Origin of the sequence: Nitrospira sp. NS4, assembly GCF_049546785.1 — a bacterium.
Classification (GTDB): domain Bacteria; phylum Nitrospirota; class Nitrospiria; order Nitrospirales; family Nitrospiraceae; genus Nitrospira_D.
The window spans coordinates 112221-222743 of the sequence record NZ_JBMWAN010000002.1; the positions used below are offsets into that span (position 1 = coordinate 112221).

126 protein-coding genes (2 of these 126 running past the window's edge) are annotated in these 110523 nt (G+C 59.7%); 52 read left to right on the plus strand and 74 right to left on the minus strand.

Annotated features, from left to right (window positions below; genetic code table 11):
* Positions 1–151, minus strand: partial view of an OsmC family protein gene (locus tag ACO9S2_RS04900; protein ID WP_423720828.1) — the beginning only. Its footprint begins 275 nt before the window's first position; the window shows 151 of its 426 coding nt (coding positions 1–151); it begins with the start codon at positions 149–151; the stop codon falls past the left edge of the window.
* 166 nt (positions 152–317) lie between these two features.
* Positions 318–1052 (minus strand): cytochrome b5 reductase family protein, encoded by a 735-nt coding sequence (locus ACO9S2_RS04905; RefSeq protein WP_423720829.1) that lies wholly within the window; start codon positions 1050–1052, stop codon positions 318–320.
* Positions 1053–1219: 167 nt separating this feature from the next.
* Here ACO9S2_RS04905 and ACO9S2_RS04910 point away from each other — a divergent pair, with 167 nt between their 5' ends.
* A complete protein-coding gene (locus ACO9S2_RS04910) occupies positions 1220–1972 on the plus strand; it encodes a hypothetical protein (protein ID WP_423720830.1) in 753 nt (250 codons plus the stop codon).
* A 107-nt stretch (positions 1973–2079) separates the two neighbouring features.
* Here ACO9S2_RS04910 and ACO9S2_RS04915 read toward each other — a convergent pair whose 3' ends face one another.
* On the minus strand, positions 2080–3315 hold the full coding sequence (locus tag ACO9S2_RS04915) for an outer membrane beta-barrel protein (protein WP_423720831.1): 1236 nt from the start codon (positions 3313–3315) through the stop codon (positions 2080–2082).
* Positions 3316–4051: 736 nt separating this feature from the next.
* Here ACO9S2_RS04915 and ACO9S2_RS04920 point away from each other — a divergent pair.
* Both ACO9S2_RS04920 and ACO9S2_RS04925 read left to right on the plus strand, forming a co-directional pair.
* Positions 4052–4393: a hypothetical protein gene (locus tag ACO9S2_RS04920; RefSeq protein ID WP_423720832.1), complete on the plus strand. Its 342-nt coding sequence runs from the start codon at positions 4052–4054 to the stop codon at positions 4391–4393.
* Between the two features lie 441 nt (positions 4394–4834).
* Entirely contained in the window at positions 4835–5350 is a 516-nt protein-coding gene (locus tag ACO9S2_RS04925) for a hypothetical protein (protein ID WP_423720833.1), read from the plus strand.
* A gap of 221 nt (positions 5351–5571) precedes the next feature.
* On the opposite strand, the gene ACO9S2_RS04930 is transcribed toward ACO9S2_RS04925, so the two are convergent.
* Together ACO9S2_RS04930 and ACO9S2_RS04935 are read right to left on the minus strand one after the other, a co-directional pair.
* A complete protein-coding gene (locus ACO9S2_RS04930; protein ID WP_423720834.1) occupies positions 5572–5712 on the minus strand; it encodes a hypothetical protein in 141 nt (46 codons plus the stop codon).
* A gap of 328 nt (positions 5713–6040) precedes the next feature.
* Complete coding sequence (locus ACO9S2_RS04935) at positions 6041–6670, minus strand: hypothetical protein (RefSeq protein WP_423720835.1); 630 nt, start codon at positions 6668–6670, stop codon at positions 6041–6043.
* 566 nt (positions 6671–7236) lie between these two features.
* Here ACO9S2_RS04935 and ACO9S2_RS04940 point away from each other — a divergent pair.
* Positions 7237–8079 (plus strand): hypothetical protein, encoded by an 843-nt coding sequence (locus ACO9S2_RS04940; RefSeq protein WP_423720824.1) that lies wholly within the window; start codon positions 7237–7239, stop codon positions 8077–8079.
* A gap of 63 nt (positions 8080–8142) precedes the next feature.
* Here ACO9S2_RS04940 and ACO9S2_RS04945 read toward each other — a convergent pair whose 3' ends face one another.
* From ACO9S2_RS04945 to ACO9S2_RS04955, 3 genes are all read right to left on the minus strand, one after another.
* Positions 8143–8283: a hypothetical protein gene (locus tag ACO9S2_RS04945; RefSeq protein ID WP_423720825.1), complete on the minus strand. Its 141-nt coding sequence runs from the start codon at positions 8281–8283 to the stop codon at positions 8143–8145.
* A gap of 206 nt (positions 8284–8489) precedes the next feature.
* The gene (locus ACO9S2_RS04950) at positions 8490–8948 is read right to left on the minus strand and encodes a methyltransferase family protein (protein ID WP_423720836.1); all 459 of its coding nucleotides are present in this window, start codon (positions 8946–8948) and stop codon (positions 8490–8492) included.
* A gap of 82 nt (positions 8949–9030) precedes the next feature.
* Positions 9031–9438 (minus strand): hypothetical protein, encoded by a 408-nt coding sequence (locus ACO9S2_RS04955; protein ID WP_423720837.1) that lies wholly within the window; start codon positions 9436–9438, stop codon positions 9031–9033.
* A 441-nt stretch (positions 9439–9879) separates the two neighbouring features.
* On the opposite strand from ACO9S2_RS04955, the gene ACO9S2_RS04960 reads away from it, so the two are divergent.
* Positions 9880–10947 (plus strand): DUF3800 domain-containing protein, encoded by a 1068-nt coding sequence (locus ACO9S2_RS04960; RefSeq protein WP_423720838.1) that lies wholly within the window; start codon positions 9880–9882, stop codon positions 10945–10947.
* Positions 10948–11008: 61 nt separating this feature from the next.
* Here ACO9S2_RS04960 and ACO9S2_RS04965 read toward each other — a convergent pair whose 3' ends face one another.
* The 4 genes from ACO9S2_RS04965 to ACO9S2_RS04980 all read right to left on the minus strand — a co-directional run bounded on the left by ACO9S2_RS04965 (position 11009) and on the right by ACO9S2_RS04980 (position 17238).
* Positions 11009–11425 carry a very short patch repair endonuclease gene (locus tag ACO9S2_RS04965; protein ID WP_423720839.1) on the minus strand — a complete coding sequence of 139 codons (417 nt, stop codon included), beginning with the start codon at positions 11423–11425 and terminating at the stop codon, positions 11009–11011.
* A 110-nt stretch (positions 11426–11535) separates the two neighbouring features.
* Entirely contained in the window at positions 11536–13197 is a 1662-nt protein-coding gene (locus tag ACO9S2_RS04970; RefSeq protein ID WP_423720840.1) for a response regulator receiver domain, read from the minus strand.
* Positions 13194–16139, minus strand: coding sequence for an ATP-binding protein (locus ACO9S2_RS04975; RefSeq protein ID WP_423721559.1), 2946 nt, complete (start codon positions 16137–16139; stop codon positions 13194–13196). The genes ACO9S2_RS04970 and ACO9S2_RS04975 overlap by 4 nt, the downstream gene beginning before the upstream one ends.
* A gap of 28 nt (positions 16140–16167) precedes the next feature.
* A complete protein-coding gene (locus tag ACO9S2_RS04980; RefSeq protein WP_423720841.1) occupies positions 16168–17238 on the minus strand; it encodes a DNA cytosine methyltransferase in 1071 nt (356 codons plus the stop codon).
* A 510-nt stretch (positions 17239–17748) separates the two neighbouring features.
* Here ACO9S2_RS04980 and ACO9S2_RS04985 point away from each other — a divergent pair.
* The 4 genes from ACO9S2_RS04985 (at position 17749) to ACO9S2_RS05000 (ending at position 20955) form a co-directional block, all read left to right on the plus strand.
* On the plus strand, positions 17749–19176 hold the full coding sequence (locus ACO9S2_RS04985) for an ATP-binding protein (protein WP_423720842.1): 1428 nt from the start codon (positions 17749–17751) through the stop codon (positions 19174–19176).
* Entirely contained in the window at positions 19173–19883 is a 711-nt protein-coding gene (locus ACO9S2_RS04990; protein ID WP_423720843.1) for a response regulator transcription factor, read from the plus strand. Before ACO9S2_RS04985 ends, ACO9S2_RS04990 begins: the two co-directional genes overlap by 4 nt.
* Before the next feature lie 189 nt (positions 19884–20072).
* Positions 20073–20591: a cupredoxin domain-containing protein gene (locus ACO9S2_RS04995; RefSeq protein ID WP_423720844.1), complete on the plus strand. Its 519-nt coding sequence runs from the start codon at positions 20073–20075 to the stop codon at positions 20589–20591.
* Positions 20566–20955 carry a response regulator gene (locus ACO9S2_RS05000; RefSeq protein WP_423720845.1) on the plus strand — a complete coding sequence of 130 codons (390 nt, stop codon included), beginning with the start codon at positions 20566–20568 and terminating at the stop codon, positions 20953–20955. Before ACO9S2_RS04995 ends, ACO9S2_RS05000 begins: the two co-directional genes overlap by 26 nt.
* A gap of 59 nt (positions 20956–21014) precedes the next feature.
* Here the strand turns inward: ACO9S2_RS05000 and ACO9S2_RS05005 are convergent, their stop codons facing one another.
* Positions 21015–21158, minus strand: a complete 144-nt coding sequence (locus ACO9S2_RS05005) for a hypothetical protein (RefSeq protein WP_423720846.1) — start codon at positions 21156–21158, stop codon at positions 21015–21017.
* 341 nt (positions 21159–21499) lie between these two features.
* Between ACO9S2_RS05005 and ACO9S2_RS05010 the strand changes: the two genes are divergently transcribed.
* Together ACO9S2_RS05010 and ACO9S2_RS05015 are read left to right on the plus strand one after the other, a co-directional pair.
* Positions 21500–22003: a PH domain-containing protein gene (locus ACO9S2_RS05010; RefSeq protein WP_423720847.1), complete on the plus strand. Its 504-nt coding sequence runs from the start codon at positions 21500–21502 to the stop codon at positions 22001–22003.
* An 86-nt stretch (positions 22004–22089) separates the two neighbouring features.
* On the plus strand, positions 22090–22575 hold the full coding sequence (locus ACO9S2_RS05015; RefSeq protein ID WP_423720848.1) for a GNAT family N-acetyltransferase: 486 nt from the start codon (positions 22090–22092) through the stop codon (positions 22573–22575).
* Positions 22576–22595: 20 nt separating this feature from the next.
* On the opposite strand, the gene ACO9S2_RS05020 is transcribed toward ACO9S2_RS05015, so the two are convergent.
* Positions 22596–22829, minus strand: a complete 234-nt coding sequence (locus ACO9S2_RS05020; protein ID WP_423720849.1) for a hypothetical protein — start codon at positions 22827–22829, stop codon at positions 22596–22598.
* A 9-nt stretch (positions 22830–22838) separates the two neighbouring features.
* A complete protein-coding gene (locus tag ACO9S2_RS05025) occupies positions 22839–23135 on the minus strand; it encodes a hypothetical protein (protein ID WP_423720850.1) in 297 nt (98 codons plus the stop codon).
* Positions 23136–23908: 773 nt separating this feature from the next.
* Between ACO9S2_RS05025 and ACO9S2_RS05030 the strand changes: the two genes are divergently transcribed.
* Positions 23909–25327 (plus strand): hypothetical protein, encoded by a 1419-nt coding sequence (locus tag ACO9S2_RS05030; RefSeq protein WP_423720851.1) that lies wholly within the window; start codon positions 23909–23911, stop codon positions 25325–25327.
* Positions 25328–25671: 344 nt separating this feature from the next.
* On the opposite strand, the gene ACO9S2_RS05035 is transcribed toward ACO9S2_RS05030, so the two are convergent.
* From ACO9S2_RS05035 to ACO9S2_RS05065, 7 genes are all read right to left on the minus strand, one after another.
* The gene (locus tag ACO9S2_RS05035) at positions 25672–26058 is read right to left on the minus strand and encodes a hypothetical protein (RefSeq protein ID WP_423720852.1); all 387 of its coding nucleotides are present in this window, start codon (positions 26056–26058) and stop codon (positions 25672–25674) included.
* Between the two features lie 293 nt (positions 26059–26351).
* Positions 26352–28262: an alpha-amylase family glycosyl hydrolase gene (locus ACO9S2_RS05040; RefSeq protein WP_423720853.1), complete on the minus strand. Its 1911-nt coding sequence runs from the start codon at positions 28260–28262 to the stop codon at positions 26352–26354.
* Between the two features lie 150 nt (positions 28263–28412).
* Positions 28413–28733, minus strand: a complete 321-nt coding sequence (locus tag ACO9S2_RS05045; RefSeq protein ID WP_423720854.1) for a metal-sulfur cluster assembly factor — start codon at positions 28731–28733, stop codon at positions 28413–28415.
* 4 nt (positions 28734–28737) lie between these two features.
* Positions 28738–29883, minus strand: a complete 1146-nt coding sequence (locus ACO9S2_RS05050; protein WP_423720855.1) for a hypothetical protein — start codon at positions 29881–29883, stop codon at positions 28738–28740.
* A 58-nt stretch (positions 29884–29941) separates the two neighbouring features.
* Positions 29942–30340, minus strand: a complete 399-nt coding sequence (locus ACO9S2_RS05055) for a cupin domain-containing protein (RefSeq protein ID WP_423720856.1) — start codon at positions 30338–30340, stop codon at positions 29942–29944.
* Positions 30341–30355: 15 nt separating this feature from the next.
* Positions 30356–30871, minus strand: coding sequence for a hemerythrin domain-containing protein (locus ACO9S2_RS05060; protein WP_423720857.1), 516 nt, complete (start codon positions 30869–30871; stop codon positions 30356–30358).
* A gap of 264 nt (positions 30872–31135) precedes the next feature.
* Positions 31136–31612 (minus strand): NUDIX domain-containing protein, encoded by a 477-nt coding sequence (locus ACO9S2_RS05065; protein WP_423720858.1) that lies wholly within the window; start codon positions 31610–31612, stop codon positions 31136–31138.
* 117 nt (positions 31613–31729) lie between these two features.
* Here ACO9S2_RS05065 and ACO9S2_RS05070 point away from each other — a divergent pair, with 117 nt between their 5' ends.
* The 3 genes from ACO9S2_RS05070 to ACO9S2_RS05080 all read left to right on the plus strand — a co-directional run bounded on the left by ACO9S2_RS05070 (position 31730) and on the right by ACO9S2_RS05080 (position 33916).
* Positions 31730–31879, plus strand: a complete 150-nt coding sequence (locus tag ACO9S2_RS05070; RefSeq protein WP_423720859.1) for a hypothetical protein — start codon at positions 31730–31732, stop codon at positions 31877–31879.
* Positions 31880–32212: 333 nt separating this feature from the next.
* Positions 32213–32953 (plus strand): lytic transglycosylase domain-containing protein, encoded by a 741-nt coding sequence (locus tag ACO9S2_RS05075; protein WP_423720860.1) that lies wholly within the window; start codon positions 32213–32215, stop codon positions 32951–32953.
* A 48-nt stretch (positions 32954–33001) separates the two neighbouring features.
* Positions 33002–33916 carry an AEC family transporter gene (locus ACO9S2_RS05080; protein ID WP_423720861.1) on the plus strand — a complete coding sequence of 305 codons (915 nt, stop codon included), beginning with the start codon at positions 33002–33004 and terminating at the stop codon, positions 33914–33916.
* A gap of 15 nt (positions 33917–33931) precedes the next feature.
* On the opposite strand, the gene ACO9S2_RS05085 is transcribed toward ACO9S2_RS05080, so the two are convergent.
* Together ACO9S2_RS05085 and ACO9S2_RS05090 are read right to left on the minus strand one after the other, a co-directional pair.
* Entirely contained in the window at positions 33932–34225 is a 294-nt protein-coding gene (locus ACO9S2_RS05085; RefSeq protein ID WP_423720862.1) for a BrnA antitoxin family protein, read from the minus strand.
* A complete protein-coding gene (locus ACO9S2_RS05090) occupies positions 34143–34433 on the minus strand; it encodes a BrnT family toxin (RefSeq protein WP_423720863.1) in 291 nt (96 codons plus the stop codon). The genes ACO9S2_RS05085 and ACO9S2_RS05090 overlap by 83 nt, the downstream gene beginning before the upstream one ends.
* A 102-nt stretch (positions 34434–34535) precedes the next feature.
* Between ACO9S2_RS05090 and ACO9S2_RS05095 the strand changes: the two genes are divergently transcribed.
* A complete protein-coding gene (locus ACO9S2_RS05095) occupies positions 34536–35417 on the plus strand; it encodes an ATP adenylyltransferase family protein (protein WP_423720864.1) in 882 nt (293 codons plus the stop codon).
* 319 nt (positions 35418–35736) lie between these two features.
* On the opposite strand, the gene ACO9S2_RS05100 is transcribed toward ACO9S2_RS05095, so the two are convergent.
* The 18 genes from ACO9S2_RS05100 to ACO9S2_RS05185 form a co-directional block, all read right to left on the minus strand.
* Positions 35737–36933: a dihydrolipoamide acetyltransferase family protein gene (locus ACO9S2_RS05100; RefSeq protein WP_423720865.1), complete on the minus strand. Its 1197-nt coding sequence runs from the start codon at positions 36931–36933 to the stop codon at positions 35737–35739.
* Positions 36934–36946: 13 nt separating this feature from the next.
* Complete coding sequence (locus ACO9S2_RS05105) at positions 36947–37915, minus strand: pyruvate dehydrogenase complex E1 component subunit beta (protein WP_423720866.1); 969 nt, start codon at positions 37913–37915, stop codon at positions 36947–36949.
* Positions 37916–37923: 8 nt separating this feature from the next.
* Positions 37924–38889, minus strand: a complete 966-nt coding sequence (gene pdhA / locus ACO9S2_RS05110; RefSeq protein ID WP_423720867.1) for a pyruvate dehydrogenase (acetyl-transferring) E1 component subunit alpha — start codon at positions 38887–38889, stop codon at positions 37924–37926.
* A 176-nt stretch (positions 38890–39065) separates the two neighbouring features.
* Positions 39066–39239, minus strand: coding sequence for a hypothetical protein (locus ACO9S2_RS05115; protein WP_423720868.1), 174 nt, complete (start codon positions 39237–39239; stop codon positions 39066–39068).
* Positions 39240–39329: 90 nt separating this feature from the next.
* Positions 39330–39677 (minus strand): hypothetical protein, encoded by a 348-nt coding sequence (locus tag ACO9S2_RS05120; protein WP_423720869.1) that lies wholly within the window; start codon positions 39675–39677, stop codon positions 39330–39332.
* A gap of 333 nt (positions 39678–40010) precedes the next feature.
* Positions 40011–40796: a transporter gene (locus tag ACO9S2_RS05125; protein ID WP_423720870.1), complete on the minus strand. Its 786-nt coding sequence runs from the start codon at positions 40794–40796 to the stop codon at positions 40011–40013.
* Positions 40793–41749, minus strand: a complete 957-nt coding sequence (locus ACO9S2_RS05130) for a hypothetical protein (RefSeq protein WP_423720871.1) — start codon at positions 41747–41749, stop codon at positions 40793–40795. Before ACO9S2_RS05130 ends, ACO9S2_RS05125 begins: the two co-directional genes overlap by 4 nt.
* A gap of 22 nt (positions 41750–41771) precedes the next feature.
* Complete coding sequence (locus ACO9S2_RS05135; protein WP_423720872.1) at positions 41772–42338, minus strand: DUF4396 domain-containing protein; 567 nt, start codon at positions 42336–42338, stop codon at positions 41772–41774.
* A gap of 119 nt (positions 42339–42457) precedes the next feature.
* Positions 42458–43030, minus strand: coding sequence for a sigma-70 family RNA polymerase sigma factor (locus ACO9S2_RS05140; RefSeq protein ID WP_423720873.1), 573 nt, complete (start codon positions 43028–43030; stop codon positions 42458–42460).
* Entirely contained in the window at positions 43027–43761 is a 735-nt protein-coding gene (locus ACO9S2_RS05145; protein ID WP_423720874.1) for an FAD-binding oxidoreductase, read from the minus strand. Before ACO9S2_RS05145 ends, ACO9S2_RS05140 begins: the two co-directional genes overlap by 4 nt.
* A 185-nt stretch (positions 43762–43946) precedes the next feature.
* Positions 43947–45008: an aldo/keto reductase gene (locus ACO9S2_RS05150; protein ID WP_423720875.1), complete on the minus strand. Its 1062-nt coding sequence runs from the start codon at positions 45006–45008 to the stop codon at positions 43947–43949.
* Positions 45009–45014: 6 nt separating this feature from the next.
* Entirely contained in the window at positions 45015–45374 is a 360-nt protein-coding gene (locus tag ACO9S2_RS05155; RefSeq protein WP_423720876.1) for a hypothetical protein, read from the minus strand.
* Positions 45375–45467: 93 nt separating this feature from the next.
* Entirely contained in the window at positions 45468–46235 is a 768-nt protein-coding gene (locus ACO9S2_RS05160; RefSeq protein WP_423720877.1) for a cyclic nucleotide-binding/CBS domain-containing protein, read from the minus strand.
* A 476-nt stretch (positions 46236–46711) separates the two neighbouring features.
* The gene (locus ACO9S2_RS05165) at positions 46712–47152 is read right to left on the minus strand and encodes a group I truncated hemoglobin (protein ID WP_423720878.1); all 441 of its coding nucleotides are present in this window, start codon (positions 47150–47152) and stop codon (positions 46712–46714) included.
* Complete coding sequence (locus ACO9S2_RS05170) at positions 47137–47847, minus strand: MarR family winged helix-turn-helix transcriptional regulator (RefSeq protein ID WP_423720879.1); 711 nt, start codon at positions 47845–47847, stop codon at positions 47137–47139. Before ACO9S2_RS05170 ends, ACO9S2_RS05165 begins: the two co-directional genes overlap by 16 nt.
* Before the next feature lie 12 nt (positions 47848–47859).
* Positions 47860–48114, minus strand: coding sequence for a DUF2024 family protein (locus ACO9S2_RS05175; RefSeq protein ID WP_423720880.1), 255 nt, complete (start codon positions 48112–48114; stop codon positions 47860–47862).
* 188 nt (positions 48115–48302) lie between these two features.
* Positions 48303–49535 (minus strand): TCR/Tet family MFS transporter, encoded by a 1233-nt coding sequence (locus ACO9S2_RS05180; protein ID WP_423720881.1) that lies wholly within the window; start codon positions 49533–49535, stop codon positions 48303–48305.
* 111 nt (positions 49536–49646) lie between these two features.
* Positions 49647–50081 (minus strand): hypothetical protein, encoded by a 435-nt coding sequence (locus ACO9S2_RS05185; RefSeq protein ID WP_423720882.1) that lies wholly within the window; start codon positions 50079–50081, stop codon positions 49647–49649.
* A gap of 504 nt (positions 50082–50585) precedes the next feature.
* Between ACO9S2_RS05185 and ACO9S2_RS05190 the strand changes: the two genes are divergently transcribed.
* The 16 genes from ACO9S2_RS05190 to ACO9S2_RS05265 all read left to right on the plus strand — a co-directional run bounded on the left by ACO9S2_RS05190 (position 50586) and on the right by ACO9S2_RS05265 (position 59518).
* The gene (locus ACO9S2_RS05190; protein ID WP_423720883.1) at positions 50586–50942 is read left to right on the plus strand and encodes a YciI family protein; all 357 of its coding nucleotides are present in this window, start codon (positions 50586–50588) and stop codon (positions 50940–50942) included.
* Positions 50943–50953: 11 nt separating this feature from the next.
* Positions 50954–52204, plus strand: coding sequence for an RNA polymerase sigma factor (locus ACO9S2_RS05195; protein WP_423720884.1), 1251 nt, complete (start codon positions 50954–50956; stop codon positions 52202–52204).
* A gap of 61 nt (positions 52205–52265) precedes the next feature.
* Positions 52266–52631, plus strand: a complete 366-nt coding sequence (locus ACO9S2_RS05200; RefSeq protein WP_423720885.1) for a YciI family protein — start codon at positions 52266–52268, stop codon at positions 52629–52631.
* 96 nt (positions 52632–52727) lie between these two features.
* The gene (locus ACO9S2_RS05205; RefSeq protein WP_423720886.1) at positions 52728–53117 is read left to right on the plus strand and encodes a YciI family protein; all 390 of its coding nucleotides are present in this window, start codon (positions 52728–52730) and stop codon (positions 53115–53117) included.
* Between the two features lie 9 nt (positions 53118–53126).
* Positions 53127–53564, plus strand: coding sequence for a VOC family protein (locus ACO9S2_RS05210; protein ID WP_423720887.1), 438 nt, complete (start codon positions 53127–53129; stop codon positions 53562–53564).
* A gap of 33 nt (positions 53565–53597) precedes the next feature.
* Complete coding sequence (locus ACO9S2_RS05215; RefSeq protein ID WP_423720888.1) at positions 53598–54032, plus strand: YciI family protein; 435 nt, start codon at positions 53598–53600, stop codon at positions 54030–54032.
* A 115-nt stretch (positions 54033–54147) separates the two neighbouring features.
* Positions 54148–54711: a DUF1579 domain-containing protein gene (locus ACO9S2_RS05220; protein WP_423720889.1), complete on the plus strand. Its 564-nt coding sequence runs from the start codon at positions 54148–54150 to the stop codon at positions 54709–54711.
* A gap of 76 nt (positions 54712–54787) precedes the next feature.
* Complete coding sequence (locus ACO9S2_RS05225; RefSeq protein ID WP_423720890.1) at positions 54788–55222, plus strand: hypothetical protein; 435 nt, start codon at positions 54788–54790, stop codon at positions 55220–55222.
* A gap of 20 nt (positions 55223–55242) precedes the next feature.
* Positions 55243–56400 carry a WD40/YVTN/BNR-like repeat-containing protein gene (locus tag ACO9S2_RS05230; RefSeq protein ID WP_423720891.1) on the plus strand — a complete coding sequence of 386 codons (1158 nt, stop codon included), beginning with the start codon at positions 55243–55245 and terminating at the stop codon, positions 56398–56400.
* A complete protein-coding gene (locus ACO9S2_RS05235; protein ID WP_423720892.1) occupies positions 56397–56657 on the plus strand; it encodes a MoaD/ThiS family protein in 261 nt (86 codons plus the stop codon). Before ACO9S2_RS05230 ends, ACO9S2_RS05235 begins: the two co-directional genes overlap by 4 nt.
* A 17-nt stretch (positions 56658–56674) precedes the next feature.
* Complete coding sequence (locus tag ACO9S2_RS05240) at positions 56675–57532, plus strand: class I SAM-dependent methyltransferase (protein WP_423720893.1); 858 nt, start codon at positions 56675–56677, stop codon at positions 57530–57532.
* An 11-nt stretch (positions 57533–57543) separates the two neighbouring features.
* Entirely contained in the window at positions 57544–57852 is a 309-nt protein-coding gene (locus tag ACO9S2_RS05245; RefSeq protein WP_423720894.1) for a TfoX/Sxy family protein, read from the plus strand.
* Positions 57849–58406: a DUF488 family protein gene (locus ACO9S2_RS05250; RefSeq protein ID WP_423720895.1), complete on the plus strand. Its 558-nt coding sequence runs from the start codon at positions 57849–57851 to the stop codon at positions 58404–58406. Before ACO9S2_RS05245 ends, ACO9S2_RS05250 begins: the two co-directional genes overlap by 4 nt.
* A 40-nt stretch (positions 58407–58446) precedes the next feature.
* Entirely contained in the window at positions 58447–58809 is a 363-nt protein-coding gene (locus ACO9S2_RS05255; protein ID WP_423720896.1) for a DUF2784 domain-containing protein, read from the plus strand.
* Positions 58810–58979: 170 nt separating this feature from the next.
* Entirely contained in the window at positions 58980–59255 is a 276-nt protein-coding gene (locus ACO9S2_RS05260; protein ID WP_423720897.1) for a type II toxin-antitoxin system Phd/YefM family antitoxin, read from the plus strand.
* Positions 59252–59518, plus strand: a complete 267-nt coding sequence (locus ACO9S2_RS05265; protein ID WP_423720898.1) for a type II toxin-antitoxin system RelE family toxin — start codon at positions 59252–59254, stop codon at positions 59516–59518. The genes ACO9S2_RS05260 and ACO9S2_RS05265 overlap by 4 nt, the downstream gene beginning before the upstream one ends.
* A gap of 374 nt (positions 59519–59892) precedes the next feature.
* On the opposite strand, the gene ACO9S2_RS05270 is transcribed toward ACO9S2_RS05265, so the two are convergent.
* The 5 genes from ACO9S2_RS05270 to ACO9S2_RS05290 all read right to left on the minus strand — a co-directional run bounded on the left by ACO9S2_RS05270 (position 59893) and on the right by ACO9S2_RS05290 (position 64780).
* Positions 59893–61740, minus strand: coding sequence for a UvrD-helicase domain-containing protein (locus tag ACO9S2_RS05270; protein WP_423720899.1), 1848 nt, complete (start codon positions 61738–61740; stop codon positions 59893–59895).
* A complete protein-coding gene (locus tag ACO9S2_RS05275) occupies positions 61737–63734 on the minus strand; it encodes an ATP-dependent nuclease (protein WP_423721561.1) in 1998 nt (665 codons plus the stop codon). The genes ACO9S2_RS05270 and ACO9S2_RS05275 overlap by 4 nt, the downstream gene beginning before the upstream one ends.
* A 79-nt stretch (positions 63735–63813) precedes the next feature.
* The gene (locus ACO9S2_RS05280) at positions 63814–64038 is read right to left on the minus strand and encodes a helix-turn-helix domain-containing protein (protein ID WP_423720900.1); all 225 of its coding nucleotides are present in this window, start codon (positions 64036–64038) and stop codon (positions 63814–63816) included.
* Positions 63992–64336 (minus strand): addiction module antidote protein, encoded by a 345-nt coding sequence (locus tag ACO9S2_RS05285; protein ID WP_423720901.1) that lies wholly within the window; start codon positions 64334–64336, stop codon positions 63992–63994. Before ACO9S2_RS05285 ends, ACO9S2_RS05280 begins: the two co-directional genes overlap by 47 nt.
* Positions 64337–64465: 129 nt before the next feature.
* Positions 64466–64780, minus strand: a complete 315-nt coding sequence (locus ACO9S2_RS05290; RefSeq protein ID WP_423720902.1) for a HigA family addiction module antitoxin — start codon at positions 64778–64780, stop codon at positions 64466–64468.
* A gap of 325 nt (positions 64781–65105) precedes the next feature.
* On the opposite strand from ACO9S2_RS05290, the gene ACO9S2_RS05295 reads away from it, so the two are divergent.
* From ACO9S2_RS05295 to ACO9S2_RS05305, 3 genes are read left to right on the plus strand one after another with little or no spacing between them, the layout of a single operon-like run.
* Positions 65106–66293 (plus strand): methyltransferase domain-containing protein, encoded by a 1188-nt coding sequence (locus tag ACO9S2_RS05295; RefSeq protein ID WP_423720903.1) that lies wholly within the window; start codon positions 65106–65108, stop codon positions 66291–66293.
* Positions 66294–66301: 8 nt separating this feature from the next.
* Positions 66302–67342 (plus strand): arsenosugar biosynthesis radical SAM (seleno)protein ArsS, encoded by a 1041-nt coding sequence (arsS, locus tag ACO9S2_RS05300; RefSeq protein ID WP_423720904.1) that lies wholly within the window; start codon positions 66302–66304, stop codon positions 67340–67342.
* Positions 67343–67347: 5 nt separating this feature from the next.
* Complete coding sequence (locus ACO9S2_RS05305) at positions 67348–68481, plus strand: inorganic phosphate transporter (protein WP_423720905.1); 1134 nt, start codon at positions 67348–67350, stop codon at positions 68479–68481.
* Between the two features lie 34 nt (positions 68482–68515).
* On the opposite strand, the gene ACO9S2_RS05310 is transcribed toward ACO9S2_RS05305, so the two are convergent.
* Genes ACO9S2_RS05310 through ACO9S2_RS05320 form a run of 3 tightly spaced genes read right to left on the minus strand, consistent with a single transcriptional unit; the run spans position 68516 to position 70412 of the window.
* Positions 68516–68935 (minus strand): arsenate reductase ArsC, encoded by a 420-nt coding sequence (locus tag ACO9S2_RS05310; protein WP_423720906.1) that lies wholly within the window; start codon positions 68933–68935, stop codon positions 68516–68518.
* Positions 68932–70023, minus strand: a complete 1092-nt coding sequence (gene arsB, locus ACO9S2_RS05315; RefSeq protein WP_423720907.1) for an ACR3 family arsenite efflux transporter — start codon at positions 70021–70023, stop codon at positions 68932–68934. The genes ACO9S2_RS05310 and arsB overlap by 4 nt, the downstream gene beginning before the upstream one ends.
* 53 nt (positions 70024–70076) lie before the next feature.
* The gene (locus tag ACO9S2_RS05320) at positions 70077–70412 is read right to left on the minus strand and encodes an ArsR/SmtB family transcription factor (protein ID WP_423720908.1); all 336 of its coding nucleotides are present in this window, start codon (positions 70410–70412) and stop codon (positions 70077–70079) included.
* Between the two features lie 106 nt (positions 70413–70518).
* Between ACO9S2_RS05320 and hflK the strand changes: the two genes are divergently transcribed.
* Together hflK and hflC are read left to right on the plus strand one after the other, a co-directional pair.
* Entirely contained in the window at positions 70519–71553 is a 1035-nt protein-coding gene (gene hflK, locus ACO9S2_RS05325) for an FtsH protease activity modulator HflK (RefSeq protein ID WP_423720909.1), read from the plus strand.
* A complete protein-coding gene (gene hflC, locus ACO9S2_RS05330; RefSeq protein ID WP_423720911.1) occupies positions 71550–72410 on the plus strand; it encodes a protease modulator HflC in 861 nt (286 codons plus the stop codon). The genes hflK and hflC overlap by 4 nt, the downstream gene beginning before the upstream one ends.
* Positions 72411–72416: 6 nt before the next feature.
* Here the strand turns inward: hflC and ACO9S2_RS05335 are convergent, their stop codons facing one another.
* The 3 genes from ACO9S2_RS05335 to cutA form a co-directional block, all read right to left on the minus strand.
* Positions 72417–74102: a formate--tetrahydrofolate ligase gene (locus ACO9S2_RS05335; protein ID WP_423721562.1), complete on the minus strand. Its 1686-nt coding sequence runs from the start codon at positions 74100–74102 to the stop codon at positions 72417–72419.
* A 169-nt stretch (positions 74103–74271) separates the two neighbouring features.
* Positions 74272–75300, minus strand: a complete 1029-nt coding sequence (locus ACO9S2_RS05340; RefSeq protein ID WP_423720912.1) for a M23 family metallopeptidase — start codon at positions 75298–75300, stop codon at positions 74272–74274.
* A gap of 124 nt (positions 75301–75424) precedes the next feature.
* The gene (gene cutA, locus ACO9S2_RS05345; RefSeq protein WP_423720913.1) at positions 75425–75757 is read right to left on the minus strand and encodes a divalent-cation tolerance protein CutA; all 333 of its coding nucleotides are present in this window, start codon (positions 75755–75757) and stop codon (positions 75425–75427) included.
* 433 nt (positions 75758–76190) lie between these two features.
* On the opposite strand from cutA, the gene ACO9S2_RS05350 reads away from it, so the two are divergent.
* Positions 76191–76511 carry a rhodanese-like domain-containing protein gene (locus tag ACO9S2_RS05350; RefSeq protein ID WP_423720914.1) on the plus strand — a complete coding sequence of 107 codons (321 nt, stop codon included), beginning with the start codon at positions 76191–76193 and terminating at the stop codon, positions 76509–76511.
* Between the two features lie 65 nt (positions 76512–76576).
* Here the strand turns inward: ACO9S2_RS05350 and ACO9S2_RS05355 are convergent, their stop codons facing one another.
* From ACO9S2_RS05355 to ACO9S2_RS05395, 9 genes are all read right to left on the minus strand, one after another.
* Positions 76577–77500, minus strand: a complete 924-nt coding sequence (locus tag ACO9S2_RS05355) for an NAD-dependent epimerase/dehydratase family protein (RefSeq protein WP_423720915.1) — start codon at positions 77498–77500, stop codon at positions 76577–76579.
* Between the two features lie 13 nt (positions 77501–77513).
* Positions 77514–78314 carry a TlyA family RNA methyltransferase gene (locus tag ACO9S2_RS05360; RefSeq protein ID WP_423720917.1) on the minus strand — a complete coding sequence of 267 codons (801 nt, stop codon included), beginning with the start codon at positions 78312–78314 and terminating at the stop codon, positions 77514–77516.
* Between the two features lie 51 nt (positions 78315–78365).
* Positions 78366–78623, minus strand: coding sequence for an exodeoxyribonuclease VII small subunit (gene xseB / locus ACO9S2_RS05365; RefSeq protein WP_423720918.1), 258 nt, complete (start codon positions 78621–78623; stop codon positions 78366–78368).
* 57 nt (positions 78624–78680) lie between these two features.
* A complete protein-coding gene (gene xseA, locus ACO9S2_RS05370) occupies positions 78681–80039 on the minus strand; it encodes an exodeoxyribonuclease VII large subunit (protein WP_423720919.1) in 1359 nt (452 codons plus the stop codon).
* Positions 80040–80076: 37 nt separating this feature from the next.
* Positions 80077–80856, minus strand: a complete 780-nt coding sequence (locus tag ACO9S2_RS05375; protein ID WP_423720920.1) for a TIGR00282 family metallophosphoesterase — start codon at positions 80854–80856, stop codon at positions 80077–80079.
* Positions 80853–82421 (minus strand): ribonuclease Y, encoded by a 1569-nt coding sequence (gene rny / locus ACO9S2_RS05380; protein ID WP_423721563.1) that lies wholly within the window; start codon positions 82419–82421, stop codon positions 80853–80855. The genes ACO9S2_RS05375 and rny overlap by 4 nt, the downstream gene beginning before the upstream one ends.
* Before the next feature lie 552 nt (positions 82422–82973).
* The gene (locus ACO9S2_RS05385) at positions 82974–83270 is read right to left on the minus strand and encodes a cell division protein ZapA (protein WP_423720921.1); all 297 of its coding nucleotides are present in this window, start codon (positions 83268–83270) and stop codon (positions 82974–82976) included.
* A complete protein-coding gene (locus ACO9S2_RS05390) occupies positions 83263–83517 on the minus strand; it encodes a hypothetical protein (protein WP_423720922.1) in 255 nt (84 codons plus the stop codon). Before ACO9S2_RS05390 ends, ACO9S2_RS05385 begins: the two co-directional genes overlap by 8 nt.
* A 77-nt stretch (positions 83518–83594) precedes the next feature.
* A complete protein-coding gene (locus ACO9S2_RS05395; protein WP_423720923.1) occupies positions 83595–85835 on the minus strand; it encodes a transglycosylase SLT domain-containing protein in 2241 nt (746 codons plus the stop codon).
* A 137-nt stretch (positions 85836–85972) separates the two neighbouring features.
* Here ACO9S2_RS05395 and rlmN point away from each other — a divergent pair, with 137 nt between their 5' ends.
* Genes rlmN through larE form a run of 4 tightly spaced genes read left to right on the plus strand, consistent with a single transcriptional unit; the run spans position 85973 to position 90705 of the window.
* A complete protein-coding gene (gene rlmN / locus ACO9S2_RS05400) occupies positions 85973–87061 on the plus strand; it encodes a 23S rRNA (adenine(2503)-C(2))-methyltransferase RlmN (protein WP_423720924.1) in 1089 nt (362 codons plus the stop codon).
* A 25-nt stretch (positions 87062–87086) separates the two neighbouring features.
* Positions 87087–88460, plus strand: a complete 1374-nt coding sequence (locus tag ACO9S2_RS05405; RefSeq protein WP_423720926.1) for a M16 family metallopeptidase — start codon at positions 87087–87089, stop codon at positions 88458–88460.
* 5 nt (positions 88461–88465) lie between these two features.
* Complete coding sequence (locus ACO9S2_RS05410) at positions 88466–89848, plus strand: M16 family metallopeptidase (protein ID WP_423720927.1); 1383 nt, start codon at positions 88466–88468, stop codon at positions 89846–89848.
* Between the two features lie 29 nt (positions 89849–89877).
* Entirely contained in the window at positions 89878–90705 is an 828-nt protein-coding gene (gene larE / locus ACO9S2_RS05415) for an ATP-dependent sacrificial sulfur transferase LarE (protein WP_423720928.1), read from the plus strand.
* Positions 90706–90712: 7 nt separating this feature from the next.
* Here the strand turns inward: larE and atpF are convergent, their stop codons facing one another.
* The 4 genes from atpF to ACO9S2_RS05435 form a co-directional block, all read right to left on the minus strand.
* Positions 90713–91216 carry a F0F1 ATP synthase subunit B gene (atpF, locus tag ACO9S2_RS05420; protein WP_423720929.1) on the minus strand — a complete coding sequence of 168 codons (504 nt, stop codon included), beginning with the start codon at positions 91214–91216 and terminating at the stop codon, positions 90713–90715.
* 79 nt (positions 91217–91295) lie between these two features.
* The gene (atpE, locus tag ACO9S2_RS05425) at positions 91296–91526 is read right to left on the minus strand and encodes an ATP synthase F0 subunit C (RefSeq protein ID WP_053381401.1); all 231 of its coding nucleotides are present in this window, start codon (positions 91524–91526) and stop codon (positions 91296–91298) included.
* Between the two features lie 37 nt (positions 91527–91563).
* On the minus strand, positions 91564–92313 hold the full coding sequence (locus ACO9S2_RS05430; protein ID WP_423720931.1) for a F0F1 ATP synthase subunit A: 750 nt from the start codon (positions 92311–92313) through the stop codon (positions 91564–91566).
* Between the two features lie 2 nt (positions 92314–92315).
* The gene (locus ACO9S2_RS05435; protein ID WP_423720932.1) at positions 92316–92561 is read right to left on the minus strand and encodes an AtpZ/AtpI family protein; all 246 of its coding nucleotides are present in this window, start codon (positions 92559–92561) and stop codon (positions 92316–92318) included.
* Positions 92562–92739: 178 nt separating this feature from the next.
* Here ACO9S2_RS05435 and ACO9S2_RS05440 point away from each other — a divergent pair, with 178 nt between their 5' ends.
* The 3 genes from ACO9S2_RS05440 to ACO9S2_RS05450 all read left to right on the plus strand — a co-directional run bounded on the left by ACO9S2_RS05440 (position 92740) and on the right by ACO9S2_RS05450 (position 95922).
* Positions 92740–94212, plus strand: a complete 1473-nt coding sequence (locus ACO9S2_RS05440; protein WP_423720933.1) for an anthranilate synthase component I family protein — start codon at positions 92740–92742, stop codon at positions 94210–94212.
* Complete coding sequence (locus tag ACO9S2_RS05445; protein ID WP_423720934.1) at positions 94209–95108, plus strand: aminotransferase class IV; 900 nt, start codon at positions 94209–94211, stop codon at positions 95106–95108. Before ACO9S2_RS05440 ends, ACO9S2_RS05445 begins: the two co-directional genes overlap by 4 nt.
* 142 nt (positions 95109–95250) lie before the next feature.
* Positions 95251–95922 carry a lytic transglycosylase domain-containing protein gene (locus tag ACO9S2_RS05450; protein WP_423720935.1) on the plus strand — a complete coding sequence of 224 codons (672 nt, stop codon included), beginning with the start codon at positions 95251–95253 and terminating at the stop codon, positions 95920–95922.
* Here ACO9S2_RS05450 and nadB read toward each other — a convergent pair.
* Positions 95825–97516, minus strand: a complete 1692-nt coding sequence (gene nadB / locus ACO9S2_RS05455; protein WP_423720936.1) for an L-aspartate oxidase — start codon at positions 97514–97516, stop codon at positions 95825–95827. The two genes, ACO9S2_RS05450 and nadB, sit on opposite strands and share 98 nt — an antisense overlap.
* Positions 97513–97983 (minus strand): hypothetical protein, encoded by a 471-nt coding sequence (locus ACO9S2_RS05460; protein ID WP_423720937.1) that lies wholly within the window; start codon positions 97981–97983, stop codon positions 97513–97515. The genes nadB and ACO9S2_RS05460 overlap by 4 nt, the downstream gene beginning before the upstream one ends.
* A gap of 213 nt (positions 97984–98196) precedes the next feature.
* On the opposite strand from ACO9S2_RS05460, the gene ACO9S2_RS05465 reads away from it, so the two are divergent.
* From ACO9S2_RS05465 to ACO9S2_RS05475, 3 genes are all read left to right on the plus strand, one after another.
* Complete coding sequence (locus tag ACO9S2_RS05465; RefSeq protein ID WP_083448210.1) at positions 98197–98292, plus strand: AURKAIP1/COX24 domain-containing protein; 96 nt, start codon at positions 98197–98199, stop codon at positions 98290–98292.
* 30 nt (positions 98293–98322) lie between these two features.
* Positions 98323–98541 (plus strand): hypothetical protein, encoded by a 219-nt coding sequence (locus tag ACO9S2_RS05470; RefSeq protein ID WP_423720938.1) that lies wholly within the window; start codon positions 98323–98325, stop codon positions 98539–98541.
* A 113-nt stretch (positions 98542–98654) separates the two neighbouring features.
* On the plus strand, positions 98655–100385 hold the full coding sequence (locus tag ACO9S2_RS05475; RefSeq protein WP_423720939.1) for an ABC transporter ATP-binding protein: 1731 nt from the start codon (positions 98655–98657) through the stop codon (positions 100383–100385).
* A gap of 149 nt (positions 100386–100534) precedes the next feature.
* Here the strand turns inward: ACO9S2_RS05475 and ACO9S2_RS05480 are convergent, their stop codons facing one another.
* The 4 genes from ACO9S2_RS05480 to ACO9S2_RS05495 form a co-directional block, all read right to left on the minus strand.
* Positions 100535–101197, minus strand: a complete 663-nt coding sequence (locus ACO9S2_RS05480) for a hypothetical protein (protein ID WP_423720940.1) — start codon at positions 101195–101197, stop codon at positions 100535–100537.
* A gap of 66 nt (positions 101198–101263) precedes the next feature.
* Positions 101264–101899: a Maf family protein gene (locus tag ACO9S2_RS05485; protein ID WP_423720941.1), complete on the minus strand. Its 636-nt coding sequence runs from the start codon at positions 101897–101899 to the stop codon at positions 101264–101266.
* Positions 101890–103074 carry a tRNA dihydrouridine synthase gene (locus tag ACO9S2_RS05490; RefSeq protein WP_423720943.1) on the minus strand — a complete coding sequence of 395 codons (1185 nt, stop codon included), beginning with the start codon at positions 103072–103074 and terminating at the stop codon, positions 101890–101892. The genes ACO9S2_RS05485 and ACO9S2_RS05490 overlap by 10 nt, the downstream gene beginning before the upstream one ends.
* On the minus strand, positions 103071–104561 hold the full coding sequence (locus ACO9S2_RS05495) for a DUF692 family multinuclear iron-containing protein (RefSeq protein WP_423720944.1): 1491 nt from the start codon (positions 104559–104561) through the stop codon (positions 103071–103073). Before ACO9S2_RS05495 ends, ACO9S2_RS05490 begins: the two co-directional genes overlap by 4 nt.
* Before the next feature lie 228 nt (positions 104562–104789).
* Between ACO9S2_RS05495 and ACO9S2_RS05500 the strand changes: the two genes are divergently transcribed.
* From ACO9S2_RS05500 to ACO9S2_RS05515, 4 genes are all read left to right on the plus strand, one after another.
* Positions 104790–105497, plus strand: coding sequence for a cyclic nucleotide-binding/CBS domain-containing protein (locus tag ACO9S2_RS05500; protein WP_423720945.1), 708 nt, complete (start codon positions 104790–104792; stop codon positions 105495–105497).
* A 120-nt stretch (positions 105498–105617) separates the two neighbouring features.
* Positions 105618–106673, plus strand: a complete 1056-nt coding sequence (locus ACO9S2_RS05505; RefSeq protein ID WP_423720946.1) for an LOG family protein — start codon at positions 105618–105620, stop codon at positions 106671–106673.
* 51 nt (positions 106674–106724) lie between these two features.
* On the plus strand, positions 106725–107597 hold the full coding sequence (locus ACO9S2_RS05510; RefSeq protein WP_423720947.1) for a DHHA1 domain-containing protein: 873 nt from the start codon (positions 106725–106727) through the stop codon (positions 107595–107597).
* 9 nt (positions 107598–107606) lie between these two features.
* Complete coding sequence (locus tag ACO9S2_RS05515; RefSeq protein ID WP_423720948.1) at positions 107607–108317, plus strand: rhomboid family intramembrane serine protease; 711 nt, start codon at positions 107607–107609, stop codon at positions 108315–108317.
* A 5-nt stretch (positions 108318–108322) separates the two neighbouring features.
* Here ACO9S2_RS05515 and ACO9S2_RS05520 read toward each other — a convergent pair whose 3' ends face one another.
* Both ACO9S2_RS05520 and ACO9S2_RS05525 read right to left on the minus strand, forming a co-directional pair.
* Complete coding sequence (locus ACO9S2_RS05520) at positions 108323–110170, minus strand: ATP-binding protein (RefSeq protein WP_423720949.1); 1848 nt, start codon at positions 110168–110170, stop codon at positions 108323–108325.
* Between the two features lie 260 nt (positions 110171–110430).
* Positions 110431–110523, minus strand: the end of a protein-coding gene (locus tag ACO9S2_RS05525; protein ID WP_423720950.1) for a 5-(carboxyamino)imidazole ribonucleotide synthase. The gene runs 1068 nt beyond the window's last position; the window shows 93 of its 1161 coding nt (coding positions 1069–1161); its start codon lies beyond the right edge, outside the window; its stop codon occupies positions 110431–110433.

Sequence of the window (110523 nt, forward strand, 5' to 3'; positions counted from 1 at the left end):
CGATCAGCTCTTCCGGGTTGGTGCCCTTTCCGCTCTCAAATCTCGTAGAAAATGAGTATTGCGTCTGGGACAAGACGCCGCTGTCGGTCGACACCGTGCCTTTGCCGGACTTCAAGTCGCCTTGCCAGATGGCCGAGCCTTTGCGTTGCATAGTTCCTCCCTGTGGTGATGGATGATGTTCAGAACGGGCACCTTTCGTGCCCACGTGTGAGCCGGTCGATCATGGAGAATAGAGAAACAATTCCCGAAACAGTGATCTGCCTTCCCCGCCCCATTCACTTCCGCCTGCTCCCGGCGGAGAGTGACGGTTCAGTTGGTTACGGAAGGATGATGGCCTGCTCTGAGTAGCCGATACCTTTGAGAGTCGCTTCCAGCGCGTCGGCCATCAGCGGGGGGCCGCAGAGAAAGATCACGGTGTCAGGACCGGGCGGCGGCAGATGCCCGCGCAGAATAGCCTCGGTGATGCGGCCCCTGCCCTGCGACCAGCCTGCCGGCGGCTGCTCCAACACATGGTAACAATGGAAGCTCGCGTGCCCGCGCCCATCCTCATCCCACTCCTCACGGAAAATGATGTCGCCCTCGGCCTTGTTGGCAAAAATCAGAAACAACTCGACATCAAGGCCTTTGGCGAGAATCCAGCGAATGATGGCAATCATCGGGGTGATGCCCGTGCCTCCGGCCACAAATCCAACCTGCTTCGCCATGCCGTCCACCCAATGGCCACCGGAGTTCGGCCCGCTCATCAGCACGGTGTCTCCGATCTCCCGGTCGTGGAGATACTTCGAAATCAGGCCGGTTTCATACCGCTTGACCGTCAAGTCGAAATACCCCGTGGTGCCGGGAATCGATGACGGCGTGTAGGGCCGCTTCACCGGTTTGCCGTCGATCGTGGCGTGGATGTAGAGATGATCGCCGGGCAGCATGTCCAACGTGGCGTTGTCAGGCAGGGCGAAGCCAAACGTCTTCGTGTCGTGGGTATCGGGGTTAATGGCCGTGATCTTGTAGGGCACGGCCGTCTTCGACTTGATGCGTATGACCAGTGGTATAGTCATGCGTTCATCATACGAGCCTGAGGAAACGGTCGCAACTGAGGAAGCGGATGCCTGAGCCGAACGAAGCTGGGCGTCAGAGCAATCTAGCAGGTGGGGGTAGATTCTCCTCATCACAATGCCGCACACTGAGTTAGTCATGTGACGCAATGGACTGGAGCACGACAGGCATGAACACGATGCTCAGACCACTCATCACTGTACTTGGAATGGCAATCGCGTTGAGTGCGAGCGGCTGTGGCGACAAGGATCCGGCGGTACCGCCTGCAACCACTGCCGAGGGGCTCTGGCTCGGGACGACCAACACCAACCGGACGCTGACCGCCGCCGTGCTTGACGACGGCACCTACTATTTCTTCTATTCCGTCGCGGCCACTCCGGCTCAGATCGCCGGGGTCATCCAGGGCACCGGCACTTCGAACGACGGGAGCTTCACCTCGTCAAACGCAAAAGACTTCGGGATCGGCGTCGCGGTGCTGGATGCGACCCTCTCCGCCACCTATGCGGCGCGCCAGTCCCTCAATGGTTCGATCACCTACCCGGGAGCGAGCGCGGTGACGTTCACCAGTTCCTACAACAGCGCCTATGACACGACGCCGCCCGTGGCCAGTCTCGCCGGCGTCTACACCGGCCAATTAGGTGACTCCCTGGGCCTGCAGACAGCGAATATTACGGTCTTAGCCGATGGGACGTTTACGGGGAGCGAGCAGAACGGCTGCACGTTTACGGGAAGAGCGACGGCAAGGACGAATGGAAATGTCTTCGATCAGCGCATCACATTCGGCGGAGCGCCCTGCTTGTTGCCCGCCAGGACCTTCCAGGGGATCCTGTACTTCGATATTCCAAGCCGTCGACTGTATACCGCCGCGCCGAACAGTCTTCGCACAGATGCGGCGATCTTCTTCGGCACCAAGATCCTTTGACAGAACGTACGCCTCTTCCAATGGTTCCTGAAACTTTTTCAGCTCTGGCGATTGATCCTACACTGTGCGATTACAAGACCTGCTCCTGATTATAAATATTAGTGGTCTCAGAACAGATATAAGACTTGCACTCCGAGCGTCTCTTGATTGTTAGAAGCTGCCGCGCCATGTTGAAACACGTTCTTGTCGGACTTGTCGTAGCGGAACTCGAGCCGGGTGATGAGGGCCGGAACCGGTCTGTACTGCAGTGTCCAGGTCGTCTCCCAGAGCGTCTGCGCTTGACTAGGTGCGGGGGTCGTGTTCGTGGCGCCAAAACAGGTGTTGGTGCCTCCCGCAGTGTTGAAGGTCCCCAGACAGGTGCGGGTACCACCAGCGTCCTCGAAGATCTCGCCCCGTCCTCGCAGACTCCATTGGTCCGTAAAGTCGTGGATCCACCGCCCCACTACACTATTCCACCGGGCGTTCTGCGCTGCCTGGATGGTGCTCGCATGCGTCTCATTGGCATAAAACGGTTCCAGAATGAAAAGATCCTTCTCGGTCGCCTTGAGAGTGAGCACGACACCACTCGCCAGGCGCGTTGCTGAAGGGTTGCCCGGGAGCGCTCCCCCAGACGCGGGATCTCCAAACGACCGATTCGCCTGCTCTGGGCCGTACGACCCATAGATGCTGAGGCTCATGTTGCTCGTCAGCGTCAGAGCGAGCAACCACTCCACTGTCTTGCCTCGATTGTTGTCATCCACATTGTCCCACCCATTCACAACTCCGACGCTAGCCAACACGAGCGGATTGAACTGATAAGAAAGACGGAGGCCAGTCGTCGTGAAGGCTTGCCCGAACCCAAACGTAAATGACCGAGAAAAATTCACATTGTCCGGGCTATTGATCACCTCATACCCAATCAGCGTATTCATTTTGCCCACCTTGATATCAAGGCCGTTCGCGATCGGCAGGATGTATTGGGCATAGACTTCCTGGAGATCGACCTCATCGTTACTGGTCCCCGTCTGATAATTGGTTCGCGCACGAGTGACGCGCGCATCCAAACCGAAATTCAACCGGCCACGGAATCCCACCCGCTCTAGAGCAGACCCGCCCCCCTCTGCCGGCCGTTCCACCATCAGTTGGAACAAATGAGGCATGAACGCGTTGGCATTGGTATCGAAGGTACGCAGTTGGTTCAGATCGCTTGCCGGATTGTGGAAATTTTGCGTGTACGCGACATCAACCAACCCGGAGAGTTTGAGTCCCAGCCGCTGCCACATCGCAGGGGCTTCGAGCTTCTTTTCCAGTTGCTCTATCCGCTCTAACACACTGCCTTCCGACAGAGACTCGGCGGCTCTCACCGGACTCTCTCCGATAAATATGGCAGCGGGGACAGCAATACAGAGGCAGAGACAGACAATTTGCTTCCTGAGCTCCAAGGCGTTCCTCTTTGTTGTTGTCACGACCACTGATCTCATGCGGAAGTGCCTGCAGCGCCCGGGCGCCGCTTTCCCCTATCGCAACACCCTTCGCGGCAAAAAAAAACGCCCTCAGTCTCTATGCGAGACAGAGGACGCCATTGTCCAAAATTCGTTATGCCGCTATTTTACTGCCTGTGGAGACGACATTGTCCCCATTTGAAACACGCTTACTTGTACGACAAGCCGTATAAGAAGTCAAACGTCGATCACACTCCGTCCGAGGTCCCCCTTTCCGTTCTCTTCGGGCCCCTCCCCGCTCATTAACATACCTCCAGTCATAGCATCTGAACGTCTCAGCGTGTGAATCGGTACGTTCTCCCGATTGGCTTTTCGAGCGAGCGCGCTGAGCGAATTCGCTCACATGACTGGGCTGATTTCCGGCTTGCGATTTGACGGTGTCGCCTCTCGTTTGATTTGGACAGGACGATCACGATGTCACCACAGGCCCGGAGACGTTGGTTCGAGCAGATCCTCATAATAGGCGCCAGAACGATCTGCCTTTTCACGCCAGCCCGGTATACTTTTCGCAGGATTCCCCGCTATGCTATATAGTATGAAAGTTCTTTGCTCGATTTCGCAAACACCTACACGCTCGCGCCTGCGGAAAGAAATACTCGTGACAGCCTTGTCTGTGCTCACCATTGGGGGTCTTCTGGCAACAAGCTGGGCCCTTGCCGGTTGCGCCGAAATGGGCGCGGCTCAGGTTGCGAATCAGGTGGGTGCCCCAGCCACGGCCGAAGACCATCTTGCTGCTGCGCTGATGTATGAGAAACAAGCCCAGCAGTTGGAACTGGAAGCGCTCAAGTTTGAGGAGGAGACTGCGCGCATCACGACTTATGAAGATCCCAAGGGATTCCGCCGAAGTGCCCTCAGGATCGCGGCCCAGCGGTGTCGGAAGGAGATTTCAGAATTGAACGACCTCGCTGCAAAACATCGTGAGAAAGCTGAAAAGTTGTAGATCAACCCCGGCGGATCCAAACTGCCACAGAAACGCTCCCAACCGCCGTCACAGATCTCCCGTCCTCTTCCCTAGTATCTCCTTTGCCCGCTTTCGTCCTTACAGCAGCAGGAATACATTCCAGGATTCCTGCTGCATCCCTTAATCCCCCTAGCCAGTGGCCCACTCCTAAAGATCAAAAGAAGGGGGGGGGTATTCCAGACTATTGACAGGCGATTGACAGAGTGATAGAAGTTAAGCGGTTTTTCCTGAGAACAATGCTGTTCCCAGGATCGAAATACAGAAGTCTACCGGCGGACAATGGCGTCCTCCACCCAGGTTGGGTCGAGGGCGTTTTTTTTGCCTCCGCTCCCAACCCTGTAGCCGAACCTGACATTAGATCTGCGATGAGCAAGTCAGCATTTCCAAGTCACGACGGAGGGGTCGGAGGAGATTACTAAAATGATGATCAAAGGGAAAGTTGAACGAACTGGGTTTGCGCTGATGGTGGTGATGGCGTTCGTCCTTCAAGGCTCAATGAGCTTCGCGGGCGAGGAGAGTAAGCTGTCGCAGTTCTTGTATCGCTATGATGCCCTCAAAGCCAATACGACAACCCTTCTTGGGGCACTGCGTCGCGCGAGGCTTGACGGCCATTTAACGAATGACCGGAGACCGCTGTTACACCTGCACAAAGACGTCATGGACTTCTGCTTCGAGGTCAGAAAATATCTCTACACACAACGGACCAGCGGCCTGGCAAAGCCTGTGACGCTTGACGATCGCGCCAATACGCTAGCCATCGCCTACTCCTGCGAGGCGATGGAGCAAGTGCTTGAGGCCGAGTTCGACGTGCATCAAAACGGAGGTCAGAATCCGGACCTTCTTTTGCGGATTCAAGAGAAGTACGAAGAGGTGTGGGAAGTGGCTGATGGTTTGCTCAGTGCCTCCCCCGAGACCCCGATTGCCGAGAGGAAATAACACCTCGCGCAAATCCTTGTGGAGGCCTCATTGGATAGGCCACCGGGGCACCCGAATTCAGGTGGAGTGTGAAGGTGGCCCCATTAGTTTAGACAGAAAGTTCCATTTCTTACGTGAGGCCTCGCGGTTGCCTACCACCGCGGGGGTGAGCCGTATAGGCATGAAGCAAGCGCAGAGGCAATCCGGCACCCCGAGCCTCTAAATATCCAGAGGAGAACCGCTCACAACCCGGCCGTTGGACTTCCCTGCGAACGGGCTGCTCCAGCACAATCGCTCCCTGCCCGCGCGAGCTGGAGCCCCAGCATCATACTGGCCGGCCCGCCGCCCGCGATGCAGCGCCGCACCGAGATCGTACCAGCCATAGGTCCACCTCAGGCCACGCCCGGTGCAAAGAGGAGAGAACGAACGGGAAACGGATCAGGATTCACGCATGCACGGCAGGCTACTGCTTGCGGCGGGACCAGTCAACGCGGGTTACATTCATATAGACAATCGCGAGGCCCCGCGGGGTCTATTGTCCCAACAAAGACTCCCGACCCCTTTTATTGGTTTAAGCCCCCTTCGTGGAAAGGTAAAACAGGCTACCGTTGGGAAAGTAGGGTGTCAACTTCCTGCGGTAAGAGGCCACGAGGCGCGCCAATACAGACTCCCGGCCCTTTTCTTGCCCTCAAATACAGGACGAACAGTCGTTCACTCCGCAGGGCGCTCACGTACCTGCATCGGATCGTCCACAACGTCCTTCGTCAAATCGGCGTGCCTCCGGGAGACCTCCGCCAAGGTCGACTCGCGCGCATTTTCGACGGTGAAACGGTAGCCTTTCCCTCGGGAGACTCGCTGAGGAATTTCCACGAGCACGCGCCCGATGTACCGGATTTCGCCCGCCACGCTGGCAAAGACCACATCCAACTCGCCGCCGAGCCCCGTCACGCCTTCCTCGTGAAAGCCTCTGATGAGAAACTGTCCTGCTCGCAAGCGGGAGACGAAGATCCGCTCTTCTCCGGCCTTCGCCTTGAGCTGATAGTGTTCTACGTAAGGGCCTTCGCCGTTGGGGTCCGCCGGCTGGATCTGTACGATATCGAATTCATACGACGTGTCGGAGCTATCGTGTCCTGAGGCAGTCTTGCCCGACGCGCCCCTCTCTGGTTGCACCAGCACCGAACCGATGACCACGCCCCATTCCGGTCCAAGCGGGGTGAGGCGCTCACCGGACATATCGAACGACGCGGTACAGGCCACCAAGCCGAAGAGTGCCGCGACAAGGGAGATCGCGCCGCCGATGGCTGACCGCATTCTGTGTCCAATCCAATCAGTCTGCATCATGAGAGAATCGTGGCCCCTTCGTTCTCGCCACCCAAGGGGGAACCGCCGTGCGCGAACGAGGCTCTTCAATTAAGACTCCCGCCCCTTTTCCTGTCCGTCATGTCTCACCTTTCCTCATGCCGCCCGACCGGCTGAGAGCAGAAAATTCGAGTCAGGCTACGTGGGGAAGGAAACGGAGTCAACTACAGGAGGGGCATTGACCAGGCGCGCTCGCCGCGCACGGATGAGTTTCGTACTGTCGGCCTGCAAGATCCACCCGTATCTGGCTTGTGCCTGTACTCTCATCACAGAACGCACCGGCTTCCAGCAGCGTAGTATTCGGCAGTATCGAATCCGATCCGACCACGCATCAAATGTGATCCAGACTCGAGCAGCCCATTGCCGCATGATTTCCCGCGACCGCATGTTTCCGAAGCAAGATTCCTCTATGCAACCAATCTCTTACAGACATCGGCGTTCTAGTTTCTGACATCGGCATACCCGTTGCACATAAGGAAGGGGTGAGTGCTTCGCCTTTAATGTCACCATAACGGCGAGTTCACTGCCACACATATGGAGGCCCTGCCATGACCAGCCTCTCTATTAAACAGACGTTGCACGAGAGCCTCTCGGTTGTGTTTCGTGATTGGCATTTCTTCGCTTCTGTGATCTTTGGGCCAGTCATTATCACCAGCGGAGCTCTCATGGCTCTGTGGGGAGCAGCGGCGTCAGAGACCGGACGACTGACGACCGCATTCGCACTATTCGCATTCATTGTAGTGTGGGAACTCGCATCGGTCAGGCTCGCCGTATGTTGTCACCGGTTTATTCTCTTGGGAGAACAACCTGGTTCACTCATGCACGCTTGCAGTTGGACAATGCGAGACACGTGGTTTGCCCTCTACATCCTTGTAATCGCCAATTTCGCAGGATTTATCGTGTTCCTGACCAGATTGTCTATTGCAGGACTGTCAGCGATGCTTGCAAACCTTTCGAATCCGTTAGTCCTTGTCCTCAACGTCCTCGGCCTTGCGACCGCGTTCTTGCTTCCTGCATACATTAATGGACGTCTGAGTCTGATCTTGCCGGCCACAGCGATTGACCGCAGGCCTGTCAAAGGCTGGATGGACTGGGCCTGGAGTCAATCAGCGGGTAATGAATGGCCTCTCATGGTCCTGATCGGCATTATTCCTTTCCTCGGCTTGGTACTGGTAAATATCATTACGATTGTCCTATTCGAACTCGCCACGCAACAATCTGTTCTCTTGGCCGTTCTGATTTTCGGGTTAGCCTGGGCACTTTTCTTCGCGTCAACGGCCTTTGCGGTGGCCGTACTATCACTCTCCTTCAAGCATCTCTCACCAAGTGTGAGCGAAGGAAACCCGATACCGTTTGGGACATCCAACACGATGGGAGTCCCGGCCGTGTAAGCATGAAGCAAGAGCAGAGGCAATCCGGCACCCCGAGCCTCTAAATATCCAGAGGGGAACCGCTCACAACCCGGCCGTTGGACTTCCCTGCGAACGGGCTGCTCCAGCACAATCGCTCCCTGCCCGCGCGAGCTGGAACCCCAGCATCATGCCGGCCGGCCCGCCGCCCGCGATGCAGCACCGCACCGAGATCGTACCAGCCATAGATCGCACCTCAGGCCACGCCCGGTGCAAAGAGGAGAGAACGAACGGGAAACGGATCAGGATTTACGCATGCACGGCAGGCTACGGCTTGCGGCGGGACCAGTCAACGCGGGTTACATTCATATAGACAATCGCGAGGCCCCGCAGGGTCTATTGTCCCAACAAAGACTCCCGACATTTTTCACTCTTCCCCGCGTTGACGGTTGTTAAATCCATCGGCGCACCCTGGCGGCATAGGCGGCGAACTCCGGTCCAAACAATGAGGCCAGCGCTTTTTCTTCCGGTTCGATCTGATACCGGCCCATATACCACACGAATCCGGGGAGGAAGAGGACGGTCAGGGCATTGGCCAAATAGATCGCCCAGGCGAGCAAGACCAGGAGCAGCCCCAGATACATCGGGTTGCGCGTGACGGAATAGATTCCGGTCACAACTAAAGAAGACGATGACCTTGGCTTCATGGGATTGACGGTCGTGCCTGCCCGGCTGAATGCAACCACACCCAAGAGACCAATGAACCCACCCGACAACGCCACCACGCCAGAAACGACAAGGTGCCCGTGAAAGGGAACATCAAAATCCGGAACGGCCCGTGCCGCAAGCCACATACAGGCGGCGGTGATCAGGGCGACCGCCACCGGGGGAATCTTAAGCTCAAGCGTCATTTTACGAGGGTCCTCCTCTCGCACCAGGCAGGCACATCACAGGCTACCTGCGTTGTTTGTCACCGTTCCGTCACAGCCCTCATCACGCAGACGTTTTGAATACGCCACTGGAACGGGAGAGGCCGATCACCCACAGGCCTAACACCACATCAAGCGAACCACAAAAGCCCGGCCACCAGTCCGGGACGCCGGCATCCTCAATCATCGTATGGTGAATGAAATCGAAGAGGCCGTGGGCGACGATCCCCACTCCGACCAGCACGGGCAAATGCATCGCCCCCATGATGGCCAACGTCGAAAAGGCGATGGCCGCCGCAAGTTCCCAGGCAAGCGCTTGGCGCGAACCGCCCATCACAGCAAAGAGAATGTAGTATGCCGCAATGACGACGAGTACGGTGGGATAGAAGCTGCGGTCCTGGTCAAATCGCGTGGACCTGGCAAGAGCGGCAATCGCAACGGCAGTGAGCACACCGATCAAGACAGGAATCATGCAGACCTCTCAACGCAGAGAACCCTACGCTTGCACCTGCCTTGCGTCAAGAATGGGAAGCACCGATGAGACGACGGCTCGAATGCGACAGGGTCCTTCAACAGGCTTGGCTCAACGGAGTTCTATTCGGCAGGCTCATGGCTGACACCGCAGGCCCATCGATACGCTCAGGACAATCAGACCGAACCAGACCCTGGCCTTCGAACGCTGGCTCGATCAAATCAATTCAGCCTGTCCCCTTTTTCTTCGCTCTTACGAATTCTTTGCATGAGCCGTTTGAACGAAACTTGCTCGAGGCAGGATTGTGGCGAGCAGACAAGGCGCTGTCAATCAGTGGTGGATAGAGATGGCATCGATCATTTCGCCGAGCCCCAGCCTGATCTGCTTGCTTGGTCTAGCGCAAGATACTTCTACATGGTAGCGTGACTCTTGATTACTACCATGACTATACCGCCCAGCTATACTCTCTATTGTGATGAGTCAGGGAATACAGGAGGCAACTTCCTGGACCCTGATCAACCCGTATACACACTGGCTGGTTGGCTTGTGCCTACTGCTGAGATTCAAGTTGCAGAGAACCTTGTGCTGCAATTCGAACAAAAGCTCACGTCACAGGGCGACGAAATAAAATCGAAACACGTACTAAAATCACAACTGGGATTGATTGCGACACATAAGCTGTTCAATTCTCTCGGCAAGGTTGGCTGTCTACCAACCTTCTCCATGGCTGAGAAGAAGTATTGCGTTGCGGCAAAGATCGTCGACACTTTTCTCGACCCTGCACATAACGATAACGTACATCCAGACCTCCTCTGGGATACTCTTGAAAAGCAAGCGATCGCCGAGTTATTCGTTGAACTCCCTCAGATCAAACTTACATCCTTTGCCACAGCTTTTAGGAACGCGGATTCGATCGGCCTAACCCAGTCGGCCAAGGATATTTCCCTCTACCTGAAACTATCCCTGCACCAGAGCCTTGCGGACATGATCGAGGGCGCTCTCCCACAAATGGACACGATCGCCAAACTGGAGCAACACTCCAATTCATATCTTCCCAATAAAGCAATGCAAGCACTGAACACGCCAACGGCCGTTCAATTCTTTATGATGGCAAACCAATTTGGGAAGAGGGTGGGAGGCGACATCCGAATCGTGCACGACGAGTCATTCTACTATCAAGAGGCCATTGAGTCGGTCTTTACGCTACACAAGGAGGCCCAAGAGGATTCAATTTCTTTCCCCCACGCTACATTGTCAACTGGCAACAAGAATTTACTGTCTATCGAATTCGTTAGGTCAGAAATGACGCCTTTAATGCGTGCAGCGGATATCTTGGCAGGAGCGTTGACACAACATGCATCAAATGTGACTCGGCAACTTAGCCCTAATCATCTGCTTTCGGAATTAGTCTCAACGATACTGCCGGTGTCATTAGATTCAGTACAGTTGGGATGGTTTACTGCCTCGAGCAAACACGTTCAAGAATGTTTCAAGCTAATCAGGGAGTAATGCACAGCTGCTGAACACTATTCAATTGGACCCACAATCAATCATCCTTCCTTCGGTTCTATCAAACTACCCCGGCTGCTAGCCTGACTCTTAATATACATCGAGATCCCCCTTTGGCAGTTAGTTCGTGCTGCCATATCCGAAGCACGCGCCATCCACCCTTCTTCAAAGTACGTGTCACCAAGCGATCACGATCCTTATTGCGAAGCAGCTTCTTTTCCCAGAATGCGCGGTTAGTCGCAGGATAGGACGCGTGCTTCGGACATCCATGCCAGAAACAGCCGTCCACAAATATTACGAGGTGATGCTCACGAAATACAAAGTCTGGGTTGCCGAATAGCTTGGGGTGACGACGCCAACCAGTGATGCGATGCTGCCGGAGGAGCTTTACCAACGCCAGTTCGGTCTTGAAATTCCCCTGCGCTCGGACACGAGACATTATTTGTGAGCGCTTCGCCTTGGAGTAAATATCAGCCATTCATGGAGTCGAGGGGCAACTTACTAGGTGACGGAAAGTTCGGCTTAGAGAAAAATGGCGCTGCGGGGCCGGCAACTCCCAATTCAGCAGCCAATTCGATGAACATTCGATTATTCCTTCGCAAATACCATTCTCGCCCACTCAGCCTCAGTAAGGCCAACACGAGAAAGTTGTTGCCCAATGGTGTTCGCCATACGCTGCGCGTGACTCGGCTTTAATTGTGCCACCCATTCGAACTCACCATCTTGTGATTTAAAAACGTACCTCTGGTTTGTATCTATCGTTGCCATTACAATATTTCTGGTCCGATCGGGAGCAAAAGAGACTAGCCGCATGTACTTTGACGGCTTACCGGGGATAAAAGCCAACTCTACCCACTTATCGTCCCCACACTGAACAATGATCGGATGGCCTTTTCCCGAACCACCAAGTTCCCAGAAAGGAAAATACGTGTCGGCTGTTAGACGGATGGAGTCGCATGGCGGCATAATACAAACACTATACTTATCTGACTTACGATTCAGTACAATGGATCCGAATCCTAAATCACGGTGTTTGGTTTGATATTGTGTACGAATAGCCAAAAGCGCTGCAAACCTGCAATGAGCGTCGGTATCAGCCACCGAGCACATGTCAGCGAGACTTCCCACAAGATTGTTGGGCTTGTTTACTATTGGCTCTGCCTTTTTATTGCCATTCAGCACCTCGCTTAAGCCATTGGGCTTGTGCAGGAACTCTCGCAAAACTTCCTCGCCAGGTCGATCCTTTTGTTTCCAATTGGAAGCATGTGCCTTAACTTTAACACCAGCACATGCCATCTCCACGAACCTACTCAAATCATATGGCCTATATTCTGTGTCCTCAATTACTGCTTTAAACTCATCTCCTAGAAGTTCCGGTAATTGATCGAAAGCTTCCTCGCTATCCCGAATCAAGGCTCTGTGAAGTAGGAATTGGGCGTCGAGGTCGCTATGGAACTTGTCGAGGATACGCGCAGAACTTTGTCGAACCGCGGCCATCCCAAGCAGTGCGCACGATGACAAGATCCCCTGATTCATGGTTGAGAATTCCCGCAGCAGCAGGTCTGCCAAATCTTTCTCGAAAACTGTGAAAGACTTCTCCGACTCAATGCGACCAACGCCCCCTGCCTTTCCCAAAATAATTACCCTTGTAGACCCTGCCTGCACCTGTAAACGTAATGGAGAATTGATTAGTTCGGGCTTTATCTCGATCTTCTCTAAATGCTGAAAAAGCGAGTTGGCAATTGATTGCAAGCTTGGGGTATTTGTGTAAATAGCGATAAGCCTAACGTGATGGGGCGCTACTCGATTGCCGCTTTTTATGAGATTCTCAATCAAAACCTTGGGTCTCGCGCCCTGGACTCCGACTTCATTGAAATCCCAGTCAAGAATGACAAGGTCCGCAGTTTGGCAGAGATTAAAAATGGTAGAGTTCTCATCTGCTTGAAAATCTTTCTCTGGCTGATACAGCGCGCACACAATTCCGTGCTTCGCAAAACTTCCAACCAAATCCTTCGTCCTAAAAGGCCTATTTGACTGTTCGGATGAATCCAATATCACGGCCTTTTCGGCTGATGGCGCACCCCCCTTTTCAACAACTTTCATGACAGACTTTGGTTGGCGAATCTCTATATCGCCTGCATCTGGATTCGCCGTAGCTTGATTGTAAATATTATCATCTATAAATACGGCGCTCTGAAGGTACTTCTTAGCGGCCAGCAAAGAAAAATCCGCAATTGATTCAGGCGTCATGGTACTAATCTCAGGGTTGAAGCCGTGATTCTGAAGGCCACATTAAATCCTGATGGCGGCTCACCAAGTGCGATATCCATTTCCTCTTTCATGAGAGCTTTCTTGGCAATAAAAAGACCAAGTCCCCTTCCACCAGGCTTGCGGGTGAACCCTCTTTCGAATAGTCCGGCAACATCACGATCGGGGACCTGCGGACCATTGTTGGCCACTATGAAGGCGCCCTCCTCCGCTGCAAACAGGATCTTTCTTGGCTCAGGAATCGTCTTCAGCCAATAGATCGCATTGTCCACAAGATTGATGAAGACCGGATATATCGTGGATGGGTAACACTCCACGGTTGCAACCATAAAGGACTCGGTACACTCTACTGTCACGGCGTGCCTCTCCAATCGATTGGAGAACAAGTCGTTTACATAGCCGTGGATAGCTTTTCCAGTGATTCGTGAAGCTTTTCTGTGCAACCGACGTTGGAGTGGGGTGAACAATCCCAAGTGCCCATCAAGATGTTCAAAGTTAGAACGGATTGAGTCGTAGAGCGGACGAATCGCCTTGCTCCCACGAGATATAAATCCAAGTTCTTGGATATTGCTTCTGACATTCCGGATCGCAGCACCAAACTCATGATTGATGATTGCCACAGCCAAACCCAACTGCACCATCTCAAAATCTTCATCAGCTTGCTCTTCGAGTGCCATCATCCGTTCATCCATCGCTGCCATGGTCTCCGCAGACTCGGCTCCACCCGAGGCCTTTAAGTTTTCAGCTAACAAGGCGAGCATATCTCGTGCGGCTTCGAGGGAGCCTCGGTGCCGCTGCTCAATTTCCAGCAACTGCTTTTCCCATTGCTGGCGCTGTCTTTCAATAGCAGCCTCATCAAGGTTATCCAGATCTATTCTGCCTAAATCCGTCTCGATCTGCCGATATGCGCTGTCAAAGTCCTGGACCGCACGCTGTGTTACATCGAACACCGCATTTCGTGTATCGTCTGCCGTTGCCCTAGTCTGCTGTACCGTTTGCTTCAGCATTAACTGACGCTCTTCTTGTATAGCCTTCAGTCTATCCTCAAGCCTTCGCCGCTGATTCACATAAATTCTTGCCTGCTTTGCAACTTTGCCTAATGTTTCCGCAATCTCATGCTCAAATGGACTAAAGACTTCCTGCTCGAGGCGCCTTTTTTCTGATTGATATGCATCCCATCGTTCATGCAGACTTTTGGAGAGGCCCACACCTGTTGGCCGTCTAATCCCACAGTCATCACGAAGCTTGCGCACATTCTCAAGAGCGAGCTTTTCAGCACGAATCAACGCCGCTGCAGCTTGATCCTGGTCTGGAATTGCCGCAGCTCCCTGCATGGCCACATTAGTTTGTTGCCGAAGTTTTGCTATTTCTTGCGCGACAAGACCTGAGTTGACTGCTTTGAAGAACCTGTCGAGAGCTTCCACAAATTTCTTTTTCTTCGCCGTGACCTGCTTCTCGCGCTTTTCCAGTAAAGCGGACTTACGCTTTAGCTCGGACTGGTGTTGTTCGAAAATTTCAGTGTAAGTTCCACCCTTTCGGAAAAACTCTGCTGCCAAATGTGTAAGAAGATTGATCAATATCTCCCGTAGTTGCCTGTATGCGCTGTTTTGCTGCCACCCTTCCCGACCTGCTTTTTCGACAAGATTTCCATTCCTCTGGCGACTAAGAAGCACCGCCCCAAACATTCTTCTAAACGAGAAGAAATAGTAGCCCGCACCCAAGTTACGGCGCTTTTCAACCTCGAGCCAGTCGAACGAATGATCGCCATAAGGTAAAACACGCACCCCATCGCGGTAGATATACATACCTCCAAGCTTTGTAGCCTTGGCGCTGATCTGATCAAATTCATCCGGCGCTACCGAAGACTCACTCTTAGTCCCCATGAGATAACCAAACTCAACCTGGAACGGGCCACAATCGGTCCTACGCCCAACACTTTCCTTCCATGCAATGTTCAATTTCTCATACGTCTTCTCATAGACGCGCAAGGTCCCAGAAAACTGGCCAAACTCGTCGACATCTCCTGAGAAATAATGGTCAACCTTCGGAACCTCCTCGGAGGTGAAAAAAAGTTGAGGGTCAAGAAGTTCTTCGCCGACAGCGGCACCAGGCTTCCAAACCCTAAAAGACGCTGTAATGGTCGCTGGGGGTCTTGCAAGAAACACTTGGTTGTAGAAACCGAGGAGAGACTTACGGAATCCATAGTCCTGCAAACGCTCCTCACTGGCGAGCTCCATATCTAGTACCGCGGCCGAAGGGGCAATGATGAAATGCGTTCCGGTACCTTCACCAACCAACGAAAGACTTCCATCGTCATGTGGTCTTAGAACAGCATCAAGATCTGCGGGGTCGGGGCGGAATGCCTTAGCGTCACTGTGAATTTTCGAGAAGTCGAGCTCGGGATGATTTTTTGTGAGACGCTCAACGCAATCAAGAAGCGCAGCTGCAAGAGTCGCGCACTCATCTTCTGACGGCAGGGTGCCTCCCCGGATGGTCTTTACGGGGATTTCAATCTCGTCAAGATTCAGACCTGGCAATTCAAAAATCCCCCAGTGAACTAACCCGATTACCAAATCTTGCAGTCCGTCTTCGCGGCGCGCACGAGATAAAACAAGCACCATACGGCCTAACAATGCGATCGCGAGTCTTCCAATTCCTTTTTCTCCAGTAATAGGCCGGACTTCCATCCCTTCCGGTTTATACTGCCTCCCCACCCCATCCCCAAACTTACTTTCCGTACCTAACACAAGCCATTTATCTTCAAAATCTTTCCGAGTCATTCCAACGCCGTTGTCTCGTACGACCAAGAGCTTTTGCCCCTCGAAATAATCAACCCTGGCAAGTGTTGCGTAAGCATCGTGAGCGTTCTTGTACAACTCGCTGACGGCATTCTGAATGCCAGCTATCTGTTGCCGACCGAGCATGTCCACCGCTCGAGCTCTTGTTCGTATCTTAGCCATTTGATGCAATAGAAATTATATGTTGGCCAATGCGGCGGGCGAGCTCTGGAGGGACTGCATTTCCGATTTGCCTTGCGATGTTATTCAAGTTTGTTCCGTGAAAAACAAAATCTTCAGGAAATGTTTGAAGAGTCGCTCCTTCTCGAATTGAAATAGCTCGATCTTCCTCAGGATGACCAAATCGCCCATTCGAAAGACTATTAAAACGCGTTGTAATAGTTGGCGCCGGACGGTCCCAATACATCCGCGCATAGACATCCCGAAATATTTCATCTCGCCCACGGTATGCATCGATTTGAAGAGTTTCGTCATCCTTCCATGCAGACCGATCACCGCCCGATTTTCGCGTCATTCTGATCCGACGGAGATTGTCTGGTGAAAGCTTGCACGCTGTATGCTGAAAATCCGACGTATCGCGATGCCCGGCCGCAATCTCCCCAAATCCATTCGCAACTCCGATAAAGGCACTAACAGTGAGCCGGTTATCGACTACTGGTGCAGGCAACGTAATCGTCGAAGCCAGCCGAGTGGCAATCAAGAGATACCTCATACGATTTTGAGGAACACCGTAATTATTCGCGTTAATGATGCCGTCGTCCCAGGCATATCCCAGGCGCTCAATGAAGCCAATGAAATCAGGCAAGATAGTGTGTTTCTTCCGGGTGTGAAGTCCAGGAACGTTCTCAACCACTACGAATCCCGGTCGGAAGTATCGGATAAATTTCTCGAACTGCCTCAGCAGGAAGGCCGTTTGAGCAGCCTTCGTCTTGTCAGTCCTGATTTTGCTCCAAAACTGGCAAGGACTGCATCCAGCAAACACCAATGCCGGATCATCAATCTGGATCTTCAAACGCCGTGCAAGCTCTGGAGCAGTTAGAGTGCTAATGTCGCGTTTGACAAACTTAGCCCCAGGGATATTAGCTTCATAGGTTTTTTTGCATTCGGTGGCATTATCAATACCTGCCAGAACTTTCACTCCGGCCTTGCTTAGACCAAAGCTCATTCCTCCAGCACCGCAAAAGAAATCAACTGCTTGCAGCTTGGATTGCCCCTGCCTCAACATGCGCCCAATTGTAGACGGTTGCATGAAAAATGGCGAGTTCTAAGGCCAGAAAACGGGTTGGGAATCTTTTATTGACACTGGGGGCAAAGAACTGCCGTCTCGCACTCACACATTCAGCCAGACAGACTTGAATTTAGTCCCGCGCATTCTCAACACTTCGCAATATCCTCCCTGCAAACTTCGGCGCGGCCTCCGAACCCGTTTCACGAAATAAATGCTCCTTCCGCGCGCGCTCGACCCATCTCCTCCTCAGATCCCTTCGGGCTATGCGCAGGTTACCGGAGAAGCGCGGCATCCGACGAAGCTTCGCCGGGAAAGAAAGCTGGAACTGAACGAAGCCCTCCGAGTGCGAGACTGTGGCTGCGGGAATTCCAGAAGGCTTCCGCCCGGCAACGCCCGGACGGATCGGTCCTGGAGGTAGGTGGCAACAGACAAAGGCATCCCCCATCCTCCTCTGCCTGGTCTTCCCGATTCGCTTATTGCTATGATGAACAACGCCTGGAGGTCGCTATGGCTGCTGCCGCGTCTCCTGCATCTGTGAGGCCTCACGAGGTCAACTGGACTGTCGCGGGCATCTCCGGCCTCCTGCTCATCACCGCGCTCGCCGTCGTGCCCCTTACCTTGACCGTCCTTCACAGCCGCGAATCCGACGCGCTCGTCATCGATCTGGCCGGCCGGCAGCGGATGTTGCTGGAACGGCATATGAAGGAAATCCTGCTGGCTTCTCAGGGAGTGGAGGCTGACTACCGGCACACTCGCGCCGCGCTGACAGACCGGGTGCAGACCCTGATCCAGGGGGGGACCACCGTGGCCGATCTTGATCGCGACGGAACAGTGACGATTCCCGCCGCTCCGACCGGCGAGATCCGGCAGAAACTCCTGGAGCAGCAACAGCTCCTGGAATCGTTGTTTGTCCGGGCCGATTTCTTCCTCCTGCGGACCGAGGCCGGTGCTCAGATCGCCGCCACGCGTGAGGCATTGCTCAAGGATCATGCCGCGCTGTTGAACGTCGCGAACGACGCCGTGATCCTCTTGGCCCGGCATTCGGAAGACAACGTCCGGACGCTCATCCGGTGGGAGCTCGCCGTGGTGCTCCTGGTGATGGCGGTCGGGACGTTGGGCACCTGGCGCTTTCTGCGGGCGGAGCGGGCCCTGAAACAGAGCCAGGCCCTGACCCTCCAGGCCCTGCATCAGCGGGATGCGGTCAAATCGTCGTTGCTGTCCTCCGTCTCCCATGAGCTCCGCACGCCGCTGACCGCGATCAAGACGATGCTGTTCAGCCTACAGCACGATGGAACGTCGCTGCCGGACGCCATCCGCCGTGAGTTCCTCACCGGCATCGACCGGGAACTGGATTACTTGAACCGGCTGATCGGCAATCTCCTGGACATGTCCCGCCTCGAAGCCGGCACGCTGCAACCCCGCCGGGAATGGCAGGTGTTGGATGAGCTGGTGGAAGGCGCCATCCGGCGGGTCGGGCTGTTGCTGGCCGATCGGCCTCTCCATGCGAGCCTGGACCGGAATCTTCCGCCGATCTTCGCCGACGGGGTGCAACTCCAACAGGTGCTCGTGAACCTGCTCGACAACGCGATCAAGTTTTCCCCGCCCGGTTCTCCGATACGCCTCGAGGCGTCCCTTGTGGACGGCTGTCTGGACGTGCGCGTGTCGAACAGCGGCGAGGGGGTGCCTCCCGGCGAGCTGGACCGGATCTTCGACCGATTCTACCGCGTGCAGTCGGGCCGGTCGTCCGGCTCTCCCGGGACCGGTCTTGGGCTGGCGATCTGCAAGGGCATCGTCGAGGCCCATGGCGGTACCATCCTCGCTCAGTCGGTTCCCGGTGCTGAGACGACGATCCTGTTCCGGATCCCGCTCACCGCCTCGCCGCCGGCCGGCGACCGGCCGACCCCGGAACCGACCGCCTTACAGGGGGCCGCATGACTCAAGGAGCGCGCATCCTGGTGGTGGACGATGAGCCGCAGATCCGGCACTCCCTCCAGGTGAATCTCGAACGCAGCGGCTACGCGGTCGAAACGGTGGAGACGGGCGAAGAGGCGCTCAGCTCTTTCGGCAATCGGCGGCCGGACGTCGTCATCGTCGACCTCATCATGCCGGGCATCGGCGGGGCGGAAGTCGTGCGCCGGGTTCGCGAAGCCTCCACGGTGCCGATTATCGTGCTGTCCGCGATTGGAGAGGAGCCGCGCAAGGTCGAAGCGCTCGAACTGGGAGCGGACGATTACATCACCAAACCCTTCGGCATGGATGAACTCCTGGCCCGCATTCGCTCCCTGTTGCGCCGGGCGGCAGGAGCCCACGGTCCGCAGCCGGTGTTTACGGCGGGCGACCTCTGCGTCAATTTTGACCGGCGGGAGGTCACGCTGCATCAGAAGCCGGTCAAGTTGACGCCGACTGAATACGACCTGCTCAAATACCTGATCGAACACGCGGGCAAGGTGCTCACGCATCGCATGCTGCTGCAGGCGGTCTGGGGAGAGGCCTACGCGGACCAGGCCCAATATCTCCGGGTGTTCATCGGACAGCTGAGAAAGAAACTCGAACCACACCCCACGCGCCCGCGGTTCATCCTGACCGATCCCGGCGTCGGCTATCGCTTCTCCGTCGAAGGCGAAGACCAGCCCGTCACCTAAATACTGTCCCGTTTGTCAGCCCCCGGTCTCTCCCCCCGACTACGTCTTGTCCCCTCCCCCGGCCGATCTTTACACACTCCTTATGCAATCCCTCTCATCTGCCTATCGAGTCTTTATGCCCCCCAGGAGTAGGTTGTCTTACGAGAGAGCGAAGCGGTCTCTGTCGTACACATGGAAAGGAGTGGTGTGATGCGCCGACCCTGTCCATTCACAACCGGACTCTTTGGCGCGAGCCTTCTGTCCTGTTCAGGCCTGCTCGTGACCGGCGGGGCTGCGGCCGCCGCTCCGGCCGATCCGGTCGAGATCACGTTCGAATCGACTTCGCCCTACTACCTACCCCGGGTGGCCATCGTGCCGGCCGGCACCTCTATCCGGTGGGTCAATACGACAGGCTCCCCCCACAGCGTCCGCCATGACGGATGCCTGACGGATGACGCCTGCGCCTTCCAATCCATTGCGGTCCCGCCGGACAGCAGCTTTTTCATCGCTCCCCTGCCGCCGGGACGCTATGCCTATCACTGCGAGTTGCACCCCGTCATGACGGGCACGCTGGTCGTCGTCGATCCATCCGCGAGGCATGACGGGATACGCTCCGGCATGGAGGACGAGCGAGCGGAACGAACGACCGGAACCCTCCGGGCCGGGCAAGGCTCACCCGGGACCGGCGCAGAAGGAGCGGCGCATGGGACGACGGCTGCTCATCATTGATGACGACCCCATGGTCTGTGAGGTCTTGAAGGATCGGCTTGAGGCCATGGGTTACGCCGTGCTGGTCGCCAACGACGGACGAACGGGATTGGCGCTCATGGCCCTTGAGTCGAAGCAGGCTCCGATCGGCGGCGTGTTGCTGGACATGCACATGCCTGTCATGGACGGCCTGCAGGTGCTCCGGGAACTCCGGGCTCGACACGGGCCGGTGCAGGTTGTGATGATGACGGCCGATCCGGACCACAGGATTCGTGAAGAGGCGTTCAGACTGGGGGCCAGCCACTACGTCGAGAAGCCGTTCGACACGACCTGGTTTGCGCAACTCTGTGAGCAGACCTTTCCTCTGACGAACCATGATCCATGAGAGGGATATCGCCGGAGAACGATCGACAGGGGTCGGGAACATTTTTCGGTATCGTGAGGTCATGGGTTCCGGATCTTACTCGCGTCCGCTGCGACCGTTCCCTTGACCGCCGGCACGATCAACTCGGCGAAGCTGCCGCCATGCCCTTTTGGATTCTGCGTCGCCCACTCCGTCAGTCTGGCCGTCGTACGCGTGCCCGTCATGGCGTGATGCCCCTGTTTGAGGCACCCGCCGGCCAAGGCCTTCGCCCCATCACCCGATCACACGATGCCGGCTTTCATGTCGTGCTCCTTGCAGCAGAGCCGTTCGGCACGGCTCAACGGTCTGATCCGGCAAGAATTCCGGAAGCCTTCTCCTCCAATACCACTGCCGTCAGGCCCGATTCATACCGCCACACAGGATGACGACCTGTGACGGTTCCAACGCTGATCCGGTTGATGCCGGTGTACCCTCACCAACCGCCTGCCTACTTCACCCGTCTTGCCGATTGTGCTCGTGGAAGCCGAGTGGAAATAGTAGGGAGTCTCTGTTAAAGAAGTGCCCCATGGGTTACATCGATCATAACCTCCTGCCCGGCGAACAGGTGCTGTTTCGCGCCCATCTGCATTGGAAGGTCTTTCTTGTTCCGCTGCTCCTGTTCCTGCTCGGCCTTGCCATCGTCGTCGCGGTTGCGATAGTCCGGGGATTCGATCCGTACCTGTCGTCGGCTATCCTCGTGCTTCCCCTCGGCGCCGTGCTCTCTGCATACCTCAAGCGGCGCTGCTGGGAGTTCGGGGTCACTGACAAGCGCGTCTTAATCAAGACCGGCATTGTCGGCCGTCACACCTTGGAAACCCTGCTCACAAAAGTGGAAAACATCGGTGTGGAGCAGACACTGTGGGGACGGCTCTTCAATTTTGGCACCATTTACGTTACCGGCACCGGCTCCACGCGAGAGACCTTTGCGGGCATTCACGCCCCGCTGGAGTTTCGTAAAGCGATCGAGGCGGCAGCCGTCGCCTTCGAGGAACGGCGTCCCGGTGGACGGATACCAGCGGGCCTGACATAACTCCCACGCAGGAAATGAAGAGCGGGTCAGGCTCTGCTATCTTCACCTTCGCGAGGTCATGTGAACCCGACCGGAGCACGCCGGTGATGATGCGCATCAGACCAGCAGCCGAAACTGATTTCGAGGCGATCCTCAACGTCCAGCAGGCCGCTTTCGGCGAATACACCAACACCTACGAAGTAAGCGCCTGGACTACGGAAACGCTCGACAGCCTCAAGGAGGATGCCAGGGAGAAACGGATCTTCGTGGCGGAGGCGGACGGGGTCATTGTCGGGTCGGTGCGCTGTTGGAATGTGGCCGGGGTCTGTGTGATCCGTTTGTTATCGGTGAGTCCCGCCCATCAGAAGCATGGAGTGGGGAAAGCGCTGATGGAGGAAATCGAACGGGTCACGACCGATGTCCATAAGTTCTATGCCTGCACCATGCTGCGCACGGCCAGGAACATTCAGTTCTTCCTGAATCTCGGCTACAAGGCGGAAACCGTGCTGCCCAACCACTACCACCACCTGGATCTCATCTGTTTCGCCAAGTATCGCGAAACAACGACGACCGCACACCCCTCCCCGGCTTGATCATCAAGAGCCCTGGTCCGTCAGAAGATGAACCGCCAGGGCCTCGTTGGTTCAAGCGTCCCCTGGCGTCCTGAGGTCCAGTGAGCAACGCAGGAGATCAGGATCGCCAGAAGGCCGCGTTTCCCGTCTCCGCATGCGCCGACGTAGGATCGCAGCAGCATGTACCCGCCGAGACCCGCAACGAATACGACCCCCGAGAAGATCTTGTATCGAAACTGCCAGACTACATTCGCGATCATATAATTCGGCGTCATGGCAACTTCCTAGGCTCCATGAGTGCCCCCTTTCTCCAGGCACTCACTCACAGCATTGATGAATGGTGCCCCATCAGGCGGAATTACAAACGAGGCGCATGCTCCGGCCTGCTTTAGGTTTTCTTCCGACCACGACCCGTCTTCTGGATACCAACCCATCAACGCGATCACCGGCTTCTGATACGAGTCCCGCAGCTGCGTGATGACCGACAAGCCACGCTCACCCTTGTTCTTTGCACCGAGGAACGAGACACCCGAACACATCAGCCGGTTCACGTTGGCCTTGAGCCAGGAGTTCAGCGACATAGGGAGCCTCCGCTATGGAGAGGTCGTATCTATTCGCAAACTCCTTTTCAAGCATGAGCATCTTTGTGATGTTCGGCTCGGATATCGACATGAGCAGACGTTTCTGCGGTCGCATTGGGTCTCCTCCCTACAATCAGTTTCGAGCGCAACAAGTGTGCCTATGGGCAAGCCATGCAATACTCCCTGAAATATCAATGACAATTCTCGGGATTGAATTGTTTCCTCGCGGAGTTGAACCAAGACTAGAGGAGCGTAGACCACTGTGACGTATCGAATTAGATTCGGCGGAGGATCGTTTCTGATGCGAGGAGGGAAGTCAATGCTCGCCAAAAGAGGAATAAAGAAGTCGGTTTTTGCGCTTATTGTGAGGGTATGGGTTCCGGGTCATATGCGCGCCGTCAGACCGCGACTTGATGCTCACAATCCTGTCACCCACGGCAAGGTCGATCTCCAACTGCCCCGGTCCGGTCGCCACGGCCGCTTTGCCTTAAGCCAACCACGCCAAGACAGCGGTGCGCAGAGGCTCCCGACATAGGCAGGATGTCACAACGAGGCAACGTTGGATATCGAATCACACACGCCGCACGAGGAGGGAGCGCTGGTGTGGGGTTGCAAGCCCGACCTCCACCTGACCACCTCACTGGAATCTGTAAGATCCGGCCCCCTCAACCGGCCCTCACGGCAACTCGCTTCACTCTACGTATTTCTAGAGATTTACATAAGGCCCGGCGTTTTCTATCATTCCACCACACCGCTCACAGAGGAGGCCCGCTATGCTCAAACGTCGTGTTTGGCTCCTGAGTGCCCTCACGATCAGTGTCGTCACGGTAGCAGCCGTCGCCAACGGCGCTTCCTCTTTTCTCCCGAATCTCTTTTCCTTTCCCGACCCCAACGGGGTTTTGAAGACCTACAGTTCGACAGGAACAATCGATCTGACCGGTCCGTTTTTCCAAAGCCTGGGCACCAACGGCCGCAGCTGCGCCAGTTGCCACCAGCCGAGTGATGCCTGGTCCGTGTCCGCCGCGCACGTCGCCGCCCGCTTTGAACAGACCAACGGCCTGGACCCGATTTTTCGAACCAACGACGGCTCGAATTGCGATCACAATATCGATACGACTACCGTGGCAGGCCGCAGGCAGGCCTACAGCCTGCTGACGGGCCGCGGCTTGATTCGCGTCGCGCTCGACCTGCCCGCCCGCGCCGAGTTCGAAGTGGTCGGCGTCCGCAACCCCTATGCATGCAATGACACCTCGACACTGTCCATGTATCGCCGCCCGCTTCCCTCAACCAACCTCCGGTTTCTGAGCACCGTGATGTGGGACGGGCGTGAATCCTCCACTCAGACCGGCACACAGCCGATCACGTTCGCAACGGACCCCGGCGATCTGTTGTCGGACCTGGCCCATCAAGCTCTCGACGCGACCAATGGCCACGCACAGGCCACCACACCGCTCACCCCGCAACAGCAGCAGCAAATCGTGGCGTTTGAAATGGGGCTTTCGACGGCACAGGCGGTCGACTCCAGCGCCGGGTCGCTTAATTCCCTCGGTGCGAGCGGCGGCCCCATGACACTGGTCAACCAACCCTTCTACATCGGCATCAATGATCCGCTGGGCCAAAACCCCTACAACACGGCGTTTACCCCGGTGGTCTTCACGTTGTTTACTCCCGCCTGGGTCAACGCAAGTGCCACTGACGCCATCGCCGCCAGCCGCGCCAGCATCCTGCGAGGGCAGAAGCTGTTCAACTCGAAACCGATCGACATCAAGAGCGTCGGGGGACTCAATGACGCGACTGGCCTGTCGGTTATCCCGGGAACCTGTGGGACATGCCACGACGCCTTCAATGTCGGCAACCATTCGGTCTCCGCGCCGCTGAACATCGGTATCGCCGACGTCGTGAACCCGCTGGACGTCAGTTATCTGCCTGTCATCACACTGCGTCAGAAAGCAGATCCGACAAAAGAAGTTTCCACGACCGATCCCGGACGGGCAATGGTGACCGGGAAATGGGCGGATATCGGGAAGTTTAAAGGACCGATCCTGCGCGGGCTTGCCGCGCGCGCGCCCTATTTCCACAATGGCGCTGCGGCGAGTCTCAAGGAAGTCCTTGAGTTCTACGACGTCCGCTTCGACATGAAGCTCACGGATCAGGAAAAGGCTGATCTGGTCGCCTTCCTGACTGCGCTGTAGCAAGGGTGCGATTCCGCCACGGCCCGCCGAAATGATGCGCGCCGTGGCGGAATGAAGCGAAGCCGATCAAGATCCGGCGGGCATGCCATCCAGGAGCCCTAAGCTCAGCACGCACGTCGGCGCAATCACAACAAGGCCAACCCCGTGGCTTTTCTCAAAGCTGTAACCCGAGAACCGCTCGTGTTTGAGATGCCCAGGTAGCCCGAGTGAGCAGCCGAACGCTGCCCGGCCCCGACTTCTTATGAGACCAGGGTTTTCTTGGTGGGCGGCGTCACTTGCGGGGAGGGAGATGTCTCATGCTGAGAGCGCCATCGGTGCTGTCCATGAGACTTGCTGTTCGCTCGTCAGGGAGAGCAGGGTTTCCGCTCCTCTTCCATCAGGTTCATCGTCGCGCTCACGTCGAGTTCGACAAAGACCCCGCAGCGGGCGGTCCAAAATTTCGGACGTGCCGGAGGTGTCGGCGCCGGCGCCGGCCGTTGCTCCAACTCGGGAATCTGGACCTGGACGTTGACGATCGTGATAGGCGGGGCCTGGGGATAGGCGATGTACGGCCAAAGGGATATCCCATATAAACCGGGGAAGCGCATCATCGGAGAGGACATCATCCGGCTCTCATACCGCTGCATGGCCGCGCCGCTCACATCACGGGACGCTCCGCCGGCCCCGGCCTCTGTGCCAAGGACACCAAGCAGCAGCAGGGTTGAAGTCCGGACCCACCGGCCGGCTTTCATGCTGACCTCCTGACCATCGGGGCCTATGAGTCCCGCGTGGAGAATCGCCGGCAAACAATGACATGGTCTGCGCGACTCTTTCAGCATACTACCCGCTACCTCCTTGCTCAAGCCGGCAGAATCGGCGCCTGCGCCAATTCGTGGCTGCGAAGCCGGCCGGGCTGGTGAGGAACAGGACCCGCTCCGTTGCCTGTGCTGTGTCTCTCGCGGGCGAAGCGCTCTGCAGCCAGCTTTCGGCCATCAGCTCTTTTCCGATACGAGATCGGCTTCACGAACGACGAAATAGGGAGATATCACCCCGCAAAGACGAGCAGGCTGTTGGCCGGGAGGACGAGAGAGGCGGAATAACCGAATTCATGCAGCGGTTGCGGGTCGGCGACCACCAGCCCGCCGTTGCCGACCACGCCGGGATTGAGCCAGTTTTCGTACACGTCGCTGTTGAAGACCTCGCGCCACGCTCCGCCGTTGGGGAAGCCGATGCGATAGCCGAACCGGTTGAAGGGGGCCAGATGCGCGACCACGATGACGTCGTGGCCTTCTCCTTCCACCCAGCGGTGAAACGCCAGGACGCGGTTCTGATCGTGCGCGTGCACCACGCGAAATCCCCGGCCGTGCAAGCCGGCAGACCGGTGGCGCAGGCGGAGCAGGTCCCGCGTGAAGCGCACATGGTCGAGCATCTGCTTGTCGCCCTGCTCCAGCCCCGCCCAGTAGAGGAGCAGATCGCGGTGCGAGACGAAATCGTCGGCCCACTGCTTGTCCTCCAGAAACTCCTGTCCCATGAAGAGCATGGGAATGCCCGGCGCGGTGAGACTGAGCCCGGTCGCGACACGGGCCCGGCTGCGGGCGAACCAGGAGCGGGGATTCGCCGGATCTCCGAGGCGGGCGATGCGCGGCTCCCGGTCGCGGTAGACGATGTCGTGATTTTCCGGCCCCTGCACGAAGCGCCACTCTTCCCGGAATCCCTCCGGCCAGAGGCTCCGGCCCAGCCCGGTCATGTTGAGCGGGCGCTCGTCCGGGGAGCTCGCATTGCCGATGACATCGCGGATCGCGATGCGCAGGCCGTCGGTCAAGGTCGTGTCGAAGCCGGCCCCGTCCGGCGGTTCCTTCACCACGTACGGATTCACGTCCCAGTACTCGGCATGGTTCAAAGCCGCGGGCCGGTGGGCGTGCAGCGTGGCGGTAAGGTCCTGGCAAAACCCCCATCCGTGCGGCGCGCCGTCGTGATCGATGACGCTCACCTGGTCATACCGGAATCCGTCGACGCGGTATTCATCGAGGAAGAATTTGGCGTTCTGGATGAGAAAGTCGCGCACCTCCGGCTTGGAAAAATCGAATACAAGGCCGCCGGCATGGCCTTTGTCCGTGAAGTAGAGGGAATTCCTCTGTCCCCCGGCGGGCGATTGCCGGTCGAAGAAGTACAGGCTCTGGTCGCCGAAGTCGCCGCCCGCGTGGTTGTAGACCACGTCGAGGATCACGGCCAGGCCGTGGACATGACAGAGATCCACCAGCGCCTTGAGCTGGTTCATTTCTCCGCGCAGTTTCTCCGTCCGGTAACGCCGCAGGCCCTTCGCTTCCAGCAGCCGGTTCACTTCGGCGACGTAGGGAGGCAGGTCCGCATCCGCCACGGCGAAATCCATCTCGGGCGAAAAATAGTCGGTGCCGTTGTAGCCCAGGCTGAAGCTGGTTTGAAATTCCTGAATGGGCATGAGCTGCAGCGCGGTGACGCCGAGCCTTGCCAGATAGGGCACCTTGCGCGCGACATCCAGAAACGTGCCTCCTTTGCGCGGCAGGTTCGGCGTGAAGAAGGTGCCGACGTGGAGTTGGTAGAGGACAAGGTCATCAAAGGGCGGCGTGACGAACCCGGTCTTGTGCCAGGGGAAGTCGGTCTTGCGGACGATGCAGTCGCTGGGAAAGGGCGTCTCGAGCTCGCGGGCATAGGGATCACGCTTCGGCCCCTCGCCCCCTTCCCCGACGACGTAGAACAGGTAGCGCTGACGGTCCTGGACGCCGGGAATGAAGCCCCGCCAATGGCCGAACTCGTCGCGTGTCAGCAGGCTGGCGTCGTTGCGTACCCGCTGGTTGAAATCGCCGATTATGTAAACGGCCTTGGCCTGCGGCGCCCAGCAGCGGAAGGTGGCCCCGCCGGCGACCAGATTGGCCCCCATCGGGGTACCGGGATGGATGTGGTCGAGAGACGCGGGCATGGCAGGAACTCCCCCGGACAACAGTTCTACACGCTTACGCGAAGCCCACCGGCCGATCCTGACGCCAACGCACGTGGTTGTCAAACAGAGGGATCTACAAACAGCCGCAATAGTGGTCGCAGGAGATGAGATGGCCAGGGTTGTGTCGGATTACCGGCCCAACTGTGACTTGGCCGCCTCGCTCATCATGTCGGGCTTCCACTGAGGCTCCCACACCAGATCGACCTCCACCGAGCGCGCATCGCGAATCTCTCCCAGGATGGCCGAGTGCACCATCTCCATCAACAGCTCTTCCATCGGGCAGGCCGGGGTCGTCATGGTCATCTTCACGTGCACCACCCCGTCCCGAATTTCCGTCCCATAGACCAGGCCGAGATCGACGATGTTGACTCCCAACTCGGGATCGACGACCTGCCGCAAGGCGTCGAGTACCCGCGCCTCTGACCCGGAGCTGTGGTTCTGGTGCGTCATGCGCTCATTCCTTTCCGTCCAGGAAGCCGACAGCCTTCTCTTGGAACATTTCAGATCGTCCTGCTTTGACCGGCGCCACGCGCTCCGCCGGTTTCACCAGAGCCGCCACCGTATTGGCCAGGAACAATAGCAGAGCGAGGGCGTTGAGCAGGCCGCCGATCTGGCGTCCCGGCAACCAGCCCGCCACGTCGCCGGCGAGGCGCAGCACCAAGGTCGCCTGCAGCAGGACCACATGCGCATAGAACAGGGGCCGGAAGCTCATCCGGCCTCCGAGCACGGCCGGAAAGATGATCGGCGCATGGGCGAAAATCATGGCGAAGACGAACCCGAGAAAGAAGGCATGCAGCATGGCGTCGTACCGGGGCCCTGCCGGCACTCCGCCGAAAACCACCGCCAGGAGTCCGCTGATCCCGAGCCAGGCATACCCGGACAGGAGAGAGACCGCGATGAAGCGGGTCAACCCGGCCTGCCGGACGGTGCGCCGGGCGATGTCGTGACGGCCCAGCCACAGGGCCAGTCCCGCCAGCCCCGCCCCGACGACCCGGCCTCCCCATTCAAACGACATAGCCATCAGGATCAGCCCGGCGAACAGACTTCCGAGCGTGAGCAGAAAGAGGGAATGGCTGGCCCGGGAGAGCAGCTGCAACCGGGCCAATTCAAGCCGCTCACCGGCGATCGTCACCACAAGAAAGCCGGCCCACCAAAAGACGACCTGATGGACGGGCCAGCCGAGGAGCCACAGCAGATTGCCCATCAGCCAGGCCAGGGCCCCGAACCCCATGGTGACCGTATGGAGATCAGGCCGACGATGGATGATGACGAGGAATATCGCGAGGAGCCCCAGACTGCCGGCCAGGATCACGGCCTGGGCCGCCTGATACGGCAGGCCGGCGATGAGGGCGAGACCGCCGAGCCCGCTCAAGAGCGGCGCGGCATAGGCCCAACGTGAGCCCAGAGCCACAGCGCGCTCCAGGCTGATCAGGGTGCCCAAAAACCCGGAGACCATCAGGGGGCCGTGCATCGCCGCCAGAGCGGGAGGCAGGAGGGGGAGATCCCATCCAAGACGCAGGAGACCGGCCCCCAGGCCGGCCAGAAGCGCAACCATCCCCATGGCCAGCAAGGGCACTCGCTGAGGATGTCGTATGATCATCGGCGACCTCGTCCTGTGCCACGCCCCGACGGAGGTCCGTCACGGCGCCATCCCGGCGTCATGTGCCGGAAGCGGCCGTCCGCTCCGGCGCAACGGTCAACAGAAAGACCGCGTCTTCCGGCGCTTCCACCGCGTGGGGAAGCCCGGCCCGCAGGCTGAGCATCTGTCCTTCCGTGAGCGTCACGGCTTGCGATTCGGCGCTGAACGTGATGCGTCCTTCCAGCACCTGCACCGTGATCGGGCCGGCCGCGCGATGGGAGGACAGCGACGCTCCCGCGCGCAGCGCGACGAGCATCACCCGCATCCCCTCCGTCCTGAAGAGCGGCATGGTCTGCCGTTCGCTCGTGCGCCATGCTTCCCCGCTTTTGAGTTGCCGCACCAGATCCCGCAGGTGCCAGGTCCCCGGCTGGGCGTCCGGGGGCAGCATGTCTAACGGCTTTCGCGATTGGTCCGTCATCGTGACTCCTTCCGTTCATGCCGGATCGTGGTCGGGGAAGCGATGCCCCGCCCGTTCCAGCGCGCGACGCACGGCATTCATCACCGCCGGACTGTCCGAGTAGGGCATCACGGTCACCTCGGGCGCGGCCCGGAGGTTGGCCAGGATTCGCTCTGCCTCTGAACCGGCCAGCTCGTCACAGATCTCATACAAACCGGCCGCTCCTTCCTCCACCGCGTTGTGGTCTTCCAGGATGCTCCGGATCGTCGCCATGATCGCGACGGTCGGCGGCGGCATGAGCAGAGCGGCGAGGGCGCCATGGTCCAGCCGGAGCCTGGCTGCCACAGGAAGCGGCTCCCCGCCGCGCAATCGCTGGATTGCCGGGAGGAGAATCTTTTCTTCCATGCCGATATGCCGGAGGAGCCCGGCGCGGAATTGCGCGTAGGCCAACTCATCCACCTTGTCAGGCTGGGCCACGGCCGCTCCCAACAAGCCATCAAGCCTCCGGTGGTCTTCCGTCAGGAACTGTGTGAGCGGTCCGTCCTTTCGCATCACCCGGCGCTCCCTCTTTCGACAGAGAAGATGCCCTCATTCACGCTCCGGCCACCATGACGTAGATCATAATTCCGGACAGATGCTCGCCCGGCTCCACCCATATCCTGCCGGAGGCCTCCGTAACAGAACATGAAGAAGTTCCAGGCTAGTGACTTGGGGATGGTGTGTCAATGCGACAATCAGGACTCACGTTCACGTTGTCGCCTGGCAGGTGATCGCACCGGCGCGACAAAAGTCCCGCACGCCTCTCTCCGTCGCCGGTCAGATGTGAGGAGTCTGCGTCACAAGTTGCTGGAGCTGATCGAGAAAGCCGCGCTGGCCCGGGTGGATTTTCGCGCGAGCGGCGGGGAAATCGAACCAGCCTCCACGATCCACTTCCGGAAATTCCTGTTTCTTCCCGGAGTGCGGCGGCCATTCCAGCGAGAAGGTATTGCTCTTCACCGTGGTCACATCGATGTCTCCCTCCAGGGCCCAGGCCGATATGATCTTTCCGCTCGGCTGCGTGAGGGGCGACAGGGCGGACAACGTCCCGCTGACTTCGGCGCCGGTTTCTTCGCAGAACTCGCGTGTCGCTGTGGCCAGGGGATCCTCGCCCTCCTGATATTCGCCTTTGGGAATGGACCAGGCCCCGTCATCCTTCCGCGCCCAATAGGGTCCGCCCGGATGGACAAGAAAAACCTCCGTTGTACTACCGCGCCGGCGATACAGCAGGATGCCTGCACTCAACTTCTTTGCCATCAGTGCCCCCGGAGCAATGAATCCCGCGCAAGGCGTGATTGCCGCGAATCTTTTTCCCCGTCGATGTCTCTGATGTAGCAGAAGCCGGTAACTCCCCGGCATGAAACGAGGTGATCAATGGTGCATAGCCTAATCGATGGCATGCTCGCAATGGAAGGGTTGCTCACGGCCACCCTGGTTTCCTACTGGGCCATGAAAGCCTTCGAACCGGACGCAGCGGCCATCCCTGTAACAGTCCGGCGGTCCCGCTTGAAAAAATCCGCCTAAACCGGGCCGATTGTCGCCGGGCCTGCGTGAGTGAGCAGAGCCCGGCAACGGGCGGCTTCATCGACTTCTCCCCTGCCCTCACGGCCTCCGTCCAATGAGCTGCTCCGGCGCATGAACGTGGCGGCTGCGTCACACAAGACGAAGAGCCCGCCGGTCGTTTTCAGTTATAGTGAGCGCATGTCGCCCCGGGCCCCTCGCCGCAATACCAGATCTCCTCGCCGCAGGCGGCGCTCCCGCCGTTCTTCCGTACTCGCCTCCCTTTGGCGTTTCACGCTCTCACGCTGGCGCGAGGTACGAAGGCTCCTGCGCGCGGTGCGAAGGGCTCCCCCCTTCATGCGCCTGGTCATCAGCGCGGTCCTCCTCCTGACCCTGTGGCTCACGGTGAACTGGGCCTATCACGCGTTCAACAAACCGACCGAGGTCCTGTTTCCCCTGGACCACGCGTTGAACAAAGGTCCGTCGGACACCTGGAAGGAGTACGGCCCGCTCTTCCGCCAACATGCGACCGCTGTCATCACCCCGGAGTTGCTGGCGGCGCTGGCCCAGGCGGAAGGCGCGGGCAATCCGGTGGCGCGGACCTACTGGCGCTGGCACCTCTCGTGGAATCCCTTCGAGTGGTATCAACCGGCATCAAGCGCGGTGGGGATGTACCAGATCACGGACGGGACGTTCCGCGAGGCGACCCGCTACTGTGTCCACGACCATGTGGTGGTCGAGGACGGCCCCTGGCATGACCTGAACTCCTGCTGGTTCAATCGTTTCTACACGCGGGTGCTCCCCAGCCATGCCATCGAGTTGACGGCGGCCCAGTTGGATCGCGCAGTCGCCCGCGCGCTCGGGCACCGGCAGAGCGGCAGCACGACCCTGAGACAGAAGCAGGATCTGGCCGCCCTGATTCACCTCTGCGGGGCCGGAGCGGGCCAGGACTATGCCAGGCGCGGGTTGCGGCTGAGCCCCCATCAACGATGCGGCGACCACGACGTGCAGACCTACCTCACCAGAATCAATCTCCTGAAAAGCCAGTTCGCCGCGTTGATGGCAGGAGGGCACAAAACAATCCGGCAGTCACGCTAGCCTCTGCTCAACAGGACCAGCCGGGAGATTTCTGCTACTCTCCCCTCCATGCCTACGTCCCTGCAAGCCTTCCTGATTCTGTTCATCGTCGGCGCGGCCCTGCGTCTGTCCGGCCTCCTCGCCAAGCAACACGCGGAGCGGCTGGGCACATTCGTCTTTTCCGTCACCCTGCCGGCCACCATTCTCGTCTCGCTGGATCGCGTGGTCTTCGCACCGACGGCCTGGAAGCTGCCGCTGGCCGCCTGCCTCGTGTCGCTGCCGCTGGTGCTCGCCTCCTGGCCCCTCGTCCGCCTGCTGCACCTCGCTCGCCCGACGCAAGGCGGGTTCCTGCTCGCCGTCGGCTGCATCAATTCCGTGTACTTCGCCTATCCCGTGGCTCTGGCGACCTTCGGCGAAGAGGGACTCGCGCAGGCGATTCTCTTCGACCTCGGCCAAACCACGCTCACCCTCACAGCCCTCTATGCGCTGGCGTTGTGGCATGGCACCGCCTCCCCCTCTGCGCGCTCGTCGCTGACGCGCCTGCTTTCCGCGCCCCCGCTCTGGGCCTTGACCGTCATGCTGGCGTTGAAGGCCGCCGGGCTCTATCTGCCCTCCCGGCTCCACGACGTCTTGACGCCGGTGCACCTCATGACGACCCCGCTCGCGAGCCTGGTGCTCGGCCTCTCGATCAGTCTGGATGCGGTGCGGCGGACCTGGCCACTGACCTGCCTGGGCGTGGCGGTGCGGATGGGCGGCGGGCTGTTGCTGGGATGGATTGTAACCTGGTTGCTGGGGCTCACTGGTCTGGAACAGGCGGTGGTGATCCTGATCGCGGGGATGCCCTCGGCGGTGACGGCGGTGATCTTCGCGGCGGAAACCGGCCTGGATGAAGATCTGGTCGCCTCGATCGTGGCGCTCTCGATCTGTCTCGGCGTGGCGCTGCTTCCCTGGCTGCCTTACCTGGCGGCCGCGCTGTTACGATAGGCGCGCGCCGCGGGTTTAGGAGACGCGGGACACCGCCCGCTCCAGTATCTCGTGAATGAGGGTCTGATAAGGCTTCCGCTGCCGGGCCGCCATTTTCCGCAACTGACTGATGAGCCAGGGCGAAAGCCGCAGGGCGATGAGTTGCTGGGCCATTTTCCCGGACGGCCGCCCGACCTGGCGGGCGCGCCGGAACTCTTCTTCGGTGGACTCCGGAATGTCCGAGAAATCAGGGCGCGAAGCGGAGGTAGGCTCGGCCTTCCCGCTCGCTCGCGTGCCGCGCGCTGATGATCCGAACCGTTTCTTGTTCATGTTCCGTTCTCCTGATCGTATAGACAACGAGCACGAGCCATTTGTTCGCCGAGAGGCCGAGCCGCTTAAACCTGCGTTCGTGGGCCCCCTCGGAAACCTCGTCCCAGTCGAGCCCGTTGGCATCGCAAAAGACGGTGGCCGCCTCCTCAAACGGGACGCCGTGCTTCTCCACGTTGGCCTTGGCCTTTGGAATATCCCAGGTAAACACGCGACTGTAGATACAGCAATTCGGCGATCGTTACAATCAGCCTAGACCCGCTCACTTTTCCCTTTTCCTCCGCCCCCGACTTCACGTACCCTTTCCGCCTGTATGGACCATCCCGCCTCGTTCCTCAAACCCGGCGCCCTCTGGCCTGCGTTGCTTAAGGCCACGGCCCATGCCCGGATCAGAAAAGCCATCCTCTCCATCCCCACGAAGCCGGAGCTGATCGAACAAAGCGGCGTGGCCTTTCAGGTGCGCGTGATCACGGCCTTGGCAAAAAAGGAGGAGGGAACGGCCGCGCAGCCGAATGCCAACCCCTTTCTGCCCTATGATCCCGATCTCTTCGTGGCGGAGCTTTCCCCGACTCATGTGGCCTTGCTGAACAAGTTCAACGTGGTCGATCACCACGTCTTGATGGTGACGCGCGCGTTCGAAGATCAGGCGACGCTGCTCACGCGCGAGGATTGCGCGGCCCTGCTCCTCTGCCTTGCCGAGATCGACGGACTGGGTTTTTACAATGCCGGCCCTGCCGCCGGAGCCAGCCAACGCCACAAACATCTGCAACTGATCCCCCTGGCCGCTCTCCCCGATCCCCGGCCGCCGATCGAGCCGCTGTTGCAGTCTGTGCAGATGGCCGGTGCGACAGGAACAGCGCCGGGCTTCCCGTTCCTGCATGCCTACGCGCCGATGCATCCGGACTGGCTGGACCAATGGAACGACGGAGCCTCTGCCTTGCTCGCCTGTTATCGGTCGCTGCTGCGCGCCGTCGGCTTGTCGGATGAGGCACCCTCAACCCCCTACAACCTGCTCGTCACGCGACAGTGGCTGCTGCTGGTGCCCCGGTCTGAGGAGTTTTTCGAGGGAATCTCGATCAATGCGCTGGGGTTTGCCGGGGCGTTGCTGGTGAAGGACGAGGCGCAGCTTGCCATCCTACGGACGTGCGGCCCCATGACCGCGCTCCGGCACGTGGCGCTGCCTCGGAAGTCGTGATCGCGTGATGGCTGAACACAGGAGGTTCTTATGACACGTCGTCTACCCGCTCTCGTAGTGGCAATGGTGATCCTGTGCGGTCTCACGTCCGGCTGCATTCCGCGCCACCCGCCGCACACGCCTCAGCCTGTGCCCGAAGCTCCCGGCCGACAGTCGAGCCCGGCTATTGAGCCCCAAGGGACGACGAGCTGATGGCGAATGGCTGGGGAATGGAACTGCTAGCCTATCGGACAAACCGCAGCCGGATCTCGCGACGCACCATTCTCTCTCGCTTGGCCAGCCGCGGGTCAAGAGGCGCCCGGCTCGATCGTCCTGACCCTTAGGGTGCCCCCACTGGAGCGACGAGTTCTTGCGGATGTTCGAGGATACGCTGCAACTCTTTCAGAAACTCCGCACCCATCACGCCATCGATAGCGCGGTGATCGCAGGATAACGTCACCTGCATCCGTCGGCCGACCCTCACGCTGCCCGCTGCGACGACCGGCACTTCCCGGATGGCGCCCACGGCCAGCGATGCGGCCTGTGGCGGGATGAGCACGGCAATGAAGTTGTCCACGTCAAACATGCCGAGATTGGAAATGGAGAACGTGGCACCCGTGTATTCCTGCGGTTGCAACCGCTTCTGCTTGGCCCGCTCGATGAGCGCGCGTGATTCTGCCATGATCGCCTCCAGCGTCTTCGCGCCGCAATCGCGAATGACGGGTGTGATCAGGCCGTCCTCCATGCCGACGGCCACGCCGATATCGATCCGCCCATAGGTTCTGATGACGTCTCCAAGATAGGACACGTTGATCTCCGGGTGTTTGGTGAGCGCCATCGCCGAGGCTTTGATCAGCAGATCGGTAATCGAGGGATGAGGCTGGCGGCGTTGCTTGAATTGCTCGCGAAACTGCTGCGCCGCCTCCATGTCGATTTCCCTCGTCAGATAGAAGTGCGGCACCGGCGCCTTGCTCTGGACCGTGGCCCGGGCGATGGCTTTCCGCATGAGGGTCAGCGGCTGATCGGTTCCGGCAGGCAGGCCCGACATGGCGGGGCCTTGCGCCTTCAGTATGTCTACTTCGACGATGCGTCCGCCCGGGCCGGTGCCGTCAATCGTAGACAGATCGATACCCCGCTCGGCGGCCAGGGCTTTCGCGCGAGGGGAGGCGATGGGGCGGGCCCCCTCTGTGCGGACGGGGGACGCAGGCGGCGGGGCGGTTGATGCCGCGGCGGTGGGCTTGGTTCCGGTAGAGGGTGCGGCCGTGACCTGGTCGGTCAAGGCCGGCGTGATATCTTCCTCCGCCTCGGCGATCACAGCCAGCAAGGTTCCAGACTGCACCGTTTCGCCGCCCCGCACCAGGATTTTGCGCAGAATGCCGGAGGCGAACGCCTCGAGATCCATCACCGCCTTGTCGGTTTCAATTTCGGCGAGGGCCTCCCCGGCCTGCACATGATCCCCCTCGCGTTTCTTCCACTCCAGGAGAATCCCTTCTTCCATCGTATCCGTGAGTTTGGGCATGACCACTCGGCTCGCCATGGTTCTCCTCCCCTCACACAAGCGACTTGACGGCCTCAATCACGCGCGGCAGGTCCGGGATGGCCGCATCCTCCAGCGGACGGCTATAGGGCATCGGCACGTCTTCGCCGGTCACGCGCACGATCGGGGCATCCAAATGGTCGAACGCGGCCGAGTAGACGCTCTCGGCAATCTGCGCCCCCAGCCCGCAAAAACGCCAGCCTTCTTCGACGATGACCAGACGCCCGGTCTTCTTCACCGACGAGGCGATCGTCTCAAGATCTAATGGTTTCAGTGTACGCGGATCGATCACCTCGGCCTCGATGCCCTCTCGACTCAGGACCTCGGCGGCCTCCAACGCGAGGAGGAGCATCTTCGAATAGGCGACGACGGTGACGTCGCGCCCGAGCCGTTTCACCTCGGCGACACCAATGGGAACGGTGTACTCCCCTTCCTGCACCTCGCCCTTGGTGCCGTACAACAACTGCGCTTCGATGAAGATGACGGGGTTCTTGTCCCGGATGGCACTCTTGAGCAGACCCTTCGCATCGTGCGGCGTGGCGGGCGCGATCACTTTCAGACCTGGCACATGGCAGAACCAGGCTTCCAGGCTTTGTGAGTGCTGGGCTCCTAACTGGTGGGCGGCGCTGCCGGGACCACGGATGACGAGCGGCACCGACAGTTGCCCCCCCGACATGTACGGGATTTTGGCGGCGTTGTTGACGATCTGATCGAGCGCGAGAATGCCGAAGTTCATCGTCATGAGCTCGACGATCGGATGGAGTCCCGCCATGGCGGCGCCGATGGCCAGGCCGGTGAAGCCGGCTTCCGTGATCGGCGTGTCAATCACCCGCCGGGGGCCGAATTCCTCGAGGAAGCCCTTGCTGACCTTGAAGGCGCCCTGATAGGAGGCGACCTCTTCGCCGATCAAGAAGATGCGCGGGTCACGACGCATCTCCTCGCACATGGCCTGGTTGAGGGCTTCCCGATAGGACAGCACCATGGATGGTCTTACTCCTGCTGCACATCGGCGTGCAACGCCGCCTGGTTCGGGAACGGACTGTCGTCCGCGAATCTGACGGCGGCCGCGACGACCTGGCTCACATCCCGTTCGAGTTGTTTGAAATCGGCTTCGACCGCCAGGTTCTGATTCACCATCGTCTGCTTCAAGACAACGAGCGGGTCGCGCTTGCGATGCTCCTCCACTTCCTCTTTGGTCCGGTAATGGCCGTGCGCCGGGTCGGCCATCGAGTGGCCCATGAACCGGTAGGTCATCGCTTCAATGAACCAGGGTCCGCGCCCCGCGCGCACCTGCTCCGCCGCCTTCTGCATCGTTGAACGAACCGCGAGCACGTCCATACCGTCCACGCGCTCGGCCGTGATCCCGTAGGAGCGGGCTGTCTCCGCGACATCCGTATAGAGCGCGACGGCCCGTTCGACGGGAGTGCCCATGCCGTAGCGATTGTTCTCACAGACGAAGATTACCGGGAGTTTCCATAAAGCCGCTAGATTGAACGCCTCATGCGCTTGGCCGCTCGGCACCGCCCCCTCTCCGAAGAAGCAGACCGTGACCAGGTCGAGCGCCTGATACTTCATCGCGAAGGCCAGACCGGTCGCGAGCGGGATGTGGCCTCCGACGATGGCATAGCCGCCCATGAACCGGTGCGCCAGGTCCACGAGATGCATGGACCCGCCCTTGCCTTTGCAGAGGCCCGTGGCTTTGCCGAACAGCTCGGCCATGACCTCGCCTGGATCGGACCCTCGTGCCAGACAGTGTCCATGGTCGCGGTAGGCGCTGATGACGTAATCATCCGGTCGAAGGGCTGCCAGGGCGCCGACTGCAACAGCCTCCTCGCCGATATAGAGATGGAGAAAGCCGGCGATCTTCGCGAGGGCATACATCTCCGCCGCTTTCTCTTCGAACCGGCGGATCAGCAACATCTGACGATACAACGACAAGAGCTCCGCTCTGTCCATACCGGTCATTATGCATGGCGGCTCGGAGCTGACTCAAGCAGGATATGCCCAGATTAGGAAAAACCGTGGGGAACTCAAGAGCTGATCGCGAATGGCTGATGGCATAGGAAGGGCTGCGGCTTGCGATGAGGAACCTTCAGCGTCTTCCTCGAGGGCTGGAACCACACTGACAGATTCTACCGTTCCGGGGAGCGCCGCCCGACCCGCAATCGCCCCCCCACCTCGTAGGCGCTGGCGGGAAACAATGCGGCTCGCCTCCCGCCCCAAGACAGCGCGAGGACCGTGACGAATGATGGGACGATTTTGAGACTTGGCAGTTGGTCGATCAGGGCAGGTGGGTCAAGAGGCACCCGGACTCCTGAACGGAGTCCATCCTGCCCTCACCGAAAATGTTCACAAACCGAAAACCGGCTGCATCGTTGTACCCGGCGTGACGCTCTCTATTTCTTCTCGGGCGTCGCAGGCGTCTCGGTCGTTGCAGGGGTCGCGGGCGTTGCAGGAGTCGCGGGCGTTGCAGGAGTCGCGGGCTTCACGGGCGCCGGGGGCTTCACGGCCGCCTTGAACTCCTCCTCCGAGATCTCCTTGACGTCCGAAGCCTGGAGGGTGATCGTACTGCCTGATTTGGCATCTTTGAACTTGATAGAGCCGCTTCTCGACTTATCGATGTCGGTCGTATAGTAATCTTTCGATCCGCCGGACGGATCGCTGATTCGATAGTACGAGGTACAACCAGCCGTCACCAGCGCCAGGCCACACAGCAGCCACACACTCAGTTGCTTCTTGCTCATCTCTTCTCCTTTCGCTCGCCCGCGAGGCCATCAGAAGGCCAGCGGGATCTCCACGGTGAACTGCCCCCTCACAGGATCCGAGTTGTCTCCTCGGTCTGCAAGGCCTGCGACCTGTCCTCACAAAAGCCCTGTTGGCATGTTAGCGGCCATAGATTGGGAAGGCAAGAGGCTGTAGAACGGGTCTGTCGAGAAATTTGCAGGTGCCGACGGCGGTGTTCGTTACCTGGTCGCTGAACGCCGGATACTCGTGGAGCACACCCCAAAGCCGGCCGAGGCGATGTCCGATTTGTTTCTCTCCGTATCCAGGCCGACGCAACGTCGCCCTGGCCGGCCTCAAAATCCGACCGACAGCCCCACCGTTCCGGTGAGCGCCGTCCGGTCGGACGGGCCGGCGAATTCCGTGCCGAGGCCGCCGTCCAGCACGATGCGGGAGGTGAGCTGATGGCGCAGACCGATTTCGATGCCGGTGTTATTCGGTTGACCCTGCAGGTCCGACTGTCTCGTGTAGATGCTGGCGATCAACGTGTCGCGAAAACTCGACGGGTAACCCAAGGGGTAGCTCACGGCTGCGACCGCGCGATACGTCCCCGGCCTCTCCTGCCCCTGCGGTGATCCGAGGATGGTGTAGCCCGCATTGAGGTGCGCGCGCAGCCGCCCGAACGATCGGGTGAGGATGCCGGTCAGCTGCGTGTCCACGCCTTTCGAGTTCACGCCGGTGGGGAGATCCACCTCGACGCGGGCCGCGAAGGCCGGCAGCTGCAACGTCTCCGTATTGAAGTTGTACAGCACACCCAGATGCAGGTCGCCCGACTTCGCCGATCCGACGAGGGTATTGGGATCGGACATCAGATCCCCCTGAATTTCGATCTGCGTGTTGTCGAAGGCCCCGTAGATGATCTGCGGCTGGAACGTCACGCGGGTGCGGCCTTCCCGCCGGTCGTTGAAGCGCACGCCGCCTTCCATGCCGATTTCTCCCTTCGGAATCGCGTAGGCGTCCTCCATCCCGATGGGCCGGTTCGGGTCAAGGTTATCGTGGTCCAGGGCGAAGCTCCGCAGAGGAACCAGCCCAAGCAGGAACCCGATCATCACGCTGATTGTGCATAACACCAGCCGGCTCAATGGTGATGCTCCTTGTCTTGCACGATCATCGGATTCGTCGCATCGGCGCTCGCCAGATAATAGGTGTTCACGAGGCGATAGATCTCCGCCCGCTTCGCCTCCCAGGTCGGCACCACCTCACTCGCGAGGATGTCGCTGATGTTGTCGTGCAGCATGTGGAGATTGTCGAAGATGTTGGCGATCTCCGGATAGCGCGCGGCGAACGACGGGCTCAGCTCCGCCGTCAACGGCATGAAGGTCCACTCCACCGGAGGCTGTTCGAGATAGCGGCGATAGGTCGCGAGGATGGGCCGCACCGCCTGTTTCTTGGCTTCCAGGTCGCGCGCAGCCTGCAAAGGATCGTACACGGCGACTTGCAGGTAGTGGTAGGACCAGATCGTCGCGTTGAACAGGGGAAACCTGGTTCGGAACGTCTTGGAATAGGGAAACTGATCTAAACGGTGATGGTCCAGCCGTTTGGCAGTGATGGCGTAATCGCTGTCCTGGTAGTAGGCCAGCACGTTCCGGAGCGCGCGGTCCTTGTCCGGCTCGTCGGACACCACGATGTCGTACGTCGCGCGATGCAGGGCATGCGCCTCGTCGAAGGTGTTCTGCGCGCGCCAGGCCAGCTTCATGTAGGTGGGGGCGATGGCCTCCTCGTTCGGGTTGATCCGGGGCTTGGTGGCGATGAACGCGAGCGTGTCCTTCCTCGCCCGGTCTTCGATGGCCGGCACGTCTTTCCCGCCGGTCAGCAATAAATTTTCATAGAGATTGGAATGGCCGAAATCGACCCCGTTGAACTCGCTGTCGAGTTCGGCCAGATCCTCGCGCAGCGCGAAGTTCCACAGGGCCCGGTAGTAGAACCGCTTGTCGCGCGGTTCGAACTGGCTGCAGGCGCCCACCGTCACGGCGATTGCCGCCGTCACGATGAGTGTCGCCACCCGCATGAGCTTCCCGATCCGCATGGTTCTCATCCTTCCGTCTCCGCCCGTTCGATCAGTGGTGGTGCGCATGCACCAACGCGTGGCCTTTGCCTCGTACGATCAGCCGGCGGTTCACCGGAAAGGCCGCGACTCCCGCCAGGACCAACGACAGGATCAGGCTCCCCCAGAACAAAGGATCCGGCAAGCCGGCATCCATCGCGCCGGGGATCGCGAGCATGAGCGCATTATCCACCATCTCCATGGTCGCCATGGAGATGGTATCGGATGCGAAAGCCAGCGAAAACGCGGTGCCCCAGGCCATCCCCGCCCGGCGCAGCGGCCGGAGCGTCATCGTATAGCCGGAGAGGAAGGCCAGGGCCACGGCGAGCGCCACAGTCGGCCCATTGGTCCAGCCGAGCGCGGTCCCGATCACCATCCCGAGGATTTCGCCGATCGTGCAACCGGTCAGGCAATGGACCGTCGCCATGAACGCCGTCCGGTTGAGCGAGGAGGCTTTGTGCGTGTCACCGTGATGATCGTGCTGCCCGTGATGGTCCCCGTGACCTCCGGCGTAACCGTGATGTCCCCGTTGCGCGTCGTGCTGTGAGAGGGTGGCGGCGGCTGCATTGGCGTTCATCATGGTCGGACCTCCTGTGGTGGTGGTTGATCGCCCCTTCACCACTACAGACGGAGCAGGCACAGGATTATTACAGTGCGCCCGACATCATGGTTTCGCCGGGGTCCCGGTTCAATCGACCGCTACTCGCAGGTGCAGTTGAGACACCCGTGCTTGGTGCACACACCGCAGGATTGCTCCAGGCTGATTCGCAAGGCCTGACGGGCCCGATGGAGCCGGACGGTGAGATTGTTGGAGGTGACCTTGAGGTCCTTTGCCACCGCCGCCGGTGACTCCCCTTCCAGGTCGATGCGTCGGATGAGGTCGGCATAGCCCGGCCGCATCTGCTGTAAGAGGGTGCCGAGACAGGCACAGACCGTCGGCCGCAGGTCATCCAGCGCCGGTGTCTGATCTTCGCCCGCCGCGACCATCTCCCGGAGCAGGCCTTCCACCTTTCGATGGTCGGCGGCGTGCGCCCGATAATAGTCCGCCACCGCATTGCGTAAAATGCGATAGAACCAACTGACGACGCTGTCGCTCTTCTTCAGTTCGTGGCTGCGTTCGACCGCCTTCATCAGACTCTGCTGCAGCAGGTCTTCGACCACCGCGTCGTCGGACAGCCGTTTGCGCAGGAAGGCGCGGAAGGCCGATCCCTCTTCGAGGAGGCGGTGCGTGAGGTCATCCGGCCCGACGGCGTGCTGCGATGGTTTCGTCATTCCTGCGACGATCCTTTGTCGTCGTACCACTTCTCGCGATAGATCGGGCAGGGGCCTTTCGCCTGAAGCCGGGCGATGACGTCGGCAATCATGGTGCTGCTGCCGCAGACGTAGACGGCGAGATGGTCGACCGAGGCGACCCGCTCATCGAGGAGCCGGAGGACGCGGCCCGTTTCGCCGGACCAGCCCGGCTCGGGGCGGGAGAGTGTGGTGAGGGCGGTAAAATTCGGCGCGTGCCGGCTCAGCTCCGCCCATTCATCCTGGTAATACAGATCCTGCTGGCTGCGCAGCCCCCAGAACAGGGTCGCGGGCCTCGGATCGGAATGTTGGGCGTTCGCCAGGATCATCGAGCGGATCGGGGCGATGCCGGTGCCGGTGGCGATGAAGAGCAGTTCGCGCCCCGGATCCTCGCGCAGATAGAAATTCCCCGCCGGTCCTTTGAAGTGGACCTTGTCCCCGACTGTAAGATCGAAGAGGAAGCCGGAGCCCGGTCCTCCCGACACCAGATTAAACAGCAGGGTGATGACATCCCCGCGGCCGGATGATGAGGCGATGGAATAGGCCCGCGTCACGGAGCGGCCGGTCTGCGGATGCGGCATCTCGAAGGAAATGAACTGGCCCGGCTTGAACGAGATGGCCGTCGGCTCGACCAGACGCAGATCCAGTTCGCGCACGTCATGGGTCAGATTCCGGATCGCGTCGACCCGGGCCGTGAACGTCTCAATCGGCATAACAGATTGCTCCCCGTGCAGCGACGTGGCGCCTCCCGCCCCTGTCGCGTACGCCTCGATTTCCTCTCATCACTCGGGCGCCCCCGCGCCTTGATGGCGGAAGCATTATCAACTTCCAGGGAAAAATTCGTCAAGAACGCAGGATCCGGGCAGGACACGGTCGCAGGGGATCGCAAGTGGGCGGCTTACGACAAGCCGTGTTGTTCACGCCCGATGCGGCCGTCGTAGTGGTCGGAGGATTTAAAGAGTTCGAATCGCCCCTCCCGCGCGAAGACTGCAACGCGGGTGCGTACCGCCTGCATCTCCGCAGCAGTCATCGGCGTGAACCGGCGGAGTATGGAGAGATTCTGCTTGAGCACCTCGCGCGAATCGATGCCGCTCACGACGGACGCCACCGGCAGACTCAACACATAGCGCAGGGCTTCTTCGGGACTGACAAGGCCCTGCTTGACGGGCTCGGCGTTCCCGCTCAACGATTTCATGGCGAGCGCCGCGATGCCGCGCCGGTTCACGACCGGCAGCACCTCCTGCTCGAAACTGCGATAGGTCCCGTCGAAGACGTTCAGCGGCATCTGGCAGGTATCGAACGGCGCCTCGCGCGCCAGCATGTTGAGGTGAATGCGCGGATGCTTGTGGCCGGTGAACCCGATGAAACGGACTTTGCCCTGCCGCCTGGCCTCGAGCAGCGCCTCGACGGCCCCGCCCGGCGCCATATGACGATCGGGGTCATCGTCATAAATCACTTCGTGAATCTGCCAAAGATCCAGGTAGTCCGTTTTCAAGCGACGCAGTGACTCGTCGAGCTGTTGCAGCGCGACCCGCTTGTCGCGCCCGTGCGAACAGACCTTGGTCATGAGAAAGACCTGTTGGCGCCGCCCCTGCAGCGCCCTGCCCATGAGTTCTTCCGACCGTCCTCCGTTGTATTCCCAGGCGTTGTCCAGGAAGGTGATACCTCCGTCGACCGCCTCGTGCAGGAGACGGATCGCCTCGGCGTCGCTCTGCAGGCGGCCCCAGTGCGCTCCCCCGAAACAGAGCGCGGAGACACGCACGCCCGTCCTGCCCAATGCACGCATCGGCATCTCTCCGGCCGCCCCGTCCGTCACCGACGCCTCCGGCGCCGCCGATTCGGCGAACCCGCGCGGCCCTTCGAGGGCCAGGATAGACCCGGCCACGCCCAGCGTTTTCAGCAGCTGCCGGCGGGTGAGTGCCGGCGCACCGTCCGGCGGGGGTGCAGGTTCCGATGCCATGGAGGATTACGTCTCCATCATTTCGAGCCGCGCATCGAATTCGTGTCCGCAGGCGAGGCAACGGATGCAATCGGACTCGACCGCGAATTCGTCGGCGCGAACGCCCATGCCGCCGCAGTCAGGGCACCGAGCCAGATGGACCCGCTGGTCGTCCACGGTTTCGTACTGCGAGCCGTGGAGACAATAGACAGGCTTTCCATCGAGCAACCAGGGCTGCCCCGCGTTGTCGACCACCGGCAGGACCATATAATGATGGTTCACATAGTCGGCGAGGTCCTCCCGGTTCGTGAACCCGTCTTTGATCAGGGCGCGCGTGACCGCATCGTAGAGCCCATGCCCGATTACAATCGCTTTGGTTGGACCCATATCCCACCTCCTGTTGTGAGAGGAGCCTATGGCCGTCGCCCGGGGGTGCCGCATGAGACACGCGACACGGAACGTGGCACGAACACACCGGGACTAGACGACGCCGGAGTAATACCGAAGCACGTTGGAAACGGAAATCACGCCGATGATCTGCCCGTCCTGGGTGACGGCGAGATGGCGGGTGGCCTGATCTTTCATCGCGCGCACGGCCTCGATAATCGGGCGGTGGCCCTCGATGGCGATGACCGGTGCCCGCATGCAGTTTTTTACGGAGGTGGTTCCGGGGTCGAGCCCGTTGGCCACGACCTCGCGCGCCAGGGCCGAATCGGTCAAGACCCCGACGTAGGATCGACCGTTGGTCACCAACAGAGATCCTGTTTTCCATCGCTGCATGAGCTGCCCCGCCTCTCGCAGGCTGGCGTCCTGGGACACGCTCCTGATCTCGGTGGACATGTGCTCGGCGACCTGAGGGCCGATGAGCGTGGGCCCGATCCTGGATTTCTTGGGTGCGGCGGACCGGCGCGCTTCCAATTCCGAGACGCAGCTCTCCAGCACACGGTTGCGCTGCAACAGACTTTGCCGCTGGCTATCCATACCGGTGCCTTCGGGGGCTTCGTCCGGCATGTTGACCAAACCGGCCGCCTCCCCCAACTCGGCATATTCGTAGGCATGCAACAGATCGGACGTCTGCCCGAGCAGTTCTCCGATCAACCGTTCGGTCTCCAGGTCGAATTCGTCCAGGCTGCGCATCGTCGTACCTTTGCCCAGAAACGGAGCGAGGTCGGCGAGCTGTTTGCGCACGCGTTCGATACTGCGGTCGAGAGACACCCGGGGTTGAGAGGAAGCGGTGCGAGTAGCCATAACACCTCCGATCGAAAGAGGTGGGAGAGAAAGACAGCCAGATTCTACGCCTGCACGAAGGGGGGAGGCAAGCCGGCCCGCGCTGCAACGGATCGCCGTCAGCAGGTCATCCAGGCACGGTTCCCCACGGTGAACAGGGGATAGGGACACATCCACACGAGACCGAGGAAGTAGAGGCGGGCATAGGCGATGACGAACCGCAGATCGACAGGAACCAGGTGGGGTTCTCATCCGACGCGACGCCCAAGCTGGACGACCTGGCGGAAACAGGCGGAGACACCGGCTCCATGAATCATTCCTTGCTAGAAAGTCCGGACGGACAAAGGCCGCTTTTATGAGGCCTGGGTCTGACCGTCAAGAATGCCAGCGACGTGCCCCGGCAACGTCTCGATGGCAATAGAATGGGAGCGACAGACGAAAGGAACGGAACACGGGAATGGGGGAGCCGCCGCAGCGGCTCCCCCGGGCGGATAGGTCTACTGCTTTTCGACGATATCGCCCTTCATCGGCCCCAGCACGCCCAGGAGTTCATCCTTCTCGGTCTTGCCCACCTTATGGTGATCCAAGGCGCCGGCCAGATCCTCCACCAAGGCGCCGAATGCGGCGGCGCTGACGCCCATCCCCGCATGGGTCTGCTTCATGGTCCGCCCGGTATAGTGGCAGGGACCGCCGCTGGCTTCGCAAATCTGGTTGACGAGATGCATCTTCAACTTCACCAGATCGGTGCTCTTGAAGTAACTGTTGATGCGCGCGTCGCCGCCGACTTTTCCCACGAACGTCTCCACCACTGCCGTGATGGCGCCTTTGCCGCCCAACCGGTCGTAGAGCGACTTGGCCGCTTGGTCGCCGGCCTCCGCCGATCCGACCGCCAACATCACGCTCACCGCCGCCACGCCCCACATTATCCGCTGCTGCATACTGCCCTCCTGTGTGGTGAATACGCCGGTCTTACCGGCCCTTGCTGCCGCTGAAAACACTGTCCACCGTTCGACGCGTCGCCTTCCGGCACCGGCACGAAATCGGGGCATTCGAGCCGCAACTGCCCCTCGCCCATCGCCTTATTCACGAATGTGCCGTGATGGGGCTTCGGCGCCTTCGCATGGGCATACGGATGAAAATAGGAACACCCGGCGCACATGCGCACCGTGGAGATGACACCCTGCTCCTGCAACGCCTGGATGATTTTGATGAGCCCGCGCAACAACACGGTTTGCTCCGCCGTTGACAAGCAAGCGACGCCCATCCGCACCAAGTCGCTCCAGGCGCCGGTTCGCCCGGCTTCCTGCCTCCCGGCTGCCGTCAGCGTGAGCGCCACCGAACGCCGGTCATCGGCCGCGCGAGCTTTCCGCACCAGCCCCTTGCGCTCCGATGCCCCGACTGCATCGCTTGCCGTTGCCGCCGTCAGACAGATCTCGGCCGCCACATCGTTCAATCGCATGCGCTGCCCCCACGCTCCATCAAGCACACCAGAATCACCCTGAGTGAGGGTCAGGTTTCTGGCGGCGCCGCCTTCCCACGCCTGATGCCGCAACGCCACAGCCACTTTGCCGGGCCCGACCGCAATGTGGTCCTCGATCGCCTTGTCTGCCCGCATGGGAACCGGTGTGGCCATGATCCGCCATCCCTACGCAGACAGCGTGACGATGAAGCCCCCGGCCTCGCGAAACTCCCGTTGCTGGGTCTCCGTGAAGAGCGCCAACGGCTCCTGATGACAAAACTGACATTCCTCCGTTGTCACCGTCGCCGCCGTGAGCCCCATTGACGCCATATGCTGGTTCGCCAGCCTCAACGCGGTCGCTTCGTCGCGCGTCATGACGTCGAAATGATGCATGCGCCCCGCCGCCTCCACCCACGTATCGAACACCTTAACCGCCTCCATCGCCGCCTCCCTTGTATTTGCCTAATTAGTTAGGACTCCTGAATACTACAAAACGTTCGGCTTCCTGTCAACAAGACCTTCTCAAGGCGGGACCGTGAGCGGGCGGAACCGGCCTGGCAATGACGGCGCGCCACGCAGCGCACGACCCGTGCAAAAGGACGGGGTTCGCGATTGAGAGAAGCGGCGATCTACCGGGCAGTTGCGCGCCAGGCCAAGGTCATAGCCAGCAACAATAAAAGAGCGGCAAGGAGAAAGGGCGCGCCGGGAAGAGGCACGGACGCGCTGAGGGCGGCATCGCTCCTGATGAAGAACGCGAATGTTTGAGTAAACAGCCCGGGACCGATGAGCCCGGCGATGCCGGAAAGGCCGGCGATGGCGCCTTGCAACTGACCCTGCTCGGACGCACTGACGCGCCGCGTCATGAGCGACTGGGTGGCCGGCCCCGCCAATCCCCAGAACGCCATGACCGGAATACCCGCGCAATAGACCCATGCCGTAGGCGCCAGGCCATACAGCGAGAAACCGATGGCGCCGCACAGCAACCCGGTGAGCAGCGTCCGCCGCTCACCGAGGCGGGCGGTGATGGGCCGCATCAGCACCCCTTGCACCAGCATGGCGCTGATGCCGGCGCCGGCCAGCATGAAGCCGACCGCCGACGGTCCCCAGCCATACCGATAACCGACGTAGAGGACGGCCGTGCTCGGCAACACGGCATGAGCGAGATAGCCGAGAAAGGCGACGGTCGCCAGGCTGAACAATTCCGGGTGTGAGCGGAGCAGCACCAGCGAGCCGATCGGGTTGGCCCGCTTCCAGGAAAAGGCCATCCGCTTCTCGCGAGGAAGCGACTCCGGCAGGACGAAAAACCCGTAGCAGGCATTCACCAGACTCGTCACCGCCGCCCCCCAAAAGGGCAGACGCGGATCGATCGTGCCGAGCATTCCTCCCACTGCGGGACCCAGCACAAAGCCCAAGCCGAAGGCCGCGCCGATCATGCCGAAACCGGCGGCCCGTTTCTCCGGCGGCGTGACGTCGGCGATGTAGGCTCCCGCGGTGCTGAAGCTCGACGAGGCGATGCCCGAAATGACCCGGCCCACGAAGAGCCAGGTGACATCGGGCGCCAGGGCCATGAAAATGTAATCGAGGCCCAAGCCGAGATTCGACAGCAGAACGACCGGCCGGCGCCCGAACCGATCCGACAGCGCGCCCTGAATAGGTGAACAGACGAACTGCATGAGCGCCCAGGCCATCCCCATGAGGCCGTAGATCTGGGCGGCCTGCGCTGCGTCCCCGGCCAGAAACTCTTCGACGAGCCTGGGCAGGACGGGAATAATGATCCCGAACGACAGCACGTCGAGCATGACGGTGATCAGGATGAACAGGATGGCCGCCTGACGCGGCCGGCTGACAGGAGACTCGGCCATAGCCGGGGTATCCTAGCAGGAGGCCCCGTGCGGCGATATGGACAAATGAAGGAAGGACGGATTCTCAGAGCGTGAGCTGCGACCCCGCATCCCGCCGGGAAGACGTGAGCGCTAGAATAGCGACACGTGGCTGGTGCCGAAGTTGACGCGGCATCCGACGAGGTAGAGCGCGCCTTGCTCGTCTTCCCTGAGCGGTTTGGTCCAACAGACTTCGGCAAGATAGAGACCGTATCGGAACTTTGAATCGGTCGTTTGCAATTCCAACAGTTGCCCTGCGTGAGGAGCGATCCCCAGCAATAACCGCAGGCCGGTGGGACTCTCGTTCACCGCGGTGCCCAGCCCCTCTTCAAGCGTCACCCCGTCGCGATCGACGGACCGCATCAGCCCGTAGGAGCAGGGGCTGATCTTGGGGCTGCGTGCCTCCCGCCGACGTTCAACCCGCAGAACGCCGTCCTCCCCCGATTCCCCGCCCGGAAGAGAACCGGCCGTTTCACCCAACCCCATCTTTCCCAGCAACGTCTTCCCGTACAAACCTATCGATGCCATAAGCTGCCTCATCATGTTCGCCCCGGTTCCGCACCCATTGACCACCTGACTCGGCATCTCCCCGCTTGGAGATCGCCGACAGCCTCAATGCTGTGACGTTGTAATACACCAACCGGCTGATTGTATAGAAGCCAAAAGGGTTCCATAAAAATACGTAGCCCACACACTGCTGTTTCGTGCGCGGTCGCCGGATACACTCCCGTAACTACGGCGGGAATGCACAGAGAAACCATTGCTGAAAATTGACTGATTATTCGGCAACATGCGACGATTTGACCCGTCAGGCATGGCAATAGTTTGAACTATCCTGCCGTCTCAGACGAAGCGGGAACGATCTTTCTAACGCTGCCGGACAGGTTAAGACATGCAGCTTGTTGTCCTGAGGAATCGGGTTCCGCAGATCCATGACCCGTTGTCGATTTCAGGCTTCCCCGACGACTATCCGGTGAAGGCCGATATCCGGCGGTCGCGGCACACCACCTGTAACCCCGTGGGGAGCACACCATGAAATACCTTTGTCTGGTCTATGTCGAAGAAAAGATCCTCCATGCCCTGCCGAGCCACGAGCGGGCCGCGCTCTCCGACGAGTCGATGGCCTACTGCGACCGATTGCAAAAGATCGGCCAGTTGCTGGCGGCTTCCCCGCTCCATCCGGTGGAGACCGCCACGACCGTGCGGGTCCGCGAAGGCAAGGCCTCGACGACCGACGGGCCGTTCGCCGAAACGAAGGAACAACTGGGCGGCTTTCTCATGCTCGACGTGCCGGACCTGAACGACGCGATCCGCATCGCGGCTCATTTCCCCGCCGCCCGTTATGGCAGCGTGGAAGTCCGTCCGATGAAGGAACTCGGCTGCGCGTAACGGACCAAGCCATGAACGATGACGCAGCCACCAGAGCCCGCGCAACCGCCGACGAGGTGTACCGGTCTGAGTCGCGCCGGGTGCTTGCGACGCTCATCCGGCTGCTCAAGGATTTCGACCTGGCCGAAGAAGCGTTGCACGAAGCCTTTGCGGCGGCAATGGAGCAATGGGCTCGCGACGGCATCCCCGCCAATCCGCGGGCCTGGCTCGTCTCCACCGGCCGTTTCAAAGCAATCGACGGCATGAGGCGACGCGCCCGCTATGACGCATCGCAGAGTGAGCTCGCCAGAGCGCTCGAAACGACCACCGGCGACCCGGCTGAGCAGGACGACGAACACATTGAGGACGACCGCCTGCGGTTGATCTTTACCTGCTGTCATCCCGCGCTCAAGCCGGAGGCGCAACTGGCACTGACATTGCGGGAGGTCTGCGGCCTCACGACCGAAGAAGTCGCCCGGGCCTTTCTCTCCTCCCCTCCCACCCTGGCCCAACGCATCGTCCGCGCCAAGGCAAAAATCCGCGACGCGCGGATCCCCTACGAAGTACCGCCGCCGTCCGAGCTGCCGGACCGGCTGGATTCGGTGCTGCACGTCATCTATCTGGTCTTCAACGAAGGCTACTCCGCCTCTTCCGGCGCATCGCTGACGCGAGCCGATCTCTCGGGCGAAGCGATCCGTTTGGGAAGACTGCTGCTGGAGCTGCTGCCGGAACCGGAAGTCATGGGCCTCCTCGCGTTGATGCTGCTGCACGAATCACGGCGCGAGGCGCGCATGTCGGCGACCGGGGAGATCGTCCTCCTGGAACTCCAAGACAGGTCACGCTGGAACCGCGATCTGATAGCGGAAGGAATCGCGCTTATTGAACGGGCGCTCGCCTTGCGGCGGTTCGGGCCCTACACATTGCAAGCGGCGATTGCCGCCGTCCATGCTGAAGCACCCGACCCCGCCGCGACCGATTGGGCGCAAATCGTCGCCCTCTACGACCTGCTGATGCGCGCGGCCCCCTCGCCGATCGTCGAACTCAACCGCGCTGTGGCCGTGGCAATGAAGGACGGGCCCGCGGCAGGCCTCGCGCTGGTGGACGCGCTCCTGGTGCGGGGCGAGCTGGCCGACTACCATTTACTCCATTCCGCCAGGGCTGATTTCTGCCGGCGGCTGGGGAATAGGGAGGACGCCCGCGCCTCCTATGAGCGGGCTCTCGCCCTCACGAAGCAGGAGCCGGAGCGCCGGTTTCTTGCAAAGCGGCTGGCCGAGCTGGATTAGCCGGAATTCCGTTGTCGATTTCAGACGCCAGGAACGACTATCGGTACGGGGAGGTACCTGCATGAAATACCTATTGTTGGTTCACCACAATGAAGAATCGTTCAGCCGGATGAGCGAAGGGACGCGAAAGGCCATGCTGGCCGAGTCGATTCAGCTCTGCCACCGGCTTCATGGCAAGGGGCAATATGTCCATGCCTCGCCGCTCCAACCTGTCGCCACGGCCACGGTCGTCCGGGTGCGTGACGGGAAGCGGTCGGTAACTGACGGACCATTCGTCGAAACCCGCGAGCAGCTCGCCGGGTACTTCCTGGTTGACGCACAAGATTTGGAAGAGGCGATCGAGATCGCCGGCCGCATTCCGGGAGCGAGGATCGGGGCGGTGGAGGTTCGTCCCGTGAGAGAAATCGCGGGGTTGCCCGAGAAATAGCTTTCAGGATCTCGCGCTGATCCTGCGCTGTCGATTTTGGCCGTCCCGTACGACTAAAGGGTGAAGCGGCCCCATCTTTTGTGAAAAGGAGAACCGATGAAATACATATGCCTGGGATATCTCGACGTCAATCAGTGGGCGACATTGTCTCCCGTCCAACAGAGTGCCATGATCGATGAGTGCCTCGCCTACGATGAGCTGCTCAAGAAGAACGGCCACTGGGTAGTCGGAGAAGGACTCCAGGGCCCTGATACCGCCACCACGCTCCGCTACCAGAACGGCAACGTCTCCGTCACTGACGGCCCCTTTGCCGAGACGAAGGAAATCCTGGGCGGACTCCTGATGATCGAGGCTCGCGATCGCAACCACGCCCTCCAGATCGTGTCGAACCACCCTGGCGTGAAAATGGGCCCCTGGGAAATCCGTCCGGTGGAAGACCTGACCGAGATGATTCGTGAAAGCGAGCGGCGGCGGGGAAAGAGGTAACAATCTATTATGGATAAAATTACTCCCTTTTTATGGTTCGACGGTCGGGCCGAAGAGGCGGCGAGGTTTTATACGTCCATCTTCAAGAACTCAACGATCGAACGAATCAGCGAGATGTCCACCACATTCCGGCTCAACGGCCAACGATTCATCGCCCTGAACGGCGGGCCACAATTCAAATTCACCGAAGCTATATCGTTTTTTGTAGACTGCAAGACACAAGAGGAAGTCGATGAACTGTGGGACAAACTCTCCGCCGGAGGCGAGCCTGGCCGCTGTGGTTGGCTGAAAGACAAATTCGGCGTGTCATGGCAGATCATCCCGTCGATCTTGGGCGAGATGCTGCAGGATGAAGACGACTCGAAATCTGGGCGAGTCATGCAGGCGATGTTGCAGATGGGCAAGATCGACATCAACGCGTTAACGCGAGCATATGAGGGTCCATAGTCGCACAACACGCTCAATTCAAGGAGAGACATCATGCGATTCATGGTCATTGTGAAAGCCACGAAGGATTCAGAAGCGGGTGTGATGCCGGGCACAAAGCTCTTAGCCGACATGGGGGCGTTCAACGAAGAGTTGGTGAAAGCTGGCGTGCTGCTCGCCGGCGATGGACTTCACCCCAGTTCCAAAGGGGCGCGAGTGCGATTTTCTGGCAGCAAACGCACGGTGGTCGACGGGCCTTTTGCCGAAACGAAGGAGCTGATCGCGGGCTACTGGCTCTGGCAGTGCAGGTCGAAAGAAGAGGCGATCGAATGGGTGAGGCGCTGTCCCAATCCGGCCGGCGACGGCCACGAAGGCGAGATCGAAATCCGCCAGGTCTTCGAAGCAGAGGACTTCGGCACTGAGTTCACCCCGGAGTTGAGAGAGCAGGAAGCGCGCATTCGTGCGCAGGTCGACGCCGGGAAACGGTAAAGGCGGAGGACGCCATGATCGAGACTGTTGCCATTTCGGTCGATCTCAACACGTGCGTACAACAGTAAAGGAGGACACCATGCGTATCAGGCATCTCATACTCACCATAGTATGTATGGCACTGACCTTGTCACCGGCCCTGGCCAAGGACAAGAAGGCCGTAAAACCGATGGATCCGCAGGCGATGATGGAGGCCTACCAGAAACTGGCGACACCCGGTGAGCAGCACAACCGGTTCGCCGGCCTGGCCGGCGGCTGGACGACAACCACGAAGGAGTGGATGGAGCCCGGCAAGCCGCCGGTGGAATCGACCGGCTCCGTCGAAATGAAAATGTTGCTGGAGGGACGATTTCTCCAGCAGGAATTCACCGGCACCATGATGGGGCACCCCTACTCCGGGGTCGGGCTCAGCGGATACGACAACCTCCGCAAGCGATATGTGTCGACCTGGATCGATACCATGGGCACCGGGATTTTCATGATGGAAGGCACGGCGAGCGCGGACGGCAAGACGATCACGCTGAAGGGACAACACCCGGAACTCGGCGGGGGACAGATGACGCATCGCGCGGTCTGGAAGATCATTGATCCGAACAGCCAGACCTTCGAGATGTACGGCGCCCACGGGCATGGCAAAGAGATGAAGATGATGGAGATCACCTATACGCGCAAACCGTGACGAGGCAACGTTGACCTCGATTAGGCAACATGGTTGACTAGGCGATCAGCAACACCACCACCTAGGGAGGCCTCATATGCAACGCACATTGGGAATGTTGGCATTGGCCCTGATGCTGACCGGACTCAGCGGCTGCAGCTACTTGTTCTACCCACGCGCCGGAGACTATGCGACCCAGGCGAAAGGCGCGACGGGTGTCGAGACCCTGATCAACCTCACGAACATGATGGAAGCCACCGCCGTGAAAGCCAAAGGCGGGAAGGGCATGGACAACGCGTTCGACGACTTCCACAATCAGTTCCATGCTCTGAACGATGCATTTTGCGGCGTGACGGACGCGCAGGCCAAAACGCCGGCCTACGATCTGGCCGTGACCCACAAGAAGGAGCTCATGGCCATTTTCAAACGGCTCTGGAAATTCAAAGACGATCAGCCGCAGCGCGATCAGCATCTCGATCTCTTCGTCGCTGAATTGAAGGAACTGCGGGAGACGCTGCAGACTTTGAAATAATGCTCAGACGGAGGCCGGTGATGACATCCTCGACTGCCACAGCAAGCAGCGGTGCCGTGACCCTGCTGATCGGCACCAGAAAAGGCGCCTTCATCCTCAAGAGCGACCGGGCGAGACGGACGTGGAAGGTTTCGGCGCCGCTATTTCTCGGCCACATCATTCATCACGTCGTCTGCGACCCCCGCGATCGCCGCACGATGTTGATGGCGGCCAGCACGGGGCACCTGGGGCCGACCCTGTTTCGCTCCACCGATGCCGGGAAGACCTGGAAGGAGTCGGCTGCGCCGCCGGCTTTCCCGAAGGTGCCGGAGGGCGAGAAGGGCCGCGCCGTGAATCACACCTTCTGGCTCACGCCCTGTCATGCCAACGAACCGAACGCCTGGTATGCCGGCACCTCGCCGCAGGGTCTGTTCCGGTCCGACGACGGAGGCGCCAGCTGGAAGCCCTTCTCCTACATCAACGACGATCCGCAGTACCGCGAATGGATGGGCACGGTGCAGGACGGTACGCCGGACGGACCAAAGCTGCACTCGATCCTCGTGGACCCGCGTGATCCCGCACATCTCTATTTCGCCATGTCCGGCGGCGGTGTGCATGAATCCGTCGATGGCGGCAAAACGTTTGCGCCTCTCATCAAGGGACTCGACGTCGTGGAGGGTTTTGACGCCTCGACCGTCACTTTCCATGATCCCCATTGCGTGCGGCTCTGCCCCAGCAATCCCGACCGGCTGTATCAGCAGAACCATTGCGGCATCTATCGGATCGATCGGCCCTCGAATACCTGGGTGCGGATCGGGAACAACATGCCCAAGAAAGTCGGCGACATCGGCTTTCCCATGGTCGTGCATCCGCGCGATGCGGACCAGGCCTGGGTCTTTCCGATGGACGGTACCACCGTATGGCCGCGCGTGAGCCCAGATGGAAAACCGGCCGCCTATGTCACGCGCAACGCCGGAAAAAGCTGGACGCGCCAGGACAAGGGCTTCCCCCGGTCACATGCCTGGTGGACGGTGAAGCGTCAGGCCATGACCAACGATACGCACGAGGCAGTCGGGCTTTATGTGGGTACGACGCAAGGCGAAATCTGGGCGAGCCGGAACGAGGGAGCGACCTGGACCTGCATCGCCCGGCATCTGCCGGAAATCTATTCCGTGGAAGCGGCAACGCTCGGACGATGATCATCCACATTCCCAGCGCCCTGCGGTCCTACACCGCGCAGGAGAGCGAGGTACAGGTGGAGGGGGCCACGCTGGCTGACGCCCTGGCATCGCTGGATCGCCGATTTCCCGGCATCCGGTTTCGCATCATCACGGAACAGGATACCATCAGGCCGCACATCAGAATTTTCGTGAATGAACAACAGATCTCGCACCTGACCGGCCCGCTTCAGCAGGAAGCTCGGATCTATATCGTCTGCGCCCTCAGCGGCGGATAACACAGCAAGGAGGCCCTATGCCTGAACTGAATCCCGCACAAGTCATCGAAGGTCAACGTCAGGACTGGAACCGCGTCGCCGGCGGGTGGGAGAAGTGGGACCGCCTGTTCGACGAGCAGATGGCGTTTCTGAATCATCGCCTCGTGGCCGATGCGCGCCTGCACGCGGGCATGAAAGTGCTGGACCTCGGCTCGGGCACGGGTTATCCGGCTCTGCTTGGTGCGCACACAGTCGGAGCGACCGGCAGCGTCACCGGCATGGATCTCGCCGAACAGATGCTCGCCGCCGCGAACCGCAAGGCCAAACGCCTCGGCCTGAGCAATGTCTCATTCAGAACCGGCGACGTGACGATGCTGCCGTTCGAGGCCGACTCGTTCGACGCGGTCACCAGCCGCTTCTGCCTGATGTTCCTGCCGGACATTCCCAAGGCCGCCTCAGAAATCGCGCGGGTCCTGAGACCGGGAGGATGGGTGGCGGCGGCCGTCTGGTCCGCGCCGGAGCAGAATCCCTCGATCGGGCTCTCAATGACCGCCATCAAACAGGTGATCGAGCTGCCGCCGCCCGACCCCACGGCGCCGGGCATCTTCCGGCTGGCGAAGCCGGGCGATCTCGCCGGCATGTTCCAACAGGCCGGATTGGTCGATGTGGCCGAACAGGAGTTCCTTGCGGAATGGGCCTATGCCTCGGCTGACGAGTATTACACCAGCCTGATGGAGATCGCCGCGCCGGTCCAGAATCTCATGGCCAAGCTGACCGGGGCACAGCAGCAGGACGTGAAACAGCGTATTCTCCAAGCCGCGTCAAATTACCGGCGTGGCGAGCGCCTCGTGTTCCCGATGGCGGTGCGGTTTGTCGCGGCGCGCAAGCCACAGTAGGAATCACTCCTATGGCCAAGACAGACGGCTTCAAGGATTTCGTGCTCGACCAACTGGCCGATCTCCGAGACCTGACCTGTCGCGCCATGTTCGGTGGCCACGGGCTTCGCTATCGAGACACGTTTTTCGGCATCATCCACAAAGGCCGGCTCTACTTCAAAGTTTCCAAGGCCACCGTCACGCTCTATCAAGACCAGGGCATGAAACCGTTCAAACCCAACGCCAAGCAAACGCTCACGTCGTATTATGAAGTCCCGCTCGACGTGATCGAGGATGCGGAGCAATTGACTGACTGGGCCAAACAGGCAGGCCAGCGGTGAGCGATGGACCGCATCTCACCCTCTGGACGATCGGCCATTCGACCAGGCCGATCGAGGAATTCATCGCCCTGCTTCAGGCCCATACCATCGCCAAACTCATCGACGTGCGCACAGTGCCGCGCTCTCGTCACAACCCTCAATTTAATACAGACGCGCTTGCGCAGTCGTTGCGACGCTCGGGGATCCGTTATCGCCACATGCCCGCGCTAGGCGGACTGCGCAAACCGAAGAAAGACTCTCGCAATACCGGCTGGCGCAATGAGAGCTTTCGCGGCTATGCCGATTACATGCTGACGGAGGAATTTCAACAGACGCTGGAAGAGCTGATGGCACATAGCACGGGCGTGAAGACCGCCGTCATGTGCGCCGAAGCCGTCCCCTGGCGCTGCCACCGGTCCTTGATCGCCGACGCGTTGGTCAGCCGTGGCTGGGAGGTCCGGCACATCATGACCAATACGAAGGCAGACCGGCACCGCCTGACATCGTTCGCCGTTGTCGAGAATGGACGGCTTTCTTACCCAGATCCGGACGCCGCCCCTCGGCTGTTCGACTAAACCCATTGCACCAGCCTCCCGCTTTCTCCAGACTAGCCCCATGCCCTACCGCCTAGCCGCCGATCTCGTCGTGCTTATCCACCTGAGTTTTGTACTCTTCGTGCTGCTCGGCGGGCTGTTCGTGTTGCGATGGCCGAGAGTCATGTGGCTGCACCTGCCCGCCGCGGCCTGGGGAGCGTTCATAGAATTCAGCGGCTGGATCTGTCCACTGACGCCTCTGGAGAATTGGCTGCGGACACAGGGCGGAAGCCACGGCTATGAAGGAGACTTCGTCGTCCACTATGTCATACCCCTCCTCTACCCGGAGACACTCACGCACGATATTCAACTGATACTTGGCGCGATCGTGGTGACCGTAAATCTGGCGATCTATGGCTGGTGGTGGCGAACACAGCAGAGGTGAGGCCTGAGAGGTCTGTCCGGTCTCTTTGGTCTATCTCGTTATCGCCCACCAGAAAGACAAGACAGACCAGCAACCAAAGAGACCAGTCGACTTCGCCGCTCCTCTTGACTCCGGGGCATCTGATTCGTACGATGTGGTCACACTTGCAACCATACGAAAGAGGCGCCTCCGTGAGATTCACCAATGTGCGCGAGCTGAAGGCCAAGACATCGGAAATGCTCAGAACCGTGGAAGAGGGGAATACCGTCCTCGTCACCACCCATGGACGCCCTACGGCGATGCTCGTTCCTGTCACGGAAAACGATATCGAAGATGCCCTGCTGGCCTATAGCCCGAAGCTCCGCAAAAAGATCGAGGAAGGGCTCAAAGATATTCGCGCCGGCCGGTCACTATCCCTGTCCGACTATAAAGCGAAACGAACCAGAAAGAAGGCCAAGACGGTGTGACCTATCAGGTCTTTCTCTCCAACAAAGCGCAACAAGACCTCGACCGATTCTCCGACAAAATCACCAACCAAATCCTTGCCGATTGTGCGCGCCTTGCCGACAATCCCATTCTGGACGGGAAACGGATCAAAAAGCTTCAGGGATTCAAGGAGAACTTGTATCGATTGAGAGCCGGCGACTACCGCGTGGTCTTCAAACGATCAGGGGCACGCATCGACATCGTGCGCGTCCTCAGCAAACCGGACTTCCAGAAAGCCTATTGAGCAGAAACAGACATCGGTAAAGGAGCCAATCATTCCCGCTGCGCATTGAGACCACATAGACGGCAAATCTGGGCAGCCGATCTTTTCTCTCTATGCATCCATTCGTTTGTTCTGCCTGCCCCCTTTCCCTTCCCTCTGGTGCGCAGAAAAGGTGTGAGAAAATAGCCTAGCAGCTCAGCCCGAACAACGTGAATGATTAGCGCGTACCCCATGCCGGACACGACAGATGCCAGGGTTGGTCTATCCCCTCACCGAATCCAGATAGACGCGACAGACCGACAACCAGATCGACGGCATTCCCACGACGCGCCGAAAAACGATCCCCAAACAAATGTTCCCGACCCCTTTTCCTAACTTCTCCATAGGTCTCCCCATTACCCGGGGAAACGGACGCGACGAACTCCGGCTGGAGCGAGAAGATCTTCAATCCAGACTAGCGGTTGGCCCCGACCAGTGCACAATGTAAAGAAGGCCCTTTGCTTCGCACGGGTAAAGGCCACAAAGAAAGAATTCAGCTCCTCCATGCGACCGGGTGTAAGGCTCCACCATGTCTGGTTGTCGAGTCCGTAGAAGATCATCGTGTGGAATTCCAGTCCCTTGCTCTTGTGGATCGTCATGAGAGCGACCTGCCCCAGCCCTTCAAACTTATCCAGAGCATCGGACCAGGTTTCTGCGTGCTCTAAGCATTCCCGCAGCAAGAGCACAAATCCGTTCCAGACGCGATCGAAATCAGGCAGGCGCTGATAGGAAGGAAACGCACGGCGCAGAACCTGTGCTCCTATGAAGTCGAGGGCCATTCGCGAAGCTTCGGCTGCAGAGTCTGGTACGGGATCAAGATGTTGCACTGCTTGCCGAATTTCGCGGACGAATACTTGAAGCCGTTGCTGCAGGCGCTGTAGTCCTGTCTCATCAGCAGGATCGACAGCTTCGAGAAACTGCAAATCACACAGTGCGGCATTCCAGTTCTCAGGGCTTCTCTCTGTGGCGCCGAGCCGTAGCAGACGCAGAAGTACATGGGTAAGATCTTCGCCAAGCAGATCCTGGATCGCAATATTGCCCACGTTACGGGCGACATTCCGCAGCCTGATGCCATGCGCTTCAAATGCGGGCGAAAGCCGGGCCTCCACTTCATCAGCGTGCATACGCACGAGAATCGCAACATCGTCAGGCTCCACATTGCCCATCTGCACCTCGCGATCGATCCACTGAGCGAGGCAAACGTTTTCCTCATCCTCGCTCGCAAATTCCCAGATCGCCGAAATGTCGCCGTCGACGAGGCGGTCGGCGCGTGCTTCAGGCTCCTCGACGGTGGGATCGATCCTGCTCGCGACGACGTGCTGAATCCGGACAAGATCTTCATGAGAACGCCAGTTAGAGACTAGCGAGATCCTTTGCGCTCCGAAATGCTGCTCGAACTTGGCGAAAGCATCCGGCATAGCGTCCGCCCACACCATGATGCGCTGCTTGTCATCGCCCACAGCTGTGAAGATCGCCTCGCTGCCCTCGAACGCAGCACGCAGAAGCTGGAACTGGGCGAAGGTTGTGTCCTGAAACTCGTCGAGAAACACGATGGGGTAAGTAAGACGCATGGCTCTAAGAATCGAAGGGTTCTCTCGGATAAGGAATTCAACGAGCCGGTTAAGCATCAGAAATGATAGCGAGGCAGGGTCATAGTTGTTGTACTGGGTGCGCCAATACTCCGCGACTACACGTTGAAGCTCCGAGCCTGCATTGGCGACCGGCAGTCGCGTTCTGGCTATCGTGCGCTCAAGCTCCTGAACGTTCACGCCACGGAAGTTGTGGGCGTTCAGAAAGTCCTCGTAATCCTGCCTTTTCGGCATCACTATCCGGTAGCCTGCAGGGGGCCGATAGGGGGCTGGAATCGCCGCGCGAAAACGATCCACGAGGCCCTTTGCATATGCGTCAAACGTGTAGGAGTTGAATCGGCGGGCCTGCTCCGGTGGGCAGCGCTTTGCCACCCGTTCGGCGAGATTGCGGGCGGCGTCGCGCTTGAAGCTGATGGCGAGGACACGCTTCGGCGCGGGGCACAACCCAGTCTGGAGAAGATAGGTGGCCTTCTGCGCCAGAAACTCCGTCTTTCCCGCACCCGCCCCCGCAGTGACAAGAACGCTTCGTTCCGTTTGCCGCAACGCCTCCCACGCTCGCGGCTCAAGACCAGCGACCCCTTGTGGTCTCCAGTCTTCGAGGCGCACGACACTCATTCGACTTCGTCCTCAAGACCGAGTTTTGCCTGTAGGTGCTCGATCAGCGCCTTTAGCTCCGGTGGGATGTTCTCCAAGAGAGTGTCATCTTCGATACGTGCGAGCGCGGCAATGTGCGTCTCGGGCTTGCTTCGGCTCAAAAACAGGTACGGATACCACTTGAACCCATCGTCGTATTCATCGTCGTACAGCTCGGGCTTGCCATTGGTCTTGAGGGTAACGGCCTTTTTGTCGCGAATCGCGTTAGCGTCCCCGCGCGGTCCGCGGCCTCCGGAATTGGGACGGTGATAGGCATCCGGGAAAGCCCTCAACATCGCGAAATCAATGTCGAGGGGAAACGAGAAGAATATTCCCTCCTCCTTCAGGGCTTTCAGCCAGTTATGGTTCTCGCCCTCATCCAGGAGTTCGTTGTCCTCGATAGCGTCCAGGTTGGCTGGATCAATTGTGCCGTCCTTAACAAGGGAGTTATCCGCGAGATCGTTCTTGATCTCCCCTAGCTTCGCGACCACATCGGCGATCAAGGCTGCGCCGCCGTGTACTCTTCCGAGGTCAAGATCGAGCAAGGTCGCGTGGGGGATGCGGAGATTGTTCAGAAGCCTCCAGAAGTGACTGACATGTCTTCCACCCAAAGGCACGATGGGTACGAAGGAAGAATCGAGCTGAACGTCCATCGCCTCTGCGATGGGCGGAATCAAAAACCGCTCTGAGTCGCCCTCACCGAGAATGACGAATCGGGCGAAGTAGAGCTCGGGATGCGCCCTGATCGCGAGACGGATATACTGGCTCGCTTCTTCATCGCCTTTCGGCAGTGTAAGCCGCCGTACAAGAGCACACCGTTTTTCTCGATTGAGCCGGAAGTAGCGGACCTCCTCCGGCTCGATGCGGCTGAGGATCGCAGGCGAGTGACTTGACAGCGCGACCTGCGCGGATGGAAAAGCACCGATCTCCCTGGCCTGCGAGACGATGCGGGAGAGGAAGAAGGGGGAAAGGCTGTTCTCGGGCTCCTCGATTGCAAGGAATGTTAGGTAGGTCCGCCGCAGCCTCTCTTCGTCGAAAAAGCTCTCCTCGGAAGGTTGAGCAAACAGGTCTTTCTCGACTTCCAACATCGCAGCCGTAAGCGCGATGTGGAAGAGAGAGCGCTGGCCGTCGCTGAGGTCTGCGAGCGAGCGCTCCTGCCCCGCCTCGTCGGGAAAGAAGGTGAACTCGGCCTTGCGAACCAGCTCTTCGAAACGGCCTTCGATGAGGCGCAGGACCGGTTTGGTATCCGTATCTGCCTCATGGACCTGCTTCCAGCGCCGAGAAAGTCGCTCGATGATAAACTCCGCAGGCCCCTCTCGCTCGAACTGCTGTTGAATCTTCTTGGCACTTGCCGCACTGCGGTCCCGCAACTGGTCGGACCATTTCGCCGCCTGCCACAGACGCCCCTTAATCAAGGCGGTCACTTGACCCGCCGCATCCCGGGTAGCCGGGACGTAGATGAGCTGGATGGAGCCCCGCTCCACCGCCTGCACAAGCCTGCAATCATCCCATTCAAAATCGTCATCGAGCGTGGTGATCCAGCGAAGATCCTCGTCGATGCTGCCATCAGGCGTGCCGTCGTCGATCCACGTCGCTTGAAGCCTCATCCTCGCCTTGAGCGGAGCGCTCGGCGCGGAAGCGGCCATCTGCTGAAAGAATTCCGGCACCGCGTCTTTAGCCTCATCTCCATCGAGGTCGTCTAGCTCTGGAAAGGAGAAGACCACCTCGATTGACAGGGTAGCTCCCGATTGAAGCTCCTGCTGGTCGGCCTGCAGATGAAAGTCCCGGCGTCGCACGGTGCGCTGTGCGGACGTGATCCCGAATAGACGCGACAGCGCCTGGAAGACCGCCGTCTTGCCGGAGCCATTGCTGCCAACGAATGCCGTGACGCCGCTCTCTAACTTAATCGTGGTTCCGCTCGGACCGAAACAACGGAAACTCTTGATGGAAACTTCTCGATCTTCATTGCATGGAATGGAGAAACTGTACCGGGAATCTTATTCTTGTGCTCATCTTCCGCTCCCCTCTCCACCTCTCACCTGCGGTACCCATCTTTCACCCGATGAGCTTGCTCAACGCTGGCTGATTGACGATCGTCATCGTCCGGCCGTCCATGCGGATAAGCCCCTGGTCGCGAAATTGGCCGAGGGTAGCGCTCACGCTTTCGCGGCTACACACGATGAGAGCGTAGGACAAGAGGCTCGTACAGCATTCCCCTGCCGGTCTTGCCCCTTTATGCCGCTCGCCGCCTGGACGAACGCGCACGTGAACGAGACCCACGACTTCTCGAAACTTGGGCGTGCAGCGTCAAGCCCAATGCACCCATCACTTTCAGGATCGTATCGAACTCAGGGCTTCGTTCGCCGGAAAGAGCCTTGTACAGGCTCTCACGTGACAGGCCCGCCTCTCGCGCCACTTTTGCCATGCCCTTGGATCGAGCCACGTCCCCCAAGGCTTTGGCAATACAGGCCGCATCGCCGTTAGCCTCCTCAAACATGGCCTCCACATAAACGGCCATCTCTTCCGGCGTTCTCAGATGGTCCGCCACGTCGTACCGGAGTGTGGTGGTCTTTTTCATCGTCGCTGCGGCAAGTACCTGCGATCAGTGCCAATCTTTCATCCGATAAGCTTGCTCAACCCGTTCTGATTGACGATCGTCTGAGTCTGGCTGTCCATCCGAACGAGCCCTTCACCCGGAACAGGCGGCTCAGGATGCGGCCTTCAAGGCCTTTGATCCAGACCATGGCTTGATCTTCGACAACTTCGCACCCAGCGCCCGTTCGGCCACTTCGATGTCGCAAGCGGCCTGGGCTCTCAGCCAATAGTCGTTCGACAGGCCGAAGAACCGGCAGAGGCGCAAGTCCGTGTCGGCTGTAATGGAACGCTTGCCCGCCACAATGTCTCCGATACGCTGTGCCGGCACGCCGATCTCTTTGGCCAATCGGTATTGGCTAATTTCCATTGGCTTCAGAAACTCTTCCCGCAATAATTCCCCTGGAGTCACAGGTTTCAGCTTGCGCATGGCGCTCCTCACTCAACCGAAAGCGCTTCTATGTCAGAAGCATTTGAATGATGTAATCACAGAGGCTGATAGTAACGCCGCGCATGATGATCATCAAGAATACCCCTCATCCGATGAGCTTCCTCACCCCCTCCTGATTGACAATCGTCATTGTCCGGCCGTCCATGCTGATGAACCCTTGGTCGCGGAACTGGCCGAGGGTGGCGCTCAGTGGGTGTCTTTATCCCCATGATTCCCACCACATCCATCAGCTCCAGGTTGACGTAGATCCGGAGGGGTTGGTACATAAGCGCATTCTGTAAGTCATCGCGATGATGAGGACACCATGCCGATAGACGAAATCGAGAAAAAGGTCAGCGATCGTTACGCCCGGGCCGCCAGTTCCGGCGAGCAGATGTGTTGCCCTACCAGCTATGACATGAGCCACCTCAAGACCTTTATTCCCGAGGAGGTCCTCAAGATTTCCTACGGCTGCGGCACACCCGCCGGGCTGAAAACCGTGAGCGCCGGGGAAACGGTCCTGGATATCGGGTCGGGAGGCGGCATCGATTGTTTTGAGGCCTCGCGCCTCGTGGGCCCGACCGGTCATGTGATCGGGATCGACATGACGGATACGATGTTGGAGATCGCGCGCAGGAACGCCGTGATCGTGGCCGGCAATCTCGGCTACCCCTCCCCCAATGTCGAATTCCGGAAAGGCCTGGCCGATGCCATGCCGGTGGCGGACGGCACGGTCGATTTGATCATCTCCAATTGCGTGATCAATCTAGCCCCGGACAAGCGCAAGGTCTTCCGTGAAATGTCCCGCGTCGCCAAGCCCGGCGGGCGGTTCACGATCTCGGATATTGTCGCCGACCAGCCCGTCCCGCAATATCTGGTCCACGACGCGGAGAAGTGGGGCGACTGCCTGTCCGGCGCCCTGACACTCACCGACTATATGGCAGGCATGACGGAGGCGGGGTTTGCCGGCATCCATCTGATCAAGTCGTCCCCCTGGCAACGGATCGACGGCATCCATTTCTTTTCGGTGACGTTAACCGGCTACAAACTCCCGGCGACCACATCAACCGCAGGCCCACGCTATGCCACATTGCGAGGCCCCTTCAGCCGCGTGGTAGATGAACAAGGGACAACGTATCGACGCGGGATTCCACAAGCACTCACCGCGGAATCGGCGCTGTTGCTGAGCCAGCCACCCTTTGCATCGCTGTTTGTCTTGTCACAAGATCCGGTGACGCTGGACCAGACAGATCCACGCTGGAGCGCCGTGCTTCCCGAACAGACTCCCTGCGTGTGGAAAGGCGATTTCGCCCTCCTGGCCGGCCCCTTCGTGGAAGCGCAGGACGATGATCACCATGTCTTTCGACGCGGCGAGCCGTTGGAAATCTGCTCCAAGACGCTCACGGTTCTTGAAACGGACGGCTACGCCCCCCACTTCGCGATCCTCAACCGGGCCAGCGAGCCGGTGGGCGGCGCGGCAACCAGCTGCGCGCCGACCGGCGGCTGCTGCTAGGCACGACGATGGCGCTCACGCTACTAGGCCGCCAGAATCCGCTGGCTTCTGCTGCTGAGCAATTGCGGATTCTTGATCAGACGACCGGCATTCCCTCCTTCGAGGCTAAACTGGCTCAGTGCGGGCTGCTTCCGCTTCACGCCACCGGCATCACCGTCTTCCAAATCAACGTGGGCAAACTCTGCAACCAGACCTGCCGTCATTGCCATGTGGATGCCGGTCCCGATCGCACGGAGAGCATGTCGCGGGAAACGGCCGAACTCTGCATCGCGGCACTGGCTCAGACTGACATTCCCACCGTCGATATCACCGGTGGCGCGCCGGAGCTGAACCAAAATTTCCGTTGGCTGGTGGAGCAGGCCCATGCGCTCGGCCGGCATATCATGGACCGGTGCAATCTCTCGATCCTGCTGGTCCCATCCCAGGCAGACCTCGCTGAATTCCTGGCTGCCCATCGCGTGGAGGTGGTGGCGTCGCTGCCCTACTACCGGGCCAGCCAGACCGATGCCCAGCGGGGCGAGGGTATTTTCGACAAGTCGATCGAAGCCCTGAAGCGACTCAATCAGTTGGGCTATGGCCGCCCCGACAGCGGCCTGCTCTTGAATCTCGTGCACAATCCCGTCGGTGCCTTCCTTCCTCCGAAGCAGGAAGCCATCGAAGCGCAATTCCGGAAAGAGCTGCGCACCCGGCATGGAGTGGAGTTCAACCATCTCTACACCATTACCAACATGCCGGTGAGCCGGTTTCTAGAGTTCCTCATGGAGAGCGGCAACTACGAGGGCTACATGGAGCGGCTCGCCAACGCGTTCAATCCAGCGGCCGCCGCCGGCGTGATGTGCCGCTATACCCTGTCGGTGAGCTGGGACGGCAGGCTGTACGATTGCGACTTCAACCAGATGCTGGAACTCCCACTCGAGGGCGGCGTTCCGGCCCACATTCGCGATTTCGACCCGGCCCAGCTTCAGCACCGCCGGATCGTGACCCGCAATCATTGTTACGGTTGCACGGCCGGTTCCGGCTCCTCCTGCGGCGGCGCCGTCGCCTCATAACCGCCATGGAACTATCCGTTCTCGCTTTCTTGCTGGTCCTTGCCCTCGCCTTTGCCAACGGCACCAACGACGTCTCGAAAGCCATCGCCACGTTGGTGGGCAGCGGCGTCACCAGCTATCGCACGGCAATCATGTGGGGAACCGTCTGGACAATCGCTGGCGCGACCGCCTCCGCGATTGTAGCGAGCGCGATGGTAAAGACCTTCAGCCATGGCCTCATCCAGACAGGCACAACCCTTCAACCGACTGTCGCTCTAGCTGTCTTGATTGGAGCGATGGCGTGGGTTCTGATTGCGTCGCGCACCGGTCTGCCCATCTCGACGACCCATGCACTCACTGGCGCCATTGTGGGTACGGGCCTCATCGCCTTTGCGGGAGAGGGATTGATCTGGCCCGCGATTGGGAAGAAGATCGTTCTCCCGTTACTGCTGAGCCCCGTCCTCGCCTTCGCCGTCTCGCGGCTGATCCATCCTGCGGTTCGCACGCTCGCAAGAAAGTGGGAGGGTGCCTGTGTGTGCGTGATGCCGGTTTCACGAGCGTTAGTCGCCATTGACGCACACGGCGGCACCAGAACTCTGTTTCAGACCACGAACTTCAGTTCGCCGGTCATGGCAGTCCCGTCGCAATGCGATCGAGCCGGTCTACAGGGGCTGGTCGTGGGGCTCGATACGATCCACTGGCTCTCCAGCGGCCTGGCATCCTTTGCGCGGGGCACCAACGATGCGCCGAAGATTGTGGCCATGCTATTGCTCGGCAGTTCATCCGCCGTATGGCCGAGCGAGTCACTGAAGCTGGCCGCCTTCGGAGGGGTGGCGCTGGCCATGGGGCTCGGTAGTTACTTTGGAGGCCTCCGTGTGACGGAAGTGCTCGCAGAGAAAGTCACGAAGATGAATCATGCGGAAGGATTGTCCGCCAACCTGACAACCTCCACACTCGTACTCGTCTCGGGCACACTGGGGCTATCCGTCTCGACGACCCACGTCAGCAGCTCGGCCATTATCGGTATCGGTCTGCTCAAGGGCCTGAAGGCCGTACAATGGACAACCGTGCGCGACATGGTCCTGGCCTGGATCGTCACGCTGCCGGCCGCGGCTCTGTTGGCGTGCCTTACCTATCTGCTCCTCTCGCGACTGATCTAGACGGATCTCGCAAGCGCGCAACAGACGGATCCCGTTAGGCCATACGGCAAGACCTAAGAAAGAGGCGAATCTGCTCCGCAATCTCGTCGCGCACGCGGCGAAAGGTCTGTCGGTACGCGTCGGCATCGGTGACGGCCGCCGGGTCGTCGAAGCTCCAATGGATCAGTCTGGTCCGGCCCGGCCAGAGCGGACAGGTTTCCTTCGCCCGATCGCAGACCGTCACCACATAGTCGAACGATTGATCGGTGAATTCATTCACACCTTTCGACCGGTGCCCGGCAATATCAATCCCGACTTCTGCCATAACTTCCACGGAACCGGGATTGAGCCCGACCGGATGGGTGCCAGCACTGAAGACGTCAAAGCGGTCGCCCGCCAGATGCCGCAGCCACCCTTCCGCCATCTGACTGCGCGCGGAATTGCCGGTGCAGAGAAACAATACCCGCGGCTTCATGCGGCCTCCGGCGCGGGAAACCAATGGCGCGTCCGGTTGCAGACATGGCAGACGGAGAGCATCACCGGCACTTCCACCAGGACGCCGACCACGGTCGCCAGTGCGGCGCCGGACTCCGGCCCGAACAAGGCAATCGCCGTGGCCACGGCCAGTTCGAAGAAATTACTCGCCCCGATCAAGGCCCCCGGCGCCGCCACGGCATACGGGACCCGGAGCCATTTCATCAGTCCATACGCCAACGACGCGTTGAAATACACTTGGAAGAGAATGGGCACGGCGATCAATGCGACATGGACGGTCTTCCCGAGAATATTGTCGGCTTGAAACGCAAAGATCATGAGGAGAGTCAGCAGCAGCGCCGTCATCGTCACCGGAGCAAAGCGCGGAAGACATTCCGACTCAAACCAGCGCAGTCCCCGTTGCCGGATCAGCCAGATCCGCACCAGTGTTCCGATGACCAACGGGATCACGATGAACGCCATCACGGAATAGAGCAGGACCGGCAGGGGAATGGAGAGCGATGAGGCCCCGCTGACGAGGAGGCCGACGATCGGCGCAAAGAGCACCAGCATGATGAGGTCGTTGACCGAGACCTGCACCAGGGTATAAGCCGGATCGCCATCGGTCAGATAGCTCCAGACAAAGACCATCGCCGTGCAAGGCGCGGCGGCGAGGATGATGGATCCCGCGATGTACTGGTCCGCCTCTGCCGCGCCGATCCAGGGAGCAAACAGGAACTTGAAAAAGACCCATGCCAGCAGAGCCATCGAGAAGGGCTTGACCACCCAATTAACGACGAGGGTGACCGCCAATCCCGTGGGCCGCTCACGCACCCGTTTGAGCGAGGCAAAGTCGACTTTCATCATCATGGGGATGATCATGAGCCAGATGAGGACGGCCATCGGGAAATTGATGTGACTCCCCTCGCCGAATTCCCAGGTGCGGAGTGTCTGGACCATCCCCGGCGCCCATTGTCCGAGCAGCACACCACCCGCCATGCAGAGGCCGACCCACAGAGTGAGATAGCGCTCAAACAGATTGAGCCGCTTCTCCGTTGCAGGCGGTGCCGCGCGTATGACTGCCTCCATGATCGCTTCTCTCAATTGATCAACAATTATTGATATATGCGGCAAAAAAATATTCAGCAGCGGGATGTTCCCCGCGAGGCTTTTCCACCTTCCCTCAGGAGCCGCACCATGTCCTCAAGCTCCTCCATCGCGTCGGCATGGATCGAGTAATAGATCCATCGCCCCTCCGGTCGATCCTTGATCAGTCCCGCCTCTTTCAGCACTTTGAGATGGAACGACAACCGGGACTGGCCGGTTTCAATGGCCTCGGTCAACTCGCAGACGCAGCGCTCGCCCCCGCGCAACTGCGCGAGGATTTCGAGCCGCGTTTCATCCCCGAGGGCGGAGAACACCGCCGCGACTTTCTCCCGGTTCTTGCCCGTCACGCCTTGCATGGCCTTCTTATACATCAATATATCTTGATTGATCAAGCCCGAGAAAGGCCGGTTGCGTGCGGGGACTCACTCTGCTAGTGTACGACCGGTTCGCGCACACTCAACCTTCCGCCTGATTGTCATGGTCTGGAATCCCAACGATCCCTGGAACAAACGGAGCGACAAGCTGGATGATGCCTTCAAAGAGGCTCAGTCTCAGCTGCGTGGTGTTCTCCCCTCCGGCGGGGTCAAGAGTCTCCTCCTCGTGGGGGCGGTGATTTTCCTCATCTGGCAGAGCACCTTTATCGTGGCCCCGGACGAGGAGGGAGTCGTGAAGCAGTTCGGCGCTCCGGTCAGGACCGTCGGCCCCGGTCCGCACTTCAAGATTCCCCTTGTCGAAACCGTCTTGCAGCCCAAAGTTGAAAAACTCCACCGTGTGGAGGTGGGCTTCCGCACCGATCGTCAGGGCCGTCAGCAGATGCTCCCCCAGGAAGCGCTGATGCTCACCGGCGACATGAACATCCTCGCCATCGAATTCATCGTGCAGTACAAGATCAAGGAAGCCTCGAACTACCTGTTCAGCGTCGCCGATATCCACGACACCATCGGAAAGGCCGCCGAGGCGTCGATGCGAGAAGTGGTCGGCAAGAGCAAGATTGACGAAGCGTTGACCACGGGCAAGGCGCAAATCCAGCAGGACACCCAGGTGCTGCTCCAGGCGATTCTCGATCAGTATCGCGCCGGCGTGCAGATCGCCGCCGTGCAGCTTCAAGACGTCGCCCCGCCTGACGCAGTGGCCGCAGCCTTCAAAGATGTGACCAACGCCAAGGAAGATCGGGAAAAGCTGATCAACCAGTCGCAGGGCTATCGCAACGACATTCTCCCGAAGGCCAAAGGTGAAGCCGCCCAGATGGTGAATCAGGCCAAGGGCTATGCCCAGGCGCGGCTGAATCGGGCACAGGGCGAAGCCAATCGCTTTGTGGCGACGCTCAAAGAATACAATCAGGCCAAAGACATCATCAGCAAGCGGCTCTATATCGAGACGATGGAAGAGATCCTCCCCACGATTGATAAAGTCATCATCGACGGCAAGGGCGGCGAACGTGTCCTGCCCTACCTTCCACTCGATCGCCTGAAAGCGCGAACCGGCCCCGCCGCCGAGGAGCAGAAACCGTGAGCAAGCAGGGAGTGACCATCGCCATACTTGCTGTGGTCGTCGGCCTCTTCGTGTTAGGCGCGTCGCCGCTGTTCGTCGTGGACGTGACGCAAAACGCCATTGTCGTCCAGTTGGGCGCCCCGGTGAAGAACATCACAGAGCCGGGGCTCTACGTTAAAGTGCCGTTCATTCAAGAGGTCACCTACTTCGATAAGCGTCTCCTCGACTACGACTCCGATGCCCAGGACGTGATCACGCAAGACAAGAAAACGCTGCTCCTCGACAACTTTGCCAAGTGGCGTATCACCGACCCCTTGAAGGTCTATCAAAATTTTCAAAGCCAGCGGGGAGCGCTGCAGCGTCTGCATGACATCATCTATTCCGAGCTCCGCATCGAATTAGGCCGGCACGATCTGGCTGAAATCGTCTCGACGACTCGGGCGGACCTCATGAAGGTCGTGACCCAACGATCCAACGAGAAGGCCTCTGCCTACGGAATCGAGATCCAGGACGTGCGGATCAAACGCGCCGATCTCCCCGAACAGAACGAAAAAGCCGTGTTCGCCCGCATGCAAGCCGAACGGGAGCGGCAGGCGAAACAATACCGCGCCGAAGGCGCCGAAGAAGCGCAGAAGATCCGCTCCGAAGCGGAAAAGGACCGGGAGATTATTTTGGCTGAAGCCTACAAGGAAGCGGAAGAACTGCGCGGGGCCGGAGACGCCAAAGCTTTCAAAGTGTACGCCGATGCCTATCGGCAGGACCCGAAGTTCTTCGAGTTCACCCGTTCGATGGAAGCCTACAAGAAGACCTTCAAGGACAAGTCGACGCTGGTGATGAGTCCGGATTCAGAATTCTTCCGCTATCTGAAACAGCGATAGGTCTTCTTACGACAGCCCCACGATTTCTCCGCTCACCGGATCCAGGTCGATCCGCTCACCGGCCGGTTTCTTCGGCAATCCCGGCATCAGCTGAATCCCTGAGCAGACCGCCGTGACAAACCCCGCTCCCGCGAGGATGCGCAATTCCCTGATCGGGACCGTAAACCCGGTGGGTCTCCCCTTGAGCGACGGATCATGCGACAGGGAGAGCGGCGTCTTGGCCATGCAGACAGGGAGTTTCCCAAAACCTAGCGCTTCCGCTACGTCAATCTGGCGTTCCGCATCGGGCTCGAACTTCACCCCGGCCGCCCCATACATCTGCGAAGCAATCGTTTCGATCTTCTTCCTGATCGGCCAATGGACATCGTAGAGATGGGTAAAGTTGGCAGGCTGTTCCACCGCACGAATCACGACATCGGCCAGTTGTTCAGCGCCTCGCCCGCCGTCGGCCCAGTGCGTCGAGACCGCGGCGTCGATCGCGCCGGCCTCCCGAGACCGATTTCGAACCCATTCCAATTCGGCAGGAACATCGCCTTTGAACGCGTTGACCGCCACGACGACCGGAATGCCATGGGCCCGCGCATTGGCGATATGTTGTTCCAGATTCGCGAAGCCCTTCTCCAGGGCCGCCTGATTGGGACCGGTCAATCCGGGAGGCAATGGCGCGCCCGCTTTGGCAACGCCTCCCCCGCCATGCAGCTTGAGCGCCCGTAATGTCGCCACCACGACAGCGGCAGCCGGTTTCAACCCCGACACCCGGCACTTGATGTTAAAAAACTTCTCGGCGCCCAGATCGCTCCCGAACCCGGCCTCCGTGACGACATAATCCGCACACCTGAGCGCCACGGCATCGGAAAGGATGGAACAATTGCCATGGGCGATATTGCCGAACGGGCCGGTATGCACAAAAGCCGGGGTTCCCTCTAATGTCTGCACCAGATTGGGGAGCAACGCGTCCTTCAACAGGACCGCCATTGCCCCCGCGCAGCCCAGTTCTTCGGCGGTCCCGACAGCGCCGGATTGCTTCATTCCCACTATGATCCGGCCAAGCCGCTGACGGAGATCGGCTTGACTCGATGCCAGGGCAAGCACGGCCATGATTTCTGAGGCTTCAGTGATCACAAACTGCCCGCCATGCCGCTGTGCCTCCTCCCCTACCATGATCCGGCGAAGCGCGCGGTCACTGACCCCCAACGTTCTGGGCCAGGTAATTCGGCCAATATCCAAACCGCGCTCGTTGCCGTGAAAGAGGTGATTGTCCAGAAAGGCGGAAAGGAGATTATGGCTCGCAGCGACCGCGTGGGCATCGCCGGTAAGATGCAGATTGATCTCCTCCATGGGAAGCACCTGAGCACGCCCGCCTCCGGTGCCGCCGCCCTTGATTCCAAATACCGGACCGAGGGACGGCTGCCTGAGGGTCACAGCCGCGCGCTTGCCCAAGCGGGACAGCCCCATAGCCAGCCCGATCGATGTCGTGGTCTTTCCTTCGCCGAGAGGGGTGGGGTTAATCGCCGTCACCAGAACATAGCGTCCTAAGGGACGGGCCTTCAGGCGATTCAGCACCCGCAATGAGATTTTAGCCTTGCTTGAGCCGAATACCACGACTTCGTCGGCTTGCAGACCAAGCTGCTCGGCGATATCGAGGATCGGGCGAGGTCTAACGGATCGGGCGATTTCCAGATCAGTCACAATGACCCTGTGGAAATACAATTTGAATCACGAATGTCCGGCGCAGGGTACACTATGCCTCTGCTGCAGGGCTAGGGGGTTGATTGCGAGGGGGATAACGGGTGAAAAGCCGACTGGCTCACAGTTTCCCTTGAGTCGGCAGTTGAAGGCAACCGAGGGAAACCGGTGAGGTCTACTCCAGAATATACTTGTTGGGATCGAGCGCCTGTCCGTTGACCTTGACCATGTAGTGAAGATGGGGACCGGTAGCCAGACCGGTGCTTCCGACAAGGCCCACCACATCGCCGCGCTTTACTCGCTGTCCCTCCTTCACAAGGGACTTCGCCAAGTGGCCATAGATCGTTTCAATGCCGAATCCGTGATCGAGACGAACTAAATTCCCGAGCTTGGGATCGAATCCCACTGAGGTGACTCTGCCTTGCGCAGGGGCCTGCACCGGAGCATTCGGAGCCGCTCCAATATCAAGGCCATCGTGCCAGGCCGGCTTTTCGGTAAACGGGGAAACCCGAGGACCGTACCCGGACGTAACCCACCCCTTTACAGGCCAGATGGATGGAGTCGCCGCCCAGCGGGAGGACCGCTGCTCTGCAACCTGCGACAGCTCATTCAAGATTTTCTCTTGGTTTTCAGCCTCTTTTGTCAACCACTCCAGGTTTTCCTTAACGGACGCCAAGACCTCTTGATCAGTGCCCTGCGTATCTCCGGATCCGGAATTTGCCTGCCCTTCTCCGACCTGTACGGGACCCAGGGAGGATTGGGAATCGTCAGACGCCTTCGACTTGTCCATTCCTGGAACCACGGAACCTTCAGGAAGCGGGGTTTCCTCACCGCCACGCCCGTTTACCAGATCACCAGGCCTGCTCGAGGTATCGATGCCCAACATCACCCTGAGACGTTGGTTGACCTCTTTCATCGCCCCGATGCGCTTTTTGAGGTCTTCGATCGCAGAAGAAAAGGCGGCAGTCTGCTGACGGGCACTCATCGCCTCTGTCCGGAAGGCGGATAGCTCCCATACTTCGCCGGTCCGGACCACATAATGGGAAATAACCAGGATATCGGCCAAGAGGCAAATACAACAGGCAATCAATAAGTTACGAACAAATTTCCTCGAAAAACTGAAGCGAAGCGGCTTCGCAGTAGACCCGCGAAAAATGACGACGGTGTAGGCGTCGCTGCTCTCTTGATTTGCTGTTTGTCCCATGCTCTTCACTCCCTCGATGTCCGGGGGACCCTGCACCCTTTAGAATGATCGTACTCTACCTTCACTACCGACCAGGGTCAACCATTTTGATACTTCAGAAACCAGGCTCAACCCAAATTACCAATTAGATGGACACCTCTCGCCTGACCCACTCTAGATATTGTGGGAGCCCGTCTTTGACTGCTACCGCCACGATCTCAGGAACCTTGTAAGAATGCAATTCTTTGATCGCTTTTTCGATGGCCCCGTATTGATCGCCTGTTGTCTTGACGACCAACATCGACTCCTCCTCCTGCGCAATTTTGCCCTCCCACCAGTACATCGAGTGGACTGACGGAACGATCGTGACACAGGCTGCATAGCGAGCGGTCAGGACGGCGTTGGCTATCTTCCTGGCCTCATCGAGTCCGGAAGTCGCAACCAATATCACCACGATGTCCTTCTGATCTGTCGTCATTTCTTTCCCAAAACCTTACCGAGCCCCATGGCCCTAATCGATTCCCTTAACGCATTTCCTTCACAGAGAGAGATGGGTCCTGGCATATCACTGGACAGCCAGAAGGTCTCCCTGTGACGCCTGTCGCAACTTCTGTACCCATTCTGCAGCATCAATGAATATAAAATATGTCAATATTTCAATTACTTATATATTTCATTGCCGTCTCTATCGGCGGTCATCTCAACCCCACTGTTCGCAAATTGCTACAGGAAGACAATTTCCAGTACCACTCGCAAAACCTTGCCACTCGTCTAGTACCTACCTTCTACAAGGTCCTCGTGATCTACAGCACAGGTCGCATATTCCTGAGAGAACTCCTGAGCAGGAAAATTTGACAGACTTTTTAGCGGTCACTTATGATGGACTTCGCACTTGTTGAGGAGGACTTTCGATGAGCTATTCCATTGGAGTGAAGGAACTGAAGGCCAGACTGGATAAAGGGGATAAACTCGTTCTGCTGGACGTCCGCGAACCCTGGGAACATGCCCTGGCAAAACTGGATGGATCGGTCCTGATCCCTCTGGGCACCTTGCCGCACTCCCTCGCAAAGCTGGACAAGAACACAGAAATTATCGCCTATTGCCACCACGGGATGCGCAGCGCCGATGCCACAGGCTTCCTGGTTCAGCAGGGGTTCCCAAATGTGAAGAATCTGGTCGGGGGAATCGACGCCTGGTCAACCCAGGTCGATGGCAGCGTCCCCCGATACTGACCAAGTCCCTGCCATTGTCAAACTATGCGCGGGATGAACTCTCGTCCTGAGATGTAGTTTTGTGCTCAACTAATTTTCTCGCGGAAAAACGCTACCGTTTTCTTGAGGCCCTCGGCGAGATCAACCTTCACCTCCCAACCAAGCTCTTGGCGGATTTTGGTGGAATCCACGAGGCTGCGCATCTGCTCCCCTTTTTTGGCCGGACCATGCACTTCTTTGGCGGAAGCTCCGGTGAGATCGGCCACCATCCTAAAGAGTTCGTTAATTGAGGTCTCCACCCCCGTGCCAACGTTATACACACCCTTCGTCTGCTGGCCCATGACTGCCAGATTGGCCTCAACCACGTCATCGACGAACACGAAGTCACGGGTCTGACGACCATTCCCGTTGATGATGGGTTGCTCATTATTCAGCACCTTCTGGATGAAAATCGCGACCACCCCCGCCTCGCCTTCCGGATCCTGCCGCGGCCCATACACATTCGCATACCGCAGGCAGACGGTCTGAATCCCACTTGTCCGCTGAAAATACGACACGTAGTGTTCCCCGCACAATTTGCTGATCCCATAGGGGGACAAGGGATTCGTAGGGTGCGACTCCGGGGCGGGATAGGTTTCCTGCTCACCGTAGATCGCCCCGCCGGATGAGGAGAACACCACTTTCCTGGCCCCATGCAGCACCGCCTGATGCACCACATTCATCGTGCCCAGAATATTCACCTGCGCATCAAACACCGGGTCCTCGACGGACTTTCTGACGCTGACCTGCGCCGCCAGATGAATCACAACGTTGGGCCGCTCGTTGCGGAAAATCCTCTCCAGACGCCAACTCTGAATATCGACCTTGTAGAGGCGGGCGGCACGGTTGACGTGTTTGCGTTTCCCGGTCGACAGATTATCAACGACCACCACCTCATGGCCTTCTTCGACCAGCCGATCGACCACATGGGAGCCAATAAACCCTGCGCCACCCGTAACCAACACCTTCATTCATCCCTCCAACTCATGAGGATCCGCTGCGCGTGTCCGTGTCCTTCATAGCATAATTTGCCGAATCGAACTTGAAAATTGCCAAAAATTCGAGATTGCCCTTCTTGCCCTTAATGGGAGAATCGAGCGTGGCCGTGGACACGAGTCCGAGCTGCGCGGCAGAGGTAAGAATCCGTTGCAGCGCCGACTGTCGCAGCCCTTCATCGCGAACAATCCCGCCGCGTCCGACCTGCCCCTTCCCCACTTCGAATTGGGGCTTTACCAGGGCAATGACGATCGCGCCGGAACGCAGGAACTGGATAATCGGCGGCAAGACCATCGTGAGAGAGATAAAAGAGACATCGATCACCACCAGGGAAACCGGCTCCGGGATGAGCGACCGATCAACGTAACGAACGTTGGTGCGCTCGAACAGGGTCACGCGAGGGTCCTGACGCAGGCGCCAGTCGAACTGGCCGTATCCGACATCGACGGCATAGACGCGCGCGGCGCCGCGTTGCAGGAGACAATCGGTAAATCCCCCGGTCGAACACCCCACATCGAGGCAGACGGCTCCCCGCAAATCGACGGCGCACGCATCGAGCGCAGCCGTGAGCTTGTCCCCGCCCCGGCTCACAAACCGGCTTCCCTGCGAGACCAGATCGATCGCCGCGTCAAGAGGAACGAGCTTCGCCGGCTTGTCGGCCAGCGCCCCGTCCAACCGCACTTCTCCGGCGAGGATCATGCGAACGGCCACATCCCGGCTCTGGGCCAAACCGCGCGCAACCAACACTCGGTCAAGCCGGTCTTTTGAAGGGCGCGTCTGAGTTCCCATGCGTGAGAAAGAGGGGGTTAAGGGAGAATGACGCGGGCCGACGCGGGCCGCCTACGACTCAAGCGAGGCCGCATCGGCATCATCGTCATCAAGAGAGAATGCGCGCAACTGCTTCTTGCCGTTCTTGTCCTGCACCAGGACTTCCACTTTGTGTTCGGCCTCTTCCAATACTTTGAGACAGTTCTTCGACAGCCGAATGCCCTCCTCGAAAATCTTGAGAGATTCGTCCAGCGGAAGGTCGCCCTTTTCCAACTCCCCGACAATCGCTTCGAGGCGCGCCATCGCCTGTTCAAACTTCACAGCCGCCACAATCGACCCCTTATCGTAAAAATGACTCCGTGCATTATAACCACTCGTCGGGTGATTTCAAACCGCGTTATCCGGCTTCACCGCCCTCACCGTACAGAGCAGCTGTCCGTTGACCAACTGCGCGCGAAGATCCTCTCCGACCGCCACATCATCCACCGTGCGAATCACAGGACCGGACGGAGCGCGCCGGAGAATGCTGTATCCCCGCCCTAAGGTCGCGAGCGGGCTGAGCGCGTGCAAATTCCCGAGGGACGCTTGGACCCGCTGCGTACGACTCAGAATTTCTTGCCGCATGCCGCGATGCAGGCGGCTGAGTAATTGCGGAACCACGGCAAGCCCATGGCGGACTTTTGCTTCAGGACTCCCCGCCATCAAGGCCCGCTCAACACGCTGCACACGGTCCTGACCGGCCTGCACAGCCCGGCGCACCGCAGCTGTCATTCCGAACACTGCGGCATCAACCCGCTGCAGCTCCTCCTGAATCCGATAGCGCACCGCCGCCATTCGGTGCGTGGCCAACCGCAACCGCTGACGCTCCTCATCGGTCCGGCGCGTCACAGCCTGCTGAAGCCGCGCCGTCAATTCCGCCAGCCGGCTCACGATCTGCGCCAGCAGAGGCGCCACGGCCTCGGCAGCCGCCGACGGCGTCGGCGCGCGGAGATCTGCGGCAAAATCGGCCAGCGTCACATCCGTCTCATGTCCGACGGCGGAGACCACAGGGACACGAGACGCGGCGATCGCCCGCACCACGATCTCCTCATTGAAACTCCAGAGATCCTCCAGCGAGCCGCCCCCGCGCCCCACGATCATGACATCGACCCAACCCGAATCGCTGAGGGTCCGGATCGCGGCCGCAATCTGCTCCCCAGAACCGTCCCCCTGTACTTGCACCGGGACGATAATGATCCGCAAGGTGGGACAGCGCCGATGCAGCACGGTCAACACATCGCGCACAGCGGCTCCGCTCAGCGAAGTGACCACGCCGACGGCGCGCGGCCACTCGGGAAGCGGCCGCTTACGCTCCGCATCGAACAGTCCTTCCGCGGCGAGCCGCGCCTTCAACTGCTCGAACGCTACCTGCAATGCCCCGCGCCCCTTGGGCTCCACATAGTCCAGAATGATCTGATATTCGCCCCGAGGCTCGTAGACCGTCACCCGCCCCCGCGCCACGACGTGGAGGCCATCCTCCAACGCAAAGCGCAGCCGAACCGCCGCGCCCTTGAACAGGACTGCGCGGATCTGACTCGACTCGTCTTTCAGGGTCAGATAGAGATGGCCGGAGGCCGGAGCGCGAAGATTTGAAACTTCCCCCTCCAGCCACACCTCGGGGAAGCCGGTTTCGAGAGCCGACCGGACCAAACCGGTCAGTTCCGACACGGTCAGAATCTGTCGGATCGGCGCGGGAGAAGGGAACATGGATGCGGACGTTGGGAAGCCCGTAGCGCGGTCTCCCTTAATCGATAACCCGTATACGTTCGATCGTGATCGCCTTGCCGAGCCGCGCGTCCAGCTCGACCAGCACGGCACAAAACACCGACGGGCCGGAGGCCACTTCAAACCGCTTCGGCATGCCGGTCAAAAACTTCTCGATCGCCAATTCCTTTTTGACGCCGATCACCCCGTGCAACGGCCCGGTCATTCCGATATCCGTGATATACGCCGTGCCCTTGGGAAGCACCTGGTCGTCGGCCGTCTGCACATGCGTGTGCGTGCCGACCACCGCCGTCACCTCCCCGTCGAGATAGTGGCCCATCGCCATCTTCTCCGACGTGGCCTCCGCATGCATATCGACGATGACCGCGGCCGCTTCACGCTTCAGCTTGAGCAGTTCCCGCCTGGCCACCTGGAACGGACAGTCGAGCGTCGGCATGTAGGCCCGCCCCATCAGTTGGAGCACGGCAAGCCGCTCCCCGCCAGCCGATTCCACGATGTAACTCCCCTGGCCCGGCACACCCACCGGATAGTTGGCCGGCCGCAACAGTCGAGGCTCGCGGGGAAAATACTCCAGCACCTCTTTTTTATCCCAGGCATGGTTGCCCGTCGTAATGACGGACAGGCCCATTTCAAACAGGTCCTCCGCCAGCTCCGGCGTAATGCCGAATCCCCCGGCGACATTTTCGCCGTTCCCAATCACCACATCGACCTGGCGCTGCGACACAATGCGCGGCACCATCCGGCTGACCGCACGGCGTCCCGGCTCGCCGAAGATATCACCGATAAAGAGCACCTTCACTTGGCGTACTCCACATACCGGCTTTCACGAATCACGGTAACCCGGATCTGCCCGGGGTACGTCAGCTCCTGCTCGATTTTCTTCGCCAGATCGCGCGAGAGCTGGAACGACTCCGTATCCGTAATATCTTCCTGCCGGACGATCACCCGGATCTCCCGGCCGGCCTGGATCGCATAGGCCTTCTGCACCCCCTTGTAGGCCACGGCGAGCGCTTCCAATTTCTCCAACCGCTTCACATACGACTCCAGCGCTTCGCGCCTGGCTCCCGGCCTGGCCGCCGACAAGGCTTCCGCCGCCGCGACGAGAACGGATTCCGGACAGATCGGCTCCACCTGTTCGTGGTGGCCCGCAATCGCGTTCACGATCTTCTCGTTCTCGCCGTACTTCTTGGCAATCTCAGCCCCCAGCATGGCGTGCGGGCCTTCCTCTTCGTGGCTGACCGCTTTCCCGATGTCGTGCAGCAGAGCCCCGCGCCGCGCCAGCTTGACGTCGAGCCCCAGTTCCGATGCCATGATGCCGCAGATATAGGCGGCCTCGCGGGCATGATACAGATTGTTCTGTCCGTAGCTGGTCCGGTACTTGAGCCGGCCGAGCACCTTGATCAATTCGGGATGAAAGTCTGAGAGGCCCAACTCAAAGATGATCTTTTCGGCCTCTTCGTACATCAACTTGTCGATATCGACCTTCACCTTTTCGACGATCTCTTCGATCCGCGTGGGGTGAATGCGCCCGTCGTGCATCAGCCGTTCAAGCGACACCTTGGCAATCTCGCGGCGCAAGGGGTCGAAACCGGAGATAATCACCGCCTCCGGGGTTTCATCGATGATGAGATCGATACCGGTAGCCGCCTCGATCGCCCGAATATTCCGCCCCTCGCGGCCGATGATCCGGCCCTTCATCGCATCATTCGGGATCGGCACCACGGAAATGGTGGACTCAGAGACATAGTCGCGCACCACGCGCTGGATGGACCGGGCGATGATCTCGCGCGCTTCCCGCTCGGCATTCTCCCGCGCCTCTTCCAAGGTCCGCTTGGCCACTCCGGCCGCGTCGAGCCGCGCCTGGCTTTCCATTTCCACCATCAGGTGTTTCTTGGCTTCCTCGGCCGTCATGCCCGCGACTCGCTCAAGGGCCTCGCGATGTTCCCGCTCCGCTTTGGCGCAGGCCGCTTCTTTCTTGGCCAAGCCTTCCTCACGCCGTCCCAGTTCCTGGTCGCGCTTCTGGCACTCCGCCTCGCGCTTCTCGACGGCGCCGATTTTCCGGTCCAGATTCTCTTCCCGCTGCACCAGCCGTTTTTCCGTGACGGCCAACTCGCCCTGCTTGATTTTCTGTTCCTTTTCGACTTCCGTCTTGGCTTGAAACACCAAGTCCTTCGCTTCCAGCTTCGCCTCTTTGATAATGCTCTCGGCCTCGCGCTGGGCGTTCTGCACCACATGCTTGGCTTGTTCTTCAGCTTCCGCTTGTTTCCCGGCTGCAAGATTTCGACGAACCAACTCGAGGAGGCCGGCCCCGATCAGGGCTCCGACCAGCCCGCAGAGAATATAGGCAACGATTGAGGTAGAAATGGGAGCACCCCCTTCTCGGAGAAAATAAGCGACGACCGCCTATCTTCTACATGCTGTTAGCAATGAACCGCTATGCGGGGGTGTGGAGACACGAGGAAGGCCCAGACTGAAGGACTACATCATCCCTGAAACGATTGCACTCGCGAACGGGAAAATCCGACACCTGTGTCTGTGTGTCCACCTCTATCCGGCCGAAGCACCCGAATTCGCGACACGATTTTCCGCCGAAGAGGGACCGGAAATAAAACAGGCCGACCGTGCGACATCCCCCCTTGACCGGGTAGAAGGAGCGACAATGTGTCGCTACTCAGATCAAGGACCGTCCACACGAACCGCCGAACGGGGATCACCCACGTGGTGAGGATCCACCGGACTACACATTCATACACAGAGAGAGGACTGTTCATTGGTGCGTTCACGATTCGACTATCTCGACCGCGTAACCTGTTCTGGATGATCTTCCTGGGATACCTTTCCTCAGACTCGACACGCGCATAACCAAATACACTAGGCCCACGATAACAAAGGATTTTTCCGAAAGCAAGGCGAAACTCACCGGAAGAGCGAGGTCGGCATCTGCTCTTCGATGGATTCCATCAAATTGACCATGCGACGCTCCACGTCGGCCTCGCCTTGCGCCCGTTTCTTTTCCGACTCAAAGAGCTGATGCGCCAGATTGACGGCGGTGAGAACTGCCAGCTTGGAGGGAGTGGCCGTCTTCATGCCTTCGGCCAGCCGTTTCATATGATCGTCGACAAAGCTGGCAAGACGCCGGATGTACGCATCGTCGGCCTGTCCGCGAATCGAGTACCGTTGGCCGTAGATTTCGACATCAATGGTCTTAGTCAAGAGCCACCTCCTTGGTGTCTTCTAAACATTCCAACAGCTCGATCTCGCCCATCACCTTTTCGATTCGCTCCTTAATATCGACCCGTTCCTGTTCCCACCGGAGATTCAAATCCTCTTGCGTGGCGATACGCTGACGCGCGGCCTTGAGTTCATCTTCCAGCGTCACATTCTTTCGCTTCAGGTCCTGCACCAGCTTCACCAGATCACGAATCCGCGTTTCCAAAGCATCGAGTCGTTCCAAGGCCATACCAGCAAATCTCCTTTAAAACCCAATAGATTGTGGGCCACTATAAAAATTTCACAACATCTTGTCAAGGAAGCGAATCAGGATGATCCCGCCAGCCGGAGATACTCCCGGAAGCTCCGCAGTACACGCTTCACATACTGCCGCGTCTCGCGATACGGAATCAGCTCGACAAACTCATCCTGGCTGCGGCCCCGATGCTGCGTCGCCCAATTTTCGACCACCACCGGCCCGGCGTTGTACGCGGCAATCGTCTGGATCACGTTCCCTGCAAATTGCGCCAGCAACTGTTCCACATAGCGCGCGCCGATGCGAATGTTGGTGTCCTGATCAAAGAGATCCTCCCGCGTCACTGCAGGAAGATGATGCCGCTGCGCCACGGCATTGGCCGTGGCCGGCATCACCTGCATGAGGCCAATGGCCCCCACGCGCGAAACTGCGCGCACATCGTACTGGCTCTCTTCCCGTATGATCGCCGCAACCAGATAGGGACTCACCCCGTTCAATTCCTGGGTCTTGATGATCGGAATCAACCCGGTGGGATAGGCCACGCTCCACAGACCCGGCGCCACCGCCCCGCCCGTCCGTTCCAGCTTGTCGCGGAACTGTGCCCGTGCCAGCCGTAGCGCCTGATGATAAGCCCCCGCTTCGTTCAAGCGCATCGAGAGGGTCATGAGCACATCGGGGCGACGGCCATATTGATCCGTTAGCGCCGCCAGCTCGCGTGCCGCAGCGGCATCGATCCCGAGCCGCTTGAGTTCCATCGCCCGCCGATAGGCCGGCTGCTGCTCCACCTCCGCACCATTCGCCGGCGGAACCGCGGCGGCCGCCCCGTTCGCCGGATGAGCGACCGATGCCGGTTGCACCGCGGCGTCAGCCGCAGCCTCCGCGGACTGCTCTTTCGCCTGCTGGCAGTAATACGTGTAGGGGAACTGCCGGCAGAGCTGCGCATAGATCTCCGGAGCACGGGCATGGCCCAGTTGCGTGAGAGACCGCCCGATCCAGTAGAGCGCCTGCGGCTCAAAATCACTGTCGTGCTGATCGACAATCTGCTGCAGCACATCGATCGCGTCTTTGTAATGCGCCGTTCGATAGCGGACCCAGCCGATCCGCCACAACGCCTCCGCCCGTTGCGTCGCCGGCTCTCCCGCCTTCGAGACCAGCCGGTACTTGGCAATCGCCTCGTCATATTGCCCCTGGTCTTCGAGCCAAATACCGGCAAACAAATGGATCTGCCCCTTCTGCTCAGCGGACAACCCCTGTTTCTCAACCGACCGGCTCAGCTCCAGCAGTTTGGGGCCCATCGCCTGCCGCAGATAGACCCGCGCCAGCCACACCGTCGCTTCATCCGATTCGGCCACGCGGTCCGTGATCAGGGTGCGGAACGTGTCGCGCGCGGGATCGTATTGCCTTAACCGCACCTGGGCAATGCCGAGCTTGAGCTTCGCGCTCCCGCGCTGTGCCGACGCCGGCGCCATCGCCAGGAATTGTTTCAGTTCGTCGATCGCCTCCGCATGCAGCGCCTGTCCCAGAAACGCCTGCGCCCGGCCGAAATGATCCTCCGCCGTGGGAGCCCACAACTCTCCGCCGATATTCGTGCGAAGCAGCGCCTCCGCTTCCCTGGCTTCAGGCGTATACGCGAAGCGCACCCACAACTGGGTGAGCGTCGCCCGTCCGTCCTCAAGCTGATTCTCGCGCAGATAGCAGGCGGCCAGCCGCAACCAGGCTTGCGGCACCAGCGGATCTTTGTCATTGTTCACCACGGCTTTCGCCAGCCACCCGACGGACTCGGGACAACGCGCAGCCTGATACCAGGCCTCTCCGGCGCGGAGCGCCGCCTGATTGAGCAGATTGGAATCCGGCACCGCCTGCCCGATACTTTCAAACAAGCCCGCCGCCTCTTTCGCATCCCCCAGATGCAGCAGGGCCTCGCCCATCCATAAGCGGAAATAGTCGTCGAGCACCGGAAAATCGCGCTGGCCCGCACGGAGAAACGGCATCGCCGCGGCCGGGTTGCGCTCGATCAGCAACACGCCGGAGAGTACGCCCGCGCGCTTCGCCCAGAGCGAGCCGGGAAACCGCTCCATCACCAAGCGCAACCGTTCGAGTTTCAGCGCCGAGACCTGATCCTTTGTGAGTTGATTGCCCAATCGTTCTTTCGGCTGGGCAGCCGCGGCAAAACATTCTTCGGCGGATTCACAAGACGCGGCAGAAGGCGGGTCCCCATTACCGACCTGCGCAGCCATCCCCCGACTCGGGAAAAGCGAAAGCACGGCCAGGAACGAGGACGAGAGCAAGAGTAAGCGGGATGAGGACATCATGTGCGACTCTAGTAGCACATTATATACCGCAGGGGTAGGAGATACAGTGCTTGCTCCCAATCTGCTGACTGAACGATAGCTGCCGAAGCCCTGTGGGCTGTGTTACCCTGCAAGCTGGTGACTAAATTGGCCATGCCATGACTGAACCTTCTCGTCCACAGACGAACTTGCTGAGCTTGACTGAAGCCCAGATGGCCGCGCTCGTCCACGGGTTCGGCTGGCCAGGCTATCGTACGGGACAGATTTTGCGCTGGCTCTATCAGCGCCGCGCGCGGACCATCGGACAGATGACCGATCTTTCGCAGAAAGATCGAGAGCAGTTGTCCGAGATCGCAACGATTCGGCGCACACGGGACTGCGTGGTCCTTGAGTCCGCCGACGGCACACGCAAGCTGCTGCTGACCTTGGACGACGGGCTGCGCATTGAAACGGTACTGATCCCGGAAGAGGATCGGCTCACGCTCTGTGTCTCGACGCAGGTCGGCTGCATGCTGGATTGCGGATTTTGCCTGACCGGCACAATGGGGCTCAAGCGCAATCTGAAAGCACACGAGATCGTCGATCAGGTGCTCACGGCCCAGGACCATTTAACCGGCGAAGAACGCCTCACCAACCTCGTCTTCATGGGCATGGGCGAGCCGCTGGCGAATATCGAAGCCCTGTCCGCCGCCATCCATTGCCTGACCAATAAATCGTGGGGGCTGGGCTGGTCGCCGCGCCGCATCACGGTCTCGACCGCGGGCCTGGCCGCGCGGTTGAACGATGTGGCCGCGCTCGGCGTGAATCTCGCCATCTCGCTGAATGGCACGACGGAAGAGCAGCGCCGGCAGTTGATGCCGGCGGTCAGCCAGATCGCCTCGCTCAAGACGCTCATGGCCGCCTGCCGCCGCTATCCCCTCGCTCCGACCAGACGGCTGACGTTTGAGTATGTGTTGCTCGCCGGAGTGAACGATCGCGACGAAGACGCCCGCCGGCTGGTGACGCTGCTGAAGGGCATTCGCTGCAAGATGAACCTGATTCCCTTCAATGAGTTTCCCGGCAGCGCCTACCGCAGACCGACGGACCGGAACGTGCTGTCGTTCCAACGACTCCTCACGCAGGCCGGCATTGATGCCTTTATCCGCAAAAGCCGGGGCCGTGATGTGCTGGGCGCCTGCGGCCAATTGGGCAAGGTGCCAGCAGGCGCGGCTTCCGTTGCCTTGACACAAATCGAATCCCGTTGTTAGCATGCCCCGTGCGACTCACCCGACTATGAATTCACCCAAGCGCCATTACTGCTCAGCCCTCTTTGCGTTCCTGGCGATCCTGTGTTCGTGGGACCCCGTTCGCGCGAACGACCCGCATGAATATGTCCTATCCAACGGAATGAAGGTCCTGCTGGTCGAAGTCCCCAAGGCTCCGGTGGCGACCGTCCAGGTCTGGTACAAAGTCGGCTCGCGCAACGAGGTGATGGGCCGGGCAGGGCTGTCGCACATGCTCGAACATATGATGTTCAAGGGCACCGCCAAGTATCCCAAGGGCACGTTTTCCCGGATCATCCGCAAGAACGGCGGAGTCGATAACGCCTTCACCAGCCAGGACTTCACGGCCTACTTTGAAAACCTCGCGGCCGATCGCGTCGAACTCGCTCTGGAGATGGAAGCCGACCGGATGCAGGGGTTGATTCTGGAAAACGGCGAATTTCAAACCGAGCGGGAAGTCGTCAAGGAAGAGCGCCGGCTGCGCAACGAAGACGATCCGCAGGGCGCGCTGGTGGAAGCCCTCTTCGCCCAGGCGTTTTTCAGCCACCCGTACCATTGGCCCATCATCGGCTGGTTTGCCGATCTGGACGCCATGTCCCTCGACGATCTGCAGCGCCATTACGACACCTTCTATTCGCCGAACAATGCGACGTTAATCGTGGTAGGCGACATCAAGGCCGATGCCCTGCTCCCGACCATCAAACATCTCTTCGAGCCGATCCCCAAAGGGCCGGCGCCGAAAACGGCGCTGCCCGCCGAACCGGAGCAGCGCGGCGAGCGACGCTTCCTCCTGAAGCGCGAAGCCCAGGTGCCGTTCGTGATGATGGGCTTCCGGGTGCCCAATTATGCCAGCGACGATTCGTACGCGCTCGATATTCTGGAGTCCATCCTCTCGCACGGGAAAAGCTCGCGGCTGTATCAAAGCCTGGTCTACGAACAGAAAAACTCCCTGGCCGTGGGCGCAGACTACGGGTTGTTGCAGACCGATCCCGGCCTGTTCTACCTGTACTCGCTGGTACGCCCCGGGGCAAAGACCGAAGCGGTGGAAGAAGCCCTCCAGCGTGAAATTACCCGTTTGCAGAATGAGCCGCCGTCGGAGTTGGAACTGCAGCGGGCCAAAAACCAGGTGGAGGCGGCCCACGTGTTCGAACAGGATTCGAATTTCCGGCGCGCCATGTTGCTGGGGCAGATGGAATCCATCGGCGCCGGCTGGCGGAAGGCCGATCAATTGCTGGAACACCTCCGCGCAGTCACCGCCAAAGACATTCAACGCGTTGCCAGGCAATACCTGACGCAGGACAATCGGACGCTCGGCATTCTGCTGCCTCAGCCGCCGAAACAGCCGGAGCCTCAACCGGCCGCCGCCCACCAGGGAAAATCATAATCGCCATGCTTCACGCATCCGAACACAGTGGACCGCGTTCCCTCCTCCGGCTTGGTCGCTGGCGCCGGGCATGCTGCGCCCTCTCGGCCGCGGCCCTGCTGTGCGTCGCCGCTCCCGCGCTTGCCGCGGACATCACCCCGGTCAAGGTTACGACGGCTAATGGCATGACCGTTCTGGTGCTGGAGCAGCACTTTCTTCCCATCGTGGAGATGCACGCACTGGTGAAAGCCGGCTCGGCCCAAGATCCCCCTGACAAGGCCGGTGTCGCGAACCTTGTGGCCAGCCTCCTGGATGAAGGCACAACGACCCGCTCCTCAAAGCAACTGGCGGAACAGATCGATTTCGTGGGTGGATCGCTGGAAGCCAGGGCGGGCGAGGATTTCACCACCGCCTCGGCGAGGGTGCTGAAAAAGGATCTCGACCTGGGTTTCACGCTGCTGGCCGACATCTTGATGCATCCGGCCTTTCCCAGGCAGGAATTTGAGCGCGTGCGGGGACAAATCCTGGGGGAAATGTCGAGCGATAACGACGATCCCGGCACGGTGGCGATGAGGGCCTTCAATCAGCTGGTGTTCCACAACCATCCCTATCGATGGCCGGTGAACGGCACGGAGGAAACCGTCGCAAGAATTACCTTGGCGGATGTGCAGGGGTTCTATGCCAGGGAATACCTCCCCAATCAAGTGATCCTCACCGTAGTCGGCGACGTGACCGTCGAACAAGCCACGGCCCTGGTGCAGACCTATTTCGGAACCTGGAAAAAAGGCACATCCCCGGCGCGCGCCACGAAAAAACCGGCGCCCGTGGAGAAGAAGGCCGTGCAGCTCATTGAAAAAGATCTCACCCAGTCGACAATCCTGCTGGGCCACGGCGGGATCAGCCGGAACAATCCTGATTTCTATGCCATCACCGTCATGAATCATATTCTCGGAGCCGGCGGATTCTCGTCGCGCCTGATGGATTCGATTCGCGATAAACAAGGGCTGGCCTACGGCATTTCGAGTCACTATGACGCACGGGCGATGCCCGGCTCGTTCTGGATCAATCTCCAGACCAGGACCGAAGCCACGAACCAGGCCATTACCGGAGTCCTCTCGGAAATCAAAGCGATTCGGGAAAGCCCGGTCAGCGATCAAGAGCTATCTGAAGCGAAAACATTTCTGATGGGCAGCTTCCCGCTTCGCCTGGACTCCACCGCCAAGCTGGCCCAGGTGCTCGCGCAAGTCGAGTTCTACGGGCTCGGCTTCGAGTACTTCAGCCAATATCCGAAATGGATCGAGCGGGTGACCAAGGAGGATGTGCAGCGGGTCGCCCGGCAGTACCTGGATCCCAACCGTTATGCGCTGGTGGTGGTAGGCAACGTCGCCAAGGCCAAAGTTCGCCAGTAGCCCGCACACAGCCGTTCCCGTGAGTCCCTATGCAGCCCCTTCCTCTCCAGCAAAAGCTCCAGCACCTTCGTCAGATCTTCTCGGCGATGGACTCCGTGTTGGTCGCTTATTCCGGCGGTATCGACAGCACTGTAGTGCTGAAGGTCGCCTACGATCAGCTCAAGGACCGTGCGGTAGGGATTACGGCTCTTTCGCCGACATTCCCGGCCTCCGAACTCGAGGTGGCGAAGCGGGTGGCGCGGGAAATCGGCGTCCGCCATGAACTGGTGCAGACGGATCAGCTGCAAATCCCCGCGTTCACCGAGAACGATGCGACGCGCTGCTTCCACTGCAAATCAGATCTGTATCAGCTGCTCGGCGCTCTGCGAGACGCGCACGCGGGAGCCGTCATGGTGGACGGAACGAATCTCGACGATCTCGGAGATGATCGTCCCGGCATCAAAGCTGCGCGCGAGTGGGGCGTCCGCAGTCCGCTGGTGGAAGCCGGCCTCTCCAAAGCTGAAATCAGAACGCTTGCCCACGATCTCGGCCTGTCGAATTGGGACAAACCCGCCGCAGCCTGCCTGTCCTCGCGCATTCCACGGGGGATCCCGATCACGAGAGAGAAACTCAGCCGCATTGAACAGGCGGAAGCCGTCATGCAAAGCGAAGGATTCCGGCACTACCGGGTGCGGGACCATGGGGAGATCGCGAGAATCGAAGTCGGCCGGGATGAGTTGGCGCGCCTGATCGAGCCGGAGCGGGGATTGCGTGTGAGCCGGCAGTTGAAAGAGCTGGGCTTTCGCTTTGTGACGATTGATTTGGAAGGATATCGGCCGGGCGGGGTCAGTCTGGGCTCACCGCGCCCGGCCAGATGATCGTTGATCAGGAGTGCGCTTTCGAGAGCGCCTCTAGGGCTTCGTCGGCAAACTTCCGGTGATCCGCATCGGTCAGACTGCGCTGCACGACCTTTTCAGCCACCATCAACGCGAGTTCCGTGGTCTGGTTGCGGATATCCTGCACCGCCTTCCGCCGCTCGTGATCGATCTCACGCGTGGCATCCCCCTTGATACGTTCCGCTTCGGCAGTCAGGCGCTGTTCGTTCTCGTCCAGCAACCGCTGCGCCCGCTCCTTCGCCGCCGCGAGAATGCCTTCGGCTTCTTTGGCTGCCGCGCTGAGCTTGGCCTCATACTCCTTGAGCGACCGCTCGGCTTCGGCGCGATGACGCTCCGCCTGGTCGAGACTGTCCTTGATCTTCTTCTCCCGCTCTTCGAGGATGCCAAGGATGCCAGGGAAGGCAAACTTGTACAGGACGAAGAACAGAATCCCGAAGGACACGACCTCCCAAAAAATCAGCGACGAGAAAAAACTCGATTCAAACTGCGGCATAGTTGTACCTAAGTGCTGTGTGCTGAGTCCTGAGTGCCGAGCGCATTGCTCAGCACCGAGCACTCACTGCTCAGCACTGTTATTTGCGGAGCCCCATGATGATGAACGCAATGACCAGCCCGTACAGCGCGATGGCTTCGACGAGCGCGAACCCGATCCACATGTACTTGCCGACGCGGCCTTCGGCTTCAGGCTGGCGCGCCACGGCTTCGATCATCTTGCCGAAGATGTACCCGATTCCCACACCGGCCCCGGCGAAACCCGCCGCCGCCAATCCCATGCCTAACAACGCTGCTGCTGCTGAATCCATTGTGTGCTACTCCTCCCTTGTCTGATCTGACACGCGATTAATGCGCGTGGTCATCGTGGCCGTGCAGATGGAATGCGTCTCCCAAATAGACGCAGGTCAACACGGTGAAAATATAGGCTTGAATAAACGCGATACCGACTTCCAACCCATTCATCGCGATGGTAAAGGCGAACGGCAGCCAACCGATCAGCACCCCGCCGCTGATCGCCAGCCCGAACAGCACTCCCAGGATCACGTGGCCCGCCGTCATGTTGGCGAACAACCGGACGGCCAACGAAATCGGCCTGGCTAACTGGCTGATCAACTCGATCGGAATCATCAAGGGGAGCAGCCATCCCGGGGTCCCGGGCGGCACGAGAATCCCGAGAAACTTGGCTCCATGGAGGATAAACCCCATCACGAGGCTCAACCCGTACACCAGACAGGCAAACACGGCGGTGACCACGATCTGACTGGTGACCGTATAGGATCCGGGAATCAACCCGAGCAAATTACAAAAGAGAATAAAGAGAAACAGGCTGGCGATAAGCGGGAAGAACCGCATCCCGTCTTTGCCCATGGTATCGAGAATGATGCTCCGGATAAAGTCCACGAGCATTTCGGCAAGGTTTTGAAGCTTGCCCGGCACCAGCCGACGAGCCGACCCTGCCATCACCATCAGCACGGTGACCAAGGCCACCACAATCCACATGAGGATCACGGCCTTGTTGATGGAGATATCCAACCCGCCGATGGAGAGAGGAATATAATTGTGCAGTTCAAAGGAATGAAGGGGACTTTCTTCCACGGCTATCCTTTACGTTCGTTCTCTTGCGGTGACCCCGGCCATCTCATCGCCGACCGGTACGCGTTTCGTATGCCCGCTATCACACCTAAGACCAGCCCCGCCACCATTCCCCAGGGAGTAGACTCCAGGAGATAGGTATCCACGACCCAGCCCAACCCGCCTCCCACAATCAGCGCAGCTAGCAGTTCGGTTCCTATCCGGACCGCTTGACCGAGCCCCGCATAGAACGGATCTTGTGAAGGGGGCATGGCATACCCACTGGGGGCGAGTACTCAGACAGGGATGCTGAATAAGGACTCCACCGTTTGCGGGCGCGCAATTCAAGCAGAATCCCCATTGAAATGTCAAGCCGTTAGGGCCCTGTCCCTTGACCGGATCGCTACGGTATAGTGTGCTCCCTCTATCGGAGCGTACGTTCGACTGTCTATGACAACGCCATCACCGACACCCTTCCTCGACGGACCTCCCCGGCCCTTGATAGTCACCCTTCGTGGAACCTCCCTGAGTCCGTTCGAACAGTATGCGCAGATCGCCTCCGACTCCGAACCCTCGTTCTTATTCGAGAGCGGCAAAGGCCCCCTCTCTACCGGACGCTATTCATTTTTTGCCGATGCCCCCTACCAAACCTTGTCAGGGAAAAATCGCGACTGGACCATCAGAACGGCGGACGGGAAAACCCGGACAGGACAGGAGCCATTCCACAAGCTTGTGGAGATGATGCAGCAGTCCCCGATCGCGCGCCCGCCCGGGATTCCTCCATTTTTCGGGGGAGCTGTGGGCTACCTGAGCTATGACCTTGCCCGTCAATTCGAGTCGTTGCCCATCCATGCGATCGACGATCTTCATTTCCCGGATCTGGAGTTCGCCTTCTTCGACCTCGTAGCGGCATGCGACCATGACTCCAATGAGCTCCACTTGATCTTCTGCCCACCGCTTGAGCGGTTTTCAGGAGAGTCGCGGGAATCCCTTTATCGGGAGGGCTGCGCCCGGCTCGCGGCATTGCAGGATCAACTCGCTCGGCCTTCCCGTAAATCCCACGACGGAGACCTGTCCGGACCGATCACCTTTGGCCCCCAACAATCCCAAGCGTCGTACATGGACCGTGTTCGCCGCTGCCAGGACTACATCGCAGCGGGCGATTTGTATCAGGCCAATCTTTCTCACCGCTTTTCCGTCACGAGCCCCCGCTTCGCTCCTGAGTCGGCCCTTGCACCGGAACTCCGGGCTTATGCGCGCCTGCGCGCAATGAATCCCTCGCCGTTTTCCGGCCTGCTGCGTTTCGGCGGAACCAGCTTCATCAGCACGTCGCCGGAACGGCTGGTGCGCTTGACCGGCCGACAGGCCGATACGAGGCCGATTGCCGGGACCAGACCGCGGGGGCGGGATGCGGCCGACGACCGGCGGCTGATCGAAGAACTTCTCGCAAGCGAAAAAGAGCGGGCGGAGCACCTGATGCTGGTCGATCTTGAACGGAACGACCTGGGGCGCGTGTGCGAATTCGGCTCGGTCCGTGTCGACGAATTGATGACCATCGAGCAATATTCGCATGTCAGCCATCTGGTATCCCATATATCCGGCCGCCTCCAGGCAGACACCAGCGGCTTCGACCTCCTCCGTGCCGTCTTCCCCGGAGGCACCATCACCGGCGTCCCCAAAATCCGTTGTATGGAGGTGATTGAGGAACTGGAGCCCGTGCGGAGAGGCCCGTATACCGGCTCAATGGGCTACTTCAGCTGGAGCGGCGATCTGGACTTCAATATTGTGATCCGCACGCTGGTGCTCCGGGAGGGGCAGGGATACCTCCAAGTCGGAGCAGGGATCGTGGCCGATTCGGATCCCGCCAGAGAATATGAGGAGACGATTCATAAGGCGCAGGCGTTCCTGAGCGCCTTGTCGTGACAACACCGATGTGGATTTTTCTGAATGACCGGTTCGTCAAAGACCAGGATGCCGTCGTGTCCGTCTTCGATCACGGGTTCCTGTACGGCGACGGCGTCTATGAAACGATCCGCTCCTACGGGAGCCGGATCTTCATGCGCGATCATCACCTGGCGCGGTTACAGCGATCGGCCGATGCGATCGGCCTGACACTCCCCGTCCCTCAGGGCGGATGGCCGCGTCTCTTGCACGAGGCCATGGAGCGCAACCATGTGGGGGACGAGCAGACCGATGCCTATCTCAGAATTACGGTGTCGCGCGGCGTCGGCGAGATCGGGCTCGATCCCGCGCTCTGTCCGAAACCCACGCTCGTGATTATGGCGAAGCCTTTGCACCCGCCGGCCGAGGAAACCTATCGGCACGGGGTGTCACTAATCATCGCGCAGACCAGACGCAATCTGCCCAGCGCGCTCTCGCCGCAGATCAAAGCCACCAATTTCTTGAACAACATTTTGGCAAAACGGGAAGCTATTGCCGCCGGGGTGTTCGACAGTCTGTTCTTGAACTGGGAAGGACATCTCACGGAATGCACCGTGAGCAATGTCTTTTTTGTCTCAAGAAACCGGCTCCACACGCCGGCGATTGAATGCGGAATCCTCGACGGGATCACCAGAGAACTTATCTTACGGTTCGCAGAGGAGCTCGGAATCCCGATCGTCGAAGGCCGCTTCGCCCCTCAGGACCTGCTGCAAGCCGACGAATGCTTTCTCAGCAATACCAGCATGGAGCTCATGCCCGTCGTGTCGATCGACCAGCACCTGATCGGCGACGGGACCCCGGGGCCGTTGACCCGTCAACTGCATGGACACTTTATAGACAATCACCGTCGCTTTTTGGAACCGCCGACCGCGCCCTAAATTCCGATCCGCTTGTTTTTCCTGCCCATTTCAAATTCCTCCACAGGGCACAGGAACTGCAAATCCTTGACAGGCAGATGCAGGCTGCTATCGTTTGACCATGCCCGCAAACGAACAGACAGCCTTCTTGAGGAGATCTCCATTGCATACCGCCAGAATCCTTTTCTCGACCCTGATGATCGGAGCGACGTGGCTCACGCAGTTACCGCAGGCTCTTCACGCCGAGATTTACCAATATATCGATGCCAATGGCACGATCTCCCTCACCAATGTCCCGACCGATCTCCGCTATCGCCGCGTCGCCACCAGGCCAAACCGGCTACATCCCACCCTGTCTGAACGGGAGGTGGGACCGATGATCAGCCGGTCCTCCCAACAGCATCAGTTGCACCCTGCGTTGATCCGGGCCGTGATTAAAGCGGAGTCCGACTTCGACCCCCTGGCCGTCTCACGCGCCGGCGCGATCGGGCTCATGCAGCTCATGCCGCAGACGGCCGTGCGCCTCGACGTCCATGACCTCTATGATCCGGAAGACAATATCGGCGGGGGAACCAAGTATCTTCGACAGTTGCTCGATCGGTTCAGCGGGAATCTTCCACTCGCCTTAGCCGCCTATAACGCCGGCGAACACGTCGTGGATCGCTATCGCGGACTGCCGCCGATCGATGAAACACGGCAGTACGTGCGCAAGGTCATGCGTTATTATCGGACTTTTCTTATGAAAGACCTGGCGACGACCGGGCACGTGATCGCTTCGGCCCAACCTGCATCGCAATCACCACACCCTGCTTCCGTCCCGACTGCGGCTGAGTAGGCTCATCCGTACAGGTCAGCTGGCTATGGAGTTTCCAGCCTGCCCGTTTGACCTGGGGAAAATCCGACCGGAAATGCGCCCCGATGCTGTTCTCACGCCAGAGCGCCGCCTCCGCCACACAATGCGCGACCTGCACCATATTCTTTACTTCGAGATCGGCCCGACTGTTGAACGGACCTGAGACGACCTTGAGCCAGCGAGACAGTTGCGCCGTGGCCCGAACAAGAGACTCCCGCGAACGCACAACCCCGACCTGTCCCCACATCGTGCGGCGCAGCGAACTCCTCAGCTTTTCGGCGTCCTCCAACCGCTGCTCGTCTTCGCACGCAAGCGCCTTGGCCTGAGCGGACAGGTCGAGATGACCGTGTCGTTGCGCGAACGCGCTCGCCGCCACCCCCGCCCGCATGCCGAACACCAGCCCCTCGAGGAGCGAATTGCTCGCCAGGCGGTTCGCCCCGTGCACCCCGCTGCACGCGACTTCCCCCGCCGCAAACAAGCCGGGCAGCGTCGTCGCACCGTTCAGATCGGTCCACACTCCGCCCATCATGTAGTGCGCGCTCGGGGATACGGGGATCCATTCTTCCGTGATATCGATGTCGTAGCGGAGACAGGTGGCGTAGATCGTGGGAAACCGGCGTTTCACGAAGTCCGCGCCAAGATGAGTGACGTCGAGATAGACATGCCGCGCCCGCGTCGTAGCCATTTCGGCCCAAATGGCCCGCGCGACGATATCGCGCGGCGCCAGCGCGCCCAGCGGATGATACCGCTGCATGAACAGCTCACCCTTGTTGTTGCGCAGCTGGCCCCCTTCTCCCCGCATGGCTTCGGAAAGCAGAAACGGCGGACTTGACGGAAGATACAACGACGTCGGATGAAACTGGACGAACTCCATATCCTGCAGCATCGCGCCCGCGCGAAACGCCATCGCCATCCCGTCGCCCGTGGCATTGGGCGGATTCGTCGTCCTCGCATAGATCTGGCCGGCCCCCCCGGTGGACAGCACCACCGCCTTGGCGGGAAGAATGAATTGCTTGCCCGAGGCTTCGTCCAACACGACCGCGCCGCAACAACGTCCCTGCTCCACAACCAGATCGACCGTGAAATGATAGTCGAGCCGCCGGATCCGCTTCTGTCGACCGGCCTGCGCCATAAGCGCCCGAACCATTTCGTTGCCCGTGGCATCGCCGCGCGCACGCAGAATGCGGCTGCGGCTATGAGCGGCTTCCCGCGCGAAGGCGAACTTGCCCCCCGCCTTGTCGAATTTGGCTCCCCAGCGAATCAATTCCTGAATCCGCTCCGGCCCTTCCTCGACTAACACGCGCACGGCCTCCTGGCGGCAGAGGCCATGTCCCGCCTTCAACGTGTCGGTATAATGAATGGCCACGTCGTCCTCTTCGCTCAACGCTACGGCCACGCCCCCCTGAGCATAAATCGAATTGCTCTGCAGCGGATGGCCCTTCGTCAACATGATGACCCGGCCCTTCCGGCTTAGTTCAAGCGCGGCGCGAAGCCCGGCCACCCCGCTGCCCACTACAAGAAAATCGGCGTCGGGCGCGGACAAGGAGCGACGAGTCAACTGAGCTGCGTCCTTCACTGGGGCACCTTCCGGCCGGAAGGTGGAACTTCGGAGAGGGCCTGACGTGTCTTCATGCCGAACGGCAGATCACCCTGTACGCCACGAAGGAGAATGGATTGCGTCCCCACCCACTGCAAGCGCGCATGCCCGCGCTGCCGGATGCCGGCATCCTCGCTGGTTTTTTTCCACACCCCCTGCCAGTGGACATACACATCGATGTTTTCGCCGTCGATCATGATCCGTTCCGTCTTGAACTCCAGCTGAATAGATTGAAACGTATCGAAATCCTGTCCCGCATCAGCCTGCATCTGCTCCAGCTGCTCCAGTGGCAGCATCACATCCTGGAATCCCGCCCGATCCCGTCGCTGATAGGCTTCCCTCAACGCTTCAACGGCTTTGTCGATCCGGACGAGGCGCTCATGATCTTCCGGATAATCGATCACCTTCCCTGCGCAGGCAAAAGAGAGCGAGAGCGCAATGAGCATGCAACCAGCCACACACCGACGCAGAACACACGACGAGGCGTTTAATTTCATCATAGTTTCGCAGTATAGGAACGTCCTCAAGTACGGTCAAGGCGTAGAAGCCCGGCGAAAAACTCCGGCCCCATCATCGGGCATCACTCCACGCAGGCCTGCTTATCGCTTGCTTTTTCAGCCGAAAGCCTCTAGACTCGCCCGACTTGGGAGATTCATCGCATGTCGAGCGTGTTAAAAAAGCGTCGGAAGAAAATGCGCAAGCACAAGTATAAGAAGCTGCGCCGACGCCAAAAATTCTTACGTCGTAAAAGCTAAGCTCACCCCGTTCGCCGGGAGGAGGAGATTGTGCCGGAGGGCAAAAAGGTTCGCATCCGCGTCCGTACGGTGAGCTGTACCTACGTGGGGGACTTTCTCGTGCCGCCGATGCGCCATCGGGTCTCTGACGCGATCAATGAGGAAGCACGTCTCTTCGTCAATCTGACGGACGTGGTGATCAATGATCGCGACCGCTCAGACTTTGTGGCGCTCAACAAGAACCTCATCGAGTCGATCGCGCAGCTGTAGCGGAGCCCTGCTTTGATGGCTTCGCTACAGCCGTGTCGTGATCTTCAACTGCGGCCCGGCCTCTCCAGTACGGCTCTCACCCGACCGCCCTCACGGATCGTGCAAACCAGCTGATGTCGACTTTCAAACGATTTTTCCCGTTTATCCGCCCTTATATCCCCCGTATGGCGGTGGCAGGATTCCTCGTGATGGGCGTCGCCGCCATCAATCTCGCCCTGCTGCGACTGGCCGGCACCTTGTGGGACGTCATCACGGTCCAGCACGATCATGCCCGGATGACGGAATTGATCGCGTTGTTCATCGGACTGGTCCTGCTTCAAGGCCTCTGCTCGATGGGGCACAGCTACCTCACCGCCTGGGTCTCGCAACATATTGTTGCGGATTTTCGCACGCATCTTTTCAAGCATCTCCAAAGCCTCGCCGTCAGCTTCTTTGCCCGGCGCAGAACCGGCGAGCTGCTCTCGCGGCTGATGAATGATGTGACCGTCATCCAATCCATTGTCACGGAAACGCCGATCGATACCGCCAAGCAGCTCGTCACCTTCATCGGCGGCATCGCGTTCCTGTTATCCATGAACTGGCGGTTGTGCCTGTTGATTCTTGTGCTTCTCCCGCTGCTGGTCCTGGCCGCAAAGTTCTTTGGACGGCGGCTCAAATCACTCTCGACCTCCATTCAGGACCAGACCGCCGCACTCAGCACCCTCCTGGAAGAAGTGATCTCCGGCATTCGGATCGTCAAATCGTTCGTCCAAACCTCACGGGAAGAAGCGCGCTTTGCCGCACAAATCCAGCAGGGCCTCTCGCTCTCGCTCCGCCGGGCCGGCATCATGGCGCTGTTTATTCCCGTCATCAGCCTGTTGACCTTTTCAGCCGCTGCGGCCGTCTTGTGGTACGGAGGCAGCCAGGTGATCGACGGTACCGTGACTCCGGGCGATCTCTTCGCCTTCGTCTTGTTCGCCGGCATTCTGATCGGCCCCTTCAGCTCGGCCGCCCGTGTGTTCGCACAAATTAAAGAGGCCCAGGGCGCGACAGAGCGGGTGTTTGAAATTCTCGATGCCCGGCCGGATATCCGCGATGAGCCGAATGCCCTTGTTCTCCCGGCCGTGCAGGGCCACCTGCTGGTTGAACAGGTGAGCTTCTCCTACGACCCCCGCACACCGGTCCTGTCGCATCTGTCTTTCGAGGCCCATCCTGGAGAACTGGTGGCCTTCGTCGGACCGACCGGAGCGGGAAAGACGACCGTCATCAATCTGCTCCACCGGTTCTATGATCCCCTCGAAGGCCGCATCACCATCGACGGACAGGATCTCAAAACTGTCTCCGTGGAAAGCTGGTACCGGCAAGTCGCGTTGGTCCCGCAAGAAACGATTCTGTTTGGCGGCACGATCCTGGAGAATATTCGCTACGGCAATCCGCAGGCCGACGAGACAGCGGTGCAGGAAGCCAGCAAGGCCGCCCATGCCCACGAATTTATTTCAGCCTTTCCGGACGGATACCGGACCGTGGTGGGAGAAAAGGGGATTAATCTGTCCGGCGGGCAACGCCAGCGCATCGCCATCGCCCGCGCCATCCTGAAGAACCCGCGCGTCCTCCTGCTCGATGAAGCCACTTCGTCGCTCGACACCGAATCGGAACGGCTGGTGCAAGAGGCGCTTGAACGGTTGATGGCGGGACGCACGACTTTTGTCGTCGCGCACCGGCTCTCCACCATCCAACGCGCCGACCGTATTCTCGTTCTGGACAAGGGACGCATCGTCGAAGCGGGCACCCACGCGCAGCTTATGGAGCGCAAAGGCCTCTACCACTACCTCTACACCATCCGCTTCAACGAGCAGCCGGCGTAATCCGCGCCGATTCCCGATCACGGAGAGGTCCCTCTGCCCCATGGGAAGAAAGAACCTCCTGGAAGCACGCAAGATTCCTCTGCGCTTCGGGGCAATACGTTAGGTCGCAATTACCCCCAAAGCAGCAACAAGCCCGCTCGCGTTGCGGGTTAGCGGACTTTTGAGAAGTCGGCGTCGAATTCGCTGGTCTTGCCGTCGGGGAAGAACACGATGACTTTGGTCTTGGCGTTGGGGTCGAAACTTTCGTAGGCGAATCGGGCGGTAAAGCGTGAGCGATAGGCCGGCCCCTGGCCGTCGTTCTTGCGGCCCTTCTCGGCCGGGCTCACATCGACCGGCTTGATGTTCTTGCTGCCCTGCTGGAACGCCACTTGCGCACCCTCGGCGAAATACTCGTCGTCGCCGCATAATTGCACTTCGATTTCCATGTTCGGCATCTCGACGACTTTCTTGATGAACTCGTCGGGCATGCGGATCTCCTTTTTCTGCTTCTTGGATTCCGCCGCCTCCTGGCGTCCGAATGCCTCCAGCCGAAACCGCTTGGTGCGCAGAATGGCACTGGCCCCGCAGGAATCTTTCTCGGGATCGGACCCGATGCGGGTGGCCAGCGACGCCTGCTGCAACACTTTCTTCACCTCTTCCGGCGAGTTGGCTTTCTCCATCGGTATGCGCCCGGCCTCCAAGGCCTTCTGCGCTTCTTCCATCGTCAATTTCACATCAATGGCCGACGCCGTCTGCGGAACCGTGGCGCCGAAGACTCCCAGCACCGCACAACAAGCCAGTACGGATGAACGACGATGTGATCCGAAGAACATGACCGCCTCCCTCAAGATAAAAGCCCCATAATGAATGGCGCATTGTAGGCAAACCGCCCACCCTTTTCAATCGTGCGCGAACCGCGTCCAGTTCGGGTACGGCTTCTCACGATAGAGCGCGTCAATATCGACAGGCACCTGAATCCCCGCGCCGGCCAGCAACGCGACGAGGAGCCGCAGCGGCAAACCCACCACCCCGAGATAATCCCCGCGCACGTTTTCAACCAGCGCCCCGCCGTCGCCCTGAATGGAATAGGCGCCCGCTTTCCCCAGCGATTCGCCGGTCGCCAGATACCGCTCAATGCCATCCGCCTGATCAGGCTTCATGTGCACGGTCGCCGTTGAGACCTCGACCAGATCGAGATGCCGGGTCACACAACAGAGGGCCACCGCCGTGTGCACGAGATGGTCCCGCCCGGCCAGCTTGGTCAACATGCCCCTCGCCTCATTCAGATCCATCGGCTTCCCCAACATCTGCCCGTCAAGTTCGATGACCGTATCACTGCCCAACACCAGATGCTCCGGCTGCTGCCGGGCAATCGAGCGGGCCTTCTCCTGGGCAAAACGGCGCACTTGGTGAATAGGAGTCAGCCCTGACACCGGCTGCTCTTCAAAATCCGGAGCACAAATCTGGAAGGGGAGGCCCAACAATGCCAGGAGTTCCCGGCGGCGAGGCGAGGTCGAGGCAAGAATCAACTGCATCGGGACACAAGCGTGGTCATGGAATCGTCCGGGTCTTGACTGGACTGAACGGCAGAGGGGGCGGGGTCTATGACCTGATCGGCGTGATATTCGGCGATAATCCGTTCGACATCGTCAACGGATGAGGCCCCGAACATCCGGGCACGCAGCGCCGCGGCATGCCCGAACCCCTTGCAATACCACCCCAGATGCTTCCGCATGCGGTGAAATTGGCCGGGGCCGCAGATCGCCTCATATTGCCGGGCGTGCTCCAACAACAGCGCGAAACGTTGATCGAGCGTCATCACCAGCTCTTCACCGACCGCGTCCGGTGCGCCGGCCAGGGCCAATGTACGGGCGCGTTCTTTGGACCGGAAGAACCACGGCGCGCCGAGCACCGCCCGCCCCACGAGCACCCCGTCCACCTGAGTAGACTGCACGCGGCGGGCGATCTCTTCGGCAGTCTGGACATCGCCGTTCCCGAGCAGCACCGTTCCGGTCCCTTTCACCAGTTGCGCCGCCCTGGCAATGGCCGACCAGTCGGCATCCCCCCGATACATCTGCTGCAAAGTTCTGCCGTGGAGCGTAATCGCGGCGGGCGTTTCGCTCAGGAGATGGCCAATCCACTCTTCGACGATAACCGAGTCGTACCCGAGCCTGGTCTTGACCGACAACGGCAGAACCCGTCGCGGAACGGGCGAGGTCCCCTGGCGGCGTTCGTTGAGCAGACGGAAGGCCGCGATCCGCGAGGGCTTGAACCCGGCTTGCTCGAGCGTCTGCCCGTTCGCCCAATCATCCATCCCTCGACGCGTGGCTTGGAGAATGGCCTGCGCCACCTCCGGCGTTTTAATGAGCCCCGCACCGGAGCCGGACGAAGCGACGCTCTTGGACGGACAGCCCATGTTGATGTCGATCCCGTCAAATCCCAGTTCGCAGGCCGCATGAGCGGCTTGATAGAACAAGGCGGGATCCTTGCCGTAGAGCTGCGCCACGATCGGACGCTCAATGTCACTATAGATCAGCGTACTCAGCAGGAACTCGGGGCCGCGGCAGATGTCATGAACATGCGTAAATTCCGTCATCGTGACATCGGGCTTCCCCTGCTGCGCAATGACGCGCCGGAAAGTGGCGTCCGTGACACCGTCCATGGGTGACAAACCGATGATCGGCCGGGGGAGTGTGGACCAGAAATTCATGGCTGTTGGCCCGCAACCGGCAATGGAGCTTCGTTGGCCGACCGATAGGCCGCGCGCAGCTCCTCTGCTTCCCGCCGCGCGATCGCCCGGCTGTCCGGAGCGACCTCGCTTACAAATTCCAGAAACCGGTCGATCTTGATTTCAAAAAAATCGTAGGAACTCTCCACCGGACGCGGCTCCCTGAACCAGTACGCAACGAACGTCTCCAACGAAATCTGCTGTGCCGCCAAACCACGACAGGTCTCGGGAAACATGGCTCCTATCTCGCCACCCCAATGCAGGATCTCATACGGCAGATAGCTCGTGTGATACCATGGGAGCCCCTCAGAACAGGCAGCCGGCGATGTCCACTCCGGCCCCGCCGGCGCAACCTGTCCGGATACCACACGGGCATAATGCTCATAGGCCCGGCGCACCGAATCTTCCTCCGGTCCGGCCTCGCGCCGGGATGTTGTCTCCGCGTCGAGGCGCTCCCCTCCGATCGCCTCAAGGGACGCCGAAGCCTGTGCTCTACCCGGGAACAGCGTCCCGTACTGGCGGGCGAACCCCTCGTATTCATCCGCGATCAATTCGATCGGCTTGGTATCCACCTCCAACGCCAGCCCCTTCAGATGCGGCAGCCGCGGCACGCTCACAATCTGATCCAGCATCTCAAACAACACCGGGGGAATCGGCGCGGCATGCGCATCGGTCCACACAGGCAATCCCGGAGGCCTTTCGGCAGGCGACCGCATCGGGGTCTCCACCATTGATTCATGGACCGACAACCCCGCCACATGAATCTCGACGACTCGCTCGAGCGGGAACTCCGACAAAAATCGGTCAAGGAATGCCGTCAGCGAAACGGTCTGCCACGCGGTCGAATAACGATAGACCGTCCAGAGATGGCCGACATCCAACACCAGCCCGCACGAAGCCTGTTCGGTGACCTGGCGGAAAAACTCCGGAATCGGGACGGTTCCCGCAACAAAATAGGTCAGCGGGGGCATTTCCAGCAGAAACAACGGCGAGCTTCCCCCGTGCAGCCGGCACTCCCGATCAAAAATAGCCTGCACCGCCCGTATGTTGGCCGCCACAACCGCCGCACTCGCCGGGGTATAGAGCGGCGGAAGATAGGTCCCGAAGGAATAGCCCGCGATGTGTTTCGTGGCACATTCATGATTCGACCAGACACTGTGCAGCAGCGCCAGCTGGGCGGCCGCCGCGGAGGCCTCCTGCTGAAACAGCGCCTCTCGTTCCGCTCCCGGCTGGGTGACCCAAAGCCCTTCGCCATGGTACGTGAGAGGGAGATCCGTATGGCGACGGACGGCAGCCAGGGCTGTAGAGGCCGCCCGGAACACTTCCAGATAAGCGGGAAAGGCTTGACGCCGCCTTAGATAGGCGAGCAAGTTAACAATGTCCGGAGAATACACATCGACGGAAAGTCCCAGCCCTTGCACGGGAACCTGATCGACACGACGCGTATATTCATGATGCAACGAATTCACGAGGGCCCTTTCGCCTTGACAGAATCAGAACCTAGTGTATGCCTGGAAACGCTGAAATGACAAGGCGTTAAGCCTTCCAGAGGCCTCCGAAACCGTCTGCTATACTTGCCATACATCGCAACGGTCGGGACGGCTGACGATGAGAGACAAGGACCTGGCTGAGCGATGATGAATCCGGACGATCAACATTCTAAAACACCGAACCCCCAAATTACCTTGGTTGCCCACATGATGACTCCAGGTGTCGTGCAAATTCCCGGTGATGTCTCGGTCGCCGAAGCGGCGTCGCTCCTGGAACAGGAACACATGCCCTGCCTGCTGGTGAAAGACACGGATACCCGCTTCGGGCTGATGACCCCCACCGACATCGTGAAGAAAGTGGTCGCCCAGGGCCTCCACCCAGACGAGATCGAAGTGCGCGCCATCATGTCGCGGCCTGTGCAGTTTATCGAATACGATCGTGCCGCCGACGAGGCCTCGACGTTGATGATGTCATCCGGCTCGCCCATTTTGATCGTGACCAAAGAAGAGCAGCCCGTGGGAGTCCTGACCGCCCGCGATCTGATCTTATCCCCCAAACGCTGCCACACCCGTGTGCCGGCCACGATCAGCGTGCTCGACGAGAACGCGCCCGGCGCGCAACATCAAGCCATTATCGTGCAACTCAGCCATGTGGGAGCCATGGTCCAGTCCCCCACGCTGCTCCTGCCGGGCACCAAGGTCATGGTGAACTTCTCGCTGCCTGAACTCCCCGCGCCCCTGACCGTCAACGGCACGATTCTCGACGACAATGAGCAGACCTCCAGTCTGAGTAAGAAGCCTGTCTCCGCCACTCCCAGCGTCGACGTCCAATTCACCAATCTTTCCCCCGCAGACCAGTCCCGCATCAAGGCCTGGGTCCTTCAGAACTCGCCCAAGGCAACCGATCTGTCCTGACGGACTCCTGAACCGTTTCCATCATACAGAGCCAGACTTGCGATCTTCTTTGACCCAGGGAATTCCCGCTGGTAGAATTTTTTCGTATTGGAATTCTCTCGACTTACAGAGGTGCACAGGATGGATACCCCGACACAACCCCCACAAAACCGCCAGCGGCCCGTTCTGTCAAACGATGACATTCTGACGCAGATTCGTGCCCTGCTGGAGGGGCCGGATGACGACCTCCAGGCAACCATCATGAGAGAGCTCCTGACCGGCTTCCTGCGGCTCCACGATGCCCATCTCGATCTCCTGGACCTCAAGATCGTCAACCGGGCCGTCAAGGAGCTCCGCCATGCCTTTGGCGTCTTTCACGGCTATCGCGACCGGCGGAAAGTCAGCATCTTCGGCTCGGCCCGCACGCCATCTGACGACCCGAACTATCGGCTGGCGCACGAGTTCGCCGAACAGATCGTGAAAGCCGGTTACATGGTGATCACCGGAGGCGCCGACGGCATCATGCGGGCCTCGCAGGAAGGGGCCGGCCGCGAGAACAGCTTCGGGGTGAATATCATGCTGCCGTTCGAGCAGGGTGCGAATGCCACGATCGCGAATGATCCCAAGTTGATCACCTTCAAGTATTTTTTTACCCGCAAGCTGATGTTCCAGAAGGAAGCCAACGCAATCGCTCTCTTTCCTGGCGGCTTCGGCACACATGATGAAGGGTTTGAAATCCTGACGCTGGCACAGACCGGAAAAAGCGATCCGCAACCGATCGTCTGTCTGCAGGCGCCAGACTGCGACTATTGGGACGACTGGTCGGGCTTCATCGTGAAGCAGCTCCTGAAACGAAAACTGATTAATGAAGAAGATCTCAGCCTCTTCACCATCGTCAATTCGGCGGAGGCCGCGGTCGAAGAAATCCTGGCCTTCTATCGCCGCTACCACTCAATTCGCTTTGTCGGCAAGCAACTGGCCATGCGCCTGACATCGGCCATCTCAGCCGAGCAACTCGACCGCATCCAAAGTCAGTTCAGCGATGTCCTCACCGATGGACGTTTTGAACTGCGCGGCGCGCTGGAGGAGGAACTCGATGAGCCGGCCCTGACCGAGCTCCCCCGGCTGGTGTTTCCCTTCAATCGCCGCAGCGCGGGGCGGCTGCGCCAGCTCATCAACCATGTGAATAGCCTCTAGCACGCCCTCTTTTGTCCTGCGATGTCAGCATGGTATGGTGGCCGCACGCCCATGAATGATTCGCCCCATACCCGTCAGTTCAGCAGTCCTCCGAGCACGGTGCTCTATCACGCCGAATGTGCCGACGGATTCGGGGCAGCCTGGGCCATTTGGAAACAATATCCCAGCGCGAAGTTTATCCCCGTCAAACACGGAAATCCTCCCCCCGGCGACCTCACAGGCCAGCGCGTGGTGATTGTGGACTTCAGCTATTCCCGGCCCATCCTCGAATCGATGGCCGCTGAAGCGAAAGACCTCATCATCCTGGACCATCACATCACCGCCGAGAAAGCCTTAACCGGCCTGCCTTACGCGTACTTTGACCTCAAGAAATCCGGCGCGGTGCTGGGCTGGGAGTGGGCCCACGGCTCTTCGGCCCCCTGGCTGCTGCAATATATCCAGGATAAGGATTTGTGGAATTGGGCCCTGCCCGGCAGCCGGGAAATCAACGCCGCCATCGCCTCCTATCCCTTTGACTTCCAGCGCTGGGACGGTTTCATCCAGTCGGACCTTGAACAGGAAGGACGCGCCATCCTTCGCTACGAACAGGAACTCGTAGGGAAGCTAGCGGCACAGGCCGTGATGGTGGACTTCCAGGGCCTCGTGATCCCGGCGGTGCACAGCGCGATTCTGACCAGCCAGGTCGGCGAGCGGTTGTCGCCGCACCATCCCTTTTGCCTCATCTGGCACGATCGCGACGGACGCCGGTACTTCAGCATGCGCTCCCGCGAGGATGGGACCGATGTCGGGACCATCGCCGCGTCGTTCGGCGGCGGCGGGCACACCCACGCCGCAGGTTTTTCGATCCCCCTCGACGACGACGGGTCTTTGCCGGCCAACCCGGCATTGCCCAAGCCGGTGATCGATCGCCGCCGATCACCGTAGACCGGCCCGATGCTCCCGCTTCACGACGACAACCCGACCGAACGAACCCCTTTCGTCACGATCACAATTATCGCCCTCTGCGTGTTGATCTTCCTGTATCAGGCGTCGCTCCCGCACAACTCCGACGAAGCCTTCGTCTTTCAGTACGGCGCCATCCCAGCCCTGGTCTTCGGCCACGCCACGCTCCCCGGCGATATGGTGGCCCTTCCCGGAATGTTGACGCTGGTCACCAGCATGTTTCTCCACGGCGGCTGGATGCATTTGCTCGGGAACATGCTCTATCTCTGGATCTTCGGCAACAATATCGAAGACGTCATGGGTCACGTTCGCTTTGTCATTTTTTATCTGATCTGCGGTGTCCTGGCCGCCTTGAGTCATGCCTTGACCGATCCCTCATCCCAAATCCCGATGGTAGGAGCCAGCGGGGCCATTTCAGCGATTCTGGGAGCCTACCTGCTGTTGTTTCCACATGCCCGTGTGCTGGTCCTGATCCCTCCGCCGTTCTACGGCACGACCTATGTACCGGCCGTCGTGGTGCTGGGAATCTGGTTTCTCGGCCAGCTCTACAGCGGAGGCATGACTCTGGGCGCCACAGGAGGAGGCGTGGCCTTCTTCGCCCACATTGGAGGGTTTGTGGCGGGATTGGCGCTGATCGGGCTATTTAAGCGGCGGGACGTCCCGTTCTTGTCGAAGGGACGCCCGCATCGGTGGGATCGCTAGCCCCGTCAGGCGACATCAAGCAGTTCCCGAACCTTTTCGACCAATCCCACGTGCCGGTAAGGCTGCTGAAGCACGAAACGCCGATTGATGCGGTGATGGTCGATCGTCTCGTCACCGTAACTGGAGACAAACAACGCTTTCATCATGGGGTGGTGATTGAGCAGCCGACGGGCCAGCTCCCGCCCCCCGATTTCCGGCATCGTCAGAGGGCTCACTGTAAGGTGAACGATGCCCTTGTAGCGCTGCACCAGCATCAGCGCCTCCACGGGAGATGCCGCTTCAAGGACACGATACCTGTGCCGGATGAGCACCGAGCGGGCCAGCTTGCGTGCGATCTCGTCCTCATCCACCACGAGAATCGTTTCATCCCCCTTGGCCAGCATGGGCTTCGAGGGCATCGCCTCGGACGCATGCGCGGAGTCGATCGCCGGGAGCCAGACCCGTACGACCGTCCCATATCCGGGCCGGCTGTCGACTTCGACGGTCCCCCCGTTTTGCGTCACAATGCCATATACGGAGGTCAATCCCAGTCCGATGTTCGTCTCCTTGGTTGAGAAGAATGGCTCGAACATATGGGCCTGTGTCTCGAGATTCATACCGGTTCCGGTATCGCTGACCTGAAGCAAGACCCGCGAGACAGGCTTATCCGCTGCGACGGACGGGATCCCTTCCTCCTGGCCTGCAACCGTTCGGGCCTCGATTGCCAACCGCCCCCCATCGGGCATCGCATCGCGTCCGTTCACAACCAGCTGGAACAACACCTTTTCGAGCCCCTCACGATCAACCTCCACACAAGCAGGATCCGCACCCGCCGTGATGGCAAGATCGATCCGCTCCGGCAAGAGACTGCGGACCGGCCCCTCCAAGTCCCTCAACAGGGACTGCAGGGAAAGGACCTGCCGAACCTGACCACCCCCTATATTGAGCGCGATCAGTTGCGCCGTTAATGCAGCGGCTTTCTCGCCTGTCTGAAAGATCTCATCCGCAGCCGTCCGCAGCGGATCGTTCGGCTTCAACTGCGAAAGCATGACCCCGGTCTGCCTGCCGATGACGGCAAAGAGCTCGCCGAACTCCCCCGCGATGCCGGCGGCAATCCGCCCGACCGTTTCCATCTTCTGCGCCTCGCGCAACTGCCGTTCCAATCCCTGCCGCATCGCCAACCCTCGACGCATCTGCTCATTCGCGTTCGCAAGATCCTCCTTCAATCCCTTGATGCGCGCCTCCAACTGCTCCTTGCTGGCGAGCAACTGCTCTTCGGTGTGCTTCAGCGCCTCCACGTCTTTCAACAGCGTCGATTTTTCCGCACGTTCGACCGTAATCGTCTCCAACGCCACCCCGTAGAACACGGCCATCACGAGCAGCACGGGAATCCCGAGGAGCTGACCAGCGGTCACAGCGGCTGCCTGCATCACGCTCTCATACAACACCACTCCGTACCCCAGGCTCAGCAGCAGACACAGCCCCATGAGATGGCTGAGCCGGCGAACCGACGCCGCCACCAGCATCAACACAAAATACGCGATGTACAGCTCCGGCCTCGCATTCCCGGATATGTAGATAACCCCTGTGACCAGGACCGTATCAACCACCACTAAGGTGCCATTGAACCAGGCGGCCTCCAGCACCGACGCCGGAAGCAGTGCCAGTAGGCCGATGAAGAGCCAGAGCCCCAACACCAGCCCGTCACTCGTCAGACGGCTGATCATGACGTCCGACCCGGCCACTAGTTCATAGGACAAGATGATGCTGACCAGGCTCTGCAGCAGGATCTGGCGAGAGCGAGGATTGATCAACAGCTGAAAGAACCGGCTCCCGGTCTGCACTCCGCAAAGAGACGTTGATGGTGTGCTCACAGAGTCGCCCTCCTTGATGGCGCACCCTGAAGAGCTGAGCAATTCCTGTACCTCCCTGACACCGCCCTATTTGCTCATTGGCCTGGGAATGCGGACCTCTCCAACGGCTCGCACGGATCAGAGCTGTACAGCCCAGACAAAATGGAACAACCGCTCGACGGGGACGGGCGAGGCACGGCGCTGAGGGGAAAGTTCAGAACGGTCAGGTCGTGTGGAATGCCCGGAGCGCACGACCGGCTGAGGCGGAAAGACTCACATCGTTAGGAACGCAGGGATTTTTCGAACAGACTCGCGCGCGCCTCGGCCTGTTCGGCCTGGTCTGCCAGAAAGGTCACATGGCCCATCTTCCGTCC

What these genes read in the sequence shown, in the direction of transcription:
- ACO9S2_RS05200 (WP_423720885.1), top strand. Translation starts at nt 52,266, where the DNA reads ATGAAATACCTATTGTTGGTTCACCACAATGAAGAATCGTTCAGCCGG.
- ACO9S2_RS05500 (WP_423720945.1), top strand. Translation starts at nt 104,790, where the DNA reads ATGATGACTCCAGGTGTCGTGCAAATTCCCGGTGATGTCTCGGTCGCC.
- ACO9S2_RS04935 (WP_423720835.1), bottom strand. Translation starts at nt 6,670, where the DNA reads ATGATGCAGACTGATTGGATTGGACACAGAATGCGGTCAGCCATCGGC.
- ACO9S2_RS04990 (WP_423720843.1), top strand. Translation starts at nt 19,173, where the DNA reads ATGACTCAAGGAGCGCGCATCCTGGTGGTGGACGATGAGCCGCAGATC.
- ACO9S2_RS04965 (WP_423720839.1), bottom strand. Translation starts at nt 11,425, where the DNA reads ATGGCTGATATTTACTCCAAGGCGAAGCGCTCACAAATAATGTCTCGT.
- ACO9S2_RS04995 (WP_423720844.1), top strand. Translation starts at nt 20,073, where the DNA reads ATGCGCCGACCCTGTCCATTCACAACCGGACTCTTTGGCGCGAGCCTT.
- pdhA (WP_423720867.1), bottom strand. Translation starts at nt 38,889, where the DNA reads ATGGACAGAGCGGAGCTCTTGTCGTTGTATCGTCAGATGTTGCTGATC.
- ACO9S2_RS05355 (WP_423720915.1), bottom strand. Translation starts at nt 77,500, where the DNA reads ATGAAGGTGTTGGTTACGGGTGGCGCAGGGTTTATTGGCTCCCATGTG.
- ACO9S2_RS05140 (WP_423720873.1), bottom strand. Translation starts at nt 43,030, where the DNA reads ATGACGAAACCATCGCAGCACGCCGTCGGGCCGGATGACCTCACGCAC.
- ACO9S2_RS05245 (WP_423720894.1), top strand. Translation starts at nt 57,544, where the DNA reads ATGGCCAAGACAGACGGCTTCAAGGATTTCGTGCTCGACCAACTGGCC.
- ACO9S2_RS05045 (WP_423720854.1), bottom strand. Translation starts at nt 28,733, where the DNA reads ATGACGCACCAGAACCACAGCTCCGGGTCAGAGGCGCGGGTACTCGAC.
- ACO9S2_RS05270 (WP_423720899.1), bottom strand. Translation starts at nt 61,740, where the DNA reads ATGAGTGTCGTGCGCCTCGAAGACTGGAGACCACAAGGGGTCGCTGGT.
- ACO9S2_RS04950 (WP_423720836.1), bottom strand. Translation starts at nt 8,948, where the DNA reads ATGACGCTTGAGCTTAAGATTCCCCCGGTGGCGGTCGCCCTGATCACC.
- ACO9S2_RS05100 (WP_423720865.1), bottom strand. Translation starts at nt 36,933, where the DNA reads ATGGCGAGCCGAGTGGTCATGCCCAAACTCACGGATACGATGGAAGAA.
- ACO9S2_RS05465 (WP_083448210.1), top strand. Translation starts at nt 98,197, where the DNA reads ATGTCGAGCGTGTTAAAAAAGCGTCGGAAGAAAATGCGCAAGCACAAG.
- ACO9S2_RS04930 (WP_423720834.1), bottom strand. Translation starts at nt 5,712, where the DNA reads ATGGCTGGTACGATCTCGGTGCGGCGCTGCATCGCGGGCGGCGGGCCG.
- ACO9S2_RS05165 (WP_423720878.1), bottom strand. Translation starts at nt 47,152, where the DNA reads ATGCAGCAGCGGATAATGTGGGGCGTGGCGGCGGTGAGCGTGATGTTG.
- rlmN (WP_423720924.1), top strand. Translation starts at nt 85,973, where the DNA reads ATGACTGAACCTTCTCGTCCACAGACGAACTTGCTGAGCTTGACTGAA.
- ACO9S2_RS05515 (WP_423720948.1), top strand. Translation starts at nt 107,607, where the DNA reads ATGCTCCCGCTTCACGACGACAACCCGACCGAACGAACCCCTTTCGTC.
- ACO9S2_RS05480 (WP_423720940.1), bottom strand. Translation starts at nt 101,197, where the DNA reads ATGTTCTTCGGATCACATCGTCGTTCATCCGTACTGGCTTGTTGTGCG.
- ACO9S2_RS05395 (WP_423720923.1), bottom strand. Translation starts at nt 85,835, where the DNA reads ATGATGTCCTCATCCCGCTTACTCTTGCTCTCGTCCTCGTTCCTGGCC.
- ACO9S2_RS05075 (WP_423720860.1), top strand. Translation starts at nt 32,213, where the DNA reads ATGCGCCTGGTCATCAGCGCGGTCCTCCTCCTGACCCTGTGGCTCACG.
- cutA (WP_423720913.1), bottom strand. Translation starts at nt 75,757, where the DNA reads ATGACGACAGATCAGAAGGACATCGTGGTGATATTGGTTGCGACTTCC.
- ACO9S2_RS05015 (WP_423720848.1), top strand. Translation starts at nt 22,090, where the DNA reads ATGATGCGCATCAGACCAGCAGCCGAAACTGATTTCGAGGCGATCCTC.
- hflK (WP_423720909.1), top strand. Translation starts at nt 70,519, where the DNA reads ATGGTCTGGAATCCCAACGATCCCTGGAACAAACGGAGCGACAAGCTG.
- ACO9S2_RS05130 (WP_423720871.1), bottom strand. Translation starts at nt 41,749, where the DNA reads ATGAGAACCATGCGGATCGGGAAGCTCATGCGGGTGGCGACACTCATC.
- ACO9S2_RS04925 (WP_423720833.1), top strand. Translation starts at nt 4,835, where the DNA reads ATGATGATCAAAGGGAAAGTTGAACGAACTGGGTTTGCGCTGATGGTG.
- ACO9S2_RS05255 (WP_423720896.1), top strand. Translation starts at nt 58,447, where the DNA reads ATGCCCTACCGCCTAGCCGCCGATCTCGTCGTGCTTATCCACCTGAGT.
- ACO9S2_RS05390 (WP_423720922.1), bottom strand. Translation starts at nt 83,517, where the DNA reads ATGGCCTTGGAACGACTCGATGCTTTGGAAACGCGGATTCGTGATCTG.
- atpF (WP_423720929.1), bottom strand. Translation starts at nt 91,216, where the DNA reads ATGCCGCAGTTTGAATCGAGTTTTTTCTCGTCGCTGATTTTTTGGGAG.
- ACO9S2_RS05225 (WP_423720890.1), top strand. Translation starts at nt 54,788, where the DNA reads ATGCAACGCACATTGGGAATGTTGGCATTGGCCCTGATGCTGACCGGA.
- ACO9S2_RS05025 (WP_423720850.1), bottom strand. Translation starts at nt 23,135, where the DNA reads ATGTCGCTGAACTCCTGGCTCAAGGCCAACGTGAACCGGCTGATGTGT.
- ACO9S2_RS05235 (WP_423720892.1), top strand. Translation starts at nt 56,397, where the DNA reads ATGATCATCCACATTCCCAGCGCCCTGCGGTCCTACACCGCGCAGGAG.
- ACO9S2_RS05205 (WP_423720886.1), top strand. Translation starts at nt 52,728, where the DNA reads ATGAAATACATATGCCTGGGATATCTCGACGTCAATCAGTGGGCGACA.
- ACO9S2_RS05145 (WP_423720874.1), bottom strand. Translation starts at nt 43,761, where the DNA reads ATGCCGATTGAGACGTTCACGGCCCGGGTCGACGCGATCCGGAATCTG.
- arsB (WP_423720907.1), bottom strand. Translation starts at nt 70,023, where the DNA reads ATGGAGGCAGTCATACGCGCGGCACCGCCTGCAACGGAGAAGCGGCTC.
- ACO9S2_RS05440 (WP_423720933.1), top strand. Translation starts at nt 92,740, where the DNA reads ATGACAACGCCATCACCGACACCCTTCCTCGACGGACCTCCCCGGCCC.
- ACO9S2_RS05080 (WP_423720861.1), top strand. Translation starts at nt 33,002, where the DNA reads ATGCCTACGTCCCTGCAAGCCTTCCTGATTCTGTTCATCGTCGGCGCG.
- ACO9S2_RS04945 (WP_423720825.1), bottom strand. Translation starts at nt 8,283, where the DNA reads ATGGCTGGTACGATCTCGGTGCGGTGCTGCATCGCGGGCGGCGGGCCG.
- ACO9S2_RS04940 (WP_423720824.1), top strand. Translation starts at nt 7,237, where the DNA reads ATGACCAGCCTCTCTATTAAACAGACGTTGCACGAGAGCCTCTCGGTT.
- ACO9S2_RS05150 (WP_423720875.1), bottom strand. Translation starts at nt 45,008, where the DNA reads ATGGCATCGGAACCTGCACCCCCGCCGGACGGTGCGCCGGCACTCACC.
- ACO9S2_RS05215 (WP_423720888.1), top strand. Translation starts at nt 53,598, where the DNA reads ATGCGATTCATGGTCATTGTGAAAGCCACGAAGGATTCAGAAGCGGGT.
- ACO9S2_RS05220 (WP_423720889.1), top strand. Translation starts at nt 54,148, where the DNA reads ATGGCACTGACCTTGTCACCGGCCCTGGCCAAGGACAAGAAGGCCGTA.
- ACO9S2_RS05035 (WP_423720852.1), bottom strand. Translation starts at nt 26,058, where the DNA reads ATGAAAGCCGGCCGGTGGGTCCGGACTTCAACCCTGCTGCTGCTTGGT.
- ACO9S2_RS05510 (WP_423720947.1), top strand. Translation starts at nt 106,725, where the DNA reads ATGAATGATTCGCCCCATACCCGTCAGTTCAGCAGTCCTCCGAGCACG.
- xseA (WP_423720919.1), bottom strand. Translation starts at nt 80,039, where the DNA reads ATGTTCCCTTCTCCCGCGCCGATCCGACAGATTCTGACCGTGTCGGAA.
- ACO9S2_RS05105 (WP_423720866.1), bottom strand. Translation starts at nt 37,915, where the DNA reads ATGGTGCTGTCCTATCGGGAAGCCCTCAACCAGGCCATGTGCGAGGAG.
- ACO9S2_RS05175 (WP_423720880.1), bottom strand. Translation starts at nt 48,114, where the DNA reads ATGGAGGCGGTTAAGGTGTTCGATACGTGGGTGGAGGCGGCGGGGCGC.
- ACO9S2_RS04910 (WP_423720830.1), top strand. Translation starts at nt 1,220, where the DNA reads ATGAACACGATGCTCAGACCACTCATCACTGTACTTGGAATGGCAATC.
- ACO9S2_RS05095 (WP_423720864.1), top strand. Translation starts at nt 34,536, where the DNA reads ATGGACCATCCCGCCTCGTTCCTCAAACCCGGCGCCCTCTGGCCTGCG.
- larE (WP_423720928.1), top strand. Translation starts at nt 89,878, where the DNA reads ATGCAGCCCCTTCCTCTCCAGCAAAAGCTCCAGCACCTTCGTCAGATC.
- ACO9S2_RS05435 (WP_423720932.1), bottom strand. Translation starts at nt 92,561, where the DNA reads ATGCCCCCTTCACAAGATCCGTTCTATGCGGGGCTCGGTCAAGCGGTC.
- ACO9S2_RS05410 (WP_423720927.1), top strand. Translation starts at nt 88,466, where the DNA reads ATGCTTCACGCATCCGAACACAGTGGACCGCGTTCCCTCCTCCGGCTT.
- ACO9S2_RS05485 (WP_423720941.1), bottom strand. Translation starts at nt 101,899, where the DNA reads ATGCAGTTGATTCTTGCCTCGACCTCGCCTCGCCGCCGGGAACTCCTG.
- ACO9S2_RS05405 (WP_423720926.1), top strand. Translation starts at nt 87,087, where the DNA reads ATGAATTCACCCAAGCGCCATTACTGCTCAGCCCTCTTTGCGTTCCTG.
- ACO9S2_RS05050 (WP_423720855.1), bottom strand. Translation starts at nt 29,883, where the DNA reads ATGATCATACGACATCCTCAGCGAGTGCCCTTGCTGGCCATGGGGATG.
- ACO9S2_RS04970 (WP_423720840.1), bottom strand. Translation starts at nt 13,197, where the DNA reads ATGACGCCTGAATCAATTGCGGATTTTTCTTTGCTGGCCGCTAAGAAG.
- ACO9S2_RS05030 (WP_423720851.1), top strand. Translation starts at nt 23,909, where the DNA reads ATGCTCAAACGTCGTGTTTGGCTCCTGAGTGCCCTCACGATCAGTGTC.
- ACO9S2_RS05000 (WP_423720845.1), top strand. Translation starts at nt 20,566, where the DNA reads ATGGGACGACGGCTGCTCATCATTGATGACGACCCCATGGTCTGTGAG.
- ACO9S2_RS05185 (WP_423720882.1), bottom strand. Translation starts at nt 50,081, where the DNA reads ATGGCATCGATAGGTTTGTACGGGAAGACGTTGCTGGGAAAGATGGGG.
- ACO9S2_RS05295 (WP_423720903.1), top strand. Translation starts at nt 65,106, where the DNA reads ATGCCGATAGACGAAATCGAGAAAAAGGTCAGCGATCGTTACGCCCGG.
- atpE (WP_053381401.1), bottom strand. Translation starts at nt 91,526, where the DNA reads ATGGATTCAGCAGCAGCAGCGTTGTTAGGCATGGGATTGGCGGCGGCG.
- ACO9S2_RS05155 (WP_423720876.1), bottom strand. Translation starts at nt 45,374, where the DNA reads ATGGGTCCAACCAAAGCGATTGTAATCGGGCATGGGCTCTACGATGCG.
- arsS (WP_423720904.1), top strand. Translation starts at nt 66,302, where the DNA reads ATGGCGCTCACGCTACTAGGCCGCCAGAATCCGCTGGCTTCTGCTGCT.
- ACO9S2_RS05290 (WP_423720902.1), bottom strand. Translation starts at nt 64,780, where the DNA reads ATGCGCAAGCTGAAACCTGTGACTCCAGGGGAATTATTGCGGGAAGAG.
- ACO9S2_RS05160 (WP_423720877.1), bottom strand. Translation starts at nt 46,235, where the DNA reads ATGGCTACTCGCACCGCTTCCTCTCAACCCCGGGTGTCTCTCGACCGC.
- ACO9S2_RS05490 (WP_423720943.1), bottom strand. Translation starts at nt 103,074, where the DNA reads ATGAATTTCTGGTCCACACTCCCCCGGCCGATCATCGGTTTGTCACCC.
- ACO9S2_RS05285 (WP_423720901.1), bottom strand. Translation starts at nt 64,336, where the DNA reads ATGAAAAAGACCACCACACTCCGGTACGACGTGGCGGACCATCTGAGA.
- ACO9S2_RS04980 (WP_423720841.1), bottom strand. Translation starts at nt 17,238, where the DNA reads ATGTTGAGGCAGGGGCAATCCAAGCTGCAAGCAGTTGATTTCTTTTGC.
- ACO9S2_RS05320 (WP_423720908.1), bottom strand. Translation starts at nt 70,412, where the DNA reads ATGTATAAGAAGGCCATGCAAGGCGTGACGGGCAAGAACCGGGAGAAA.
- ACO9S2_RS05120 (WP_423720869.1), bottom strand. Translation starts at nt 39,677, where the DNA reads ATGAGCAAGAAGCAACTGAGTGTGTGGCTGCTGTGTGGCCTGGCGCTG.
- ACO9S2_RS05240 (WP_423720893.1), top strand. Translation starts at nt 56,675, where the DNA reads ATGCCTGAACTGAATCCCGCACAAGTCATCGAAGGTCAACGTCAGGAC.
- ACO9S2_RS04960 (WP_423720838.1), top strand. Translation starts at nt 9,880, where the DNA reads ATGACTATACCGCCCAGCTATACTCTCTATTGTGATGAGTCAGGGAAT.
- ACO9S2_RS05350 (WP_423720914.1), top strand. Translation starts at nt 76,191, where the DNA reads ATGAGCTATTCCATTGGAGTGAAGGAACTGAAGGCCAGACTGGATAAA.
- ACO9S2_RS05475 (WP_423720939.1), top strand. Translation starts at nt 98,655, where the DNA reads ATGTCGACTTTCAAACGATTTTTCCCGTTTATCCGCCCTTATATCCCC.
- ACO9S2_RS04955 (WP_423720837.1), bottom strand. Translation starts at nt 9,438, where the DNA reads ATGATTCCTGTCTTGATCGGTGTGCTCACTGCCGTTGCGATTGCCGCT.
- ACO9S2_RS05020 (WP_423720849.1), bottom strand. Translation starts at nt 22,829, where the DNA reads ATGACGCCGAATTATATGATCGCGAATGTAGTCTGGCAGTTTCGATAC.
- ACO9S2_RS05040 (WP_423720853.1), bottom strand. Translation starts at nt 28,262, where the DNA reads ATGCCCGCGTCTCTCGACCACATCCATCCCGGTACCCCGATGGGGGCC.
- ACO9S2_RS05085 (WP_423720862.1), bottom strand. Translation starts at nt 34,225, where the DNA reads ATGAACAAGAAACGGTTCGGATCATCAGCGCGCGGCACGCGAGCGAGC.
- ACO9S2_RS05310 (WP_423720906.1), bottom strand. Translation starts at nt 68,935, where the DNA reads ATGAAGCCGCGGGTATTGTTTCTCTGCACCGGCAATTCCGCGCGCAGT.
- ACO9S2_RS04975 (WP_423721559.1), bottom strand. Translation starts at nt 16,139, where the DNA reads ATGCTCGGTCGGCAACAGATAGCTGGCATTCAGAATGCCGTCAGCGAG.
- ACO9S2_RS05180 (WP_423720881.1), bottom strand. Translation starts at nt 49,535, where the DNA reads ATGGCCGAGTCTCCTGTCAGCCGGCCGCGTCAGGCGGCCATCCTGTTC.
- ACO9S2_RS05190 (WP_423720883.1), top strand. Translation starts at nt 50,586, where the DNA reads ATGAAATACCTTTGTCTGGTCTATGTCGAAGAAAAGATCCTCCATGCC.
- ACO9S2_RS05135 (WP_423720872.1), bottom strand. Translation starts at nt 42,338, where the DNA reads ATGATGAACGCCAATGCAGCCGCCGCCACCCTCTCACAGCACGACGCG.
- ACO9S2_RS04985 (WP_423720842.1), top strand. Translation starts at nt 17,749, where the DNA reads ATGGCTGCTGCCGCGTCTCCTGCATCTGTGAGGCCTCACGAGGTCAAC.
- ACO9S2_RS05005 (WP_423720846.1), bottom strand. Translation starts at nt 21,158, where the DNA reads ATGACGGGCACGCGTACGACGGCCAGACTGACGGAGTGGGCGACGCAG.
- ACO9S2_RS05070 (WP_423720859.1), top strand. Translation starts at nt 31,730, where the DNA reads ATGGTGCATAGCCTAATCGATGGCATGCTCGCAATGGAAGGGTTGCTC.
- ACO9S2_RS05170 (WP_423720879.1), bottom strand. Translation starts at nt 47,847, where the DNA reads ATGGCCACACCGGTTCCCATGCGGGCAGACAAGGCGATCGAGGACCAC.
- ACO9S2_RS05060 (WP_423720857.1), bottom strand. Translation starts at nt 30,871, where the DNA reads ATGCGAAAGGACGGACCGCTCACACAGTTCCTGACGGAAGACCACCGG.
- ACO9S2_RS05210 (WP_423720887.1), top strand. Translation starts at nt 53,127, where the DNA reads ATGGATAAAATTACTCCCTTTTTATGGTTCGACGGTCGGGCCGAAGAG.
- ACO9S2_RS05505 (WP_423720946.1), top strand. Translation starts at nt 105,618, where the DNA reads ATGGATACCCCGACACAACCCCCACAAAACCGCCAGCGGCCCGTTCTG.
- ACO9S2_RS05195 (WP_423720884.1), top strand. Translation starts at nt 50,954, where the DNA reads ATGAACGATGACGCAGCCACCAGAGCCCGCGCAACCGCCGACGAGGTG.
- ACO9S2_RS05230 (WP_423720891.1), top strand. Translation starts at nt 55,243, where the DNA reads ATGACATCCTCGACTGCCACAGCAAGCAGCGGTGCCGTGACCCTGCTG.
- ACO9S2_RS05065 (WP_423720858.1), bottom strand. Translation starts at nt 31,612, where the DNA reads ATGGCAAAGAAGTTGAGTGCAGGCATCCTGCTGTATCGCCGGCGCGGT.
- ACO9S2_RS05305 (WP_423720905.1), top strand. Translation starts at nt 67,348, where the DNA reads ATGGAACTATCCGTTCTCGCTTTCTTGCTGGTCCTTGCCCTCGCCTTT.
- ACO9S2_RS05010 (WP_423720847.1), top strand. Translation starts at nt 21,500, where the DNA reads ATGGGTTACATCGATCATAACCTCCTGCCCGGCGAACAGGTGCTGTTT.
- ACO9S2_RS05340 (WP_423720912.1), bottom strand. Translation starts at nt 75,300, where the DNA reads ATGGGACAAACAGCAAATCAAGAGAGCAGCGACGCCTACACCGTCGTC.
- ACO9S2_RS04905 (WP_423720829.1), bottom strand. Translation starts at nt 1,052, where the DNA reads ATGACTATACCACTGGTCATACGCATCAAGTCGAAGACGGCCGTGCCC.
- ACO9S2_RS05360 (WP_423720917.1), bottom strand. Translation starts at nt 78,314, where the DNA reads ATGGGAACTCAGACGCGCCCTTCAAAAGACCGGCTTGACCGAGTGTTG.
- ACO9S2_RS05055 (WP_423720856.1), bottom strand. Translation starts at nt 30,340, where the DNA reads ATGACGGACCAATCGCGAAAGCCGTTAGACATGCTGCCCCCGGACGCC.
- ACO9S2_RS05460 (WP_423720937.1), bottom strand. Translation starts at nt 97,983, where the DNA reads ATGCTCATTGCGCTCTCGCTCTCTTTTGCCTGCGCAGGGAAGGTGATC.